At 62.8% G+C, this 112332-nt stretch carries 115 protein-coding genes, 2 tRNA genes and 2 pseudogenes (1 of these 119 only partly in view); 74 read left to right on the top strand and 45 right to left on the bottom strand.

Going from position 1 to position 112332, the window contains the following annotated elements; translation table 11 throughout:
* The 33 genes and pseudogenes from IYW40_RS05160 to IYW40_RS05320 form a co-directional block, all read left to right on the top strand.
* Window positions 1-577, top strand: a 577-nt coding sequence (locus IYW40_RS05160) for an EF-Tu/IF-2/RF-3 family GTPase (protein ID WP_246720657.1), incomplete at its 5' end; no start/stop codon positions are given.
* A gap of 112 nt (window positions 578-689) precedes the next feature.
* A complete protein-coding gene (gene rpsJ / locus IYW40_RS05165; protein ID WP_014890764.1) occupies window positions 690-998 on the top strand; it encodes a 30S ribosomal protein S10 in 309 nt (102 codons plus the stop codon).
* Window positions 999-1056: 58 nt separating this feature from the next.
* Entirely contained in the window at window positions 1057-1794 is a 738-nt protein-coding gene (gene rplC / locus IYW40_RS05170) for a 50S ribosomal protein L3 (protein ID WP_246720658.1), read from the top strand.
* A 3-nt stretch (window positions 1795-1797) separates the two neighbouring features.
* Window positions 1798-2418: pseudogene (rplD, locus tag IYW40_RS05175) on the top strand (50S ribosomal protein L4); the annotation flags it as partial.
* Window positions 2415-2711 (top strand): 50S ribosomal protein L23, encoded by a 297-nt coding sequence (locus IYW40_RS05180; protein ID WP_014890761.1) that lies wholly within the window; start codon window positions 2415-2417, stop codon window positions 2709-2711. The pseudogene rplD and the gene IYW40_RS05180, both read left to right, overlap by 4 nt.
* Window positions 2712-2732: 21 nt before the next feature.
* A complete protein-coding gene (gene rplB, locus IYW40_RS05185) occupies window positions 2733-3572 on the top strand; it encodes a 50S ribosomal protein L2 (protein ID WP_196399688.1) in 840 nt (279 codons plus the stop codon).
* A 3-nt stretch (window positions 3573-3575) separates the two neighbouring features.
* Window positions 3576-3854, top strand: a complete 279-nt coding sequence (gene rpsS / locus IYW40_RS05190) for a 30S ribosomal protein S19 (RefSeq protein WP_014890759.1) — start codon at window positions 3576-3578, stop codon at window positions 3852-3854.
* A gap of 22 nt (window positions 3855-3876) precedes the next feature.
* Window positions 3877-4263, top strand: a complete 387-nt coding sequence (gene rplV, locus IYW40_RS05195) for a 50S ribosomal protein L22 (RefSeq protein WP_196399689.1) — start codon at window positions 3877-3879, stop codon at window positions 4261-4263.
* Window positions 4264-4276: 13 nt separating this feature from the next.
* The gene (gene rpsC, locus IYW40_RS05200; RefSeq protein WP_018406015.1) at window positions 4277-5026 is read left to right on the top strand and encodes a 30S ribosomal protein S3; all 750 of its coding nucleotides are present in this window, start codon (window positions 4277-4279) and stop codon (window positions 5024-5026) included.
* A gap of 24 nt (window positions 5027-5050) precedes the next feature.
* The gene (rplP, locus tag IYW40_RS05205; RefSeq protein WP_123176884.1) at window positions 5051-5464 is read left to right on the top strand and encodes a 50S ribosomal protein L16; all 414 of its coding nucleotides are present in this window, start codon (window positions 5051-5053) and stop codon (window positions 5462-5464) included.
* Window positions 5465-5474: 10 nt separating this feature from the next.
* A complete protein-coding gene (gene rpmC, locus IYW40_RS05210; RefSeq protein WP_018406013.1) occupies window positions 5475-5687 on the top strand; it encodes a 50S ribosomal protein L29 in 213 nt (70 codons plus the stop codon).
* Between the two features lie 6 nt (window positions 5688-5693).
* Window positions 5694-5936, top strand: coding sequence for a 30S ribosomal protein S17 (gene rpsQ, locus IYW40_RS05215; protein ID WP_018406012.1), 243 nt, complete (start codon window positions 5694-5696; stop codon window positions 5934-5936).
* Window positions 5937-6008: 72 nt separating this feature from the next.
* Window positions 6009-6377, top strand: coding sequence for a 50S ribosomal protein L14 (rplN, locus tag IYW40_RS05220; protein WP_018266630.1), 369 nt, complete (start codon window positions 6009-6011; stop codon window positions 6375-6377).
* Window positions 6377-6694 (top strand): 50S ribosomal protein L24, encoded by a 318-nt coding sequence (gene rplX, locus IYW40_RS05225; protein WP_196399690.1) that lies wholly within the window; start codon window positions 6377-6379, stop codon window positions 6692-6694. Before rplN ends, rplX begins: the two co-directional genes overlap by 1 nt.
* The gene (gene rplE, locus IYW40_RS05230; RefSeq protein WP_246720659.1) at window positions 6687-7409 is read left to right on the top strand and encodes a 50S ribosomal protein L5; all 723 of its coding nucleotides are present in this window, start codon (window positions 6687-6689) and stop codon (window positions 7407-7409) included. The genes rplX and rplE overlap by 8 nt, the downstream gene beginning before the upstream one ends.
* Window positions 7410-7456: 47 nt before the next feature.
* Window positions 7457-7762: a 30S ribosomal protein S14 gene (rpsN, locus tag IYW40_RS05235; protein WP_014890750.1), complete on the top strand. Its 306-nt coding sequence runs from the start codon at window positions 7457-7459 to the stop codon at window positions 7760-7762.
* A 10-nt stretch (window positions 7763-7772) separates the two neighbouring features.
* A complete protein-coding gene (gene rpsH, locus IYW40_RS05240) occupies window positions 7773-8171 on the top strand; it encodes a 30S ribosomal protein S8 (RefSeq protein ID WP_014890749.1) in 399 nt (132 codons plus the stop codon).
* A 32-nt stretch (window positions 8172-8203) separates the two neighbouring features.
* Window positions 8204-8737 (top strand): 50S ribosomal protein L6, encoded by a 534-nt coding sequence (gene rplF, locus IYW40_RS05245; protein WP_196399691.1) that lies wholly within the window; start codon window positions 8204-8206, stop codon window positions 8735-8737.
* A gap of 9 nt (window positions 8738-8746) precedes the next feature.
* On the top strand, window positions 8747-9109 hold the full coding sequence (gene rplR / locus IYW40_RS05250) for a 50S ribosomal protein L18 (RefSeq protein WP_018406008.1): 363 nt from the start codon (window positions 8747-8749) through the stop codon (window positions 9107-9109).
* Window positions 9110-9247: 138 nt separating this feature from the next.
* Entirely contained in the window at window positions 9248-9820 is a 573-nt protein-coding gene (gene rpsE / locus IYW40_RS05255) for a 30S ribosomal protein S5 (RefSeq protein ID WP_014890746.1), read from the top strand.
* 11 nt (window positions 9821-9831) lie between these two features.
* Window positions 9832-10041 carry a 50S ribosomal protein L30 gene (rpmD, locus tag IYW40_RS05260; protein WP_196399692.1) on the top strand — a complete coding sequence of 70 codons (210 nt, stop codon included), beginning with the start codon at window positions 9832-9834 and terminating at the stop codon, window positions 10039-10041.
* Window positions 10042-10051: 10 nt separating this feature from the next.
* Window positions 10052-10528, top strand: coding sequence for a 50S ribosomal protein L15 (gene rplO, locus IYW40_RS05265; protein WP_123176881.1), 477 nt, complete (start codon window positions 10052-10054; stop codon window positions 10526-10528).
* Window positions 10529-10683: 155 nt separating this feature from the next.
* A complete protein-coding gene (secY, locus tag IYW40_RS05270) occupies window positions 10684-12024 on the top strand; it encodes a preprotein translocase subunit SecY (RefSeq protein WP_196399693.1) in 1341 nt (446 codons plus the stop codon).
* Complete coding sequence (locus IYW40_RS05275; protein ID WP_196399694.1) at window positions 12021-12608, top strand: adenylate kinase; 588 nt, start codon at window positions 12021-12023, stop codon at window positions 12606-12608. The genes secY and IYW40_RS05275 overlap by 4 nt, the downstream gene beginning before the upstream one ends.
* A gap of 208 nt (window positions 12609-12816) precedes the next feature.
* Complete coding sequence (gene rpsM, locus IYW40_RS05280) at window positions 12817-13185, top strand: 30S ribosomal protein S13 (RefSeq protein WP_018406003.1); 369 nt, start codon at window positions 12817-12819, stop codon at window positions 13183-13185.
* 103 nt (window positions 13186-13288) lie between these two features.
* Window positions 13289-13678 (top strand): 30S ribosomal protein S11, encoded by a 390-nt coding sequence (gene rpsK, locus IYW40_RS05285; protein WP_196399695.1) that lies wholly within the window; start codon window positions 13289-13291, stop codon window positions 13676-13678.
* A 79-nt stretch (window positions 13679-13757) separates the two neighbouring features.
* Window positions 13758-14777 (top strand): DNA-directed RNA polymerase subunit alpha, encoded by a 1020-nt coding sequence (locus tag IYW40_RS05290; protein WP_018406002.1) that lies wholly within the window; start codon window positions 13758-13760, stop codon window positions 14775-14777.
* A 196-nt stretch (window positions 14778-14973) separates the two neighbouring features.
* Complete coding sequence (gene rplQ, locus IYW40_RS05295) at window positions 14974-15387, top strand: 50S ribosomal protein L17 (protein ID WP_018406001.1); 414 nt, start codon at window positions 14974-14976, stop codon at window positions 15385-15387.
* A 263-nt stretch (window positions 15388-15650) separates the two neighbouring features.
* Window positions 15651-17138 (top strand): DegQ family serine endoprotease, encoded by a 1488-nt coding sequence (locus IYW40_RS05300; protein WP_246720660.1) that lies wholly within the window; start codon window positions 15651-15653, stop codon window positions 17136-17138.
* A gap of 7 nt (window positions 17139-17145) precedes the next feature.
* Window positions 17146-17463, top strand: a complete 318-nt coding sequence (gene cutA, locus IYW40_RS05305; RefSeq protein ID WP_196399696.1) for a divalent-cation tolerance protein CutA — start codon at window positions 17146-17148, stop codon at window positions 17461-17463.
* A gap of 96 nt (window positions 17464-17559) precedes the next feature.
* Window positions 17560-18531 carry a signal peptide peptidase SppA gene (gene sppA / locus IYW40_RS05310; protein ID WP_196399697.1) on the top strand — a complete coding sequence of 324 codons (972 nt, stop codon included), beginning with the start codon at window positions 17560-17562 and terminating at the stop codon, window positions 18529-18531.
* Between the two features lie 36 nt (window positions 18532-18567).
* Window positions 18568-18858 carry an integration host factor subunit beta gene (ihfB, locus tag IYW40_RS05315; protein ID WP_014890734.1) on the top strand — a complete coding sequence of 97 codons (291 nt, stop codon included), beginning with the start codon at window positions 18568-18570 and terminating at the stop codon, window positions 18856-18858.
* Between the two features lie 115 nt (window positions 18859-18973).
* A complete protein-coding gene (locus IYW40_RS05320; protein WP_175095552.1) occupies window positions 18974-19315 on the top strand; it encodes a LapA family protein in 342 nt (113 codons plus the stop codon).
* 247 nt (window positions 19316-19562) lie between these two features.
* On the opposite strand, the gene IYW40_RS05325 is transcribed toward IYW40_RS05320, so the two are convergent.
* From IYW40_RS05325 to IYW40_RS05345, 6 genes are all read right to left on the bottom strand, one after another.
* The gene (locus tag IYW40_RS05325; protein ID WP_196399698.1) at window positions 19563-22862 is read right to left on the bottom strand and encodes an error-prone DNA polymerase; all 3300 of its coding nucleotides are present in this window, start codon (window positions 22860-22862) and stop codon (window positions 19563-19565) included.
* Window positions 22859-24397 carry a DNA polymerase Y family protein gene (locus IYW40_RS05330; protein WP_348644242.1) on the bottom strand — a complete coding sequence of 513 codons (1539 nt, stop codon included), beginning with the start codon at window positions 24395-24397 and terminating at the stop codon, window positions 22859-22861. The genes IYW40_RS05325 and IYW40_RS05330 overlap by 4 nt, the downstream gene beginning before the upstream one ends.
* Window positions 24318-25115 (bottom strand): hypothetical protein, encoded by a 798-nt coding sequence (locus IYW40_RS21395; protein WP_210327203.1) that lies wholly within the window; start codon window positions 25113-25115, stop codon window positions 24318-24320. The genes IYW40_RS05330 and IYW40_RS21395 overlap by 80 nt, the downstream gene beginning before the upstream one ends.
* 211 nt (window positions 25116-25326) lie before the next feature.
* A complete protein-coding gene (locus IYW40_RS05335; protein ID WP_196399700.1) occupies window positions 25327-27147 on the bottom strand; it encodes a cytochrome c in 1821 nt (606 codons plus the stop codon).
* On the bottom strand, window positions 27135-28280 hold the full coding sequence (locus IYW40_RS05340; protein ID WP_246720661.1) for a catalase family protein: 1146 nt from the start codon (window positions 28278-28280) through the stop codon (window positions 27135-27137). The genes IYW40_RS05335 and IYW40_RS05340 overlap by 13 nt, the downstream gene beginning before the upstream one ends.
* A complete protein-coding gene (locus tag IYW40_RS05345) occupies window positions 28277-28468 on the bottom strand; it encodes a hypothetical protein (RefSeq protein WP_123176870.1) in 192 nt (63 codons plus the stop codon). The genes IYW40_RS05340 and IYW40_RS05345 overlap by 4 nt, the downstream gene beginning before the upstream one ends.
* A gap of 492 nt (window positions 28469-28960) precedes the next feature.
* Here IYW40_RS05345 and IYW40_RS05350 point away from each other — a divergent pair, with 492 nt between their 5' ends.
* Both IYW40_RS05350 and metK read left to right on the top strand, forming a co-directional pair.
* Window positions 28961-31861 (top strand): cation-transporting P-type ATPase, encoded by a 2901-nt coding sequence (locus IYW40_RS05350; protein ID WP_246720662.1) that lies wholly within the window; start codon window positions 28961-28963, stop codon window positions 31859-31861.
* The gene (gene metK / locus IYW40_RS05355; protein ID WP_196399701.1) at window positions 31851-33032 is read left to right on the top strand and encodes a methionine adenosyltransferase; all 1182 of its coding nucleotides are present in this window, start codon (window positions 31851-31853) and stop codon (window positions 33030-33032) included. Before IYW40_RS05350 ends, metK begins: the two co-directional genes overlap by 11 nt.
* Window positions 33033-33034: 2 nt before the next feature.
* Here the strand turns inward: metK and IYW40_RS05360 are convergent, their stop codons facing one another.
* Both IYW40_RS05360 and IYW40_RS05365 read right to left on the bottom strand, forming a co-directional pair.
* Window positions 33035-33478 carry a hypothetical protein gene (locus IYW40_RS05360; RefSeq protein ID WP_196399702.1) on the bottom strand — a complete coding sequence of 148 codons (444 nt, stop codon included), beginning with the start codon at window positions 33476-33478 and terminating at the stop codon, window positions 33035-33037.
* On the bottom strand, window positions 33479-33847 hold the full coding sequence (locus IYW40_RS05365; protein WP_196399703.1) for a DUF5132 domain-containing protein: 369 nt from the start codon (window positions 33845-33847) through the stop codon (window positions 33479-33481).
* Window positions 33848-34067: 220 nt separating this feature from the next.
* On the opposite strand from IYW40_RS05365, the gene IYW40_RS05370 reads away from it, so the two are divergent.
* Entirely contained in the window at window positions 34068-35081 is a 1014-nt protein-coding gene (locus IYW40_RS05370) for a magnesium transporter (RefSeq protein ID WP_246720663.1), read from the top strand.
* On the opposite strand, the gene IYW40_RS05375 is transcribed toward IYW40_RS05370, so the two are convergent.
* Window positions 35048-37054, bottom strand: coding sequence for a beta-galactosidase (locus tag IYW40_RS05375; RefSeq protein WP_196399704.1), 2007 nt, complete (start codon window positions 37052-37054; stop codon window positions 35048-35050). The genes IYW40_RS05370 and IYW40_RS05375 overlap by 34 nt on opposite strands.
* 83 nt (window positions 37055-37137) lie before the next feature.
* Here IYW40_RS05375 and galK point away from each other — a divergent pair, with 83 nt between their 5' ends.
* The 7 genes from galK (at window position 37138) to IYW40_RS05410 (ending at window position 43145) form a co-directional block, all read left to right on the top strand.
* Window positions 37138-38301, top strand: coding sequence for a galactokinase (gene galK, locus IYW40_RS05380; RefSeq protein WP_196399705.1), 1164 nt, complete (start codon window positions 37138-37140; stop codon window positions 38299-38301).
* A gap of 9 nt (window positions 38302-38310) precedes the next feature.
* Window positions 38311-39360: a UDP-glucose--hexose-1-phosphate uridylyltransferase gene (locus tag IYW40_RS05385; RefSeq protein WP_348644234.1), complete on the top strand. Its 1050-nt coding sequence runs from the start codon at window positions 38311-38313 to the stop codon at window positions 39358-39360.
* A 15-nt stretch (window positions 39361-39375) separates the two neighbouring features.
* Entirely contained in the window at window positions 39376-40032 is a 657-nt protein-coding gene (locus IYW40_RS05390) for a 3-oxoacid CoA-transferase subunit A (protein ID WP_196399706.1), read from the top strand.
* Complete coding sequence (locus tag IYW40_RS05395) at window positions 40032-40691, top strand: 3-oxoacid CoA-transferase subunit B (RefSeq protein WP_196399707.1); 660 nt, start codon at window positions 40032-40034, stop codon at window positions 40689-40691. The genes IYW40_RS05390 and IYW40_RS05395 overlap by 1 nt, the downstream gene beginning before the upstream one ends.
* Window positions 40692-40798: 107 nt before the next feature.
* Entirely contained in the window at window positions 40799-41026 is a 228-nt protein-coding gene (locus IYW40_RS05400; protein WP_196399708.1) for a hypothetical protein, read from the top strand.
* Between the two features lie 116 nt (window positions 41027-41142).
* On the top strand, window positions 41143-41985 hold the full coding sequence (locus IYW40_RS05405) for a lytic murein transglycosylase (protein WP_196399709.1): 843 nt from the start codon (window positions 41143-41145) through the stop codon (window positions 41983-41985).
* Between the two features lie 155 nt (window positions 41986-42140).
* On the top strand, window positions 42141-43145 hold the full coding sequence (locus IYW40_RS05410; RefSeq protein WP_196399710.1) for an MORN motif containing protein: 1005 nt from the start codon (window positions 42141-42143) through the stop codon (window positions 43143-43145).
* Window positions 43146-43304: 159 nt separating this feature from the next.
* Here the strand turns inward: IYW40_RS05410 and IYW40_RS05415 are convergent, their stop codons facing one another.
* The 17 genes from IYW40_RS05415 to IYW40_RS05495 all read right to left on the bottom strand — a co-directional run bounded on the left by IYW40_RS05415 (window position 43305) and on the right by IYW40_RS05495 (window position 62316).
* Window positions 43305-43661, bottom strand: coding sequence for a hypothetical protein (locus tag IYW40_RS05415; RefSeq protein ID WP_196399711.1), 357 nt, complete (start codon window positions 43659-43661; stop codon window positions 43305-43307).
* A 151-nt stretch (window positions 43662-43812) separates the two neighbouring features.
* Entirely contained in the window at window positions 43813-45369 is a 1557-nt protein-coding gene (locus IYW40_RS05420) for a porin (RefSeq protein WP_196399712.1), read from the bottom strand.
* Window positions 45370-45408: 39 nt separating this feature from the next.
* The gene (locus tag IYW40_RS05425; RefSeq protein WP_196399713.1) at window positions 45409-45993 is read right to left on the bottom strand and encodes a hypothetical protein; all 585 of its coding nucleotides are present in this window, start codon (window positions 45991-45993) and stop codon (window positions 45409-45411) included.
* Between the two features lie 72 nt (window positions 45994-46065).
* The gene (locus IYW40_RS05430) at window positions 46066-46335 is read right to left on the bottom strand and encodes a hypothetical protein (protein WP_196399714.1); all 270 of its coding nucleotides are present in this window, start codon (window positions 46333-46335) and stop codon (window positions 46066-46068) included.
* 95 nt (window positions 46336-46430) lie between these two features.
* Window positions 46431-47261, bottom strand: coding sequence for a hypothetical protein (locus tag IYW40_RS05435; protein WP_196399715.1), 831 nt, complete (start codon window positions 47259-47261; stop codon window positions 46431-46433).
* A 1601-nt stretch (window positions 47262-48862) separates the two neighbouring features.
* A complete protein-coding gene (locus tag IYW40_RS05440; protein ID WP_196399716.1) occupies window positions 48863-50191 on the bottom strand; it encodes a glycosyltransferase family A protein in 1329 nt (442 codons plus the stop codon).
* A 133-nt stretch (window positions 50192-50324) separates the two neighbouring features.
* Entirely contained in the window at window positions 50325-51215 is an 891-nt protein-coding gene (locus IYW40_RS05445) for an NAD(P)-dependent oxidoreductase (protein WP_348644235.1), read from the bottom strand.
* A 91-nt stretch (window positions 51216-51306) separates the two neighbouring features.
* A complete protein-coding gene (locus IYW40_RS05450; protein ID WP_196399718.1) occupies window positions 51307-51840 on the bottom strand; it encodes a dTDP-4-dehydrorhamnose 3,5-epimerase family protein in 534 nt (177 codons plus the stop codon).
* A complete protein-coding gene (locus IYW40_RS05455; RefSeq protein WP_196399719.1) occupies window positions 51837-53075 on the bottom strand; it encodes a class I SAM-dependent methyltransferase in 1239 nt (412 codons plus the stop codon). The genes IYW40_RS05450 and IYW40_RS05455 overlap by 4 nt, the downstream gene beginning before the upstream one ends.
* A gap of 4 nt (window positions 53076-53079) precedes the next feature.
* Window positions 53080-54135 carry a CDP-glucose 4,6-dehydratase gene (rfbG, locus tag IYW40_RS05460; protein WP_196399720.1) on the bottom strand — a complete coding sequence of 352 codons (1056 nt, stop codon included), beginning with the start codon at window positions 54133-54135 and terminating at the stop codon, window positions 53080-53082.
* A gap of 59 nt (window positions 54136-54194) precedes the next feature.
* Window positions 54195-54968: a glucose-1-phosphate cytidylyltransferase gene (gene rfbF / locus IYW40_RS05465; RefSeq protein WP_196399721.1), complete on the bottom strand. Its 774-nt coding sequence runs from the start codon at window positions 54966-54968 to the stop codon at window positions 54195-54197.
* An 886-nt stretch (window positions 54969-55854) separates the two neighbouring features.
* Window positions 55855-57243, bottom strand: a complete 1389-nt coding sequence (locus tag IYW40_RS05470) for a hypothetical protein (RefSeq protein WP_196399722.1) — start codon at window positions 57241-57243, stop codon at window positions 55855-55857.
* Window positions 57240-59030 carry a carbamoyltransferase C-terminal domain-containing protein gene (locus IYW40_RS05475; RefSeq protein ID WP_196399723.1) on the bottom strand — a complete coding sequence of 597 codons (1791 nt, stop codon included), beginning with the start codon at window positions 59028-59030 and terminating at the stop codon, window positions 57240-57242. The genes IYW40_RS05470 and IYW40_RS05475 overlap by 4 nt, the downstream gene beginning before the upstream one ends.
* A 464-nt stretch (window positions 59031-59494) precedes the next feature.
* Window positions 59495-59677 carry a TOBE domain-containing protein gene (locus tag IYW40_RS05480; RefSeq protein ID WP_196399815.1) on the bottom strand — a complete coding sequence of 61 codons (183 nt, stop codon included), beginning with the start codon at window positions 59675-59677 and terminating at the stop codon, window positions 59495-59497.
* Between the two features lie 115 nt (window positions 59678-59792).
* The gene (locus IYW40_RS05485) at window positions 59793-60128 is read right to left on the bottom strand and encodes a TOBE domain-containing protein (protein WP_246720665.1); all 336 of its coding nucleotides are present in this window, start codon (window positions 60126-60128) and stop codon (window positions 59793-59795) included.
* Between the two features lie 90 nt (window positions 60129-60218).
* Window positions 60219-61205 (bottom strand): AraC family transcriptional regulator, encoded by a 987-nt coding sequence (locus tag IYW40_RS05490; protein ID WP_196399724.1) that lies wholly within the window; start codon window positions 61203-61205, stop codon window positions 60219-60221.
* Window positions 61206-61356: 151 nt separating this feature from the next.
* Window positions 61357-62316, bottom strand: a complete 960-nt coding sequence (locus IYW40_RS05495; RefSeq protein WP_196399725.1) for an AraC family transcriptional regulator — start codon at window positions 62314-62316, stop codon at window positions 61357-61359.
* A gap of 350 nt (window positions 62317-62666) precedes the next feature.
* Here IYW40_RS05495 and IYW40_RS05500 point away from each other — a divergent pair, with 350 nt between their 5' ends.
* The 4 genes and pseudogenes from IYW40_RS05500 to IYW40_RS05515 form a co-directional block, all read left to right on the top strand.
* Window positions 62667-62819, top strand: a complete 153-nt coding sequence (locus IYW40_RS05500; RefSeq protein WP_196399726.1) for a hypothetical protein — start codon at window positions 62667-62669, stop codon at window positions 62817-62819.
* A 233-nt stretch (window positions 62820-63052) separates the two neighbouring features.
* Window positions 63053-66103, top strand: coding sequence for a hypothetical protein (locus IYW40_RS05505; RefSeq protein WP_196399727.1), 3051 nt, complete (start codon window positions 63053-63055; stop codon window positions 66101-66103).
* Between the two features lie 53 nt (window positions 66104-66156).
* A complete protein-coding gene (locus IYW40_RS05510; RefSeq protein WP_348644243.1) occupies window positions 66157-66699 on the top strand; it encodes a hypothetical protein in 543 nt (180 codons plus the stop codon).
* Window positions 66700-66760: 61 nt separating this feature from the next.
* Window positions 66761-67075, top strand: a pseudogene (locus tag IYW40_RS05515) (beta-ACP synthase); the annotation flags it as partial.
* Between the two features lie 122 nt (window positions 67076-67197).
* Here IYW40_RS05515 and IYW40_RS05520 read toward each other — a convergent pair.
* Window positions 67198-68559, bottom strand: coding sequence for a tetratricopeptide repeat protein (locus IYW40_RS05520; protein ID WP_196399728.1), 1362 nt, complete (start codon window positions 68557-68559; stop codon window positions 67198-67200).
* 84 nt (window positions 68560-68643) lie between these two features.
* Window positions 68644-69081, bottom strand: coding sequence for a hypothetical protein (locus IYW40_RS05525; RefSeq protein WP_196399729.1), 438 nt, complete (start codon window positions 69079-69081; stop codon window positions 68644-68646).
* Window positions 69082-69472: 391 nt separating this feature from the next.
* Between IYW40_RS05525 and IYW40_RS05530 the strand changes: the two genes are divergently transcribed.
* Window positions 69473-71443, top strand: coding sequence for a DUF3363 domain-containing protein (locus IYW40_RS05530; RefSeq protein WP_246720666.1), 1971 nt, complete (start codon window positions 69473-69475; stop codon window positions 71441-71443).
* An 11-nt stretch (window positions 71444-71454) separates the two neighbouring features.
* Here the strand turns inward: IYW40_RS05530 and IYW40_RS05535 are convergent, their stop codons facing one another.
* Window positions 71455-71907, bottom strand: coding sequence for an integration host factor subunit alpha (locus tag IYW40_RS05535; protein WP_348644236.1), 453 nt, complete (start codon window positions 71905-71907; stop codon window positions 71455-71457).
* A 183-nt stretch (window positions 71908-72090) separates the two neighbouring features.
* Between IYW40_RS05535 and IYW40_RS05540 the strand changes: the two genes are divergently transcribed.
* The 3 genes from IYW40_RS05540 to IYW40_RS22220 all read left to right on the top strand — a co-directional run bounded on the left by IYW40_RS05540 (window position 72091) and on the right by IYW40_RS22220 (window position 74088).
* A complete protein-coding gene (locus IYW40_RS05540) occupies window positions 72091-72324 on the top strand; it encodes a hypothetical protein (RefSeq protein WP_196399823.1) in 234 nt (77 codons plus the stop codon).
* Window positions 72325-72351: 27 nt separating this feature from the next.
* Complete coding sequence (locus IYW40_RS05545; RefSeq protein WP_348644237.1) at window positions 72352-73518, top strand: recombinase family protein; 1167 nt, start codon at window positions 72352-72354, stop codon at window positions 73516-73518.
* 147 nt (window positions 73519-73665) lie between these two features.
* Window positions 73666-74088 (top strand): hypothetical protein, encoded by a 423-nt coding sequence (locus tag IYW40_RS22220; protein ID WP_348644238.1) that lies wholly within the window; start codon window positions 73666-73668, stop codon window positions 74086-74088.
* 88 nt (window positions 74089-74176) lie between these two features.
* Here IYW40_RS22220 and IYW40_RS05550 read toward each other — a convergent pair.
* From IYW40_RS05550 to IYW40_RS05570, 5 genes are all read right to left on the bottom strand, one after another.
* Window positions 74177-74252: transfer RNA gene (locus IYW40_RS05550), tRNA-Lys, on the bottom strand.
* A gap of 143 nt (window positions 74253-74395) precedes the next feature.
* A complete protein-coding gene (locus IYW40_RS05555) occupies window positions 74396-74632 on the bottom strand; it encodes a DUF1467 family protein (protein ID WP_175092834.1) in 237 nt (78 codons plus the stop codon).
* 4 nt (window positions 74633-74636) lie between these two features.
* Window positions 74637-75041, bottom strand: a complete 405-nt coding sequence (gene mce, locus IYW40_RS05560) for a methylmalonyl-CoA epimerase (RefSeq protein ID WP_196399731.1) — start codon at window positions 75039-75041, stop codon at window positions 74637-74639.
* Between the two features lie 55 nt (window positions 75042-75096).
* Window positions 75097-76410, bottom strand: a complete 1314-nt coding sequence (locus tag IYW40_RS05565) for a winged helix-turn-helix domain-containing protein (RefSeq protein ID WP_196399732.1) — start codon at window positions 76408-76410, stop codon at window positions 75097-75099.
* Window positions 76411-76680: 270 nt separating this feature from the next.
* Window positions 76681-77259: a hypothetical protein gene (locus tag IYW40_RS05570; RefSeq protein ID WP_196399733.1), complete on the bottom strand. Its 579-nt coding sequence runs from the start codon at window positions 77257-77259 to the stop codon at window positions 76681-76683.
* Between the two features lie 143 nt (window positions 77260-77402).
* On the opposite strand from IYW40_RS05570, the gene IYW40_RS05575 reads away from it, so the two are divergent.
* On the top strand, window positions 77403-77747 hold the full coding sequence (locus tag IYW40_RS05575) for a hypothetical protein (protein ID WP_196399734.1): 345 nt from the start codon (window positions 77403-77405) through the stop codon (window positions 77745-77747).
* 30 nt (window positions 77748-77777) lie between these two features.
* Window positions 77778-78353 (top strand): NnrU family protein, encoded by a 576-nt coding sequence (locus tag IYW40_RS05580; protein WP_196399735.1) that lies wholly within the window; start codon window positions 77778-77780, stop codon window positions 78351-78353.
* Between the two features lie 18 nt (window positions 78354-78371).
* Here IYW40_RS05580 and IYW40_RS05585 read toward each other — a convergent pair whose 3' ends face one another.
* Both IYW40_RS05585 and gltX read right to left on the bottom strand, forming a co-directional pair.
* Window positions 78372-78797 (bottom strand): DUF1622 domain-containing protein, encoded by a 426-nt coding sequence (locus IYW40_RS05585; protein ID WP_232365858.1) that lies wholly within the window; start codon window positions 78795-78797, stop codon window positions 78372-78374.
* Window positions 78778-80130, bottom strand: coding sequence for a glutamate--tRNA ligase (gene gltX / locus IYW40_RS05590; RefSeq protein WP_196399736.1), 1353 nt, complete (start codon window positions 80128-80130; stop codon window positions 78778-78780). Before gltX ends, IYW40_RS05585 begins: the two co-directional genes overlap by 20 nt.
* Before the next feature lie 244 nt (window positions 80131-80374).
* Between gltX and IYW40_RS05595 the strand changes: the two genes are divergently transcribed.
* Window positions 80375-81517, top strand: a complete 1143-nt coding sequence (locus IYW40_RS05595; protein WP_196399737.1) for a ceramide glucosyltransferase — start codon at window positions 80375-80377, stop codon at window positions 81515-81517.
* Between the two features lie 31 nt (window positions 81518-81548).
* Here the strand turns inward: IYW40_RS05595 and IYW40_RS05600 are convergent, their stop codons facing one another.
* Window positions 81549-82928 (bottom strand): 3-deoxy-7-phosphoheptulonate synthase class II, encoded by a 1380-nt coding sequence (locus IYW40_RS05600; RefSeq protein ID WP_196399738.1) that lies wholly within the window; start codon window positions 82926-82928, stop codon window positions 81549-81551.
* A 193-nt stretch (window positions 82929-83121) separates the two neighbouring features.
* Between IYW40_RS05600 and IYW40_RS05605 the strand changes: the two genes are divergently transcribed.
* Window positions 83122-84339 carry an acyltransferase gene (locus IYW40_RS05605; RefSeq protein WP_196399739.1) on the top strand — a complete coding sequence of 406 codons (1218 nt, stop codon included), beginning with the start codon at window positions 83122-83124 and terminating at the stop codon, window positions 84337-84339.
* On the opposite strand, the gene gor is transcribed toward IYW40_RS05605, so the two are convergent.
* Genes gor through IYW40_RS05620 form a run of 3 tightly spaced genes read right to left on the bottom strand, consistent with a single transcriptional unit; the run spans window position 84336 to window position 86856 of the window.
* Window positions 84336-85709, bottom strand: coding sequence for a glutathione-disulfide reductase (gene gor / locus IYW40_RS05610; protein WP_196399740.1), 1374 nt, complete (start codon window positions 85707-85709; stop codon window positions 84336-84338). The genes IYW40_RS05605 and gor overlap by 4 nt on opposite strands.
* On the bottom strand, window positions 85706-86428 hold the full coding sequence (gene rpiA, locus IYW40_RS05615) for a ribose-5-phosphate isomerase RpiA (protein WP_281432864.1): 723 nt from the start codon (window positions 86426-86428) through the stop codon (window positions 85706-85708). Before rpiA ends, gor begins: the two co-directional genes overlap by 4 nt.
* Window positions 86429-86457: 29 nt before the next feature.
* Window positions 86458-86856, bottom strand: coding sequence for a hypothetical protein (locus tag IYW40_RS05620; RefSeq protein WP_026222570.1), 399 nt, complete (start codon window positions 86854-86856; stop codon window positions 86458-86460).
* A 130-nt stretch (window positions 86857-86986) separates the two neighbouring features.
* Here IYW40_RS05620 and IYW40_RS05625 point away from each other — a divergent pair, with 130 nt between their 5' ends.
* The 3 genes from IYW40_RS05625 (at window position 86987) to IYW40_RS05635 (ending at window position 88527) form a co-directional block, all read left to right on the top strand.
* Complete coding sequence (locus IYW40_RS05625; RefSeq protein ID WP_196399741.1) at window positions 86987-87691, top strand: HAD family hydrolase; 705 nt, start codon at window positions 86987-86989, stop codon at window positions 87689-87691.
* A gap of 63 nt (window positions 87692-87754) precedes the next feature.
* A complete protein-coding gene (locus IYW40_RS05630) occupies window positions 87755-88462 on the top strand; it encodes a phosphohydrolase (RefSeq protein ID WP_246720667.1) in 708 nt (235 codons plus the stop codon).
* A tRNA-Val gene (locus IYW40_RS05635) sits at window positions 88453-88527 on the top strand. The genes IYW40_RS05630 and IYW40_RS05635 overlap by 10 nt, the downstream gene beginning before the upstream one ends.
* Before the next feature lie 59 nt (window positions 88528-88586).
* Here the strand turns inward: IYW40_RS05635 and IYW40_RS05640 are convergent.
* Complete coding sequence (locus IYW40_RS05640; protein ID WP_196399742.1) at window positions 88587-88838, bottom strand: CsbD family protein; 252 nt, start codon at window positions 88836-88838, stop codon at window positions 88587-88589.
* 191 nt (window positions 88839-89029) lie between these two features.
* On the opposite strand from IYW40_RS05640, the gene IYW40_RS05645 reads away from it, so the two are divergent.
* Entirely contained in the window at window positions 89030-89542 is a 513-nt protein-coding gene (locus tag IYW40_RS05645; protein WP_196399743.1) for a DUF1643 domain-containing protein, read from the top strand.
* Window positions 89543-89559: 17 nt separating this feature from the next.
* On the opposite strand, the gene IYW40_RS05650 is transcribed toward IYW40_RS05645, so the two are convergent.
* Entirely contained in the window at window positions 89560-91143 is a 1584-nt protein-coding gene (locus IYW40_RS05650; RefSeq protein ID WP_348644239.1) for an MFS transporter, read from the bottom strand.
* A 209-nt stretch (window positions 91144-91352) separates the two neighbouring features.
* Between IYW40_RS05650 and IYW40_RS05655 the strand changes: the two genes are divergently transcribed.
* Entirely contained in the window at window positions 91353-92564 is a 1212-nt protein-coding gene (locus IYW40_RS05655; protein WP_196399744.1) for a cation:proton antiporter, read from the top strand.
* 125 nt (window positions 92565-92689) lie between these two features.
* On the top strand, window positions 92690-92932 hold the full coding sequence (locus IYW40_RS05660; protein WP_196399745.1) for a hypothetical protein: 243 nt from the start codon (window positions 92690-92692) through the stop codon (window positions 92930-92932).
* Window positions 92933-92982: 50 nt separating this feature from the next.
* Here the strand turns inward: IYW40_RS05660 and IYW40_RS05665 are convergent, their stop codons facing one another.
* Window positions 92983-94551 (bottom strand): NAD(P)/FAD-dependent oxidoreductase, encoded by a 1569-nt coding sequence (locus tag IYW40_RS05665; protein ID WP_196399746.1) that lies wholly within the window; start codon window positions 94549-94551, stop codon window positions 92983-92985.
* 121 nt (window positions 94552-94672) lie between these two features.
* Between IYW40_RS05665 and msrB the strand changes: the two genes are divergently transcribed.
* The 13 genes from msrB to IYW40_RS05730 all read left to right on the top strand — a co-directional run bounded on the left by msrB (window position 94673) and on the right by IYW40_RS05730 (window position 111830).
* Window positions 94673-95074 (top strand): peptide-methionine (R)-S-oxide reductase MsrB, encoded by a 402-nt coding sequence (msrB, locus tag IYW40_RS05670; RefSeq protein WP_196399747.1) that lies wholly within the window; start codon window positions 94673-94675, stop codon window positions 95072-95074.
* 685 nt (window positions 95075-95759) lie between these two features.
* Complete coding sequence (locus tag IYW40_RS05675) at window positions 95760-97493, top strand: formate--tetrahydrofolate ligase (protein WP_196399748.1); 1734 nt, start codon at window positions 95760-95762, stop codon at window positions 97491-97493.
* A gap of 62 nt (window positions 97494-97555) precedes the next feature.
* Window positions 97556-98749: an aminotransferase class V-fold PLP-dependent enzyme gene (locus IYW40_RS05680; protein WP_196399749.1), complete on the top strand. Its 1194-nt coding sequence runs from the start codon at window positions 97556-97558 to the stop codon at window positions 98747-98749.
* Window positions 98750-98839: 90 nt separating this feature from the next.
* Window positions 98840-99781: a D-2-hydroxyacid dehydrogenase gene (locus tag IYW40_RS05685; RefSeq protein ID WP_196399750.1), complete on the top strand. Its 942-nt coding sequence runs from the start codon at window positions 98840-98842 to the stop codon at window positions 99779-99781.
* 153 nt (window positions 99782-99934) lie between these two features.
* Entirely contained in the window at window positions 99935-100795 is an 861-nt protein-coding gene (locus IYW40_RS05690; RefSeq protein ID WP_196399751.1) for an NADP-dependent methylenetetrahydromethanopterin/methylenetetrahydrofolate dehydrogenase, read from the top strand.
* Between the two features lie 12 nt (window positions 100796-100807).
* Window positions 100808-101440, top strand: coding sequence for a methenyltetrahydrofolate cyclohydrolase (fchA, locus tag IYW40_RS05695; protein WP_196399752.1), 633 nt, complete (start codon window positions 100808-100810; stop codon window positions 101438-101440).
* Between the two features lie 34 nt (window positions 101441-101474).
* The gene (locus tag IYW40_RS05700; protein ID WP_196399753.1) at window positions 101475-102647 is read left to right on the top strand and encodes a malate--CoA ligase subunit beta; all 1173 of its coding nucleotides are present in this window, start codon (window positions 101475-101477) and stop codon (window positions 102645-102647) included.
* A gap of 17 nt (window positions 102648-102664) precedes the next feature.
* Window positions 102665-103552, top strand: a complete 888-nt coding sequence (gene sucD / locus IYW40_RS05705; RefSeq protein ID WP_196399754.1) for a succinate--CoA ligase subunit alpha — start codon at window positions 102665-102667, stop codon at window positions 103550-103552.
* A 101-nt stretch (window positions 103553-103653) separates the two neighbouring features.
* Complete coding sequence (locus IYW40_RS05710) at window positions 103654-106407, top strand: phosphoenolpyruvate carboxylase (RefSeq protein WP_196399755.1); 2754 nt, start codon at window positions 103654-103656, stop codon at window positions 106405-106407.
* Between the two features lie 22 nt (window positions 106408-106429).
* On the top strand, window positions 106430-107401 hold the full coding sequence (locus tag IYW40_RS05715; RefSeq protein ID WP_196399756.1) for a CoA ester lyase: 972 nt from the start codon (window positions 106430-106432) through the stop codon (window positions 107399-107401).
* 173 nt (window positions 107402-107574) lie between these two features.
* Complete coding sequence (locus tag IYW40_RS05720; RefSeq protein WP_196399757.1) at window positions 107575-109704, top strand: hypothetical protein; 2130 nt, start codon at window positions 107575-107577, stop codon at window positions 109702-109704.
* The gene (locus IYW40_RS05725; protein WP_196399758.1) at window positions 109674-110426 is read left to right on the top strand and encodes a DUF3142 domain-containing protein; all 753 of its coding nucleotides are present in this window, start codon (window positions 109674-109676) and stop codon (window positions 110424-110426) included. Before IYW40_RS05720 ends, IYW40_RS05725 begins: the two co-directional genes overlap by 31 nt.
* 129 nt (window positions 110427-110555) lie before the next feature.
* Window positions 110556-111830, top strand: coding sequence for a glycerate kinase (locus IYW40_RS05730; protein WP_196399759.1), 1275 nt, complete (start codon window positions 110556-110558; stop codon window positions 111828-111830).
* Window positions 111831-111983: 153 nt separating this feature from the next.
* Here IYW40_RS05730 and IYW40_RS05735 read toward each other — a convergent pair whose 3' ends face one another.
* Together IYW40_RS05735 and IYW40_RS05740 are read right to left on the bottom strand one after the other, a co-directional pair.
* Window positions 111984-112247, bottom strand: coding sequence for a BrnA antitoxin family protein (locus IYW40_RS05735; protein WP_196399760.1), 264 nt, complete (start codon window positions 112245-112247; stop codon window positions 111984-111986).
* Window positions 112231-112332, bottom strand: partial view of a BrnT family toxin gene (locus IYW40_RS05740; RefSeq protein ID WP_196399761.1) — the 3' portion only. It continues 201 nt past the right edge of the window; 102 of the gene's 303 nt are visible here — the last part of the coding sequence; its start codon lies off the right edge, out of view — the gene reads right to left on this strand; its stop codon occupies window positions 112231-112233. Before IYW40_RS05740 ends, IYW40_RS05735 begins: the two co-directional genes overlap by 17 nt.

Genomic DNA, 112332 nt, shown 5'->3' on the forward strand with positions numbered 1-112332 from the left:
GGAGCGGCCGAAGGATCAGCCGTTCCTGATGCCGGTCGAGGACGTGTTCTCGATTTCGGGCCGCGGCACGGTGGTGACGGGGCGCATCGAGCGCGGCGTGATCAAGGTGGGCGAGGAAGTCGAGATCGTCGGCATCCGTCCGACGACGAAGTCGACGGTGACGGGCGTCGAGATGTTCCGCAAGCTGCTCGACCAGGGCGAGGCGGGCGACAACGTCGGCTGCCTGCTGCGCGGCACGAAGCGCGAGGACGTCGAGCGCGGCCAGGTGCTGTGCAAGCCGGGCTCGGTGAAGCCGCACACGAAGTTCAAGGCCGAGGCGTATATCCTCACCAAGGAAGAGGGCGGCCGTCATACGCCGTTCTTCACCAACTACCGTCCGCAGTTCTATTTCCGCACGACGGACGTGACCGGCATCGTCACATTGCCGGAGGGCGTGGAGATGGTGATGCCGGGCGACAATGTGACGATGGAAGTCGCGCTGATCGTGCCGATCGCCATGGAGGAGAAGCTGCGCTTCGCCATCCGCGAAGGCGGCCGAACCGTCGGCGCCGGCGTCGTCGCCAGCATCATCGAGTAAAGCGAATCCCGGGCCGCGGGCCAAGCGCTCGCTCTTGTGAAAGAAGTCGCGCGCAACGGCGCGCGACGCATGAAGGCGAGCAGTACTGCTCGCGGTCCTAAAGGACGGAACAATGAACGGTCAAAATATCCGGATTCGCCTTAAGGCGTTCGATCACCGGATTCTCGACACGTCGACGAAGGAGATCGTCTCGACGGCCAAGCGCACGGGCGCTCAGGTCCGCGGTCCGATTCCGCTTCCGACGCGCATCGAAAAATTCACGGTGAACCGTTCGCCGCACATCGACAAGAAGTCGCGCGAACAGTTCGAGATCAGAACGCATAAACGCGTTCTCGACATCGTCGATCCCACCCCACAAACGGTGGACGCGCTCATGAAGCTCGATCTTGCCGCCGGCGTGGATGTCGAGATCAAGCTCTAAACGGAATTCAGGCGGCGCTCGCTAAAGGATGCGAGCGCGCTTTGCGAAGGATTGGATCATGCGGTCGGGCGTCATCGCGCAAAAGGTCGGAATGACCCGCATCTTCACGGAGGCGGGCGAGCATGTGCCGGTCACGGTCCTGAAGCTCGACGGCTGCCAGGTCGTCGCGCAGCGGACTCAAGAGAAGAACGGCTACACCGCCGTTCAACTCGGCATCGGCCGCGCCAAGGTCAAGAATGTCTCGAAGGCTGAACGCACGCGGTTCGCCGCGGCCTCGGTGGAGCCGAAGCTGAAGCTCGCCGAGTTTCGGGTGAAAGAGGAAGAGTTGCTGCCGATCGGCGCCGAGATCACGGCGGATCATTTCGTCGTCGGCCAGTTCGTCGACGTGACGGGAACCTCCACCGGCAAAGGCTTTGCCGGCCCGATGAAGCGCTGGGGCTTCGGCGGTCTGCGGGCGACCCACGGCGTCTCCGTTTCGCACCGTTCGCACGGTTCGACCGGCGGCCGTCAGGATCCGGGCAAGACCTTCAAGAACAAGAAAATGGCCGGCCATATGGGCGTCGAGCGCGTCACCACGCAAAATCTGCGGGTGGTGCAGACCGACCCGGCGCGGGGACTGCTGCTGGTCGAAGGCGCGGTGCCGGGCACGGCCGGCGGTTGGATTTTCGTGCGCGACGCGGTGAAACGCGCGCTGCCGAAGGATGCGCCGCAGCCGGGCAAATTCCGCCTCGGCAACGGACAGGTTGAAGCCGCGAATTTAGACGCCGCTCCGCAAGAAGCGAAGAAGGAGGACTGAGCCGTGAAGATCGACGTCACGTCGTTCGACGGCCAGGCGGCCGGTTCGATCGAACTTTCCGATGAGGTCTTCGGCCTTGAGCCGCGCAAGGACCTGATCTTCCGCATGATCCGCTGGCAGCTCGCCAAGCGGCGCGCCGGCACCCATGCGGTGAAGAACCGCGCCGAGATCGCGCGCTCGGGCAAGAAGCTGCACAAGCAGAAGGGTACCGGCGGCGCCCGTCACGGCTCGGCGCGCGCGCCGCAGTTCCGCGGCGGCGGACGCGCCTTCGGCCCGGTGGTGCGCAGCCATGCGCATGACCTGACCAAGAAGGTGCGCCAGCTCGCGCTGAAGCATGCTCTGTCCGCGAAAGCCAAGGACGGCGGCATCATCGTCTGGGAGACGGCGGAGCTCGCCGAGCCCAAGACGAAGCTGCTCGCATCGAGTTTCGCCAAGACCGGCCTCGAGAATGCGATCATCATCGTCGGCGGTGCGCCGCAGAACAATTTCGTGCTCGCCGCACGCAATATCCCGAAGATCGACATCCTGCCCGTCGAAGGCGTCAATGTTTACGACATCCTCCGCCGCGAGAAGCTGGTGTTGACCCGCGCCGCAGTGGACGCGCTGGAGGCGCGACTGAAATGAGCAAGGACGTTCGTCATTACGACGTGATCGTCGCCCCGGTCATCACCGAGAAGGCGACGCTCGCCTCGGAGAGCAATAAGGTGGTTTTCAAGGTCGCCAAGACCGCGACGAAGCCGCAGATCAAGGCGGCGGTCGAAGGTCTCTTCGACGTCAAGGTCGAGGCGGTCAATACGCTGGTGCGCAAGGGCAAGGTCAAGACCTTCCGCGGTCAGCGCGGCCAGCAGAGCGACGTCAAGAAAGCGGTCGTGACTCTCGCCGAGGGCCACAAGATCGACGTGACGACCGGACTGTAAGGAAGGCGTGAGGATAGAACGATGGCGCTGAAGACATTCAAGCCGGTCACGCCGAGCCTTCGCCAGCTCGTCATTGTCGACCGCAGAGAGCTCTACAAGGGCAAGCCGGTCAAGACTCTGACCGAGGGCAAGAGCTCAAAGGGCGGGCGCAACAACACCGGCCGGATCACCGTGCGCTTTCGCGGCGGCGGCCATAAGCAGGCCTATCGCGTCGTCGATTTCAAGCGGCGCAAGCTCGACGTTTCAGGCAAGGTCGAGCGGCTCGAATATGATCCGAACCGGACGGCGTTCATCGCGCTCATTCGCTACACGGACAATGAGCTTGCCTATATTCTCGCGCCGCAGCGACTCTCCGTCGGCGACGAAGTGATCGCCGGCAATCAGGTCGACGTGAAACCCGGCAACGCCATGCCGATCGCCAACATCCCCGTCGGCGCCATCGTGCACAATGTCGAGATGAAGATCGGCAAGGGCGGCGCCATCGCCCGGTCGGCCGGCACCTATGCGCAGATCGTCGGCCGCGACCAGGGCTATGTGATCATCAGACTGAATTCTGGCGAGCAGCGCCTCGTGCACGGCCAGTGCTTCGCGACGCTCGGCGCCGTGTCCAATCCCGATCATATGAACACCTCGATCGGCAAGGCGGGCCGTTCACGCTGGCTCGGCTGCCGCCCGCACAATCGCGGCGTCACGATGAATCCGATCGACCATCCGCATGGCGGCGGCGAAGGCCGCACCTCGGGCGGTCGTCATCCGGTCACGCCCTGGGGCAAGCCGACCAAGGGCAAGAAGACCCGCACCAATAAATCCACCGACCGTTTCATTGTGTCCTCGCGACACAATCGCAAGAAGAAGGGCTAACCCATGGCGCGCTCGATTTGGAAGGGCCCGTTCGTCGACGGCTATCTTCTTAAGAAGGCCGAGACCTCGCGCGGTTCAGGCCGCTCCGAGGTGATCAAGATCTGGAGCCGCCGCTCCACGATCATCCCTCAGTTCGTGGGGCTGACCTTCGGCGTGCACAACGGCCAGAAGCATATTCCCGTGTCCGTGTCGGAAGACATGATCGGGCACAAATTCGGCGAATTCGCTCCGACCCGCACCTTCCACGGCCATGCGGCCGACAAGAAGGCCAAGAGGGGCTAAGAGAGGCTAAGAGAGGCTCACGATGTCGAAGGAAGCCAATCCGCGCCGGCTTGCGGAAAATGAAGCGAAGGCCGTCGCGCGCATGCTGCGCGTCTCGCCGCAGAAGCTCAACCTGCTCGCGCAGTTGATCCGCGGCAAGAAGGTGGATCGCGCGCTCGCCGATCTGGAGTTCTCCAGAAAGCGGATCGCGCATGAGGTGAAGAAGGCGCTTGAAAGCGCCATCGCCAACGCCGAGAACAATCACGGTCTCGACGTCGACGATCTCGTCGTCGCCCAGGCCTTTGTCGGAAAGGCGCTGGTGATGAAGCGTTTCCACGCCCGCGCCCGCGGCCGTGCGAGCCGCGTCGAGAAGCCCTTCGCCAATCTGACGATCATCGTGCGCGAAGTCGAAGCGCAGGCCAACGCCTAAAGGATTTAAAACCATGGGTCAGAAGGTTAATCCGATCGGGCTGCGACTGGGCGTCAACCGCACCTGGGATTCGCGCTGGTTCGCCAATAAGGGCGAATACGCCAAGCTCCTTCACGAGGACATGGCGATCCGCGAAACGGTGTCGAAAACGCTGAAGCAGGCGGCGGTGTCGAAGATCGTCATCGAGCGCCCGCACAAGAAGTGCCGCGTGACGATCTATTCGGCGCGTCCCGGCGTCGTTATCGGCAAGAAGGGCGCGGACATCGACAAGATCCGCAAGCTCGTGGGCAAGCTCACCGGCAGCGAAGTCGTCATCAACATCGTCGAAGTGCGCAAGCCCGAAACCGAGGCCGCGCTCGTCGCCGAGTCGATCGCGCAGCAGCTGGAACGCCGCGTCGCCTTCCGCCGCGCGATGAAGCGCGCCGTGCAATCGGCCATTCGGCTGGGCGCGCAGGGCATTCGCATCAATTGTTCGGGCCGTCTCGGCGGCGCCGAGATCGCACGTCTCGAATGGTATCGCGAAGGACGCGTGCCGCTGCACACGCTGCGCGCCGACGTCGATTACGGCACCGCCACCGCGCATACCGCCTATGGCGCTTGCGGGATCAAGGTCTGGATCTTCAAGGGCGAAATCCTCGAGCATGATCCGATGGCGCAGGATAAGAAGGCGGCCGAACAGGCGTCCGGCGGCGATCATGGCGATCGCGACCGTGGCGGCGAACGCCGCCGTCGCGAGCACCGCGAACCGCGCGACGCGGCGTAACGAACAAGATTAAAGAGCGCAATCATGCTGCAACCCAAACGCACCAAGTTCCGCAAGGCCTTCAAGGGCCGCATCCGTGGCGCCTCCAAGGCGGGCTTTTCGCTGAACTTCGGTCAGTTCGGCCTTAAGGCGCTGGAGCCGGATCGCATCACCGCGCGCCAGATCGAGGCCGCGCGCCGCGCCATGACGCGCCATATGAAGCGCGCCGGCCGCGTCTGGATCCGCATCTTCCCCGACGTGCCGGTCTCCAAGAAGCCGACCGAAGTGCGTATGGGCAAGGGCAAGGGCGCGCCGGAATTCTGGGCCGTGCGCGTTGCGCCCGGCCGCATCATGTTCGAGATCGACGGCGTCCCGGCGCCTATCGCGCGCGAGGCCTTGACGCTCGCCGCCGCGAAGCTGCCGATCAAGACGCGCTTCATCGAACGCATCGCCGAATAAGGGGAACGTGATGAAATCCAAACAGCGCCTCTCCGACATCAAGGCGATGACCGAAGATCAGCTCAATGACGAAGTGCTGAAGCTCAAGAAAGAGCAGTTCAATCTGCGCTTCCAACGGGCGACCGGCCAGCTCGAGAACACCTCACGCGTGCGCGTCGTTCGTCGCGACATTGCCCGCACGAAAACCATCGCCGCGCATAAGCGCGCCGAAAAGCAGGGTTAAAGCGCCATGCCGAAGCGAATTCTCCAGGGCGTCGTCGTCAGCGACAAGCAGAACAAGACCGTGGTGGTGAAGGTCGAACGTCGCTTCACCCACCCGCTGTTCCAGAAGACGGTGCGCCGCACGAAGAACTATCACGCCCATGACGAGAACGGCGCGTTCAAGGTGGGCGATTCGGTGACGATCGAAGAGACCGCGCCGATCTCGAAATTGAAGCGCTGGCGGGTCGTCGAAGTGACGGCCGAGGCGTAGTCGTTAGAACGAACTGTCCGGACGAAGTCGGCGCGAAACCGAAACCAGACCGGAACGAAAGGCGGGTAAGCCATGATTCAGATGCAAACCAATCTCGACGTCGCCGACAACTCCGGCGCGCGCCGTGTGATGTGCATCAAGGTGCTGGGCGGCTCCAAGCGCAAATACGCCGGCGTCGGCGACATTATTGTCGTGTCGATCAAGGAGGCGATTCCGCGCGGCCGCGTCAAGAAGGGCGATGTGCTGAAGGCCGTCGTCGTTCGCACCGCGAAGGACATCAAGCGTGCCGACGGCTCCGTGATCCGTTTCGATTCGAACGCCGCGGTGCTGATCAACAATCAGAAAGAGCCGATCGGCACCCGCATTTTCGGGCCGGTGCCGCGCGAGCTGCGCGCCAAGAACCACATGAAGATCATCTCGCTCGCCCCGGAGGTTTTGTAATGGCCGCCAAGATCAAGAAGGGCGACAAAGTCGTCGTTCTCGCCGGCCGCGACAAGGGCCGCAGCGGCGAGGTGCTGCGAGTGATTCCCGACGAGGGCCGCGCCGTCGTCGACGGCGTCAACATCGTCAAGCGCCATCAGCGTCAGACCAAGGATCGCGAAGCCGGCATCATCAACAAGGCGGCGCCGATCAACATGTCGAATCTTGCGGTCGCCGATCCCAAGGACGGCAAGGCGACGCGCGTTGGATTCAAGATTCTCGACGACGGCCGCAAGGTCCGCGTCGCCAAGCGTTCCGGAGAATTGATCGATGGCTGAGGAAAAGAAGCCCAAGGCCGAAAAGCCCGCCAAGGCTCAAAAGCCCGCCGGCGAGGGCGCGGAGGCGAAGGAGCCCAAGAAGGCCGCCGCCAAATCCGGTGAAAAGCCTGCGGCTAAGGAAAAGCCGGCGACATCCGGCGACGACGCGGCAGCGGTCGGCGCGGACGGCCCCTATGTGCCGCGCATGCGCAAACATTACGAAGAGGTCGTGCGCGAGGCGTTGCAGAAGCAGTTCGGCTATAAGAACGCGCTCGAAGTGCCGACGATCGAGAAGATCGTGCTCAACATGGGCGTGGGCGAGTCCGTCAACGACAGCAAGAAGGCGACGTCGGCGGCGAGCGACCTTAGCCTTATCGCCGGCCAGCGGCCGGTCGTCACCCGCGCGCGCAAGGCGATCTCGACCTTCAAGTTGCGAGAGAACATGCCGATCGGCGCGAAGGTGACGCTGCGCAAGACGCGGATGTATGAGTTTCTGGATCGTCTGATCACCGTGGCGCTGCCGCGCGTGCGCGACTTCCGCGGATTGAATCCGAAGTCCTTCGACGGTCGCGGGAACTATGCGCTCGGCATCAAGGAGCACATCGTGTTCCCCGAAATCGACTACGATAAGGCGGAGTCGATCCTGGGCATGGACGTGATCGTCTGCACGACGGCCAAGACCGACGAAGAGGCGCGCGCCTTGCTGAAGGCGTTCAATTTCCCGTTCCGGCAGTGAGGGCGTAACAGCTCCTCAAACGCGGATACTGAAAGGCGAAACTGGTAATGGCGAAGAAAAGCGCGATTGAGAACAACAAGCGGAAGCGAAGGCTCGTGAAGTCCTACGCCGGGCGGCGCGCGCGGCTGAAGGCGGTTGCGAACGACAAGACGCTGAGCGTCGAAGAGCAGTTCGAGGCGCGACTCAAGCTTGCTGAGCTCCCGCGCAATTCGGCGCCGGTTCGCGTGCGTAACCGCTGCGAAGTGTCGGGCCGTCCGCGCGGCTTTTATCGCAAGCTGAAAATGTCGCGCATTGCGCTGCGCGAATTGGGGTCCCGCGGCCTGGTGCCCGGCCTCGTGAAGTCAAGCTGGTAAGGAGACGCAGATGGCGATCAACGATCCATTGGGCGATCTTCTCACCCGCATCCGCAACGCGCAGATGCGCCGCAAGGACAAGGTGTCCTCTCCCGGCTCGAAGCTGCGCGCGCATGTGCTCGACGTGCTGAAGGAAGAGGGCTATATCCGCGGCTATAGCAGCACCGACTTCGGCAACGGCCGGACCGAGTTCGAGATCGAACTGAAATATTTCGACGGCGAACCGGTCATCAAGCAGATCGAACGCGTGTCGCGTCCGGGCCGCCGCGTCTATGCCGCGGTTGACGCAGTGCCGCGCGTGGCGAATGGCCTCGGCGTCACCATCGTGTCGACTCCGAAGGGCGTCATGGCCGATCACGCGGCGCGCGAGAATAATGTCGGTGGCGAGGTGCTGTGCAAGGTCTTCTAGACCTTGCGCCTCATCAAACAGGATTTGCAACCATGTCTCGTATCGGCAAGAAGCCTGTCGTCATTCCCGCCGGCGTCACCGCCAAGGTGGACGGTCAGCTCGTGCAGGTGAAGGGCGCGAAGGGCCAGCTGGAGTTCCTGGCGCCCGACGACGTCTCCGTCGTCCAGCAGGACAACGTCATCTCGGTCGACCCGCGCAATGAAACCAAGCGCGCCCGCGCGCTGTGGGGCACGGCGCGCGCCCAGATCAACAATATCGTCGTCGGCGTGACCACGGGCTTTGAGAAAAAGCTTGAGATCACCGGCGTCGGCTATCGCGCCGCGGTGCAGGGAAAAACGCTGCAACTCGCGCTCGGCTATTCGCACGACGTGAGCTATCCGATTCCGGCCGGCATCGCGATCGTGACGCCGAAGCCGACGGAAATCAGCATCAGCGGCATGGATCGGCGCCAGGTCGGTCAAGTCGCCGCCGAGATCCGCGCCCTGCGCCCGCCCGAGCCCTACAAGGGCAAGGGCGTCAAATACGCCAATGAATTCATCTTCCGCAAGGAAGGCAAGAAGAAGTAAGGACCCGCCATGGCCAGGGATGTCAAAGTCGAACAGCGTCGAAAGGCGCGGGTGCGCCGGGCGATCCGTGAACGCGCCAAGGGGCGGTTGCGCCTTTCGGTGTTTCGCTCGTCCAAGCAGATCTATGCGCAGATCATCGACGACGAGAAGGGCGCGACGGTCGCCGCCGCCTCTTCGCTCGAGAAGGCGAACCGCGAGGGTCTGAAGACCGGCGCGGACGTCGAGGCGGCGAAGGTCGTCGGCAAGCTCCTCGCGGAGCGCGCCGTCGCCAAGGGCGTCAAAGAGGTCGTTTTCGACCGTGGCGCTTACATGTATCACGGGCGCGTCAAGGCGCTGGCCGACGGCGCCCGCGAGGGCGGTCTGGAGTTTTAACTGGGGGCGCGCGCCGTTGAGGGCGTGCGCTTCTCGCGCGGAATGCGTGCCGGCGCAGATGCGCCGGGCGTCGATCCGATGGGTCGGCAGTGAAGGAAGCGAGCGGCGCATCACGCCGCGTAAGTGACGGAAGAGACAATGGCGCGTGAAGGAGAAGGCGGTCGCGGCCGCGATCGGGATCGTGACGATCGCGACGGCGAATTTGTGGATCGTCTGGTCCACATCAATCGCGTCGCGAAGGTGGTGAAGGGCGGCCGGCGTTTCGGCTTCGCCGCGCTCGTCGTCGTCGGCGACCAGAAGGGCCGCGTTGGCTATGGACACGGCAAGGCGCGCGAAGTGCCTGAGGCGATCCGCAAGGCGACGGAAGCGGCCAAGCGCGCGTTGATCCGCGTGCCGCTGCGCGAAGGCCGCACGCTGCATCATGACGTTCATGGCCGCCATGGCGCGGGCCGCGTCATCCTGCGCGCGGCGCCGGCGGGCACCGGAATCATCGCCGGCGGTCCAATGCGCGCGATTTTCGAAACGCTGGGCATGCATGACGTCGTGGCGAAGAGCCAGGGGTCGTCCAATCCCTACAACATGATCCGCGCGACCTTCGATGCGCTTGGCCGCGAAGACTCGCCGCGCTCCGTCGCGGCGCGCCGCTCGCTTAAAGTTTCGGTGCTGCAGTCGCGCCGTCAAGGCGTCGACGCCGACGCCGTCGACGCGTAAGGAGACGACCCATGACGAAGAGCACGCAGCAGATCGTCGTCGAACAGATCGGCAGCCCGATCGGCCGTCCCGAACGGCAGCGCCGTACGCTTCTTGGCCTCGGCCTGACGCGCATCGGCCGCCGCCGCGCGCTGGAAGATACGCCGGCCGTGCGCGGGATGATCGCTAAGGTGGCGCATCTCGTGAAAATCGTCGACGCCAAAATCGTCGACGGGAAGTGAGGACGCGGCCATGAAACTCAATGAAATTACCGACAATCCAGGCGCGAGCAAGAACCGCATGCGCGTCGGCCGCGGCATCGGCTCCGGCAAGGGCAAGACCGGCGGGCGCGGCGTCAAGGGCCAGAAGGCGCGCACCGGCGTGGCGATCAAGGGCTTCGAGGGCGGTCAGATGCCGTTGCATCGGCGCCTGCCGAAGCGCGGATTCTACAATCCGTTCTCGACTCACTACAACGAAGTCAATCTCGGGCGCATTCAGCAGGCGCTCGACGCCGGCAAGCTCGACGCCAACGCGCCGGTGACGATCGAGGCGCTGCTCGCGGCCGGCGTCGTCACCAGGCCGCGCGACGGCGTCAAGATCCTCGGCCAGGGCGAGTTGAAGACAAAGCTCGCCTTCGAGGTCTCGGCGGCCTCCAAATCGGCGGTCGCGGCCATCGAAGGCGCAGGCGGCTCCGTGAAACTTCTCGCTGGCGAGACGCCGGCGCAATAAAGCAAAAAAGTGCGGCCGCTCTCGCTTGAGCGGCTGCGCTGTTTTATACCAAACGCTCCGAACGGAGCGGGCGAGCCTCGCGCGCTGCTAGCTCCGAGCGCTGAGCCCAACAAAAATGCGTCGCGTCGACAGCGGCGCGCAAGGGGAGTTCCTTCATGGCATCGGCAGCCGAGCAGCTCGCGGCCAACGTCAATCTCTCCGCCTTCGGCAAATCCGAGGAATTGAAAAAGCGCATCCTGTTCACGCTGGGCGCGCTGATCGTCTATCGTCTTGGCACTTACGTGCCGCTGCCGGGCATCGATCCCGAGGCTTTCGCGAAAAGCTTTTTCGGCCAGTCGAAGGGCATGCTGGAGCTCTTCAACATGTTCGCGGGCGGCGCCGTGCAGCGCCGCGCGATCTTCGCGCTCAACATCATGCCGTATATTTCGGCGTCGATTATCATTCAGCTGCTGACGTCGGTGATTCCGACGCTCGAGACGCTGAAGAAAGAGGGCGAGCAGGGCCGCAAGGTCCTCAACCAATATACCCGCTACCTCACTGTCGCGCTCGCGACGTTCCAAGCCTACGCGATGGCGATCGGGCTGGAGGGCCAGCAGGGCGTCGTCACCGATCCGGGCATATTCTTCCGCATCACCACGGTCGTGACGTTGGTCGGCGGCACGATGTTCCTGATGTGGCTAGGCGAGCAGATCACCTCTCGCGGAATCGGCAACGGATCCTCACTCATCATCTTTGCGGGCATCGTCGCCGCGTTTCCGTCGGCGATTGTGTCGACCTTGGAGCTGGGCCGGCAGGGCGCCATTTCGACGGCGCTGATCATCGGCGTCATCATCATGTCCTTCGCCGTCGTCGCCTTCATCGTGTTCATGGAGCGGGCGCAGCGGCGCCTGCTGATCACCTATCCCAAGCGGCAGCACGGCAACCGGGTCTATGAGGGACAGACGTCCTTCCTGCCGCTGAAGCTGAACACGTCCGGCGTCATCCCGCCGATCTTCGCGTCGTCGCTGCTGCTCTTGCCGACGACCGTGGCGAATTTCTACCAATCGACCGGCAGCGAAAGCGTCTTCGCGACGATCTCAGCCTATTTCGGCCATGGGCGGCCGCTGTATATGCTCGCCTATGTCGGATTGATCGTGTTCTTCGCCTTCTTCTACACCGCGATCGTCTTCAATCCGGTCGAGACGGCGGACAATCTCAAGAAGCACGGCGGTTTCGTGCCGGGCATTCGCCCTGGCGAACGCACGGCGAAATTCATCGACGAAGTGCTGATGCGGATCACGGTGCTCGGCGCGGCCTATCTGGCGGTCATCTGCATCATTCCGGAAGGGCTCATCGCCTACGCCAATCTGCCGTTCTATTTCGGCGGCACGTCGCTGCTCATCGTCGTCAGCGTCACCATGGATACTGTGGCGCAGATCCACGGTCATATGCAGGCGCAGCAATATGAGGGGTTGATTCGCAAGACCAAGCTTCGCGGCGGGAAACGCGCCCGATGAGGCTGGTGCTGCTCGGTCCGCCGGGGGCCGGCAAGGGAACGCAGGCGGCGCGTCTCGTAAAAAAGCACGGCGTGCCGCAGCTGTCGACGGGAGACATGCTGCGCGCCGCGGTCGCGGCGAAATCTCCGATTGGCCTGAGGGCCAAGGAGATCATGGACGCTGGCGCGCTGGTGCCGGACGAGGTCGTGATCGGCTTGATCGACGAACGGCTCGGCGCGTCTGACTGCGCCAACGGGTTCATTCTCGACGGCTTCCCGCGCACTGTGGCGCAGGCCGAGGCGCTGCAGGAGCTTCTTGAGCGCAGGGGCTTATCGCTCGACGCCGTGCTCGAGCTCGCCGTCGACGAGGGCGCGCTCGTCGACCGGATGCGCAAACGCGTCGACGAAACCCGCGCCGCAGGTGGCGCGGTGCGCGCAGACGACAATCCGGAAAGCTTCAAGACGCGGCTCGAAGCCTATCGTGCCCAGACGGCCCCGGTGTCGGCGCACTACGCCAAGCGTAGCGAACTGACCAGGATCGACGGTATGGCGCCGATTGAGGATGTAACCGCGGAGATCGATCGCGCCCTGTCGGGCGCCGGCTAGGTTTTTTCGCGGAATCGCTTGACCCTCAACCCGTTGGCCCCTAAATAGGCAGTCTTCACGTTGTTGGACAGTCGGCTCCGGCTCCCGGATTGGGGGGCGGGGCCTGTTTTCGTATGAAGACGGTTCACAACCGTCCGCATGGGCCGGGCTCCACCGGACGCGGGCGTCATCCCGGAGCTTAAGGCTCCTTCTCACATGGAGAGACAAAGTGGCCCGTATTGCAGGCGTCAATATCCCGACCAACAAGCGCGTCGTCATCGCGCTCCAATATATCCACGGCATTGGGGCCAAGAAGGCTGAGGAAATCTGCGAGAAGGTGAGCATCCCGGCCGAGCGCCGCGTGGCGCAACTCACCGACGCGGAAGTTCTGCAAATTCGCGAAACCATCGACCGCGACTACATGGTCGAGGGCGATCTGCGCCGCGAGGTCGCGATCAACATCAAGCGCTTGATGGATCTTGGCTGCTATCGCGGCCTGCGCCATCGCCGCCAGCTCCCCGTGCGCGGCCAGCGCACGCACACAAACGCCCGCACCCGCAAGGGCAAGGCGAAGCCGATCGCCGGCAAGAAGAAGTAATCGGCCGTCAGGACAATCATCGATGGCCGGGACACGCCCGGCCATGACACCCGAAATCCCTAGCGCCTGGAACTACGGGCGCGTTTGAAGGACGCAAGAAAAAATGGCCAAGGACACAACGCGCGTTCGTCGCCGCGAGCGCAAGAACATCGTTTCCGGCGTCGCGCATGTGAATTCGACGTTCAACAACACCATGATCACCATCACCGACGCGCAAGGCAACACTGTATCGTGGTCGTCCGCGGGGGCGATGGGATTCAAAGGCTCGCGCAAATCCACGCCCTACGCCGCGCAGATGGCCGCCGAAGACGCCGCCCGCAAGGCCGGCGAGCACGGCGTGCGCACGCTCGAAGTCGAAGTCTCCGGTCCGGGCTCCGGCCGTGAGTCGGCGCTACGCGCCTTGCAGGCGGCGGGCTTCACCGTCACTTCAATCCGCGATGTGACGCCCATTCCGCACAACGGCTGCCGGCCGCGCAAGCGCCGCCGCGTCTGAGTTCATTGTCTGATTTGATTTCGCGCGGCGCGGCGCATGCCCGGCGCCGCACTCAGGAGCTTCAAGGAAAGGCCTCCAAGTGAGCATCCAGAAGAACTGGCAGGAACTCATCAAGCCGAACAAGCTCGAAGTCGCCGCCGGAGACGATCCCAAGCGCGTCGCGACCGCGGTCGCCGAGCCGCTGGAGCGCGGCTTCGGCGTGACGCTTGGCAACGCGCTGCGCCGCATTCTGCTGTCGTCTTTGCAGGGCGCGGCGATCACGTCGATTCACATCGATGGCGTGCTGCACGAGTTCTCGTCGATCCCCGGCGTGCGCGAGGACGTTACCGACATCGTCCTCAACATCAAGGACATCGCCATCAAATACCAGGGCGATGGCATGAAGCGCCTGACGCTCAAGAAGACGGGACCGGGGGCCGTCACCGCGGGCGACATCCAGGTGACGGGCGATGTGCAGGTCCTCAACCCTGAACTCGTCATCTGCACGCTCGACGAAGGCGCCGAGATCCGCATCGAGTTCACCGTCGCCAACGGTAAGGGCTATGCGCCCGCCGACCGCAACCGCGCCGAAGACGCCCCGATCGGCCTCATTCCGATCGACAGCCTCTATTCGCCGGTCAAAAAGGTCAGCTATCGGGTCGAGAACACCCGCGAGGGCCAGGTTCTCGACTATGACAAGCTGACGCTGACGGTCGAGACGAATGGCGCGATGAGCCCGGAAGACGCGATCGCCTATTCGGCGCGCATTCTGCAGGACCAGCTCAACGTCTTCGTCAATTTCGAAGAGCCGCGCCGCGAGGAGGCCGCGCCGTCGATTCCGCAGCTCGCTTTCAATCCGGCGCTGCTGAAGAAGGTGGACGAGTTGGAGCTTTCGGTGCGTTCGGCGAACTGCCTGAAGAACGACAATATCGTCTACATCGGCGACCTTATCCAGAAGTCGGAAGCCGAGATGCTGCGCACGCCGAACTTCGGCCGCAAGTCCTTGAACGAGATCAAGGAGGTGCTGGCGCAGATGGGTCTGCATCTGGGCATGGAAGTCCCTGGCTGGCCGCCGGAGAACATCGACGATCTCGCGAAGAGATTTGAGGAGCATTATTGAGTCGCACCCTCCCCTTGAGGGGGAGGGTCGTCCTGCGTAGCAGGCGGGGTGGGGTGAAACCCACGAAGTTTCGGGGTTCACCCCCATCCGACCGCCTTCAGCGGTCGACCTCCCCCCTCAAGGGGGAGGTGGAGTGAGCGCCCATAATCGACGGCCGTTCCTTGGCACGGCGGCCGCATAATCAACGGAGAGCCGCATGTATCACGGTCACAAGAAGCGCCGCTTCGGGCGCACGCATGAGCACCGCAAGGCGATGTTCGCCAATATGGCGCAGGCGCTCATCAAGCATGAGCAGATTGTCACGACGCTGCCGAAGGCGAAGGATCTGCGTCCGGTCGTTGAAAAGCTTGTGACGCTGGGCAAACGCGGCGACCTCCATGCGCGCCGGCAGGCGATCGCCAAGATTAAGGACGTCAAGCTCGTCGGCAAGCTCTTCGACGTGCTCGGACCTCGCTATAAGGATCGCAACGGCGGCTATACGCGCGTGCTGAAGGCGGGCTTCCGCTACGGCGACAATGCGCCGCTCGCGGTCATCGAATTCGTCGATCGCGACGTGAACGCCAGGGGGCAGGACTCCGGGCCGGTCCACGAAGGAGAGGCGGCGGCGTAAACCGCTCAAGGGCGATCGCTTCGATCGTCATCATGATCAGCAAACGCGGCGTCGTATCTCGATTACTGGGATGCGGCGCCGAAAGCGTTTTAAGAGCAAGGAAGCGTCGGAGCGCCTCGCGCGAAAACCGCATGGCCGACGACAACGCTGCGAGATGGCGCTCGACGACGCATCTCGCGCAGTACAATCATCGCGGCACATTCTCATCGTCTCGCGTCTTTGCGTCTATAAAGGCGCCGCGAAAACGAGCTACGGAGCGCTTCATGAAGATTTCGGCGCGTCACATTATAATGGCTGCGGCTCTGACCTGCGCCCTCGCGGCGTCCTTGGCCTCCGCGTGCGCCGAAGTCTCGCCTGAACCTGCCCAGACCGCCTCGCCAAGGCCGCCTGGCCGCGTCGAGAGCTTTACGCCGCCGGCGCCCGATCGCGCCGTGCCGACGAGCCGCGGCGAGTTGATGAATTCCTTCGCGCCGGTGGTCAAAAAGGCGCAGCCGGCCGTTGTCAACGTCTTCGCGTCGCGCGTCGAGCGCATGCCCGCCAACCCGCTTTTCGACGACCCGATCTTTCGTCGCTTTTTTGGCGAGGGCGGCATGCCGGGGCGCAATATGGCCCAATCGCTGGGCTCGGGCGTGATCGTCGATCAGAGCGGCCTTGTCGTCACCAACAACCACGTGATCGAGGGCATGACCGACGTGAAGGTGGCGCTCGCCGACAAGCGCGAATTCGCCGCCAAGATTTTGTTGCGCGATCCGCGTACCGATCTCGCGGTGCTGAAGCTGGTCGACGGCGCCAATTTTCCGACGATGGAGCTTGGCGATTCCGACGCGCTCGAAGTCGGCGATTTGACGCTCGCGATCGGCAATCCCTTTGGCGTCGGTCAAACCGTGACGCAAGGCATTATTTCGGCGCTTTCGCGCACCCATGTCGGCATCAGCGACTATGGCTTTTTCATTCAGACGGATGCGGCGATCAATCCCGGCAACTCGGGCGGACCGCTGGTCGATATGAACGGGCGCGTCGTCGGCATCAATTCCGCGATCTTCTCGAAGTCCGGCGGATCGGTCGGCATTGGCTTCGCCATCCCCGTCAATATGGTCAAGAGCGTGATCGCCGCCGCGAAGGGCGGCGGCAAGCAGGTGCGGCGGGCATGGATGGGCGCGACGCTGCAAACGCTCTCGCAGGAGATAGCGGACGGTCTCGGGCTCGATCGTCCCACCGGCGCCCTGCTGGCCGACGTCGATCCAAAGGGGCCGTCAGCCGAAGCCGGTCTAAAACGCGGCGACGTCATTATCTCGGTCGACGGCCAGACGGCCGATGACCCGGAGGCGGTCGGCTATCGGCTCGCCACCAAGCCGATTGGCGGGCAGGCGACGCTCGGCGTATTGCGCGGCGGCAAAAAGATTGTCGCGCAAATTCGACTTGCGCCGGCGCCGGAAACGCCGCCGCGCGACGCGATAAGGATAAAGGGCGCGTCGCCCTTCGCCGGCGCGACGGTCATGAATATTTCTCCCGCGGTCATCGAAGAGATGTCGGTGCAGGGAACGACCAATGGCGTCGTCGTGTCCGAGGTCGATGACGGCTCCTACGCGCAGCAGCTCAATCTGCAGCGCGGCGACATAATTCTCGCCGTCAATGATCAAAAGATCGGGACGACGCGTGACCTGGAGAACGTAACGGCAGGGCGCGCCTACTATTGGAAGATCACCCTGGCGCGCGGCGGGCAGGTGTTCACGACCGTCATCGGCGGCTAAGATCGGCATGAGCGCCCTTGTAATCCTCGCCACGACGATCGACGACGAGGAAAAGGCGCGCGCGCTTGCCCGGGCGGCGCTCTCCGCGAAGCTCGCCGCCTGCGTTCAGATACATCCCATTCGCAGCCATTACGTCTGGAAGGACGAGATGCGCGAAGCGCCTGAGTTCTTGTTGCACATGAAAGCGCGCGGCGACGACTATCCGGCGCTTGCCGAACTGGTCCGCCGTCTGCATAGCTATGAGACGCCGGAAATTCTGCGCATCGACGTCGCCGAGGCGGACCGAGATTATCTCGCCTGGGCGATGGAGGCGACGCGACGGTAAGCGCGCCGGCGGAGCGTCTTCCAAATCGCCGATCTCGGCATTACCTTTCCTGCGCGGCGACGCTCTGTGCGCCGCGCCAGCCTTCGGGACCCTTGGATGTCACCTCCCACCGACTATTTCGTTGATCGCCGCAGGCTTCGCCGCAAGCTCGGCTGGTGGCGTCTCGCCGCCCTGATCGCCTTAGGTCTGGCGGGCTTCGTCGCTGTGGTGCGGCTCGGCGGCGCCGATTCGGCCGATAAGCTCACGCCGCATATCGCCCGTCTCGAGCTGCAGGGCGTCATTACCGGCGACGACGATACAATCGATATGATCAAGAAGATCGGGGAGTCGAACCAGACGAAGGCTCTGCTGCTGGAGATTGAGAGTCCCGGCGGCACGACGACAGGCTCGGAACGGCTCTATGAGGAGCTTCGGCGCGTTGCGGAGAAGAAGCCCGTCGTCGCCGTTGTCGGAACGGTGGCCGCGTCCGGCGCCTATATCGCCGCGCTTGCCGCCGATACGATCGTTGCGCGCGGCAATTCGCTCGTCGGCTCGATCGGCGTGCTGTTCCAATATCCCAACGTCTCGAAGCTGCTCAATAATTGGGGCGTCGAGGTCGAGACGATAAAATCGTCGCCGCTCAAGGCCGCGCCCAACGGGCTCGAACCGACGAGCCCGGAGGCGCGCGAGGCGGTCGCCAGTCTTGTCGCCGACTCTTACGCTTGGTTTAAGAACCTCGTTCGAGAGCGGCGTAATCTCGACGAGGCGGAGCTCGCGAAGGTCTCTGACGGCCGTGTCTTCACCGCGCGGCAGGGCGTGCCGCTGAAGCTCGTCGATCTCATCGGCGGCCAGCGCGAGGCCATCGACTGGCTGGTCGCCAACAAGGGAATTGCGAAGGACATGCCTGTGCGCGAGTGGAAGAAGAAATCCAGCCTGGAGCGGCTTGGGCTTATGGGCGCCGCCGCCGGCGTCGCGCGGGTCGCCGGATTGGAGTCGATCGCCGGTTTTTTAGAAAAATCAATTCTGCTCGAACGGAGCGGCGAGCTTGACGGGCTTTTGGCGATTTGGCAGCATTCGGCCGCCAACTGACTCGGGCGTCGCGACGCCAACACATTGGATCGCCTCATGATAAAGTCGGAACTTATTCAACGGATCGCGCGCCGAAACGGCCATCTGTACCAGCGCGACGTCGAGACGATCGTCAGCACGATTCTTGACGAGATCACCTCTGCGCTGGCGCGGGGCGATCGCGTCGAATTGCGGGGCTTCGGCGCTTTTTCGGTCAAGAAGCGCGATGCGCGCACTGGCCGCAACCCGCGCACGGGCGCGCAGGTTTCGGTGCAGCAAAAGAGCGTGCCGTTCTTCAAAACCGGTAAAGAGATGCGCGAGCGCCTTAATGAGAATTATCCGGGCTGAGGCGATTTAAAGCGGCTGCGTCCTCTCGGTCTCGGGACGCGCGGCAGCGGCGAAGCGGCGGCTGTATGTGGCGGCTGCCCAGCGTGTTGCGCGGCGCCGGCAAGAGGGAGATGTTATGAAGTCCATCCTGCGCGTCATCGTTTTCGTTCCTCTGGCGCTCATCATTCTGTTTTTCTCGATGGCCAACCGCGGCTCGGTGCGCATTGGGCTTGATCCCTTCGCGCCGAGCGACGGATCGGGTCCTTCTTTCGAGGCGCCGATCTTCCTTGTCGTTCTGGCGTCCATGGCGATTGGAGTGCTCGCGGGCGGGATCTCTTCCTGGCTTGGGCATCTCTCCGTGCGCCGCGCCGCGAAGGTCGCTCGCGCCGAGGCGCGCAAGACGCGTGTGGAGATCGATAAGCTGCGTCAGCAGGCGTTGGCGAGCCTGCCGGCCGATAAGAGAGTGAAGAGCAGTTAAGCGGCTTCCTGTCGCCGCACCTTAGAGCGCTGCCGATCCCATGGAATCATGTGATAGATAAGGAATCGCTCAAAATCAAAATGCTGGAGCAGGTTCTCATCGAAAAAGTCTGTCACCTTTTTCGGAACCTGCTCTGGACGCGCGCTGCGAAAAAGTGGGAACCGGTTTTTCGCGTAGAGCGCGCTCTAAACTATGGAAATCGATCAATTTATCTGCATTGGGCGATTCAGCCCAAATGCAGCGTGATCTAGTGAAAATCCCGCGATTTCGGCAGGATGCGGACATTGCGCGGATGGCCGCCGCGCGGATGCTGGGGATGGATGAATTCGTCCGCGCGAGACAGCACGATTTCCGGCCGATGCGCTTCTGACAGCCTATTGAGCTCTTGGCTGCGGTCGATAATGCGCCGCGCCATCAGATGCACGACATTTTCGGGGCTCTTCTGCACCCTTCCTTCCACCAGCATGAGTCGTGACGCCATCGTCTCGCGGCGGTAGCGCTCGAAGAGCCGCGCCCAGATGACGATATTGAGGATGCCGGTTTCGTCTTCGAGCGTGACGAAAATGGCGTTGCCCTGGCCGGGCCGCTGCCGCACCAACACGACGCCCGCCGCGCGCGCAAAGGCGCCGTCAGTGAGCGCCGAAACTTCCGCGCAGGCCATGATCCGTTCGCGCGTGAAGATCGGCCGCAGCACCGCCATTGGATGGGCCTTCAACGAGAGCCGCAGCGTTTGATAATCGGCCGCCACATGTTCGCCGAGCGACATCTGCGGCAGCAGTGGATCTTCTTCACTGGCGAGTTCGCGCGCGTCCGCGGCCGCAAAGAGCGGCAGGGGTTTTGCGTCCGGCAGACGCCGCACGGCCCAGAGCGCGTCGCGGCGGTCGCTTTGCAATGAGCGGAAGGCGTCGGCGTCGGCGAGCGCGCGCATCGTCGCGCCGTTGAGCGCCGCCCGCCGCGCGAGATCTTCGACGCTGTCATAGGGCTTCGTCCGCGCTGCGACGATGCGCCGCCCTTCGCTCTCATGCACGCCGTCCGCCTGGCGAAAGCCGAGTCGCAGCGCCAAATCTCCGTCTTCCGCGCGCTCCAGCCTATTGTCCCATTCGCTGAAATTCACGTCGACGGCGCGCACGTCGACGCCATGCTCGCGCGCGTCGCGCACGATCTGCGCCGGCGCGTAAAAGCCCATCGGCTGCGAATTGAGCAGCGCGCAGGCGAAGATCGCCGGATAGTGGCATTTGATCCAAGAGGAGATGTAGACGAGCTTGGCGAAGGACGCGGCGTGGCTTTCGGGAAAGCCATAAGAGCCGAAGCCCTTGATCTGTTCGAAACAGCTTTGCGCGAATGCGCGATCGTAGCCGCGCGCCGCCATGCGCTCGACCATCAGCGCCTCGAATTGATGGATGGTGCCGAGATTGCGGAAGGTCGCCATCGCGCGGCGCAGACGATTGGCTTCAACATCGGAGAATTTCGCCGCGACCATGGCGAGCTTCATCGCCTGCTCCTGAAAGAGCGGCACGCCCTTGGTCTTTTCGAGCACCTTGCGTAATTCATCCGCCGGCCCGTGCTCGGGCGCGGGCGAGGGATAGATCACCGGCTCGCTTCCGGAGCGGCGGCGCAGATAGGGATGCACCATATTGCCCTGAATCGGTCCCGGCCGCACGATCGCCACCTGAATGACGAGATCATAGAATTCGCGCGGCTTCAGGCGCGGCAGCATGTTCATCTGCGCTCGGCTCTCGACCTGAAAGACGCCGATGGAGTCGCCTCTGCACAGCATGTCATAGGTCGCCTTGTCGTCGGCCGGCACATCGGCGAGGCCCATGTCCTTTCCTTCATGGGCGCGCAAATAATCGAAACATTTGCGGATGCAGGTGAGCATGCCGAGCGCCAGCACATCGACCTTCATCAGGCCGAGCGCGTCGATGTCGTCCTTGTCCCATTCGATGAAGGTGCGCTCCGGCATCGCGGCGTTGGCGATGGGCGTCAGTTCGTCGAGCCGCCCGCGCGCGAGGACGAAGCCGCCGACATGCTGCGAGAGATGGCGCGGAAAGCCGAGCAGCCGCGTCGCGAAATAAATGGCGCGGCGGATGACGGGGTTTTCGGGATCAAGCCCGGTCTGGCGGATATAAGCCTGCGGAATGTCGGCGCCCCAACTGCCCCATTGCGTGCTGGCGAGCGCGGCGGTCACGTCCTCGGTCAGTCCGAAGACCTTGCCGACTTCGCGAATGGCGCTGCGCGGCCGGTAGCTGATGACGGTCGCGACGAGTCCGGCGCGCTCGCGGCCGTATTTGCCGTAAATATGCTGGATGATTTCTTCGCGCCGCTCATGCTCGAAATCGACGTCGATGTCGGGCGGCTCCTTGCGCTCCTGCGAGATGAATCTGGCGAAGAGCAGATCGTTCTCCGCCGGATCGACGCAGGTGACGCCGAGCACATAGCAGACGGCGGAATTGGCGGCGGAGCCGCGTCCCTGGCAGAGAATCCCCTTGTCTTCGGCGATCCGCACGATGTCGTGGATGGTGAGAAAATAGCGTGCGTAGTCGAGCGTCTTGATGAGCGCCAGTTCTTCGCGCAGGAGCTTCTCGACCTTCTCCGGCACGCCGTCGGGATAACGCATCGCCGCGTGGCGATAGGTCAGCTCCTCGAGCCAGTCTTGGGGATTGCGCCCCGGCGGGACGGGCTCGTCCGGATATTCATATTTGAGTTGATCGAGCGAGAAATCGACGCGCGCCAGAAAACATTGGGTCTCTTCGATCGCCTCTGGCGTCTCTGTGAAGAGACGCGCCATTTCGTCGGGCGTCTTCAAATGACGCTCGGCGTTGACCTCCAGCCGGCGTCCGGCTTGCGCGAGCGTCACGCCTTCGCGAATGCAGGTCATGACGTCTTGCAGATCGCGCTGGCCGGGATCGGCGTAAAGCGCGTCATTCGTCGCGAGCAGAGGCGTCTGCGTTCGCGCGGCGATCTCTTTCAGTCTTGCAAGACGCCGCCTGTCGTCGCCGCGCCGCGGCATGGTCGCGCCGAGCCAGACGTCGCCCTGCGCAAGATCATTGAGACGCGCAAGCATGGACGGCAGACGCGCCAGATTGCGTGAAGGCATGACGATCAGCAGCAGATCGTGGGCGGCTTGTGCGAGATCGTCGAAATACAGACGGCATTCGCCTTTCTTGGCGCGCAGATTTCCCGTCGTCAGCAGCCGCGTGAGCCTTCCCCAACCGTTGCGATTTTGCGGATGAACGACGATGTCGGGCGTCTCGTCGGCGAAGACGAGCCGCGCACCGACGACGAGCTTGAAGGATTGGGCGCGCTCCGCATCGAGCTGCGCCAGAAGCGTCGCATCGTCGCCGGCCGCCGGATCGCGCAATTTTTCTCGCAGCTCCTTAAGCGCGGCATAGGCGCGCACGACCCCGGCGACGCTGTTGCGGTCGGCGACGCCAATTCCGTTCTGGCCGCGCAGCAGCGCCGTCAGCGCCATGTCTGACGGATGCGACGCGCCGCGCAGGAAGGAGAAATTCGTCGCCGCGACGAGTTCGGCGAAAGGCGCGTTCATGCGAAGAGCCCATGCAGGAACCAGCGCGGCGCGGCGGTTTCGCTTTCATAGAGGCCTTCGCGAAACACCCAGAAGCGGCGGCCTTCGCGATCCTCCAGCCGGTAATAGTCGCGCGTTCGCCTGTCGCGGCTGACGGCGTTGCGCCACCATTCCGGCGCGATGCGTTCCGGCCCTTCGGCGCGGGCGATCAAATGGCGCACGCGGCGCCATTTGAAATGCATCGGCGGCCCGTCCGGCGTCTCGGCCATTGTGTCGATGGGCTGCGGCGGATCAAACAGAAACAGCGGCCGCAAGGGCGGCTCGCCCGGCTCCGGCTTCTCCCAGGAATTGGGTTTGGAAGAAGACGCCGCGTAAACATAGGAGGCGGCGCGCACGGGATCATGCGTCTCATGCGCCGCAAAGCGCAGCACGCGTTCGCGGCCAAAACGCGCCGCCAGGCGATCGACGAGATCGGCGACGTCGCCGTCCTGCGCGCTCTGCCGCTCGAAGCCGATCTGGCTTTGCGCCAGAGTTTCGGCGTTGAGGACGCAAAAGCGGATAACGTCGAAGCCGTATCCCGGATCGAGCGGATCGGCGAGCGAGTCAGCCTTCAGGCGAAAGAGTCGCAGCAGCGCTTCGACATTGCGCGAGGGCGCGCCGGTCTCGAAACGCAGGACCGCGACGGCGCCGTCGGTGCGAAAGAAGCGCGCTTCAAAAGCGCGGCCGCCTTCGCCGCGCCTTTCGAGAATGCTCATCGCTTCCGCGATCAGCGGCCGCAGAACATTCTCTATCGCAGAGAGATCGAGGAAGGGCTCGGCGAAGCGCCGCTCGACCATGCATTCCGGCAAGGGCCGCAAGGGCGTGATGCGGGCGTCCTCGCGTCCCAGAATGCGCGTCAGCCGCCGCATGGTTTCGTCGCCGAAACGCGTTGTCAGCGCGGCCGAGGAACGATCGGCGAGATCGCCCAAGGTCGTGAGGCCGGCGCGCGTCAGCGCCACGCTCGTCTCTCTTGGCGCTTCGAGCGCGGCGATGGAGAGCGGGCGGGTGAAAATTTCATCTTCGCCGGGCGGCGTGACGCCTTCCGCGCCAAAACGCGCCAAGGCGCGCGCGGCGTCGGGCGTTCCGGCGACGGCGGCGCGGCCGGTGAAGGAGAGGCGCGCCATCGCCTGCAGGATGCAGGTCCGCATTGCCGCTTCGCCGCCAAAAAGATGCGCGCAGCCCGTCGCGTCGAGCATGAGGCCGCAGGGCGGATCGAGCGCCACGAGCGGCGTGAACTGTTCGCCAAAGGCGGCAAGCCGCAGCATCAGCCGCTCGTCGGCGTCAGGGTCGGCCTGCGCGACGGCGAGATGGGGCGCGCGCGCCCTGGCGTCGGCGAGCGTCATGCCCGGCGTCAGGCCGAGCGCGATCGCCTTTCGATCGAGCGCGTCGACGCGCAGCGCGCTGCGTTCCTTTTTGACGAGGATGAGCGGCGGCGCGTCATCCGAATTTGCGTCCGGCCCTCTGCGGCGCGCTTTCGCCAGGCGTTCCGCCGACAGGAAGGGAAGCCACAGGGCCAGATAGCGACGATGCGTCGAATGTTCTGTCCTCGAAGGCGCCACGGTCACGGTTCCACTCCACACGCCACTCATGCCCCGCCGCGCCGCCGCGCTGGCGCAGCAGAAAAACCGTAAAAGCCGCTGATCCCGGCGCATTCGCCGCAAGCGCGCGGGAAGGCGCGGCGCGCACCAGCCAGCGGCTGGCGGCGGCGCTCGGCGCAGGGGAGGCGCCGACTCGGGAGACGAAGATCGGCGCGCCGGCGGCGGCGGCGGCCAGAGCGAGGCGCCGGCTCGCGGTCAGGTCATAGGCGCGCGTTTCGCCGAAGAGTTCGATCAGCGTCGCGCCCACAGTTGCGCAGCGTCCGGCTTCGGCGCCCGCCTGCAGCGCCTCTTTGGCGTCGCGCACGCGAATGAAGGCGACGGTGGCGGGGTCGATGCCAATGTCGGCGAGGCCCGGCGGATAGGGCGCGCCGGATTCGGCGGTCAGCGCCTCGGGGCGCGCCCAGAGCAGCGGCTTTTCCGCGCCCGCCAGTGCGCGCCTGGCGAGCGCCAAAGCGAAGCCCGTCGCCGCCGGGGCGTCGGCGGCGGTCTCGGCATAAGCCTCGTGCAGCGCCGCGCGGAGAATTCCGCCGCCGAGCCGCCGATCCAGGCTCGGCGCCCCGAGCGCGATCGTCTCGGCAGCTGCAGCCGGATAGGCGCAAGCCAAGCTTTTCCGCAGCGACGCCAGCGGTTGGGTCATCTCATGAGTTCCTGTTATGTTCTTATAATGACTCCCGATGCGGGAGAGTCAAGCCGGGGAGAGGGAGAGCAATCAGGTGAAAGGGCGACTACACTCGCCCTCATGCTGAGGAGCGTCCGCAAGTCGGGAAAACCCGACTTGCGGCCGCTCCTCAGGATGAGGAAATCTTCACCCCATCGTCAGAGAAGCGTGCAGCGTCGCCCTTTGGTTCTCACTTCGTCTTCAGATATTCGACAATGGCCATGGCGCCGGGGACGTCGTCCGACCAATCGAGCTTCAAGGTCTTGCCGTCCTCGATGACGTCCTTGTCGTGCCCCTTGTTGGAGAGCGCCGGAAAGGCCGTCGTATCGAAACGATAGCCCTCGCGCGAGAGCGTCTGCGCCGGCTCCCAGGAGAAGCCGACGAGCTTCTTGTCGTAATCGGGCCGGCTCTTGATGAAGACGGCGGGACGCTCCCGCGGGACGAGGAGATGATAGAGCGTCGGCGTTGAGCCATTGTGCAGATAGGGGGCCTGCGCCCACACGCCGCCAAGCGGAAGCGCGTTATAGCCCTCATGCGTCGCGGGATCGGCCATGGAGACGTCGGCGCGGTTCTCCAGCGAGACCCCTTCGAACTTCGCGCAGGGCGCGATCCGGTCACCCGAGGGCGGCATCTCGACGACTCTCGTCGGCGGACAGATCTTCGTGAAACTGTCGCGGGCGTTTTTCGCAATTATATCGCTAACGACCCGCGCTCGGCCGAGATCCGTGCCGAGGTCGTAGACCTTGCCGTTATGCGGCCGATGACACGCCGCGCAATTCTCTTCAAAGAGCGCCGCGCCTTTTTTTGCGAGCGCGAGATCGACGGGGAAGGGATAGACGGGCGCGGGCAGGTCGCGCAGCAGATCCTCGCTGAAAGCGGCGATGCGGATGTCGGTGTCGGCTCCGAGCCCCAACGTCAATTCGGCGGCGAGGTTGCGGAAGATCGGAATCGGAATATTGCCGTTCCATTGCCCGCCGCCGTCGACAAGCTGCGTGTGATCGGGAGACCAGCGCGCCAGACGCTTCTCCTGCTCCCACACCGCCATGAAATCGGTGATGCCGGGCGTCGGCGGCAGATTTGTTTTCGGATCCGGATTTTCGCCGCGCGCTTCGGCGGCGGCGTAGACCATCGACGTGCTGACTCCGGTCGCGTCGGCCATGCCGCCGAAGCCCTGGGTCATCTGCTCCTCGAAGCCTTTGTAGTTCTTGTAGACGAGGTCGAGAAGCGAGACGTATTCCAGTCCGGCGCGGGTCAGGTATTTGCCGACGATCGCCGGCGCGTCCTGCATGAAGAGTTCGATCTGACGCGTCTCATAGGCGGCGTCGAAGCGGCGGCCAGCGAAGGAGTAATTCTTGTAGAAGTAATTTCTGTCTTGGGCATGCGCCTTGTCGAGCGCTGTAAGAATGGCCCGAGTGGCGCGTTCGATCTTCTCCTCTGGCGTCGTCGCGCCGGCGGTGATCTTCTCGATCGTGTTTCTGACTCTGACGCGATATTGCACGAGATTGAACTGCGCGTTCACGCCGCCGTCGAGATAGCGAAAACTGCCGTCATCGAGACGCACGCGGCCGATATGGCAGGCGCCGCAACTCAACGCCGCGTAATCGACGGCGCCGCTGGGATCGTCGCGCGCCAATCCGGTCCAGCCGAAGCCGCGCGCGATCGGGTAGGTGGGATCGCGCTCATCGATGAAGAGGCCGGCGACGTCGAGAAAATTATTCCCGCTTCCCCATTCTTCGGGCGCGAGCTTCGGCAGCAGCTTCAAAATGATGAAGGGCGCGCCATCCGTCAGGCCAAAGGGAAAATCCGCGAACCAACGATAGGCGACCGGCTTGCGGCTGATGTAGGCGTCGAGCGCCTTCAACCGTCTTTCTTGCTCGGCGCGCCACTCGCCGCCGGCCGGCGCCGTTTGCGCCCAAACCGGCGCGTGGAGGCAGGCGTGTGACGCCAGCGCCAAGCCTGCGACGAACGAAACGCGCGCGATAGCGCTTGTGAGATGCGTCACCACGGCCATTTTGGGAATCCCGTCGGCTCTTTGGGCTGGGACCGGAACTTCGAAGAGGCGATATAGACGTCGCGACGCAGCCGATTGATGCCGCCTATCGGTCGATGCGCCGTGAGCCCGTGCCATGGCGTGAACGCCATATGCTCGCATTCCGTCACCTGAAACGCATTGTCGAAATCTTGCTGGTCGATCTCGATCGTCGCGACATTTTGCTGCGGCGCGGTCGTCTCCGACCATTCGGCGGTCGCGTCTTCGATTGGCAGCGAATCATCATTGCGCAGCTGGACTTTGAAATCGAAGACAGCCGGCTTGCCATTGGCGGGATCGAGGCTCTTCTTCATCGCCTCGCGCAGATAATTCGTGGTTGGATTTGCCGGTACGGGCGTCTTTTCCGCGCTTCTCGGCGTCACGCTGAATTTCGCGACCCTGTCGGGTCCATAGAGAAACGGTGCCGCGGAAAAATACGGACTCTCAAGCGGATTGCCGACATTGGTTTGCTTGATCTTCGTGACGACGCCCAGAGTCTTTTTCCTCTCGGGTGACAGCGGCGGCGCCAAAAAGGGCCGAATGTCGTCGTGGTTGGCAAGCTGGATTTTGGTGACTTCCAAATATTCGGAGACATTCGGAAAGGCGAAGCCGGGAAGATTGATCAGCAGGAAATCCTGCGTCTTCGCGCCGGGTTCGTTCAGCAGCGTTTCTCCCTCGACGCCGATGAGCTTGATCGCCATGCCGCGGCTGTCGGGACCATTTTTGCCGAGATCTGGCGCGAGAAAGGGCGTGGCGTTCGAGAAGCGAATCCAGGCTGGGTATTTCTTCCCCGGCGATGCAAATACGCCGGCCCGGTATTGCTGAGGAATGTCGGGATTGACGGTGAATGTCGCTTTGACGCAGCCGTGATCTTTCGGATGCACGCCGCGCCGCGCCATGCCTTCCGGATAGCGCATCTGCAGAAGCTGCGTGGTGAGCGAAATGATTTGCCCAATCTGCTCGGCTTCGCCCGGAGGCGCCTTTTCGAACTTGGTGAGCGGGGGCGGCGTCGCGACGGCGGCCGCCGCCTGCTCGGCGTGGGCGCCTTGGCGCGGGCTTGTTGACAGGGTCAAAAGCATGGCGGCCGCGACAGACGCGCTCCGTCTCTTCGTCATGATCGTCCTCCCCTCGAGAAAGCGATTTTTGAATTGCGCATTTGAAAGAAGTCGGCCGCAATGGCGTTATACGCCCGCGTGACCTTGACGCCTAGAATGGCGTTATCGACGTTGTGAAGAACGTTGAGCGGCGCGATCGCGGATGCGGTTGCGGCGAAGCTCGCCGCGAGCAGCTCTCTCAAGAACATTGTTCGCTCCCACCCGAATCGACGAAACTGAAAACACTATCAGATTTGCAAACTGAGAAAGGCGCAATATGAGCTTGCCGCTTGTGGGGGAACGCCGATCCTTCGCTAAGGTTCCGCCGGCAGTCGAATTTGCAGCACAGGATGCGCTGCGCGCAGCGCATCGGCGCGCGGTTGCGCCTATCCCTTGCGCGCAACTATAGTCGCGATCTCAAACAGTGCGGAGTGCGCCCATTGCGCGTCGCCGTTTACGATCGGCTGCCGAAGACAGAACAGCGGTTTTGCGGAAGCGATTCCGCAGAGCCGAAAAATGTCATCGAACGGTCGTGAAAAGCGGGCTTCGATGCGCGCCAGACAATGTGCTCAATGATCCTGGCTGAAGCGGACTCAGAGAACGCGCCCGTAGGTTCACGTCGCTTCGGCGTTGAGTCCTGTGCGCAATTTGGCGCCGAGCTTATTCATGACGCTTGTTGCGGCCGCGCGCGGATCCGCCATATGGGTCTTCGCGGCCGCGCAGCGCTCGCGCGGGCCGTCGAGAAGCGGCTCCGACGTCTGCCCGGCGTCCTTTTCGTTCGATCCAGCGAATTGACGGGTTCGACTCTCATTGAATTTCAGCAGCCCCTCACAAGCGCGCGGCTGATGCAGGCGCTCGAAGCGGCGGTCGCCGAAGAGCCGGCATGGGACGTCGGCGAAGGCGCGTCGCTCACGCCGGAAAACGCCGCTCACGCCGAGGCGATCGCTGCGCTCGCGACGCGGCTGGAGACGGATATCGGTCGAGGCTTAACGACAGAGGACGCCGCGGCGAGATTAGGGAAATGGGGGCGTAACGAGCTCCGCCGCGCAGAGCCGCGCTCGGCTGCGATTGTTTTCGCCGAGCAGTTGACCAGTCTGCCGATTGTTTTGCTCGGCGCATCGGCGGTGGTGTCGCTCGCGACCGGCGGCGTCGCCGACGCGGTGATGATCGCTGCGGTGGTGCTGATCAACGCCGGCATCGCCGCGGCCACCGAACGTCAGGCGGACCGTACGATTTCGGGCCTTGCCTCGGAGGAGCTATCGGACGCCGCCGTGATCCGTGATGGCGCGCGATTGAGGATCGACGCGCGCGATCTCGCGCCGGGCGACCTCTTGCTGATCGAGCGCGGCGTCTTCGTGCCTGCAGACGCGCGCCTGATCGCCAGCGACGATCTGACCGTGAACGAATCGCCGCTCACCGGCGAGGCGCAACCGGCGCCGAAAGACGCAAAGATTGTTCTGGCGCCGGATACGGGAGTCTCGGATCGTCGCAATATGGTGTTTCGCGGCACTGCGGTGACCGGCGGATCCGGCGCAGCCATTATCACCGCTATCGGTGCGCAGACCGAGATCGGCCGCGTGCAGCAGTTGCTCGGCGCGCTGCAGCGGCCCCAGACTCCCATACAGCGCGAACTTGGCGACGTCGAGCGCGAACTTGTCATCGTCAATGGCGCCATTTGCGCGTGCGTCTTCGCTCTTGGCCTTCTGCGCGGCCACGGGCTTATCCCGACCTTGCGCAGCGCGATTTCGCTTGCGGTGGCCGCCATCCCCGAGGGGCTGCCCGCCGTCGCGACCACGACGCTCGCCTTGGGCGTGCAGGACATGCGCAAGCGCAAGGTGCTGGTGCGCAAGATCGACGCCGTGGAGACACTTGGCGCGATCGAGACGATCGGACTCGATAAGACCGGCACGCTCACCGAAAACCGCATGGCGGCGGTTCGCGTTCACGTCGACAATGGCGCGTTTGAGCTGCAGGAAGGCCGACTGTTGCGCGACGGCGTCGATGCCGACGCCGCGACAATCGATATTGCGCGTCGCCTCTTCGAAGCCGCGACGCTGTGCAGCGACGCCGCCGCAAAGCCCGCAGCGAAAGGTTGGGAGATCGACGGCACGCCGACCGAAACCGCGCTGATCGAAGCGGGCGTGGCGATGGGAGTCGATCCCATCGCTTTGCGTCGATCTGCTCCTATGGCGACCTGCGTGGCGCGCGGCGAAGGCCGCAAGCGCATGAGCACGCTCCACGAAGCGATCGGCGGCGTGCGCGTGCTCTGCGTCAAAGGCGATCCGGTCGAGGTGCTGGCGCGTTGCGCGACCCGCAGCATGGCCGATGGCGTAGCGCCGCTTGACGGCCCGGCGCGGACCGCCATTCTCAAGGCCAATGAACGCATGGCTGGCGACGCGCTGCGCGTTCTCGGCGTCGCGATCGGCGAAGCCGGTGGCGATCCCCGTGACGAGCGGGACCTCGTGTGGCTTGGACTCGCCGGCATGGCGAATCCTATTCGCGCCAGCGTCGGCCCGGCGCTCAAGCAGCTGCATCGCGCCGGCGTGCGCACGGTGATGATCACCGGCGATCAAAGCGCGACCGCCTTCGCCATCGCGCGGCGCCTCGATCTCAATCACGGCGGCGAGTTGCGCGTGCTCGAAGCCGGGCAGATGGCGAAGATGCAGCCCGAGATGCTTGAGGCGCTGGCGAGACAGCCGCATGTCTTCGCGCGCGTCAGCCCCGTCGACAAGCTCAACATCGTCAAGGCGCTGCAAGGCCACGGCCATATCGTGGCGATGACCGGCGACGGCGTCAACGACGGCCCCGCCTTGCGTGCGGCGGACGTCGGAATCGCAATGGGCGGAGAAGGCGCCGACGTCGCTCGTCAGGTCGCCGACATCGTGCTCGCGACCGACGACATGGATGGCATCGTCGAGGCCATACGACTCGGCCGCGCCACTTATGCGAATATTCGCAAGGTCCTGCGCTATCTCGTTTCGACCAACGCATCCGAGACGATCGCCATGCTCGGCGCCGCCCTTGTCGGCGGCGAGCCGTTGACGCCGATGCAGTTGCTCTGGCTCAATCTGGCGACCGACGCGCTGCCGGCGATCGCGCTGGGGCTTGAGCCGCCGGAGCCCGACGTGCTCGACAGGCCGCCGCATGATCCGAAAGCGCCCATACTCGCCGCCTCCGATTTCCGGCGCATTCTTCGCGAGGGGTCGGTGATGGGCGTTGCGGCGCTTATCGGCTATTTCAGCCTCGGCGGCGGCGCAGGCGGCGCGCGCGCCAGCACCGTCACCTTTCACGGCCTCACCTGCGGCCAGTTGCTCCACAGCCTGTCCTGTCGTTCCGAGTTGCGGGGGTTAAGTTGCGAGATCGGCAGGCCCCCCAATCCGACGCTCTATGGCGCCGTCGGCGCGACCCTGCTGCTGCAGGCGGGCGTGCAACTTTTTCCATTGACCCGGCGCCTTCTCGGCCTGTCGCCGCTCGGCGCCGGCGATCTGTTGCGGATCGGCGCCATCGCCCTCGGCAGTTCGCTCGCCAACGATATCATCGGCAGAATCGCCGATCGCGAAGAGGCGCCGCTGCGCGGCAACGGAGAAAGCCATGTCGCCTGACATGATCTTCACGTCGGAGTCGGTGACTCCGGGGCACCCCGACAAGCTCTGCGATCAGATCAGCGATGCGGCCATTGATGCGCTCCTGCGTGAAGACGATCGCGCGCGCGCAACTGTGGAATGCGCCTTGGCGACGGGCGTCGTCTTTCTCGCTGCGCGATACGCCGCCGACGCGCTCGTCGATTTGCCGGCGCTCGCGCGCACGGTCATGCAGGAGGCCGGCTACGCCGCCGGAAGCTTCGACGCGCGCAATTGCTCGATACTGACGAGCTTCGTCGAATTGCCGCTCGAGGCGCGCGAGCCGCCTCTCCAAGAGCTCGACGACGACGCGGCGATCGGCAGGCGCGTCGCGCATGAGCAAGCCAATGTTTTCGGCTACGCCTGTCGCGACACGCCTGAATTCATGCCGGCGCCGATCAGCCTCGCGCATAAGGTCGCCCGCGCCCTCGACGCCGCTCGGCGCGACGGATTTTCGTCACTCTCGCCCGACGCCAAGACGCAAGTCTCGATTGAATATCGCGGCGGTCGCCCCGCACGAATCTATGGGGTTTCGCTGACCGTCGCCTTTGACGGCGCGGCGATGGACGACGCCAAGTTCGGACAGCTGCGCGCGATCGCGCTCGATGCGCTTTCCGCGAGCGACATGAGGCCGGACGCTCACACGACGGTTCACGTCAACGCCGGCGAACCCTTTGAAATCGGCGGACCGGCGCGCCACGCCGGCCTGACCGGGCGCAAGAGCGGCATCGACGCCTATGGCGAGATCGCGCGCCAGAGCGGCTCGGCGCTGTCAGGCAAGGACCCTTCGCGCATCGAACGCGCCGGCGCTTACGCCGCGCGGCACGCCGCCAAGAATATCGTCGCGGCGGGCCTTGCCGAGCGCTGCGAAGTTCATCTGGCTTATGCAGCGGGGCAGGCGGAGCCCATCAGTCTCTCGGTCGAGACCTTCGGCACTGGCTATCTTGCGGATGACAAAATCGCCAGACGGCTCGCCGCGCTCCTGGATTTCCGGCCTGGCTCGATCGTACGCCGCTTCGGCTTGCGCACCGCGGCCCAGATGTGCGGCCCGGCCGGCTTCTATCTTCCGCTCGCGACCTATGGACATTTCGGCCGCGCCGATCTCGACCTCCCGTGGGAAGCGCTGGATGTCGTGGATGCGCTTAAGAACTAGCGCTACTCCCCATTCCCGCCGTCGCCATCCAGCGACCAGACTCCGCCCAGCCGGCTCGCATACCAAAGCAGGGTGATCGCCGGCGGCAAAACGCTCTCCTTCGACATTTGCCACAGCGCCGCGGCCAGAAGCGCCAGCGCCGCGATGACCTTTGGATCGATGGAAACTTCCGGCGCCTCGCGCGCGGCGTGAGGCGCTTCGCCGACGACAAAGAGCCGCGCCTCCTGCGCCGCGGCGCCGATGCGCGCCAAGGGTCCGCTGTGCTGAATGAGCACGCTGCCCGTCAGCGGCGCCACTTCGACGTTGCGAACGCCGGCGATCGCCGACAGGCCCTTGGAGACCGAAGCGAAATAAGCGGCGTCGCCGCGGCGGTCGGCGACACGCAGCCGCGCGCGGCCGGGCATGGCGTGGGCCACCTGCGCCAGTGGCAGGATTGCGTCGTTCATTTACGCGCTCTCGCTTGCGGCCCGGGAGGCGGGAGCCTCGCTTGCTGGCGCCGCGCTCTCGGGCTTTGACGTTGCTTCGGGCTTCGGTTCGGTCTTCGCTTCGGTTCTGGCTTGCGCGGCCTTGGCCTGGGCGGCGGCCACCGCGGCCGCGAAAATATCGGCTGCGGCCTCGGTCTTCACTTCGGCGAAGAGATCCTCGGCGGCCTCGGCGAGTTCGGCGCCTTGCACGCGCGCTTCGTGATAGGCCATCACCGCGGCTTTCATCGCCGCCTTGGCGATCGGGCGCACGCGCTGCGTTCCCTGACGGTTCAGGAGCAAAACGGCGGCGGCGCCCGTCAACGCGCCCAATGCAAATCCAAAGGGTTTCATCACTTCGACTCCGGTCCGATTCGCTACGGGCCGCCGGGGCCAAGCGGCGACGGCGAAGAAATTCTATCAAGACATCCTATCAGCAACAATCGACGCGATCGCGAAAAGAGCGCGCGAACACGGTCACATAACTGTAACGTGGCGCGGTCCTATGAGCTGCGGCTACCCGCTGCTCAATCGGCCCGGACGCCGCTTGTCTCTCAAAACATCATGAGAAGCCATGACCGCAATGCCTAGTATCCAGACGCTCGACCGCCTGCCTCCAGTGGAGATGAACGGCCAGACCGTGGGGCGCTATCTCGTGACGTCCGTGCCTCTGGCCCGCTGGCAGGAGAGCGCCGGCGAGGCGCGGGCCCGGTTGATCGGCCAGCGTTTCGACGACGCCTCGCATGTTTTCGTGCTTGCCGAAGATGGTCGTCTGATTGGCGTCGTCGCCATACGCGATCTGCTTGGCGCGCCGGAGACGACGCCGCTGCATGACATTGCGCGAACGGCCGAAGCCTACAGCGTGCCGCTCGGCGCGGATCGCGAAGCTGCGGCGAGCGTCGCCATTCACTCGGGCCTGTCCATCTTGGCCGTCTGCGACGCCGAAGGAAGATTTCTCGGCGCCGTGCCGGCGCGCGCGCTGATGACGATCTTGCGCGACGAGCATCTTGAGGATCTGCATCACATGGTGGGCATCCTCGGCAAGTCGGAGGCTGCAAGAGACGCGTTGACGGCCGCGCCGCACCGTCGCGCGCTGTATCGATTGCCATGGCTGCTCGTCGGCATGGCCGGCAGTGCCGCGGCGACCGTCATGATGTCGCGCTTCGAAACCGCGCTCAGCGCGCATATCGCCGTCGCCTTCTTTATCCCTGCGATCGTTTATCTCGCGGATTCGGTCGGCACGCAGTCGGAAGTCGTTGTCATCCGCGGCCTGTCGCTGACCGATTCGGCGTTGCTGCCGCTCTTCGCCGGGGAGCTGGGCACCGGGGCGCTGCTCGGCGCGATGCTCGGCGGTCTCGCTTTCCCGATTGTCTGGTTCTTCTTTTCGAGCGTCGGCCTCGCCGCGACCGTCGGAATTTCGCTGGCGGTCGCGAGCACCATCGCAACGACGTTCGGCTTTCTGATGCCCTGGATTTTCGCGCGGCTCGGCTATGACGCAGCGCTCGGTTCCGGCCCGGTCGCAACCGTGGTGCAGGACACGTTTTCGCTCTTGACCTATTTTGTCGTCGCTTCTTGGCTGGTGTTCTGAGTCGCGCGTTTGAAGCAGTCGCGACGCCTGAAGACGGCGACGCCGCAAGATTCGAGAAGACACGAGCCGATCAGGAGAGTCTCTTCGCCGACCAGCGCCGAAATATCCGTCGTCGTCGCGCCGTAATTGAAAATGTAGCGCATCGCCCCATTGTCGCGGACGCGGATATCCTCCGGAAAGTCGAGCGTCGATATGCCGGCGACATGGAAAACCCGTCGCAGCACGTTCGTCAGCAATTCTTCGTCGGGCCAACCGGCGAGATAAAAGACGTTGTCGGATCGCGCGAGCGCCGTTTCGCCGTCTTCCGATGTGAATTCGGGCGCGACGCTCTCGCCGAGAGCCAAGAATTCGCGCCACCGCACGAAAGCGCCTTGTCCGGAGAGCGTAATTCGTGCGCCTGGCCGAAGGCTTTCGACGCGTCTGACGCGAATGTCGATCACGCCTCGCAAAACTCCGGGAGGCAGCTCCGCCGGTATTTGAAAATCAGCGGTCTTCGATCCCGTGCGCGGGCCAAGCAGGATCGTCGCGCCGCTTTTCGCCAGCGCCGCTGTGAAGTGGTCAGACGGCGCAAAAAGCGCGGGCGCGATGATCAGCCTTCGATCAGCGATCGCCGCCGCGGTCGGCGGTACGACGTCGATGGAGAGCCCCGCGCGCCGCAGCGCCCGATAGAAGCCCATGACGAGATCGAAATAGGAGAAGTCCTGGCCTTGCGGCTCGATGCGCCACGCCCAGGCGCTTTCATAATCGAAGATCAGCGCCACTGGCGCGCGCGCTGTTTCGACTTGCGCGTTGAGAGCGTCGAGTTCCTTCGAAATGCGCGCGACGTCATGATAGGCGTCATTCGGCGCGGCGTTTGGCAGCAGCAGCGCTTCATGCATCTGTTCTTGCGCGAAAGGCGCCTGCCGCCAGCGAAAATAACTCACCGCCTCGGCGCCGGCGGCGAAAGCCTCGAAGGTCCAGAGCCGCACGGCGCCTTTCGCGGGGGCCGGATTCCACGGCGCCCAATTCACCGGCCCCGGCTGCTGCTCCATCACCTGCCATCGGCCGCGCCCGCAGGCGCGGTAGAGATCGTGATGAAAGGCCTGAAAGTCAGGATCGCCGACGCGCATGTAGCGCAGCTTGAAGGCGTCGTCGTGAGAAGAGCGTTCCAGAAAGCCGAGCGGGTAGCTGTCCCATGCCGCGACATCGAGATCGTCTGAGAGCGCGTAGTGATCAAAGTCGACGAATGATCCCATGAAATTATGGAGGATCGTCGTGCCCGGAGCATGACGCCGAATGATCTGCGCTTGGCGCCGGTTGAAGGCGACGACCTGATCGGACGAGAAGCGCTGAAAATCTAACAGAAACGACGGATTGGCTTCGGTGACGGTCAGGTTCGGCAGCTCGATCGCGTCGAAGCTTCGATATTCCATCGACCAGAAGACATTGCCCCAGGCTTCGTTCAATGTCTCGATGGAGCGATATCTGGCTTCGCACCATCGCCGAAACGCCTGCAGCGCGGCCGGCGAATAGCTGAGCACCGTGTCGTGGCAGCCATATTCATTGTCGGTCTGCCACGCCGCTACGGCGGGATGGCCGCCGAAAGCTCGCGCCAGATGCTCGACGATGCGCTCGCATTCTTGAGCGTAGCCTTCGTGGCTGAAACAATAGTGTCGGCGCGAACCGAATTTGCGCGGTCTGCCGTCGGCGTCGAACGCCGCCATCTCCGGCATCTTATCGACGAGCCATTTGGGCGGCGTCGCCGTCGGCGTTCCGAGCACGACCTTGAGGCCGGCGCGATCCAGCGTCTCGATGGCGCGGCTCAGCCATTCGAAACGATAAGCGCCATCGCTCGGCTCCAGCCGCGACCAGGCGAATTCGCCAATCCGCACAAAGGAGAGACCTATCTCCTTCATCATGGCCGCGTCCTCGCTCCAGCGTGACTGAGGCCAATGTTCAGGATAGTAGCAAACGCCAAGGCGTTGACGTGTCATGCGCGGACTATCATTTGATCCCCTACCGCCGATCCGATGCGGCGTCGCCTTGACGATTTGATGACAATGGGATTGTGGCCGGAATGGAGTCGAGGATCGAGCGAGATCTGGTTGCCGCTTTCCGCCGCAGTTTCGAGCGTGAGCCACGCCTTTTTCGGGCGCCGGGCCGCATCAATCTCATCGGCGAGCATACCGATTACAACGACGGCTTCGTCATGCCGGCGGCGCTCGACCTCTCGATCTGGGCGGCGATTGCGCCGCGCTCCGACCGCCGCTTGCGCATAGGCTCGCTTGTCATGGATGAAGTCGTCGAATTCGACCTCGACGACGCGAACGCACAGCCGCGCGGCGATTGGACCGATTATGTGCGTGGCGTCGCGATCTTTCTAGAACGCGCCGGCTACGAACTCAGCGGCGCCGATCTCGTCCTCGACGGAAATCTGCCCATCGGCGCCGGACTCTCGGCCTCGGCGGCGTTCGAAGTCGCCGCGGGCTTCGCGCTTTTGACGATCTCCGGCTGCGAGGTCGACAGAGTCGAACTCGCCAAGATCTGTCAACGCGCCGAAAATCAGTTCGTTGGCGTTCGCTGCGGCATTATGGACCAGTACATATCCTGCTGCGCCGTCGCTGGGAGCGCCCTGCTGCTTGACTGCCGCAGTCTCGTTTCGCGGAAAGTCGCGATCGATCCGGACGCGCGTCTTGTCCTTTGCGACACGATGGTGCGCCACCAGCTCGCGAGCGATGAATATAACTTGCGCCGCGCGGACTGCGAGCGCGCGGTCGTGGTTCTCTCGACGCGGATCGATGGAATAGCGGCGTTGCGGGACGTGACATTCGCCCAATTGATGCGACACGCCGATGCGATGCCCGAACTCGTCTTTCGCCGCGCGCGTCACGTCGTTGGCGAGATCGACCGGACGTTGCGCGCCGCCGCTGCGCTGGACGCGGGGGACCTTAAGGAATGCGGCCGTCTCATGTATCTTTCGCATGAAAGCCTGCGCGACGACTATGAGGTGAGCTGCGCCGAGCTTGATCTCATGGTCGAGATCGCCCGCAAACTTCCGGGAGTCTATGGCGCGCGGATGATGGGCGGCGGATTTGGCGGCTGCACCATCAATCTTGTGAAAGCGAGCCGCGCGGAAGCTTTCGCGCAGGCGATGGCTGACAGATATCGCACAGCGACTGGCGTGACGCCGCCCATCCTCACCTGCGTGCCTGGTCCCGGCGCGGGCCCTGTCGGCGATTAGGAGCGGCTCGTGTCCCTGCTGAACAGCGCTTCGCATCGCCGACTCAATCAGCTCACGGGCGAGTGGGTTCTTGTCTCGCCGCATCGGACCAGCCGGCCATGGCAAGGCCAGGTCGAAAAGACCCACGATCCCGATCGACCTCGCTACGATCCGACCTGCTATCTGTGTCCTGGAAACGAGCGGGCGAATGGCGAACGCAACCCGGCCTATAAGGGCGTTTTTGCGTTCGATAACGACTTCGCGGCGCTCACGCCGCAGGCGTCAGCGGAGGAGATCGTTCAAGACGGATTGCTTGTCGCGCAAAGCGAGCCCGGCCGATGCCGCGTGCTGTGCTTCTCGCCGCGCCACGATCTGACCTTATCGCGCATGACCGTTCCCGAGATCGTTCCCGTCGTAGAGGCATGGCGCGACGAGAGTTTGTGGCTCGGCGCTCTCGATATGATCAACTACGTGCAGATTTTCGAAAATCGCGGCGCGGCGATGGGCGCCAGCAATCCGCATCCGCACTGCCAGATCTGGGCGACGCACAGCATTCCGAACGAAGCCGCCAAGGAATCGAAGCGGCAGGGCGCATATCTGGCGCAGAACGGATCTTGTCTCCTCTGCGATTATCTGGCGCTTGAAGAAAGACTCGGCGAGCGGATCGTTTGCCGCAACGAACATTTCGTTGCGCTTATTCCGTTCTGGGCGATCTGGCCGTTCGAAACCATGGTGCTCGCCACAAGGCATATCGGCTCTTTTGACGATCTTACCGAAGACGAGGTTGAGGCGCTCGCCGAGATCCTTCAACGCCTGACCATTCGCTACGACAATCTGTTCGAAACCGACTTTCCCTATTCAATGGGATTCCATCAGCGCCCCACAGACGGCGCGGCTCACGCCAACTGGCATTTTCACGCGCATTTCTATCCGCCGCTGCTGCGTTCGGCGAGCGTGCGGAAATTCATGGTGGGCTTCGAGATGCTTGGCGAACCCCAGCGCGACATCACGCCGGAAACGGCGGCGGCGCGTCTGCGTGAGGTTTCCGAAACGCATTATCTCGACAAGCCCACACGATAAGCGGGATTCAGCGAGATGAGGAAAAGCGCGATCGCCGTCGAAGCCGCAGCGCAGCTCGTTCCCGACGGAGCGCGCGTCATGATCGGCGGATTTTTGGGCGTCGGGTCGCCTGAGCGGTTGATCGACGCGCTCGTCGCGCGTGGCGCGCGCGCGCTGACGATCATCGGCAACGACACAGCCTATCCGACCGTCGGCGTCGGCAGGCTGATCGAAGCGGGATGCGTTGCGCGCGTGGAGGTCTCACACATCGGCACCAATCCGACCACGCAACGGCTGATGAGTTCAGGCGCGATCGAAGTCGAGCTCATTCCGCAAGGCACGCTCGCCGAACGAATCCGCGCCGGAGGCTCGGGGCTTGGCGGCGTGGTGACGCCGACCGGCGTGGGAACGGTCGTCGCGCAAGGCAAGCAGATGGTTGAGATCGACGGCGCAAGCTTTCTCATCGAAAAGCCGCTGCGGGCGGATATCGCGCTGCTGCGCGCGCATGAGGCCGACTATTACGGCAATCTGACCTATCGGCTCACGGCCGCAAATTTCAACCCGGTCATGGCGTTCGCCGCCGATTGCGTCATCGCCGAACCCGACGAAATCGTCCCGGTTGGAGTCATTCCGCCCGACGCGGTGCGCACGCCGGGCGTGCTCGTCACGCACATCGTGGGCAGGGCGCGCTGATGGACGCCAAGGAAATCATCGCCCGCCGCGTCGCCCTGGAGCTGCGCGACGGCATGCTCGTCAATCTCGGAATCGGCCTGCCGACTCTCGTGGCGCGTTTCATCCCAAAGGGGATGTCCGTCGCCATGCAGAGCGAAAATGGCCTTATCGGCTTCAGCGCGCCGCCGCCGGATGGAATGGAGAATCGCGATCTCATTGACGCCGGCGGCGGATTCATCATGTCGTTGCCGGGCGCCGCCAGTTTCGACAGCGCGACGAGCTTCGCGCTGATTCGAGGCGGCCATGTCGACATGGCGGTGCTTGGCGCGTTGCAGGTCGACGCCGCGGGACGTCTCGCCAGCTGGATGATTCCGGGAAAGTTTACGCCGGGGATGGGCGGCGCCATGGACCTCGTCGCGGGCGCCAAGCGCGTCATCATAGCGATGCAGCACGTCGCCAAGGGCGAGCCGAAGATCGTCGATACTCTCACCTTGCCGCCGACAGCGGCGCGGCGCGTCAGCCTGATCGTGACGGAGCTTGCCGTCATTGAGCCGACCGATGAGGGGCTGGCGCTACGTGAACGCGCGCCCGGCGTCAGCGTCGCGGATATCGTCGCCTCTACTGGCGCGCGGCTGATCGTGCCGGAAGTTACGCCTGAGATGCCTCTCTGCCGCGATTAGCAGGCAGGCGTCGATACTTGATATCGACCACGCTCGATACAGGTATCGCTCTGGCCGCGTCGCGCACTTTGCGCAGCGGTCGTTAGCGCTAAACGAAAGAGCAACCGATGAGTAAGCTGTTGATCTTTTCTCTTTCCGCCTTCATTGGCCTCGCCGCGTTCAATCCCGCGACAGCCCGGACGATGGACAAGCAGCGCACGGCCTGCGAGCGCGATTCCCACAAGTTCTGCGCGGCGGAAGAGCCCAATGCGATCGCCGTCGAAAAGTGCCTGCGCGCGCATATGAACGAGCTTTCAAGCGCGTGCAAACGCCAGTTCAGGGCAAAGCGCCGCTAATTCAGCTCTTCACGTGAGGAATGCCGGCGCTGGCGGCGCATTTCGCCAAGGGTCGGGCGCCGTGAGGGTGCGCAGCTTCATTGCAGCGCCTTCGCAGGCCCACTAAACTGCCGGCCATGAATCGGCTGTCGAAAAGCGCCAAGGCGTGGGGCGCGTTGCTTGCCGCCAGCGCGCTGGCGTTGTGCGCTTGCGCCGTATCGGCGCGCGCCGCGCCCTGCGGATCGTCGGCGTCCGGTTTTAGCCAATGGCTCGAGGAGATGAAACGCGCCGCCGCGGCGGAAGGCGTTTCGCAACGGACGCTCGACGCTGCGCTGACTGGCGTCGCCTATGATCACGCGGTGATTGGCCGCGACCGCGGACAGCGGATTTTTCACCAAAGTTTCGAGAAGTTTTCGAGTCGCCTGGTGACGCCCGCCCGCTTGAGCAAGGCGCGCGCGATGCTTCAGCGGCACGCGGCGCTGCTCGCACAGATCGAGGCGCGTTATGGCGTTCCCGGAGCGGTGCTCGTGGCGATCTGGGGACTGGAAACGGGCTTTGGCGCCGACAATGGGCGCTTCAGGACGATGCAGGCGCTCGCGACGCTCGCCTATGACTGCAGGCGCTCCGCGCAGTTTCATGAAGAGCTGAATCACGCGCTGAGAATCGTCGAGCGCGGCGATATGTCTCCCGCGCAGATGCGCGGCGACTGGGCTGGAGAAATCGGCCAGACGCAATTCATGCCTTCCTCCTATCTGAAATATGGCGTCGATTTCGACGGCGACGGCAGACGCGATCTCATACGATCCACGCCAGACGCACTCGCCTCGACGGCGAATTTCCTCAAGGGCAAAGGCTGGCGCTCTGGCGCGGGCTGGAATGAAGGCGAGCCGAACTTCGCGATTCTGCTCGAGTGGAATCAGGCGCGCGTCTACGTAAAAACGATCGCCCTGCTGGCGACGAAGCTCGCGGGCGCGCAGTGAGCGGCGTCGCGCTGTGAAGGCGTATGTCCAAAGACCGCTGAACGATCCGCTCTCATAAGTTTTAGCAAATTCTTCGTTGAAAAAGTTCGTTGTTCTAAATTTCGACTAGGCTATAAGGCTCACGGTTCCGCCGCCTCACCAGCGCAGGTTTTGCCATGCCTTACGCCTCAGTCTCGAAATTTCGCCGCGGCATATTCCTGCTTGCGCTTTGTGCGGGCGCGTTCGGCGTTTCGCTCTCCGCGTCGGCGGAAAGCAAACTGCCGAAATGCACACAGGAAAACATCTCGAAGCAGTGCTTCGGCGTCATAACGGCGCCGGACGGCAACCGCTATATCGGAGAGATGAAGGGCGGCAAGGCCAACGGCAAAGGCGCGCTCATTTTCACGGACGGCAAGAAATACGAGGGCCAATTCCGCGACGGCGCGCCAAACGGCAAGGGAGCCATCACACATCCTGACGGCGAGTCCTACACCGGCAATTTCAAGGACGGGAAGAAAAGCGGGCAGGGCAAGTTGGTCGCCGCCGACGGAAAGATCTATGTCGGCCAGTTCAAGGGTGACGTTCCCCACGGCAAGGGCGCCGTCACCATGCCCGACGGCAAGAAATTCTCCGGAAATTTCGTTGACGGCGAACTTGCGGTGAAGCCGAAGGCCGGCGGCGCGGCGCAAAGCGAACAGAAGGGGCCGAAAGACGGTCTACCGGCTTGCGACGTCAGCTTGGCCAAGCCTTGGAAGCGCTGCGTCGGCGGACTGAAGTTTCCAAACGGCGACGTTTATACGGGCGAGTTCCGCGACGGAAAGGCGACCGGGCGCGGCGCGATCACTTTCGCTTCCGGCGGACAATACGTCGGCGAGTTCCGCGACGGCGTCCGTCACGGCAAAGGCACGTTCACGATCGCCAATGGCGAAAGCTACAGCGGCGAATTCGTCAACGGCCGGATCGTCGGCAAGGGTGCTTACACATTTCCCGACGGGAAGAAATATGTGGGCGAATTCCGCGACGGACGCCCGCACGGCAAGGGCATTCTCACCCTGCCGAATGGCGCCTCCTACCGCGGCGAATTCCAAAATGGCGAGCCGGACGGACAGGGAACGATGAACTTGCCCGATGGGCAATCGCAGGCCGGACTGTTTAAAGCGGGCAAATATCAGCCCCAGTAGGCCGCGTGGGCCCGGCGCTCGCGGGGGCGGGGGCAGGTCGTCCTGATCGTTGGTCGCCAAGGCCGCCGCCGCGCTGAGGCGAAGTCCTTGAAAACGCAAACCCCAGCCCGCGGGGGCTGGGGTTTATAGAGTCTCGGCCGTCTTTCGCTTCGAAGCGCCTTATTGGATAGGCGTGACGATCGAGGCTTGCGAATTATTGGAAATGGAGATGTTGTCCGAGCCGGTCTTGCTGATCGTCGCGCCGTCAGAGTCGATGACGCTGCCGATCGCGAAAGCTTGCTTATCGATGTTCACATTGGACTGATTCTGGTTGCCCGAGCCAAGATCGAGGAGGCTTCCGCCGACCGAGCCGTTCTGAACGACGGCGGCGTTATTGTTCACGCCGATCTGCGTGACCGTCGAATAGTTGTTGCCATACGCTTGGGACTGATTCTGGTTCTGATTGTTCTGACCGTCGGCGAGGGCCGGTCCGGCAGCGAGCGTGCACAAGGATATTATCGCGATCAGCTTTTTCATGGATCTGGTGTCCCTGGAAGTTAGCGTTCAGTGTTCGGATACTGCCTACTGTCAGCCTAGCTTTGCAGCGCGCTGCGGTCGATCGTTTCGACCTCGACGAACTGCGATAGAATCCTCGATGTGGCCGAAACGCCACATGTCTCCAGCCTCGTCAAAAGGCCTTCCGCATATAGGTGAGGACGTTCGGGAAATTGACGGCGACCGGCAGACCGCGTCCGCCGAGGTATTGGCCGTTGGCCTGGCTCCATGTCCAACCGCCTTCCAGTCCGAACGCCCATCCCTCGCCGGCCCAATATTCGGCGTTTCCGACGACGCGCTGACCTCTGACTTGCGTATTGAAGCCAAAAGCTACGTTGCCGAAACCGAGAAACTCCGGGGCGGAGCCCATGTAGGCCTGAAACGCCGCTCCGGTGATCGAGGTCTTGAACACGGGAGTCCAAAGGTGTTCGTAGGATCCCATGAGCGCCTGACCGGAGCTCCTCTGGATCGTTCCAGTCGAGCTGCTCACATAGTCGATCGACATATACGGTATGCCGAGGTACGACAGCGCGCCTTGAGTCGCGGTCGCCGATAGCATGGCCTTGCCGTACATTTCGCCGCCAATGGGACCAACGAGCCCGCTCCACTTCCAACGATATTCGCCGGCAAGCTGCGCAGCCCAGCCCCAAGTGGAGTATTTCGGCATGAAGGAATTGTAGGCGTTGGCGGAGACATCCCTGATTTCGTGCATAGCTCCCGACGCGTGGACGACGAAGGCGGGCGCGCCGACGCGCAATTGCGCGACAAAGTCCGGGTATCCCATGCCTGTCGGATATCTCGACAGAACCCCGTCCGGATAACGCCTCAGCGTCGGATCTTCAGCCGATACGCTGATCGAGGCGCCCAAGCGCGGCAGGAGACCTGGGAGAACGTTGATATTTTCGATTCTGTGGGTGTACGAAACCGCCGGCGTCGTCATGTAGGACGCGTAGCCGGGCATAAAGGTGTAGCCGGTGCGGCTGAAGCTGAAGAGCGAAGGCTGCAGTCCGACGCGCAGCCCGCCAAATTGAACCCAGGCCTGATCGAAGGCGCCCCGCCAATAATGCCCATTGATCTGGTTCAGGGTTATGCGCGTTTCGCCTTCATAGTTCTTTACCGTCCTGGCGAACACTCCGGCGTTGATGAACACGGAGATCGTTCCGTAATCCGTGTTCCGGAAGGCCAGAAAGTTCACCATGCTGTATGTGCCGGTATAAGCGCCGGACGTCGTCTTGCCGACGAGCGGATTTTTCCAGTAGTACAGCATCGGCACAGCGGCGCTTAATCCAAGGCCGCTCCATCCGTATCGATACGCAGGAAGCCGCTGCGTCGTGAACGCGATGTCTTCGGTCGCAAAGTCCTTGCCCAGGAAACCGGTGAAGGATCCATGGACCGCGCCGCAAAAGCCGGTGTAGGGAATTTGAAAAAACTGGGTATTGCCGTTCAAGTTGCACGGCCCCGTCATTCTCACAACGGGCCGCGCCGCTTTCGCCACCGGCTGATTGGCGGGACGCTTCTCTTTCACTCGCGTTTTTGACGCGGCGTTGAGCTCTTCGATCGCGCGTGTGGCTTCCAGGATCGATGCGTCGACGCCCTTGTCGAAACTCGCCGGTTGCGCGTGCGCAGCCGACGCGCCAGCCATTCCGGCGGCGCAGGCGAATGATGCGACGATTTTTATGCGCGTTTTCACGGAGCAAGTCCTTTGGACAATCCGGTCAAAAGTTCGTCGTTAGTGCATTCGTCCAAAGCTGTTCGTCGCCGTCAGACCTGGCGGCGTCCAGACCGCCAGGCTCATGCTGTCCGTGGTGAAAAGAGAGAGATAACCTTCCGGGGTTTGATAGGACTGGTAGATCGGACCGTCGGTCGGAATTTGCACCCGAGGCGCTGCGCCATTGCCGACAGCGGAGTTTTGCGCAACGGCGGCGACATTCGTGCCCCCCATTTGCGTGATCTGCGAACTGTTCTCCATGCCGTTCTGCGTCACGGACGCGTAATTCTGTCCGCCATAACGCTGACCGTCACCGCGAAGGTTCGGGCTGCTATTAAACTCACCCGTGGAGTCGCCGACCTGTTGCATCTGCGAATAGTTGTTGAGCCCGTTCTGATTGATCACCGCTTGATTCGCCTGATTGGAGTCCTGAACTCCGTAATAGACGTTCACGAAGCCGGACTGCGAGAGGTCGATGGACGACTGCGATCCGCTGGTGAACCCATATGCGAAATTGAAAGGCGCGCTTTGCGTCGCCATCTGCGCAAAGGCGGAGTTCATAACGCTCAGGAGGAAGATTGCGGCTAAAAGCGAGGTTCGCGACATCTTCTATTCCCAGCTCTCGAACAATGACGAAAAAGCGCGCGAGGGCGCTCTTTAAAGACTCGGCGCTAAGAACTAGCGCCTGAGAAAAACCGGCTGCCGACAGTCGAAGCGATAGGGGCGATTGTCGCTGCCCGGAACCGGCTCCAAAACCCAGATGTCGTCTCTGAGGTAATCCTGGGCTTCCGTCTGCGCCAAATAGCCGCCGAGACATGCCGGCGAACTGTCATCCGCCACAACCGCTACAGGTCGTCGCTGCCTGTGACTCTTGGCTGCGTCGGCGGGAGCCGCAAATACGGAGAGCCCGATGAGCGCGATGAGGGCGGCTGGCAGTATCGACTTCATTGGAGTGATCCTTTGAAAGGCGCCCTGCTCACGCCGCCCTCGAAGTTCGCGAGCGCCGGTTGGCTAAAGAAGCGCACCGGCGCTCGTTTCAGTAATTAGTCTTCAATGCTGTTGTGATTGAGCGTGGCGGCAAAGCCGTTAACCGCAATCGCATTGTCGTTGAGCGAATCGTCGATCCGGATCGGGTTGAAGGAGTCATCGATCTTCAGGCCGCCAGCGACGCCGCCGTCGTCAGCGATGTTGATGTGGGTGTCGACCTCGATCTTCGACACCGAGGTGTTGTCGATGCTGGTGTTGTTCGAGCCGATGGTGATCATGAAGGCCTTGCCGTCGCCGCCATTGGCGTCGATGCCGTTGCCGATGCCGTCCTGGCTGGAGGCGGCGACAGTGGTCGAGCGCTGCGAGGAGAGATTGGCCTGAACCGTGGTGAGTCGCGCGTCAGCGTCGGCTTCGTTGCGGCCGAGGCCGACGCCAACGTTAACCGGTTCGAGGCTGGCAGTTGCCGCGTCCTGGAGCGCAGTGCCCTGGGCGGCGAGAGCGACCGGGATCGCGAGGCCGCCAGCGAGGCCGGCCTGATCGGATTCATTGCTCGACAGCGCCACCGCAGCGCTCACCGCGATGACGTCAACATTGCCGCCTTCGCCGCCATTGCCCGAGTCGACGATGCTGCCGACGCTGAAGGCGTGCGTGTCCATGTTGAAATCAGCAAAGCGCTGATTGAAAGAGTTGGTCTCCAGATTGATGCCGCCGCCGACGGCGACGTTCTGATTCACAACGCCGACGTTGTTGAGGCCGAGGTTGGTGACGCTGCCGACGTTCACGCCCTGGGACACGGACGTGTTGATGCCGACCGGCACCGCTACCTGATCGGCGAAGGCGGGAGCGGCGAGCACGGTGGCGATGGCCACAAGCGAGAGCTTCTTCATGGGGAGGATCCTTCGAGTGATTTTGTTTAATTCCGACGACCAGCGCGCCGATCATCGAGGCGCAGAGTTGTCGAAGAGCAGTCGATCCGTCCAGCTACTAAATGTCTCGCTAACCAGTTTTAGTAACAACTGTGGCGAAAGTGCAACATTGTAATGCGCTGCGATGTACATGGGCTAAATATCAGAGATATCATCAATAATTTTGACGCTGCATGAAAAAATATGGACATTTTAACGCGTGGACAAACTTTAACATGGAGGGGTTTGACATCGTCGTTGGAGTGAAGATGAGAATTATGGAACGTTTCGAAAATGTGAACATTGAATGAATGCCAAAGACTCTTCTTGTATTCCATGGACGTTCGCTGCATAGCTAATCAACTCGAGCGCTCTACGGTCATGCGAGGAAAAATGATGGTATTTCACCGGCTTAAGCTTATATCAGCCGCCTTCCTGTCATTGGCCGTTACGAGCCCAACTTCGCTAATGGCTCAAGGAGATATGGGCCCGATCGGCACTGTGGTGCTGGAGAATATGATTCGCGAACAAAATCCGCCGAGCTATGGTTCTCAGGCGTTAAAATCACGGCCATCCTATAAGTACAGGGCGTGCAAAACTCATAAAATGCATAGCTGCCAGCGCGGAAGTCGCTTGAGCAAAGCCAATTAGCATTCATTGCTCAATCGACATGTGAGAGCGTTACATGCCGATTGTTTTGCTGAAACGCTGAATGACTCGGCGGCCAGGGATATAGGCATGCGCAGAGGCCGTCTCCAGCGATTTATATTCAATAAGACCATGGAAATCGGAATCGTAATCCTGAACATCTCGAGGGACTCGCGCTGATTTGTGGAAACGCCGCGCGCGCTTCACCCCAACATTTGATAAGGACTTGTTGATCTTGGCGCGCGCTGGCGACCAAATCTCGGACACCGGCGATTCTGCGTGTCCAAGGCGCGCTGCGCGCGAATGTTCAGGGTTGGCCGCGTCGGCGAGCAAGCCTGCGCCTGTTCAACGAATCGATGTCGAAGCGCGCGTGCGCGGGGCGGCTCTGCGCCGGCGCGAATTCGCTCCTACCTTACCTGAGACGCGCCAATCGCGACTTCGGCCATAGAAATTGCGACAGGCCAGGAAGCGAATCAGTCATGCTTCGCAGCTTCTCTTCGCCGGTAACCAGCTCCGCGCCGCAGAATATCTCTATGGCCAGCCTCTGAAGCCGGTCCGGAGAGAGACAGGCTCGTCGATCGAGCCGTCAGCGCGACAGCGATGTCCACGCGCTCGGGAAAGATCGCCGACGATAACAGGCGGAACGGAAGAACTGTCGCAAGAGACGCCGTCCCGGCGCAAAGCGCTGCCCGATCATCTGCCGCGCGACGATATTCGGCTCGATATCGAAGGCCAAACATGCGCCTGTTCATGGCGTCGATCTCAGCCGTTCGACGCTGGCTGGGTTGGCGGCGCCGCCATTGTCCCTGCCGTTGACGCTACCGGGCCCAATTGGGCGCGTTTATCCACGCCGCCGCAACGGCGCCTTGATTGCCGCCGCGCGACTCTGTGAAAGCGGATGACCCGTATTGGGAAGGCGTTTGGCGCGCCAAACTTCAGCGCTGATTGACGCCGGTAGAACCCTCGCTTTGCGTTGGAAGGCGCGCCGACCCCACCCGACCTCGCGTCTTAAGGAGATTCAAAAGCATCTCCAGTCGCTTTTGGCGGTAGAAGGAACGTAAGCCGGAATCGTCGGGCGCAAGGCCGGCGATCCACTCGGGCGTCTTACCCCGATAACCCAGCAGACGCGACGACAGGCGCGTCGCGCCGGCAATGTCCGTCACGCCATAGCTGCTCGCGTCGAGAAACAGACGCTGGCCGTGTATCCCTTCCAAATTGGGGCGATAACTGTCGCGGGGCGACGGGCGCGGCGTAAAATTCTCGATGCGCTTGTCAAACCACGAAACGAGCGCAGGATCGTCGGACAGGGATCGCCGCAATTCCGCTTCCACATAGGGCCACTCGTCAAGGTCGTCGATCGGCGGGGCAAGCAAGAAGCTCTCCACCATCGCCTGGCGATCGAGGCTTATCGGATCGTCGGGAAATAGGTCTTCCTTGGCGCGAAGGAAAGAATCCGCGACGCAAATGAATCCTGAAGGCAGATCGGGAACGGAAGGATGGAGGCGCAGGCCTGCGACGTCATTTTCGCCGCGAAACGTCTGCGCGATTTGATGTTTGCTGCGCAGAAAACTAAAGGCGATGTGGTTGCTGGATGCGGAGAACCCGCTGATCGATAGCGGCGCCGAGAGCGACAGATATTCTTCCGCCAAATAAGCAACAGCGAAGCTGGAATAGGTATCGCAGTGGAAACTATCGAATACTTTTCCCGTGGTCGCGCGGATTTGCTCAAGCACTTCGCGCGCCACGCAGCCGTGATAGATGTTGGGCAAGAGCGTTGCGGGCGCGCGTCCCGCCAGAACGTCCTCCATCGTCTGGCGGCCATTCATCCGCTCGACATTTCGTGTGAGCGGAATCTGCAAATGATTCGCAAGATCGTCGCGGGCGATGTTCGGCCAGGAGTAAATGGCGCTGTCCCAGCTGATCGACTTCACATTCTGCTTGGCGAATAAGCCGCGCAGCGTCGAAAAAGCGAACGGCATGAGCGAGTCGTCGTCGCCTATATAGGTGATATATTTGCCGCGCGTCAGGCTGTATGCGAGATTGTAATTATCGCGCATGCACAAAGTCTCTGGCGCGCGGTGATAGACAATTTTCGGGGAGCCGATCTCTTCGACGACCTGGCGGGTCGCCGGCGAACTGCAATTGTCGCAAACAACGATCTCATAGGAATCGAAGTCCTGCTCCAGGCATGCTTTGAGCGAGAAGCGCAAAGTTGCGGCGCGTTGACGGGTCGGTATGACCAGACTGAAATCAGGTTGGCTCATAAACGCTAGTCCTTATGCTCGCGACTGGAATGTGAAGCGGGCCGTCCGGCCAAGAACGCCGGTTCAACCAAGTCGCTCGGCCAGTGAGTGACATTGCCCCGCCAACCATATGCTTGCTTCGCAGTAGCGGCGATCACGGCCGGCCCCCTACCTCTGCGCGCCACCAAGCGTAGGTTTCGGCGAGACCCTCGTCGAGCGTTCGCGACGGTCGAAATCTCACTTCGTCACGCAGTCGGCGCACATCTGCGACAATGCGTGGCGGCTCGTCGGGACGGTCAGGCAGCGCGCCGACGCGAATAAGATCCGAGCGACCCGCAATCGCGCCAAGACGCTCGGCGATGGAAGCGACGCTCACTCCCTCGCCGCTCGCAATGTTCACAGCGCCCGTAGTCTCGCTTAGAACGAGCGCTGCGAGCGCGGCGCCAGCGTCGCGGGTATCGAGAAAATCGCGCACTGCAAGCCCTCGCGAAAGCGGCGCGTCTTCTCCGCGAGCAAGTTTCGCCGCGAGGGAAGCAACAAGCCGCGCCTCATGCTCGAAAGGCCCATAAAGATAGAACAGGCGCGCCCACGCAAACGAAATATCGCCAAGCTCCTGCAGCACCCGTCGCGCTGCGTCCTTTGCGACGGCATAAAGGGTCGCCGGCACGATTTCAGTGGTCCCTTCGTTACACGTCCCGTCGTCCGGCCAGCGATATTCGAAGCATGTCCCAACGCCAACGAAGCGCTGAACGCCGGCGTCAAGCGCGGCGCGAGCAAGGAGTAGCGTTGCGGCGGTCCAGTCGAGATTGTCTCGGCTGGTCCAAAATGCGCCGTGCTCGACGTTCCACGCCAGATGGAGCACAGTATCAGGCCGTACCCGATTGATCAGCGCGCCAGCCGCGCCGGGCGCGCGCAAATCTCCACCATAGGCGACAACGGCGCCGTCGACTTTCTCAGCGTGCTGAGCGTGCGCGTGAACTTCGACGCCCGCGCGAGCCAGCGCTCCGATCGTCTGCCTACCGACAAATCCTGAAGCGCCCGTCACCAGAACTCGCAACGCGACCCCCCGGCAAAAGCATTTGCATGTGCAACGAACGCATACAGAATAGGGACGCCGGCGGCAAATCCCTGTCGTTTCAGCCGCGCCAGGGCGACGGCCAGGCGAGATCCGCCTCGCCGATCACGGCGGGCAGGGCCGGCCAGCTAATCGCAAATCCCGGATCGTCATAGCGCAGCCCGCGCGCCTGCCCGCCCACGAACGGCCGGCTCATCTGATAGAGCACATCCGTATCCGGTTCGAGGGTGAGAAAGCCGTGCGCGCAGCCTTCGGGAATGAACAGCGCATTGGCGCGATCGGCGTCGAGGCGCCGGGCGATCCAGCGCCGAAATGTCGGACTCTCGCGGCGCAGGTCGATCACGACGTCATGGATCGCGCCCCGCGTCGCGCGCACCAGCTTCGCCTCGGCGTAAGGCGGATCCTGCCAGTGCATGCCGCGCAGCGTATGTAAACGATCGTTGCGCGACAGATTGATCTGCGTCGATGTGAAGGAAACGCCGGCGGCCGTGAATTCCTCGGGACAATAGATGCGTGCGAAAAAGCCCCGCGCGTCGGCGCGCGGCTCGGCCGCGATCTCGACGACGCCCGGTATTTCGGTCGGCGCGAATCTCAAGCGTCGAACACTCGCGTTTCAGGGACCGCGGTGACGAACTTGCCGCCCCACTGGCGGATTTCGGCCATCTGGCCCACGATCTCCTGCCGCAGGTTCCACGGAAGGATCACCAGATAATCGGGCCGCGTGTCGGCGATCGTCCCCGGCGCGCGGATGGGAATATGACTCCCCGGCAAAAACTTTCCCTGCTTAGCGGCGCTGCGATCGTAGACGCAGACAATGTCATTCGCGCTCACCCCGCAGACATTGAGGAAAGTGTTGCCCTTGGCGGCCGCGCCATAGGCGGCGACCGTCTTGCCTTCCGCCTTGGCGCGCGCAAGGAAACTCACGAACGAAGCTTTCACCGCTTCGACCTTTTCGGCGAATCCCGCATAGCCTTCGATCGCATCGAGACGCGCGGCGCGTTCGGCGCCGCGCACCGCCTCCAGGCGCGGCGTCGGCGCGCGATCCGCGCCTTTGCGGCTCACGAAAAGGCGCAGGGAGCCGCCATGTGTCGGCAGTTCCTCGACGTCGAAAGCGACAAGACCGTTCGCGCCCAGAACGCGCTCCACCGCCACGAGCGAGAGATAGGAGAAGTGCTCGTGATAGATCGTGTCGAACTGCAGTTCGCGGATGAGATTCAAGACGTGCGGAAATTCGAATGTCGCGACGCCGCCGGGCTTGAGAATTTCCGCAAATCCGGCAACGAATTCGCCGATATCGGGAACATGCGCCAACACATTGTTGGCCGCCGTGAGATCGGCGGCAAGGCCCCGCGCCGCCAATTTGCGGGCCGTCTCTTTGCCGAAAAAGGCGACTTCCGTCGGCACGCCTCTGGCGCGCGCCGCCTCGGCGACATTGGCCGCCGGCTCGACCCCCAGCACCGGTACGCCGTGCGCGATAAAATGTTGCAGCAGATAGCCGTCATTTGACGCGACTTCGATCACAAGCGACTGCGGGCCAAGTCCGAACCGCTCGATCATCGCATCCGCGTAACGCTGCGCATGCGCGACCCAGCTGTCAGAATAGGAAGAGAAATAGGCGTAGTCGGAGAAGATCGCCTCGGACGACACCGGCGCGTCCACCTGCACCAAGAAGCAGGCGTCGCAAACGCGCGCATGGAGTGGAAAGCTCCTGTCGAGACCCCGCGCGATCTCTTCCGCCGTGACATAGGAGTTGGCGAGCGGCGTCGAGCCGAGATCGACGAAATCATGTTTCAGCGGTGCGCCGCAAAAGCGGCAGGCTGGCGTTTGCATTGTCTTATCCAGGAAGTTTCTCGAAGGCGTCGATCTGCGCGAGCGTCGTCGCCAGAGGGCCGCTTTCCGCGAAGGCGCCGCGGTACCAGTCCGCCGTCCAATTGATCGCCAGCCGGCCGGGCAAGCGGTCCCGCCAGCCGAGAAGCGCCCGGGCGCGCGAGGAGTCGACCGCCAGAATATGCATTTCGCGCGAATCCGCCGGCTGATGTTCGTAGCGCGCATCGCGGCCAAGCGCTTTGAGCATTTCCTCGGTGAGTTCGCTCACCGTGATCGGTGCGGTCGGGTCGGGACCGAAATTCAGTGTTTCGGGAAGGCTCTCGCCGCGTTCCAGCGCATCGACATAGGTCAGATAGCCATGCAGGCAATCGAGCACATGCTGCCAGGGCCGAGTCGCGTGCGGCATGCGCAGCACCGGCCTCTCGTTCTTTGCCGCCGCGCGCACGATGTCGGGAACGATACGGTCGGCCGCGTAGTCGCCGCCGCCGATGACATTGCCGCCCCGCGCGGTGACGATCTTCACGCTTGCATCTTTGAAAAAGGACTGCGCGTAAGCGCGGGTGACGAGTTCGGCCGCCGCCTTGGACGCCGAGTAGGGGTCCTTGCCGCCGAGGCGCGCGTCTTCCGCGAAGGCGGCGCCTTGCTCGTCATTCGCATAGACTTTGTCGGAGGTGACGACCAGAATAGTCGAAACGTCGGGCGCGCTGCGCAGGGCCTGCAGCAGATGCGCGGCGCCCATGACATTAGTCGCAAGCGTGCCGAGCGGATCGGCGTGCGACCGGCGCACGATCGCCTGCGCGGCGAGATGTAAAACGATTTGCGGGCGGGCCTTTGCAACGGCGGCCTCGACCGATTCGAAATCATTCAGGTCGCCGAAAGTCGAATTCAGACGCTTGCCGACCTGCGCCATCTCGTAAAGACTTGCATCGCCTTCAGGCGGCAGCGCAAAACCGTAGACTTCGGCGCCGAGTCGATCAAGCCAGAGGGCAAGCCACGCGCCCTTGAAACCGGTATGGCCGGTCAAAAGAACGCGCCGGCCGGCTAAGGTCTTCCATTTGTCCACGCTTATTCCCGCCAGTCCAGCTTCATATTTCCTCGCGCCCGCCGGTCACATTCGGCGCTTCAACTCCATACCTTCCACGGCGCGTGACCGCTATCCCACAAAGATTCGAGCCGATTCTTGTCGCGCAGCGTGTCCATCGGCTGCCAAAATCCCTCATGCTTATATGCGCGTAATTCTCCTTCCGCCGCCAGACGCGCCAGCGGCCTTTCCTCCCAGGGCGTCGCGTCGCCGTCGATATAGTCGATTACGGAAGGATCCAGAACGAAAAATCCGCCATTGATGAAGCTCTGGTCGCCGGGCGGCTTTTCGATGAATTTGGTGACGGCGTCGCCTTCGAGAAACAAGGCTCCATAACGGCCGGGCGGCGTCACAGCGGTGAGGGTGGCTTTGCGCCCGTGCGCGTGATGAAACTTGATCAGCGCGCCGACATCCACGTCGGCCACGCCGTCGCCGTAGGTGAAGCAGAAAGGCTGTCCTTCCTTGAGGTAGCTGCGGACTCTTTTGAGCCGTCCGCCGGTCATCGACGATTCGCCGGTGTCGACCAGCGTGATCTTCCAGGATTCGCTTTTACGACTATGAAATTCCACCTGTCCGGTTTCGCCGTCGACGGTTATGTCGGCGTTATGCATGAAATAATTGCTGAAATACTCCTTGATCATATAGCCCTTATAGCCGAGGCAAACGACGAAGTTGTTCACGCCATGAGCGTGATAGATTTTCATAATATGCCATAATATTGGGCGACCGCCGATCTCGATCATCGGCTTTGGGCGGAGATAAGATTCCTCGGAAATTCGCGTCCCCATGCCGCCCGCAAGTATGACAACCTGCATTTTTTCTCCTCCAGTGTCGCGGACGACGCCTATCGATGAGCCAAATTTAATATAGCTGCGACGCATTTTCCTATACGTGCCTGCCAAATTGCTCAATTGGACTGGCGCTTGGCAAGCGATCGATGCTTGATTGGCGCAGTCAGCTCAAAATCGCTTGATTAAATCCCAAAGAGCATTTCTCAGCAGATTCGGTGATCTTAGGCAGATGGATGGGTAAGTTGTCTCCATAGATCCCAAGGGTGCGCACGGCGGCTCCTTTCGCGAGTTACCCTCACTCCATCAACCAATCAACCGTCTTGGCCTTTTTGTTGTCCTTTAAGCCTGCCAACCTTTGTGAACGCGTAAGCGCGACGCTTGCTGGCATAGCCTCGGTGCTTTTCCAACCTTATGTCTGTATTTCAATCACATACGTGTTCGCAGTTCTGTCCAGAGCGGCGCGCCGGTCAGGACAAAGATGCGAACACATATGTGATTGAAATATCGCTGTGAATTTGGAGACGTCGAAAATTTTGGCCTGTGCGCATGAGAGGGACGAAAACGCGGCATAAGCGATTTCGCAAAACCTAACAATCACGCCACGCCGTGAGCCGCATCGACGACTTCCTGCCCTTCGACTACATCAAGAACACGCCCGAAAAGGCCATGGCCTGAAATGACGCTGGGCCATCATTGCATCGCGTATACAAATGGTGACGGCAATTTCGACGGCTCGGGCGTTGTACGTTCGCGAACCGCGATGTCCACCAAATCTCGCCGATGGCCACGAAGGTATTCCGTTGTTCGAGAGAGTTGCAAACGTGTCGCCTCATCAATTAGGCGGCGGATTCGTTCCTCTTCCTCCGCTTTGATCTGAGAGATCGCTGTTCCGTTCATTACAGAAGCCTTTCTAGTTTAGGCCACACAATCCCGCGATGACATTTGCGTAGGCTTTACCTACGATCTCATCGCCGTCAGGGCTGAGGTGAACTGTATCGACAAAAAGATAATCATCTTCCCCATACTTCCGAAATTCTTTGTAAAGGTCAACTTTTACAACATCCAACCTTTCTAACTGAAGAGATGCTCTCTCAAATAATGGCAGCGCCATCCGAGTCACTTCGGTGAAAGGCGTATGGCTCTTGAAGGCTTCTACGTTTGCCGATTCCAGCGGATGCAACCTTCCTTTTCCCGCCCAATTCGGCTGCAATCCCCAAATGAATTTGCCCCCATTCGCTTCAACCATCGCCTCCAACTGACGCTTTCGAGAAAAATACTGTCCCAGAACCGCTGGCGCCGCGCACATCGCTCGGAAGGGTGTTTCCGCCTGAGTTTGCTGCAATTGTGACGTTCCATGAAGGATCTGCGACCAGCCCTCAAGATTATTCTGATACGCGACATTGCCGTCCTTGAGAAGGCGAGGGTCTTGCACCATTCCATAAAGGATATCGTTCCATCCATCATGCCCGACTACGAAATCAGGCTTCAGGTGATAATTAAAAAGCATATATGTAAGTATTGAATTCATCACGACATGACCATGCTGACCGAAATTCAAAACCGTGAACTTAACGTCCGCCCCTGATTCCAAAGCCTTCTTATTCAACGCACATTCGATGACGGCAGGATACATTTGATGAGGGAGCGTATACATGCTGAATCCGGTAGATCCGCCATAGCATAGGACCAACTTATGATTGGCGTCGCGATTCTTGAGGTTTGAAAGGTCGTCGGGCACGCGGAACCCGAATTGATTTAGGGGCCCCATCCCCGGATATCGAAACAAGTAGCCATAAGGGAAGTAATAGAAGCCCCATGCCTCGGGTTTAGAGAGCCTGTTGAAAATATGAGCGTCCATATTCAGCGCGTCTTGATCGTCATATTCGCGCGCAAGCGGCGATAACCGCCCATTCCAGTCTATAATGTAGAAGCGAAGCGAGGACACTTGAGGAGAAGCTACGCTTCGGGAGCGTAAAAAAGGCCATTTCCACTTCGATGATGCGTTTGACGACGGAGTTACGAACGGAGGAACGTAGAATTTTGTCTCATTGCGAGGAATCGTGAACACAATCGCGTCAAATTGATCAGACTTCAGTACGCTCGGGTCTTGTACGGACACATTCGGCAGATAAGTTTCAATCCAGCGCCACGCCTCGCTTGGCGCGATCACACTCAGATATTTGACATTCGCGGTGTGAAATCGGAATCCCTCGGTCACTTGCCTGGAATGCGGGATCGCTATGTCCGCCGGTGGGTCGAAGATAACGGCGGTTCGAGCCTCCGTATCCAGCCGAGTCATATAACAAAATCCTTCGATACGACACGGGAACCGATAACCAGATAGTCCAAGCCACTGTATGAAAATGTACGCAGCGCGTCGCTCGGAGTATCGACGATGGGTTCGCCCTTCAGATTGAAAGACGTGTTCATTAATACTGCCACTCCACTTAATTCCCTAAATGCTTTGAGTAAGCTATAAAAAGCCGGGTTGGACGTGGCGTCAACCACCTGCAACCGTCCGGTTCCATCCGCGTGAGTAATCGCCGGGAGCTTGGATCGAGCGGACGGAAGCACGTGATGAACCGCCAACATGAAATATTCTGGGCTCGTGCGGTCTCGAATCGCGGGGCATTCAAAGTAGTTGTGAACCTCTTCGAGGAGTACGGCGGGCGCGAAGGGGCGGAACGGCTCCCTGAACTTAATGCGCTCGTTGACGATTTTTTTCATGTCCGCTCTTGTCGGGTCCGCAAGGATGCTGCGATTCCCCAGCGCGCGTGGACCCCATTCGGCGTTCCCCTGGAACCACCCAACGACGTTGCCTTCGGCCAACAGTCGCGCAATCTCTAAAGGAAGTTGATCGTGTGCAAATATCCCGCAACATTGAAAGCCAGAATCTGCGATGGCGCGATCGATGTCTTCGTCCAAAGGACAATCTGAGCCCAGATAAGCCGAGGTGAGGGGGGCGGAACGCGGCGTTCCCGCCTCCTGATAATGACGCCACAGGGCCGCGCCGATCGCGCTGCCGGAGTCCCCTGCAGCAGGATGCACATATAGGGAATAGCCCCTTTCGCGTATCAATCGACCGTTTGCGAGAGAATTGAGCGCTACGCCGCCAGCTAAACATACTTCCTTGATGCCTGTTGCTTGAACCGCCGAGTCCACGACGTGAAAAATGACTTCTTCTGTAACCTTCTGAACACTGGCGGCAATGTCCGCATAACGCTTGCTGGTCTCCAAAATTGCGTCCGCCTCATGCACGGCGATTCCCGACGGCAAATCATCAACGACAGTCGCGAAATCTTGTTTTGGGTCTCGAGGCCGCCCCAGCAATTCAACAAGCGCATCGGTAAATGGAAGATCCTTAGGCGTCAGAAACTCGAAATACATAGGCTCGATTGAAAATCCTCCTCCTTCCTCGAGCCGAAACATCGGCCTTAGAAGGTCGTAATAAATAGGCTCTCCAAACGCCCCCATGCCCATTACCTTGTACTCGCCTTCGTTAACTTCGAAACCTAAGAAGGCTGTCAAGGCGCTGTAAAAGAGCCCTATCGAATTTGGCAGAGAAACCGATCCAAGTTTTCGTATCTCGGTTCCGTTTCCTATCCCCCAAGACGTTGTTTCGTACTCTCCGACGCCATCCATGGTGACGATTGTCGCCGCGTCAAAACCGGAACAATAAAACGCCGCGCTCATGTGAGATAGGTGATGATCTACGTACGAAATTTTTTCCCGGCCCACTCCGAGTTCCTCCGATATCCGATCAATAACTTCGAATTTTCGGTATCGGAGCCACGACGATATGGTCTTGTCCAAATACTCGGGGTTGCGTCCCTGAGCTTGCTCGGAACACCACAAGATCCGATCGAACTTAAGCATCGGGACTTCATAATAAGCGATCGCCTGGAGTGAGGACGACGAAATCCCGGCAGATTGCATGCAAAACTCGACCGCATGACGAGGAAAGCTCGAATCGTGCTTTTTTCGTGAGAATCGCTCCTCGATTCCGGCTGCGACAACAACGCCGTCCTTGATCAGCGCGGCCGCAGAGTCATGGAAATCAAATGAAAGTCCTAAAATATAACCCATTGATATCCCCCTCCATTGCTTCGTTTCCTATGAATTTACTCGTCTCAAATGGTTTCTAACAATTTTAACTCGCCTGGTGGATAAAATCTGACAATTGAGTCCTTGGAGGGATTCCTGTCGCTTTTTGCGCGTGCGAGTCTGGGCGATGCGCACGGGAATCTCCATTACGTTGTCGTTGGCCGCAAATGGCGCGCCGATCAGGACAAAGGTGCGAACACCTATCTAATTGAAATAGCGCTTTGATTTTCGGATGGCGGCAAAGACTCTCTGGCGACGCTCGCGCGGTCCTCGCACTCCTTGGGTTTCGCATAATCACAATCCAAATGGTTGCGGGGGCGTGCAACCGCCTCAAATTGCTGTTGCGGGCGCAAATTTAGAATTGCGCTCAATGAAACGTTGTATTCGTGCGAACCTCGCAACAGAAGCAGCTGAGGCAAAGGCGCGGGGTAATTCAAAGGCGGACGTTAAGGGACTACGATCATTACATCGGACGACTTAATCACCGCTTGAACTGAATCCCCAACCTTGAGTCCTAGCTCGTCCACTGATTCATTCGTGATCGACGCCGTGATTATGATGCTGTTGGCTTTGATACGCACGTGAGCCCTCGTCGAGCCTTTCTTGATTTGGATGATCTCGCCGGAAATCTCATTGCGCGCGCGGAGATTTTCGTTTGTTCCTCCTGTTGTCCTATGGCCAAATTCACTTTATTTGGCGTATAGTAGTTAATCGGTCCGTGGTTAATATTCGCTGCATACGCGCTCATTCGACCGCCAGTATCACATTCGACGCATCAAATGTGGCCAACGCGACGTCCCCTTTCTTCAAGCCCATATCTTCAACATCGTGGCGAGGCGTGACCGCAGTCATCGTCTTTTCGAAACCGACGTCGAGCAGAATTTCGCTGTTGCGTTCGGCGTCGATGCGCTGGGTGACCACGCCGCGGAAGCAATTGCGGTGCGACGGCGCGGCGTCCCGGCGGCCGCCAGATTGACGAAGGACGCCTTGATGAGCGCTAGCAGGCTGTTGAAAAAGTCTCTGGTCCTGGGAATCTCGGTGTGATTCACTCCCCTGGCGATGCGGGAGACGATGAATCATGCGGGGCGGGGACGCGCGATCCGGGGGACGCTTTTCAGCTATGTCGATCTTGAGGCGCGCGACGACCCGGAGACGGGCCAGGAAATATCGCTATTTCCAGTCGCCCCTATTCGGTCTTGCTCCCGGCAGGGCTTGCCGTGCCTCGGACGGCGTCATGCCGTAGCGGGCGCGGAACTGCCGGTTGAATGTGGTGATGTCGTTGAACCCGCAGCGATAGGCGAGATCGATGATCTTCAGCGGCGCCCAGACAGGGTTCGTCAGCATCGCAAAGGCCGCCGCCAGCCTTCGCGCATCGATATAGCTCTTGCAGCTCGTTCCTCCGCCGGCGAACAACATGCGCACATAACGATCGGAGACGCCGAGATGCGCTGCGACGGCGCGATCCGAAAGATCGGGATCGAGCACATGCGCGTCGATAAAGTCCTCGGCGGCTTTCAGCCGAGCGGCGCGAAGGCCGCCGTGACGCGCCTGCTCGAGAGCGTCCGCGTTCGCGCCGAGGACCAGGGCCATGAGATCATAGACATGGCTGGCGAAAAGCCGCTGCTCGACCGGATCGGAGAGGGCGTCGCCTCGATCGAAAACGCCGAGATATTGGCGCAGGAGCGAAAGCCCCGGCGTCGCGCCCGGCAGGGAGGGAGCGAAGGCGGAATCCTTGGATTTCAACCGCCGGAAGACTTCCTCGGCGGGAATCGCGATCGACCGGCCATGGACCGGCGCCTCGCATTTGAATGAGGAAGGAAGCTCCAATACGCGCAGACATGCATCTCTCGCGTAAATGGTCGTCTCTGCGCCCCGATAGCCTAACGCCCAACGACCGGCGTCTGGATCGAAACAGAAGCCGATGTTGATGTGATCCGAAAGTGGACCGCCTCCGGCGGAATCGGCAAATACGGCGGAGGCATGCATGACGACCGAATACAAGCCTACCAGCTCCTGACACTCGAAGCGCCAGCAAAAATCATTGTTCGAATAATGCGCCATCTTAACCTTTCCGCCGAGGGAGGAAACGAAATGGCTCGTGCCTTCGACCCGATCTTTTTCGGGCAGGGAATCGCTGGAGAACGTGACTTTACGCATGGCGGGGTCGAGCTTCCTATCCTGGCCTGATTTGCTCGCCGAAAAAAAAGGGCGAAATCTCGACATGCGATGTGAGCGACCGCGCAGTTTCTGAAACGAGGGCTAGCGGAGCGGCGTTGATTTAACAACAGAAGCCACAGGGCAATCGCCGCTACCTGCCTCCGCCGCCTACCCACCTGCCCTCGCGCGCCTCGGACGGCGTCATGCCGTAGCGGGTGCGAAACTGCCGGTTGAAGGTGGTGATGTCGTTGAACCCGCAGCGATAAGCCAGATCGATGATCTTCAATCCCGCCGAGACGGGGTTCGACAGCATCGCATAGGCCTTGGCCAGTCTCTGCCGGTCGATATAGGACTTGCAGCTCATCCCCTCGTCGGAGAACAGAAGGCGCACATAGCGGTCCGAGACGCAGAGATGCGCAGCGACGGTCTGATCCGACAGGTCGGTGTCCAAAAGATGGGCGTCGATATAGTCCTTGGCGACCTTCAGGCGGGCGGCGCGAACACCGCCTCGACGCGCCTGCTCCAACGCGTCCGCATTGGCGCCCAGGACCAGCGCCAGGAGATCGAGGACATGGCTGGCGAACAACCATTGCTCGGCGGGGTTGGAAAGAACGCCGTCGTGTTCTAGGCCGTCTAGATATTGGCGCAAGAGCTGCAGTCCCGGCGTGACGCCGCGCAGCAAGGGAGCGAATGCGCAATCCTTGGTTCTCAACCGCCTGAAGATTTCCTCCGCCGGAAAGGCGACCGCCACGCCTCCGATCGGCATCACGCTCGTATAGACGGCGGGAAGCCCCAACATGCGCAGTCCTGCGTCTCCCGATTGAAGGGTCATGTCGGCGCCTCGGTAACGTAATCCATAGCCGATGCGATTGAATCCGATCGCGATGAAATCGGCGAGCTGGCCCTCTCCGGCGCAGTCGACGAGCATGGAGGAGCCGCGCGCCGCGACCCAATACATGCCCGCGAATGCGCCGCCCTCCAAGCGGAAGTGGAAATCCTCCGAATAGGGCTTGATCGTTGTCTTCCCACCCAGCGCGCTCACGAAATGGCTCGTCGCCTCCAGCCGATCCCTTTCGGGCAGGGAATCGCTCGAGAATGTGAATTTCGACATGGCGCTCCAGCCTCCGTTTCCTGACTTGCCCGAAAGGATGGATCAAGACATCTATCGGAAAAGTGTCCGATCGCACAAGCAAACAGCCACGTCATCGGTTCGTTGAAGCGAGAGCTACAGTAATCCGTTCAGTGATTCTTCAATGTTCGCTGCACAATCGACCCGGCCACTTCCGTTATTGCTCTATCGACTTCCGTTTTCGACTACCGAGGCGTCGCCCCTGAAACGCAGCGTCTTCCCAATGTGACCGACGTTGCTTCCGAGGCCGAAGAGAAAGGGCGAGCCGGACGGCCTATTCCCCTGATGTCACGAGGGATCCTCGCCTAGTCGAAGAGTAAGACGATCCTGAAATGGAATTTTCTCGCGGGGCGTCGTTCGTCGCGTTGGCGCTGGCGCCGGGAAGCGCGCAAGCAGGCACCGGAACGGAGTGTAGCGTGAACGGCACGGCGAACGCGGTCGATCCAGGGGATTCCGCTGTCGGCGCGGCGGCGCTCGGCTCATAAGCGTACGCCACGGCCTATTTCAGCACATCGGTGGGCGAGAGTTCGGCGGCGACAGGGGATTTTTGCTGGTTCCGACTTCGACCGACCATGGGAGAACTGCGCGAGAATACCGAGGCTGTGCTTCCGAGCATGCCCGACACCACTTCCGCCACCGCCGAGAACGCGCGAGCCGATTGACCTACCCCTGGAGACGGAGTGGCGGCTTCTCGCCGGCGCGAAGAGGTAGCGAAATCATGAAAAGACGATTTCTTGTCGGGGCGTCGGTCGTCGCATTGGCGGGGGCGCTCCCGGGGGCCGCTGTGGCCGGCAATGGCACCGAAGTCAGCGTCGACAATACCGCGAACGCGACCCATCAAGCAGATATCGCTGTCGGCAATTCCGCGACGGCGACCGGCGCAAACGACCCGCAACTCGCCGGCTTTTACGATCCGGCGCTGGCGGTGGGAAACGGCGCCGGCGCCAACGGCGAATATGCCGTTGCAGTCGGCGCCAACGCGCAAGCCGCCGGCAACGCGACGACTGCTGTCGGGTCCCAGGCGCGCGCTACTGGCGATTCCGGCACGTCGGTGGGCGAGAACTCGGCGGCGACGGGCGATTTCAGTTCTGCGTTCGGCCAACGCAGCAGCGCGACCGGCACAGGATCGACCGCTTCCGGCTTCACCAGCTTGGCCTCCGGCACGGGGTCGTCCGCATTCGGAGCTGAATCAATCGCGTCAGGACTTATGTCGACCGCCGTTGGCGGCGCTTCTGTCGCTTCGGGACCCATCTCCACCGCCGTCGGGGCTGGCTCGTCGTCGTCGGGCGCATTTTCCACCGCCTATGGTGGAGGCAGCTCCGCTTCGGGCGACACTTCGACCGCCGTCGGCGTCAGCGCGGAGGCGTCAGGCCTATCGTCGACGGCCGTCGGCGAATTGGCCGCCGCTTCGGGCGCGAGCGCGTCAGCGTTCGGCTCGCACAGCGCCGCATCGGGCGATGCTTCGCTCGCCGCGGGCCTCAATGCGCAGGCTAGCGGGACGTCTGCGGTCGCGCTGGGTGACAGCGCCCAGGCGACGCAGGTCGGCTCGATCGCGATCGGCGAGCGTACGGTTTCCACGGACACCGGTTCCGCCGCGCTGGGCAGCGGCTCCCAGGCGACGGGCGTCAGGTCTTCCGCGTTCGGCTCCGACGCCGCTGCTTTGGGCGCGGCGTCGACTGCCGTCGGCGCCCTCAGCGGGGCCTCGGGTATCGGGGCCGCCGCTTTTGGCACACTAAGCACTGCGACGGGAGATGGGGCGACGGCCTCGGGCCTCCGTTCCGTCGCGTCGGGACTGAGGTCTTCCGCTTATGGCGCCCAGGCTCAGGCGACGGGGGGCAACTCCTCGGCTTTCGGCTACCTCGCCGCCGCCACCGGCCCCTCCTCGACCGCCTCGGGCGTGAGTTCAGTCGCGTCGGGATCGAGTTCTTCCGCATATGGCTCCCTGGCGCAGGCGACGGGGGACAGCTCCTCGGCCACCGGCAACCTTTCGTTCGCGTCGGGAATCGGCTCTTCCGCTTATGGCGCCGAGGCTCAGGCGACGGGGGGCCTATCCTCGGCTTTCGGTGCCGACGCCGCCGCCACCGGCGACGTCTCGACCGCCTCGGGCTTCAGTTCCGTCGCGTCGGGAGTAAGGTCTTCCGCTTATGGCGCCGACGCTCAGGCGACGGGGGTCAACTCCTCAGCGTTCGGCAACGGCGCCGCCGCCGCCGGCACAACGTCCTCGGCTTTCGGCAACCTCGCCATCGCGTCAGGCGGCACGTCGACCGCTGTCGGCAGCGCCTCCACGGCTTCGGGGTCAATCTCCACCGCCGTCGGGGCTGGAGCGTCGGCGTCGGGCCTATATTCCAGCGCCTATGGTGGAGGCAGCTCCGCTTCGGGCGACAATTCGACTGCCATCGGCGCCAGCGCGCAGGCGTCCGGCCAATCGTCGGCGGCCGTCGGCGACTTGGCCGCCGCTTCGGGCGCGAGCGCGTCAGCGTTCGGCTCGCACAGCTCTGCTTCGGTCGCGAGCGCGTCAGCGTTCGGCTCGGACAGCGTTGCTTCGGGCGCGCGCGCGTCAGCGTTCGGCTCGACCAGCGTTGCGTCGGGCGATTCCGCGCTCGCCGCTGGCGTCAATGCGCAGGCTACCGGGGCGGCTGCGGTCGCGCTGGGTGGCAGCGCCCAGGCGACGCAGGTCGGCTCGATCGCGATCGGCGAGCGTACGATTTCCACGGACACCGGTTCCGCCGCGCTGGGCAGCGGCGCCCAGGCGACGGGCGTCAGGTCTTCCGCGTTCGGCTCCAACGCCGGCGCTTTGGGCTCGGGATCGACTGCCGTCGGCGCCCTCAGCGGGGCTTCGGGCATCGGGGCCGTCGCTTTTGGCGCACTAAGCGCTGCGACGGGAGATGGGGCGACAGCCTCGGGCCTCCGTTCCATCGCGACGGGCTCGAGATCTTCCGCTTATGGCGCCGAGGCGCGGGCGACCGGGACGTCTGCGGTCGCGCTGGGTGACGCCGCCGAAGCGACCCAGGCCGGCGCGATCGCAATCGGCCAGAACGCCGCTTCGACGGGCGTCGACGCGATCGCCATCGGCCACGGCGCGGTCGCGACCGGCTCGGTCGCGGTGGGCGTCGGCGCGCAGGCCTCGAACGGCGGCGCGGCGTTCGGCGATTTCGCTGTCGCAACCGGAACGCAATCCGCCGCCTTCGGCCCGAACAGCGTTGCTTTGGGCGCGCAGTCGACCGCCGTCGGCTCGGGCGCCTCGACCGCCGGTTTCGCGGGGGCGACCGCGATCGGCGCCGGGGCCGTCAATACGGCCGCCAGTCAGATTATGCTGGGCACGGCTTCGACCACTTACGCCATGCCGGGCCTCACATCGGCCGCGAGCGCCGCCGCGCAGAGCGGGCCCACGCAGTTCGTCTCCACCGACTCGCAGGGCAATCTCGCCGGCTCCGCTTACGGACCCAACGACATCGCCGCATTGAGCGGGGCGGTCGCCGGCCTCCAGGGCAATGTCCTGGGCCTTTCGCAGAGCGTCCGCTCCTTGAAGTCGCAAGTCCACCGCGCCTACGAGGGCACGGCGGTCGCGATCGCGATGGCGCCCGGCGCTTTGCCGAGCGACAAGAAGTTTCAGGTCAGCGCCCACTGGGGCGGCTTCCGGGGGCAGAACGCCTTCGGCGGAAACGCCCAGCTCCGCCTGAACGAGTATCTCGTGGTGGACGGCGGCGTGGGCGTAGGCTTCAATCACGGCGGCGTCGGCGGCAGAGCGGGCATGTCTCTCGCGTGGTGAACGAAGTGAAACTGGCGTCCAAGACTCTAGCGCTCGCGGCCGTGCTGGCCGCGATTTGCGTTCCGGCGAGCGCGCAGCAGCAACAGCAACAGAAGCAGCAGGCGCCCAAGCCGGCGAACATCGACCGCAACGGCGTTCTGATCCTGATCCGTTCGTCCCTGCTCGCGCTCGACCAGGCGAACAAGACCGGCAACTACACGGTGCTGCGCGATCTCGGCGCGCCGGGATTTCAGGGCAACACCGCGGCGCGACTGGCCGAGCTCTTCGCGGGACTGCGTCGCGACAAGCTCGATCTATCGGGCGTCGCCGCGCTCGATCCGCAGCTCACTCTTCTGCCGCAGATCGAAGCGAGCGGCCTGATGCACATGACCGGCTTCTTTCCCTCCGTTCCCTCGCAGCTCAGGTTCGACCTCGCCTATGCGCCCGTGGACGGACAATGGCGCCTGTTCGGCATTTCCGTGGGAGTGGATCAGTCCGCGCCGAAGGCCCCCGCTCCGCCCGCAGCGGCGGCGCTCGCCAAGCCTCAGGGGACCCCGCAGAAATTTCAAAAACCGCCGGCACCGAATTCGAAGGATTCGAGCGCAGACAAGCATTAGGGGCGTTTCACCTCCCCCTCGAGGGGGGAGGTCGAGCGCCGGAGGCGATCGGGAGGGTGTGACAGGCACCTACGCCAACGACATCACCGAGTCGGAAGCTATCCTGCCGGTGTTCGGCGAGCGCGGGCGGCATCTTCCGGTGTCCTCGACCAAGCCGATCCACGGCCATGCGCTCGGCGCGAGCGGCGGGCTGGAGCTCGCCGTGACCATCGCCGCGCTGCGCGAGCAGATCGTTCCGCCGGCCATCAACTTCCGTTCGCCGGACCCCAAATGCCCGGTCGACCCCGTGCCGAACGAGGCGCGCCGGATCGGCGTTCGCGCAGCGATGTCCAACTCCTTTGCCTTCGGCGGCATCAATGCGGTGCTGGTGGTGCGGGGGGTGACCCGCCGAGATCAGATCAGGCGCAGAACTCGAGGTCTTCGTCATGCCCGCGCTTGTCGCGGGCATCCACGCCAGGACGCCCCAAACCCCAGAGAGCGGGCTTAACCACGCCATTCTCATTCCTGCAATGTCTCGGGATCGGCGGACAGACCGCGTAGCGCTGCAAGTCGCACTTCGAGCTCGCGTTTGAGCTGATAGTCGGGATAGCCGAAGGATTTGTCGCGCTTGGCGATGAAGCTGCGCTGCTCCTTCCGTAAGCGCACGACGCCTTTGCGATCCAACCTGGCGAGCGCCGCCTTGTAAGCGTCGTTAATTTGGCGATCGAGCCGGGTGAGGTCCGGATCAGAGCAGATCGCCTTCTCGACCGCGCTGGCGGTCGGCCCGCAAGCGAAAGGCGGACGCATCCGTTGCGAAACCGAATCGCGTCGGTCGCGCCCCTTGCGGACGGCCGCGAGGTTTTCCGCCGCGGTGTCGAAGCGCGGATTGATGCGCAGCGCCTCCTCATAGTCGGCGATCGCGCGGTCGAGATCGCCCTTCTTGCGAAAGGCGGCGCCGCGGTTGTTGTAGGCGTGGTAAAAGCCAGGATTCAGCTTGAGCGCGCGGTCATAGTCGGCAATGGCGCGGTCGAGATCGCCCTTCGACTGGTAGGAGTTGCCACGATTGGTCAGGAATTTCGCCTGCGGATCGATACGAATCGCTTCATTGTAGTCGCTTATGGCGCGTTCGAAATCGCCATTTTCCGCATAGGACAGGCCGCGATTGTCGAAATATTCAGGCACGGTCGGATCGAGCTTGATCGCCTCGCTTTCATCGGCGATGGCCTGCTCGTTGCGACCAAGCTTTTTGTATGCCGCGCCACGGTTGGAATAGGCGCGGCCGCTGCGGGGATCGAGCTTGATCGCTTCGTCATAGTCCGTGATCGCGCGCGCATAGTCCTTCTTGAAATAATACGCGGCGCCACGATCCCGATATGCGAGGCTGAGTTTCGGATCGAGCCGCAGCGCTTCATTATAGTCTTCGATTGCGCGGTCATATTGGCCATTTTCGTTGAACACGTTGCCGCGGTAGTCGAAGGCTTTCGCGTCCTTGGGATCGAGCCGCGCCGCCTCGTTTGCGTCGGCGAGCGCCCGGTCGAGGTCGCCTCCGGAACGATGGGCGTTGGAGCGTTCGCGAAAAGCTTTGGCGTTCTTCGGATCGAGCGCAATGGCGCGATCGAGATCGGCAAAAGCTTGCTTCATTTTGTGAGCGCACCAGTTTGCCGCTCCACGATTGACCAAGGCGCCCGCGAGTTCTTTGGGCGCATTATCTGCGGCCTTGATCAACAAGTTGCAGGCCTCGATGCGTTGTGAGACCGAGAACGCGCTGTCGTCGCCGGCCGCGCAGATATCGGAGTTGGCATTCGCTTGCGCATTGGCAGGCGACGCGATGAATGCGGCAAGCAGATAGAAGCCGACGAGCGATGAAACGCGTTGGCGCATAGCAATTTTCTCCAACAAGACGGATGCGGCCGGAGCGCCACTACTTCTTTTCGATGGCAACTGGATTGCCGAGCGCAGGCTGCCCTAGAAGTCGAGCCCCAGCAAATAGATAAGGCTACCACTGCACGGCTCGGCAGGCTGTGCGGAAACGCACCCCACTGTTCGGGCTGAGACAGATGTGAGCGCTCGCCCGCGCTCCGCCGTGCTGCCCGCCAATCCGCTCCAGTTCAGCGCTTCGACATGCATCGCCCAGAACGCTTGAACGGCGATCGAGCGCTTCGATTTGCATAGCGGAGATGGCCCTCGACGGCGGCGCTGGCGACGCTGTTCGCGCAGAAGTTCCGCAGCTTTTTTCGCGGCTTCCGCGCCTTCAAGCTGCTTCAGCCAGCGATCGAAAGTCGCCTTGTTGAGCCGATGATCGCGACAATATTTGGTGCGCGAAAGGCCGCTTCGGCGCCACGCTTCAATATGCGTCGACCAGTAAGAGCGCCATGCCGTGTTCTGGAATCGTTTCGAGACCACCGGAGATCCTCCCATGTGCGAGAGAACCCGATATGTCGCGAAATTGCACTCCCAAGAGAACGTGCAGAGTTCGGACGCTTACCAGAAATTCGGCGCGCCTGAAGGTGAAGGCAAGATTAAAGCAATCGTGCCGCTTGCGTGTATGCTTTTGTCTGCACATTGTTATTTCCATGTAGAGCGATTTCTCGCAGTGCGGCTCTCTTCGCAATTCGTTTCTTTTTCAACGCCATGATGCGAGCTGCGCGGATTTGAGCTTGTTTTGACGCAGCGCCGGCGCATGCTCTTGCGCATGACCGACGACGACTCTTCCGACCTTCGACTCCGCGCCGGAAAAATCCGTGATCGAGGCGGTTCGCCATCGCGGCGACCGCGTTCGTTTGTCGCGCAAGTGATGAAGGCCGTGACGAAGGCGAAGGGCGTGGGGATCGGGTCTGCGCCGACGCGCAGCGGTCGCTCCCATCGGCGACGCGATGGCGTTTCGGGTCGGCCCCGGAAAGGGAGATGTTGCCGCATCGGTCGGGGACAGGCGGCGGCCGACCGGCTGAAGCTCGCGGCTGAGGGGCGCGGGCGGGGCGAGCGGATGCGCCGCGTCGTGGTGAAGGCGCGAATCGTGAAGTTGAGACTGGGCTCCAAGGGAGCCGATGCGCATCTGCGCTACTTGCCGCGCGACGGGACTGACCGGGAAGGAGAGAAAGGGAGACTTTACGGATCGGAGACCGACGCAGCGGATGGCCGTGCGTTTCTGGAGCGGGGACGCGAGGACCGACATCAGTTTCGATTCATCGTCGCGCCCGAGGATGGCGACCGGCTTTCCGACCTTCGCGCCTTCACGCGCGATGTGATGAAACAGATGGAGGATGACCTCGGCACGAAGCTCGACTGGGTCGCGGTCGACCACTTCAACACCGGCCATCCACATAGCCATGTCGTCGTCCGGGGCAAGGATGAGACAGGAAACGATTTGATCATCGCCCAGGACTACATCACCGATGGCGTCAGGCTTCGCGCCCAGGACCTGGCGACGCTCGAATTGGGACCGGAGACCGACCTTGAATTGCGATCAAAGCTCACCGCGGAAATCTCCGCCGAGCGCTTCACCCGGATCGATCGGGCGATGCTCGCCGAGGCCGGCGACGGTAACCTCGACCTTCGACCCGAGACGGGCCAAGTCCGTGCCGATTTCGATCGAACGCTGCGCATCGGCAGATTGCAGAGGCTGGCGCGCTACGGCCTCGCCGCGGAGAGCGAGCCGGGCGTGTGGAAACTATACGGCCAGCTGGAGCCGACGCTACGGGAACTCGGGGAGCGCGGCGACATCGTCAAGGCGATCAATCGGGCGCTGAAGGCGCGCGGCGAAGAGCGCGCGCTGGAGAGCTATTCGCTTCACGGCGAGGAGGCCAAAACCCGGATCGTCGGTCGGGTGATCGACAAGCGTCTGACCGACGAACTTGGCGAGCGGCTCAGCCTCGTCGTCGACGGCGTCGATGGGCGGGTTCATCATGTCGCGCTCGGCTCCGAGGCGATGGCCAATACCGCCAAGGAAGCGTCCATTGGATCGATCGTGGAGATCGCCCCTGCGCCAGCGGGGCCGCGACCTGCCGACCGCAACATCGCTCAGCTCGCGGGCGCCTCTGGCGAGTATCGCCCGAGCGTCCACCGCATCATCGCCGAGATTGGCCGGGTCCGCGTTCCCGGCGGCGACTTTGACGCCTATGTCGAGAGCCATGTCCGCAGGTTGGAGGCCCTGCGCCGGGCGGGGATCGTTGAGCGCATCGACGCCGACCATTGGCGTCTCCCGGCCGACTTCGAGGCGCGCGCCGCAGACTATGACGCCCAGCGGCGCGGATGGGTGACGCTGCGCGTTCTTTCCAATCTCGACCTCGAAACCCAGATCGACGCCAACGGCGCCACCTGGCTCGACCGGGAGATGACGTCGTCCAATCGCGCACCAATCGTGCGCGCCGGATTTGGCGCCGAGGTCGACCGTGCGATGAAACAGCGCAGAGAGACGCTCGTCGAAATGGGTCATGCCAGGCGCACGCCGGATCATGTCATCCGCGCGCCGGGAGACCTGGTCAGTCGACTGGAGCAGAGCGAGGTCGAGCGCGTCGGCAAATCCATGGCGGCGGACAAGCAAACGCCTTTCAAAATGAGGGCAGAAGGCGAGCGCGTCTCGGGCGTCTTCACCGGCACGACCAGTCTCGTTTCCGGCAAATACGCGATCATCGAGAACGCCTACGAGTTCACGCTCGTCCCCTGGCGGCCGGTCATGGACGAGCGCCTCGGACGCCAGATCAGCGGCGTCGTCCGAGAGTCAGGAATCTCATGGGACTTTACCCGGGTGCGGGGGATTGGAATTTGAGCGATCGTTGCTCAGTCGAGAAGGCAGTCGGCGGATTCTTGATTTATTCGCGTGAGAAGCGCCGGCGACGGGCGAAAGGTCACGACCCTGCGAGCGCTAATCACCGCCTCCACCCCGGTCTTGGGGTTGCGCCCGGTGCGCTTTCGCTTGGCGCGGAGGTTGAACGTTCCAAAATTGCGCAGCTTGACCGGTTCGCCGCGAACAAGCGCGTCGGCCAGCTCATCGAAGGTCTCATTGAAAATCTTTCGAGCCTCGGCGCGGGACAGCGTCGGGCAACAATTATAAATCGCCGCTCGCAAGTCGTGTCGCGTGAACGTTCGTCCTTTTTCGCTTTTCTTCGGCATACGAACGCCGGCAGTTGATCCAAACCTTGCGCGCTCGCCTCCAAAAAAGCTCATGGCCACACTCCACTGCGATGATTTTGCAGAAAATCTACGATTATTCGCTCGTTTTCGGCCGCGCAACTTGCGAAAACCCGACCTTTGCAGCCTGCAACGCGCGCGTTCCCAGCCGCCATGACGGCGCAACTAAGATCGAAACTCCGCTGTCATTGGTGGGTGTTTCCATTTCTCCTCCAAACTGCGCTTCGCGCTGTGTCGAAGAGTTGGGCCGTTCAATTGGCGACGATCCGCCGCCATGGTTTCGGAATGGCTCATCCTCGTCACGCGCATCAACAAGTTTCCGCCGGCCGGAACGCAAATGGCGATGGCGTTCGCGGACTGAGGCGGTATGATTCAGCTTCGAGAACGATCAACCCCGCTAACGAAATCGCCGTCGCCGACGATTGGCCCGAAGACATTCCCGTCACCGCGGCCGAAGTCGATGTGTTGGAGATGTTTCTCGGCGACATGCTCGACGCCTTTATCCGACCGCGTCATTGAGCTTTCGATTGAGGCTGGAGGCTCCACATGACCGACCCTCTCCGCGCCGCTCTCTATCTGCGGGTTTCAACCACGCGACAGGCGGAGGTTGATCTTTCCATTCCTGACCAGCATGCGCAGACGAGCGCATACTGCACCCGCCATGGCTGGCGAGTGGTGGCCAAATATCTCGAACCAGGCGCCTCAGCCATGGATGACAACCGGCCGGAGTTCCAGCGCATGATAGAGCGCGCCTGCGACGACGATCACCCGATCGATGCGATCGTCGTTCACTCCTTTTCGCGCTTTTTCCGCGACGCGTTCGGCCTGGAGATGTATGTCCGCAAGCTCGCCAAGCATGGCGTGCGGCTTGTCTCCATTACACAAGAGCTTGGCGACGATCCGGCGCAGGTGATGATGCGGCAGGTCATTGCGTTGTTCGACGAGTATCAGAGCCGCGAGAACGGCAAACATGTGCTCCGCGCCATGAAGGAGAACGCGCGTCAGGGCTTCTACAATGGCTCGCGCTTGCCGCTCGGGTATGCGCTGAGCGAGGTCGACAAACGCGGCCATCGCACCAAGAAGAAGCTCGTCATCGATCCTGTCGAGGCCGAGACGGTGCGGCTGGTCTACCGCGTCTATCTCGAAGGGGATGGCAGCAAAGGCCCGATGGGCGTCAAGGAGGTGACCAAGGCGCTGAATGCTAAAGGACTACGAACTCGGCTTGGCGCACGTTTCGGCGTCGCTTCGGTCCACAAGATATTGACGAACCCCGTCTATACGGGGCGTTGGCGCTTCAATCAGCGCGAAGCCAAGACCGGTAGAGCCAAACCCGCGAATGAAATCATCGAAGTTGCTGTACCTGCGATCATCGAACTGTCTGTTTTCGACAGGGCTCAGGCGAGCTTGAAAGCGCGTGATCCCCGCATCCTGCCGCCGCGCGTCGTCACGGGGCCGATCCTGCTCACGGGCCTGGCGCATTGCGCAACTTGCGGCGGCGCAATGACGTTGCGCACCGGAACGTCAAAATCCGGCAAAGTGCACCGCTACTATTCCTGCTCCACAGCTGCCCGGGTGGGAAAGACGGGCTGCAAGGGCCGATCCATCGCCATGGACCGGCTCGACGATCTTGTCACAACCCATCTCGCCGACCGGCTGCTCGGCCCAAACCGTTTGGCGGGCCTTCTGACGTCGCTGACCGAAAAGCGGGCATAGAGCGACGCCGAAGTCCAGGAGCGGGCGCGCGTCCTGCAACAGGAGATCGCGCAGGCCGACGACAAGCTGCGCCGGCTCTACAAACTGGTCGAGGATGGCCTCACGGACATCGACGAGACGCTGGCGGACCGGCTCGCTGCCCTCAAATTGGAACGCGAGCGCGCCAAGGCCGCATTGGAGCGCATCAAGGTTCAGCTTGCGCCTCAGATCACGTTGGAGCCGGATCAAGTCGAGCGCTTCGGCGCTTTCATGCGCGAGCACATAACCACCGGCGACACCACGTTCCGAAAGGCCTATCTGCGTTCGATCGTCGACGCCGTCGAGGTCGACGACAAAGTCATCCGCATTCACGGCTCAAAGGCCAGTCTGGAACAGGCCGTCATTGCCGGAGAACAAATCGGCAAGGGTGTTCGCAGTTATATACGCAAATGGCGCGCCCATGGGGATTCGAACCCTGAAGCAGTGACATTGTCCGATTCGGATCGAAGCAACAGACCGTGCAAGCTATGCGGCGTGATCAGAGTCGCGAAAAATGAAGTTTCCGCGCATTCGTGCGGCGAGAATCAATAAATCACGAACGCGGTCTGACTGGTGGTCGCCATTTGATCACCAAACCCCTTTTTTAAACCGATCGATAACAGTAATTATTGGATTTATTTGGTGAGCGCGGTGGGGCTCGAACCCACGACCCCCTGATTAAAAGTCAGGTGCTCTACCGACTGAGCTACGCGCTCGCTCCAGAGGCGGCGGGCGGCGCCGCCGAAGTCGACTGAGCGGGTCGGTCCGTTCGGCCGTGCGGGTCGTCTGTCCCGCGCTTGGCGATCAACTACCGGCGGGCGGCGGGCCGGTCAACCCCCGGCGGGCGACCCCCGCCCGCTCACGCCGTGAGCTTGGCGAAAAGCACCAGCAGGCCGAAGAGGACGGCCGAGACCACCGTCGTGATCCCCGCTTTTTTTAAGAGATCTGGCGAGGCGGGAGCGCCGGGGTCGGCGCCCTCGGGAAGATCTTCTTCGGCCTCTTCGGAAGAGCGAATGCCGAGCGGCAGCACGGCGAACAGCACGATCCACCAGATCGTCAGGTAGATCGCCGCCGCCAGCGGCAGGGAAAAGGGCATGCGCCTAAGCCTGCTCGAGTTCGATCAAGGAGCCGCAGAAGTCCTTGGGATGCAGAAACAGCACGGGCCTGCCATGCGCGCCGATCCTTGGCTCTCCATCGCCCAACACGCGTGCGCCCGAGGCCTTAAGCTGCTCGCGCGCCGCGATAATGTCTTCAACCTCGTAGCAGATGTGGTGGATGCCGCCCGCTGGATTTTTCGCGACGAAGCCCGCGATCGGCGAGTTTTCGCCGTAAGGTTCGAGCAGCTCGATCTTGGTGTTGGGCAATTCGACGAAAACGACCGTTACGCCGTGCTCCGCGAGGCGTTCTGGCGCCGAAACCTTCGCCCCCAGGGCGTCGCGGTAGATGGCGGAAGCCTTTTCGACGCTATCGACAGCGATAGCGACATGGTTCAGACGGCCGATCATTTTCACCTTCCGGAAGAATGCTGTGCAGCGCCAATAAGCGCTGAGGCGGGCAATATCAACCGGCGGGGCGCGCCTCGGCCTGCTGCGGATGGCCGAATCCGTCGATGGCGCCGCGCAATGCGACGAAGCGCGGATCGACGCGTGCGAAGGAGCTCCAGGGACAGCCTTCGGAAAGGCCGCGTCGAATCGCTTCGAGGGCCTCGGCGCGCTTGCCCAGAGCAAAAAACGCCGCGCCGAGAAAGCAGGGCGGCGCGTAGAGCTCGGCGTCTTGGACGAGCCTGTCTATGAGCGCATGCGTTTCCTCGGCGCGTCCGGCGCGGGCGAGCGCATAGGCGAGCACGGTCAATTGTAAGGGATCGTCTGGGCTCGAGGCGACGGCGCGGCGCGCCGCGCTCACCGCCTGTTCGTGAACGCCCTGAAGGCTGTAGGCGATGGACATCACGAGATGCAGAGTGGCGGCGTCGGGCCTCAGCTCGAGCCCGTCGCGCGCATAGCGGCGCGCCCGCTCGAGGTCGCCGGCGCAGAGAATGAGCCATGCATGCAACGACAGCAGCGCCTGATCATGTGGCGAGTTGGCGAGGCCCTCTTCGCAATCGGCGATGCCGTCGTCGAGACGATCGGCCGCCGCAAGCAGCCAACAGCGGTAGACGCGCGCTTTGCCGTAGAGAGGATCAACGGCGACGGCCTGATCGAGGAGGGCGAGGCCCTCGGCGATCTTGCCCCTGAGCGCGCCGCGAGCCCAGCCGAGAACGGCCAGCGCCGGCGTATGATCGCGCAGGATGCCGAGCGCCCGGCCAGCGAAGTCCTCGATCATCCCCGCCGCCTGGGCGGGACGAAGAAACCCGCGTACGACTCGGCCGGCGGCGATGTCGGCGGCGAGAGCCCAGACCGCCGGGTTGCCGGGTTCGATCTGGGCGGCGGATGCGATCGCTTCCTGCGCGCGCGCGAAGCCCTCTCGCGTGCGGTCTCCGGCAAGCTCGTAGGCGGTCTGCCAGAGATCGAGAATATGCGGCTCGCTCAAAGGGGCGAGACGGAGCGTTTGCGCGTCGCATGCGTCGATGGTCTCGACCGTCCCGCGAAGCGACAGCCCCCGGCCATAGGCGGTGGCGATCAGCTCTTCGCCGCCAGCGTCGCGCAGCGGCTTCCGCAAAAGATAGGCGCAGCGGTCGATGGAATCGTCGGACGCGGCGCGATCCGGCCACAGCCGCGCGGCAATTTCGCCCTTGGTGATCAGGACGCCAGGCGACTCCAGAAGCATTTCAAGAAGTTGACGCGCCTGCGGGCCCAGATGAATGCGCTTGCCGTCGCGCTGCAGTCCGCCCTGTGCGCTGTAACTGAATCCTGAAAATCGCTTCACCAACTCGCCCATGGCAGCCCCCAGCCAGCCGCGATGATGGCAAGACGGCGCGGCTTCGGCAAGAGGCGTATATGGTTAAGTCTTCAAAATCACATAGTTTTTTTGAAATTCTGGCCCCTCCCGGCGACCGTTGGCTCTCCAAAAATAAAAAACGCCGGACGTACCTCCGGCCCGGCGTTTGAGCCTTCCAGATACGCAGCACGTTCGGAAGGCTCGACACAGTCTATGCGCGTCCAAATTGACGGCCGCATGACGCCGCGCGGTCTTCCGCCTGAGCGACGCCTAAGCGCCGCGTGCGCTCTGGTCCTCCTTTCCCCAAACGAACAGCACGAGAGCCAGAACGCCGGCGGCCGCAAAAAGAAAGTAAGGCGTCCGCGCGAGCAGCGGCCGGCCGCCGACGGTGAAGGGGAACCGCGACACCCAATGCTCGCCGTTCGGACCGTCGACTGTGACGATCCCCACGAATTGGCCGGTCTCGTTGAAGACATGTTCAAAGTTCAGCGTGCCGGCCGGATAGACCTTTGGCGGCAGATAGGCCACCGTGACGGCGTCGAGGCGCTCCTGCGGCTCCTTGTCGCCGATGTCGCGGATGATGCGAAAGTCCGTCGACATTTCCCGCATCTCGTCCTGAGCATAATCGAGGACGAAAATCGTCGGGCCAATCGTGGGAATGTCCTCACAGAACCTGTTGCGCGACGCTGCAGGCTGATAGCCGGAGAAATACATGAAATCCGGCCCGATTTTCAGCATGCAGGCGTTCTGCTGGCGTTGCATCGCGCCATGCGCGAAAGCGAGCGATAGAGGCGCGCAGACGAGCGCCGCCATGATCAGCAACCAAATAGCGCTAAGAGGCTTCGACATATCGTCCTCCCTGTTCAAAGTCTGGACGACGCTGCTCTGAAACTCAGCTTGCGCGTCATCCCTTCGTCTAATAGCGGTTCGGTGCGTCGCCCACGCGCGTGCGATAGGCTGTCCTAGGAAAGAACCCGGCAGGAACGAAAAAGATGCGCCCGGTATTGAAATTCCTCATTATCGCGCTGCTTCCGCTCGCGGGCTGGGCGCGGGCGGCGGATCTCAACGACTATCCGACCTCTGCGCGCGCCGATTACGTCTTCGGCTGCATGAAGGCGAACGGCGATACGCGCCTCTCCTTGGACCAGTGCTCTTGCTCCATAGACGTCATCGCGACCATTCTGCCTTATGAGCGGTATGTCACGGCCGAGACTGTCGCGAGCGTCAATCAGCAGGCGGGGCAGGTGGGCGCGCTGATGCGCAATACGGATGCGGCGCGTGACGCGCTCCAGGAATTACGCCGCGCTCAGGCCGAGGCGCAGGTGCGGTGCTTTTAGACGCGAATTGATGTGGAAGGCGGAGAGGCCATGCTTATTCTCATTCTCGGAATCGTGATTTTTCTCGGGGTTCATACGCTTACGGCGTTTCGCGAGACGCGCGCCAGCCTGATCGAGCGCTACGGCCTTCAAACTTATAAGGCCGCCTACGGGCTCGTCGCCGCCATCGGTCTCGGCCTCATCGTCTATGGGTTCATCCGTTATCGCGCGGAGGGCTTGATTTATGTCTGGACGCCGCCGTCTTGGGGGCGCCATGTCGCCATGCCGCTCGTCTGGTTCGCTTTCGTCGCGATCGTGAGCCGTCGCGCGCCGCCGGGCCGCATTCGCGGCGCGCTGCGCCATCCGACGCTCGTCGCGATAAAGAGCTGGGCGCTCGCGCATCTTCTCGTCAATGGCGATCTCGGCGGCATGATCCTGTTCGGGTCTTTTCTCGCCTGGGGCGTCTTCGACCGAATCGCGGTGAAGAGGCGCGGGGACGGGGGCGCGCCACGGATTTCGCAATTCACGCGCGGCGACGCGATCGCGCTCGGCGTCGGAACGGCGCTGTTCCTCATCGTGCTCTATCTGCACCCGTGGCTGTTCGGCGTTTCGGTGCTGCCGGCGTAAGCAAGGTCCGACTTCATCCTACGACGGCGCCGATTCATCTTCGCTTGGCGCCGCCGTCTCCAGGCTTCGGCCCTGCCACGGCCAGCGGCCTTCGAGCTCCGCCTCCATCGTAAAGCTCATCGCCGTGCGGATCATCACGATGAGGCCGAGCACGAAGACGTTTTCGAGGCTTGGATGTTCGACGGAGACAGTCCGGATGATGTCGCCGCCGACGAGGAACTCCAACCCGAGCAGGATCGAGCGGCCGACATTCTTTCGGTAGCCGCGATAGGTGAGGGGGTGTGCTCTCCAGGGCGTCAGAAAAGCGAGCGTCGACAGAACCGCGCCTGTGACGATGATCAGCACGCCGACGACGTCGAGCGCCAGACCCGCGAAGTTGATGATCTCGTGGATGCTCGCCAGATAGGTCACGAGCGCTTCGCTTTCATTCGTGGGCGCCGACAAGTCGCGCGAGCGCCTTGGCGTGGCCGATGAGCGGCAGCAGCGCGGCGAGCTCCGGCCCGCTCTCGGCGCCGGTCAGCGCCAGCCGCAGCGGATGAAAAAGCGCCTTGCCCTTCCGGCCGGTCGCCGTCTTGATGTCGCTCGTCCAGGCCGCCCATGTGGTCTCGTCCCAAGGCTCCGACGGCAAAAGCTGCGCCGCGTCTTGCAGGAATGATTCATCCTCGCGGATCGGCTCGATCTCCCCGTCCGCGACGCGCCACCATGTCAGAATATCGTCGAAACGCGCAAGATTGCCGCGCGCCGCGCGCCATAGCGGCTCCGCCTTGCGGCCGACGATCGTCAGAGCTTCCAGCCGCTCGCGCACGTCCTCAAATTCATAGAGCGCGAGAGTCCGATGCGTCAGAGTTTCAAGATCGGCGGGGTCGAAACGCGCCGGATTGCGCGAGACATGCGACAGATTGAAACTCTGCGCGAGTTCGTCGAGCGAGCGCACGGCGTGGACATTGTCGGAGGAGCCGGTCAGCGTCGCCAGCGCGGCGACGGCGAGGGGCTCGTAGCCATCTTCGCGCAGCGAGGCGATGGAGAGCGATCCGGTTCGCTTCGACAGAGCCTCGCCGCCCGCGCCGATGAGAAGATTGTGATGCGCGAAAATCGGCGCCGGCGCATGAGGCGCAAGCGCTCGCATGAGCTGCAACTGCACGGCCGTATTGGTGACGTGGTCTTCGCCGCGAATAACATGGGTGATCCGCATGTCGATGTCGTCGACGACCGAGGGCAGCGTGTAAAGAAAACTGCCGTCCTCGCGGATCAGGACCGGGTCCGACAGGGCCGAACAGTCGATATGCGCCGGACCGCGCACAAGATCATTCCATTCGGCGACGCCCGGCTCGAGCATGAATCGCCAGTGCGGCTGTCGGCCCTCGGCTTCGAGCGCGGCGCGATCAGACGCGCTGAGGCGCAGCGCCGCACGATCGTAAACGGGGGGCAACCCGCGCGCCTGCTGCATCTTGCGGCGCTTGTCCAACTCTTCCTGGGTTTCATAGCAAGGGTAGAGGCGGCCGGATCGCCGCAGGCGATCGGCGGCGTCCTCATAGAGCGCGACGCGCTCCGACTGACGGAACACCTCATGCGGAACGATGCCCAGCCAGGCGAGATCAATCTCGATTCCACGCGCGAATTCCTCGCTGGATCTAGCAAAATCAGTGTCATCGAACCGTAGCGCGAATCGTCCAAGGTTGGCGGCGGCGAACAGAAAATTGAACAGCGCGACGCGCGCGTTGCCGATGTGAATGCGGCCGGTCGGCGAGGGCGCGAAACGAACGATCGGAGAGGTCATGAGGAAGCTTCGTCAGGAGTTTCAACAAAGGATACAGCAGCAGGGTTTTCAGCGGGAATTTTCAACAGCCGCGCGTCGGGAGAAGATTCTCGCGCCACCATCCTTTTGCCAAGACCCGGCGTCTTTGTCAGGCGGAATTTCGAAATGGCCGCGCCCCGGCGTTGCGCGCCGGAAGCCGAGCCACTCGGCCGGCGTCCGCCGCTGCGATTCTCTGCGTTACGACTCTTAAGAAAAAGCGCCGTTCATGATCCTGGCCTATATCTGCGCCGGCTGGTGCGCCGTCATCCTTATCCTCAATTTCACAAGCATGGCGCTGATGTCCCGAAAATGTCGGGCGCGGGAGCGAACGCTGCCGCCGCCGGACAATGCGCCGCCGGTAAGCATCGTGCGGCCCTTGCGCGGGCTGGAGCCTTTCAGCGAGGAGACGCTCGGCGCGACCTTCGATCTCGACTATCCCGATTATGAGATCATATTCTGCGTGCAATCGCCGAGCGATCCGGTCATTTCGCTGGTCGAGCGGCTGATCGCGGCGCATCCCGAGCGCGAGGCGCGACTGCTCGTCGGCGACGATTATGTCAGCGCCAATCCCAAGCTCAATAATTGCGTCAAGGGGTGGGACGCAGCGCGGCATCATCATGTGATCCTCGCCGATTCCAACGCGCTGCCGCCCCGCGACTATATCCAGACCATGCTTGCCGCGTTCCGCGACAATACGGCGATGAGCGTGTCGATGCCGATCGGTTCGCGTCCGCAAGGCTTCTGGGCGACCGTCGAATGCGCGATCCTCAATACGTTTCAGGCGCGCTGGCAATATGGCGCCGAGGCGATTGGGGCCGCCTTCGCGCAGGGCAAGAATATGATGTGGCGGCGCGACGTGCTCGACAGCGCGGGCGGCATTCGCGCGCTGGCGGGCGAAATCGCCGAGGACGCCGCCTCGACCAAAGTCATCCGCGCTCAAGGCATGGATGTGCGCCTCGTCGACATGCCCTTCGAGCAGCCGCTCGGCCAACGCACCGCCCGTGAAGTCTATTCACGGCACGTGCGCTGGGCGCGGCTTCGGCGCGCGACCTTCCCGGCGCATTACGCCCCGGAATTCATGAACGGCAGTTTTGCGGCGATCGTGCTCGGCGCCTACGCCGCCGTTCAGCTCGACGGCGGGATCTCCACGGTGGCGCTGGTCACGGCGCTCATCGTCTTTTCGCTGCACGGCGGCGAGATCTGGCTGGCGCGCGTCTGCGGCTTCCCGCTCGACTGGCGCACGCCTTTCGCGCTGATGGTGCGCGACCTGATGTTGCCGGTGATGTTCATCGACGCGCTGCTTTACGACGATTTCGTCTGGCACGGGGCCGAGATGACGGTACGCGAGGCGGAGGAGACGACGGGCTAGCCAGCCCGCGCGTCTTGGCTTGGCTCTTGGCTCACTCCGCCGCGTGCTGCTCCCGCACGCCGCGGGCGACGCGTTCCGCCTTCAAGAGCTCGGCCACCAGGAATGCGACTTCGATCGCCTGTTCGGCGTTGAGGCGCGGATCGCAATAGGTGTGATAGCGGTCGCGCAGATCGTTCTCGGAAATCGCCCGCGCGCCGCCCATGCATTCGGTGACGTCCTTGCCGGTCATCTCGAGATGGATGCCGCCGGCGTAGGAGCCTTCCGCCTGATGCACGGCGAAGAAGTTGCGAATTTCCGACATGATCCGATCGAACGGCCGTGTCTTGTAGCCTCCGGCGCTGACCGTGTTGCCATGCATCGGATCGCAGGACCAGACGATGTTGCGGCCTTCGCGCGTCACCGCCCGCACCAGCGCAGGCAGCGCGTCCTCGATCTTGTCCGCGCCGAAGCGGCAGATCAGCGTGAGCCTGCCGGGCTCGTTCTCGGGATCGAGCGCGTCGATGAGGCGCAGCAGCGCGTCGGGCTTCAAGCTCGGACCGCATTTCAGCCCGAGCGGATTCTTGACGCCGCGGACGAATTCGATATGCGCTCCGTCTTCCTGACGGGTGCGGTCGCCGACCCAGAGCATGTGGCCGGAGGTTGCGTAATAGTCGCCCGTCGTCGAGTCGACGCGGGTCAGCGCCTGTTCATAGCAGAGCAGCAGCGCCTCATGCGAAGTGTAGAAGTCGGTGCCGCGCAATTCCGGATGGTGCTCCGGATCGAGACCGATCGCGCGCATGAAGCTTAAGGTCTCGGTGATCTGATCGGCGAGCTTCTGGTAGCGCTCGGACTGCGGGCTGCTCTTGACGAAGCCGAGCATCCAGCGGTGAACGTTTTCGAGATTGGCGAAGCCGCCCGCCGCAAAGGCGCGGATGAGGTTCAGCGTCGCCGCCGATTGCCTATAGGCGAGCAGCTGGCGCTGCGGATCGGGTTCGCGCGCCTGCGGGTTGAACGCGAGGTCGTTGATGATGTCGCCGCGATAGCTCGGCAGCTCGAGGCCGCCCTGCTTTTCGAGCGGCGAGGAGCGCGGCTTGGCGAACTGGCCGGCGATGCGCCCGACCTTCACCACAGGCGAGGCGGCCGCATAGGTCAGCACCACGGCCATTTGCAGAAAGACGCGGAAAAAGTCGCGAATATTGTCCGCCGAATGTTCCGAGAAGCTCTCGGCGCAGTCCCCGCCCTGCAGCAGGAACGCCTTGCCGGCGGACACCTCGGCCAAGTGGCGCTTCAGATTGCGCGCTTCACCGGCGAAAACGAGCGGCGGGAACCCGGCGAGCTGGCGCTCCACGTCGGCGAGCGCCGCCTGGTCCTGATAGACCGGCGTCTGCTCGATCGGTAGATTCCTCCAACTGCCCGGCGACCAACGTTCCACTTCGCAAAACTCCGCAAAATCAGGCCCGATAGGCGCTGGGGTCGTTCTCGCAGCGACGCCAGCGGCGCTTATAGAGGATTCTCGCCTCCAAAGCGACCCTCCGCTTGGCGGCGGCGATTTGGCGAAGCTCGGGGAGACCCGCTATAAAGCCGGGGCGCGAGCGCGGCCGAGAGCGAGGGGGCGAACCGGGGCGATGCCGTTCATTCTATCGCAATTCATCGAGGCGTCCCGCTGGCTCGGCGCGCTTGTCGTGCTGGCGGTCCACACGAACAACATGTTCACCAACCAGGCGGACATCATGAGCGCGCCGCACGGGCCGCTCGCCTATGTCTGGTGGTTCTACTCGGCCTTCGAGCTTGGGCATCAGGCGGTGCTCGCCTTCTTCGTGATGTCGGGCTATCTCGTCGGCGGCGCGGTGCTCGCGCATATGCGCAAGAATCAGGGCTTCCTGCGCGAATATTTCATTCATCGCGTGTCGCGAATCTATCTCGTCGTGGGGCCTGCCGTCGCGCTCACGCTCGTTCTCGATTCGCTCGGCAGGTGGCTGTTCGCCAGCAGCGGCGTCTATGAATGGCCGCTGTTCAAGGGCCATTTCTCCCCGGTTCTGTTTCTTGCAAGTTTTCTCAATCTGCAAGGCATCGCCTTCGACTATTTCGGCACCAACGGGCCGCTCTGGTCGCTCGCCTGCGAGTTCTGGTACTACGTCACCTTTCCGTTGCTGCTGCTGCCCTTCGCGCGCAATTACCCGCTGGCGCTGCGCTTTTTGGGTTTCGCGCTGGGCGCGGCGCTCTTCCTGGCGCTCTCGACGCCGCCGAGCTGGTTCAAATTCGGCTATATTCTTTGGGCCGGCGGCGCCTTCGCCACGCTGATCGGCCGGCCGATCATCCGCTCGCGCTGGCAGGCGCTCCTCCTCTACGCCGCCGTCGTCGCGATCATCCGGCTCGTGGTGCGCGGACATCTTCTCGAGGCCCATCCTTGGCTCGCCGATGCTGGCGATCTTCTGGCGTCGGGCTTGTTCGTCAATGTGCTGCTCGCCTTCCGCTATGGCCCGCCCGAAGGCTTTTCATTGCTGCGCCCGAAATTCCACAAGACGCTCGCCGATTTTTCCTTCTCGCTCTACAGCATCCATATGCCGATCCTGATCTTCGCGCGCGCGGCGGTCGGCAGCACATTGGGGAATGACTGGGCGACGCAGCTCGCCACCCCGCAAAATTATGCGGTGGCCTTCTCGGTGATGGGGGTCGCCATCGTCGCCGGCTATTTCTTCTCCCGCGTCACCGAGGCGAAGACGGGCGCGGCGCGGCGCAAGCTTCGCGCCCTTCTCGACAGATGGGCGCCAGAGCCCGCCGCTCCGGCTCCGGCGCAGCAGCCCGTTGCGGCGCAGCCGCCGCAGCAACGGATCGAAGCTTAGGCCTGAGGCCTGAGCAGCCGTGACGGCGCGCGCATCGTCACGAGTTCTTCCGCCATCGTCGGATGCACGGCCATCGTCGCGTCGAAATCGCTCTTCGTCGCGCCCATCCGCAGGGCGACGGCGATGAGCTGCGCCATCTCCCCCGCCTCGGGACCTAAAATATGCGCGCCAAGCACGCGTCCATTCGAGCCGTGGATGATCAGCTTCATATAAACGCGTTCGCCGCGTCCCGAGAGCGTCGCGCGCATGGGGCGAAACTGCGTCTCATAAATATCGATCGCGCCATGCTGCGCGAGCGCCTCGGCCTCGGTCAGTCCAACCGTTCCGATTTCGGGCGTGGTGAAGACGGCGCTTGGCGTGCACTCGTAATCGACCGTCGTCGGCGTCGCGCCGAAGACGCTGTCGGCGAAACATTGGCCCTCGCGAATGGCGACAGGCGTCAGATTGATCCGGTCGGTCACGTCGCCGACGGCGTAGATGGATTCGACGTTCGAGCGCGAGCGCTCGTCGACGGCGACGGCGCCGTTTTCGCGCAGCTCGACGCCCGCCGCCTCCAGGCCGAGATTCTGCGTCATCGGCCTGCGTCCCGTCGCGATCAGCAGGCAGTCGACCTCAAGCGGCGCGCCGTCGCTCATCTCGACCTCCAGAACGTCAGCGTTTTTTGTGATGCGCGTCGGCAGGGCGCCGGCCCGGTGCGCAACGCCGGCCGTCTTGAGCGCTTCGCAGAGGCGAGAACGCAGATCGTCGTCGAAGCCGCGCAGCGGCAGGTCGGCGCGATAGGCAAGATGCACCTTCGCGCCGAGACGCGCGAAAACGCTGGCGAATTCGACGGCGATATATCCCGCTCCGACGATCAGCAGCCGTTGCGGAAACTTTGGCAGATCGAAAATCTCGTTTGAAGATATGCCGAATTCGATGCCCGGAATGTGCGGGGCGAGCACCGGCGTGCCGCCGGTGGCGATGAGAATGTAGCGGGCGCGGGCGGAACGGCCGCTGGAAAAACGCACGCCGTTTGGATCGGTGAGCGTCGCGCGCGCGCGGATGAGCTCGACGCCGGAACTCGCGAGCGTTTCGGCGTAAAGGTCTGAAAGGCGCGTGATCTCCTTTTCCTTTGCGGCGACGAGCGCCGGCCAGTCAAAAGACACGTCGCCGACGCGCCAGCCGAAACCGGCGGCGTCCTTGAAATCATCATGGAAACGGCTCGCCAGCACGTAAAGCTTTTTGGGAACGCAGCCGCGAATGACGCAGGTGCCGCCGACACGAAATTCCTCGGCGATCGCGACTTTCGCGCCATGGCTGGCGGCGACGCGCGCCGCACGGACGCCGCCGGATCCGGCGCCGACGACGATAAGGTCATAGTCGAAAGTCATAAGGGGTCGCCCGATATGTTTCCCAGGATGCGCACGCCCTCGGCGCCGGCGATGAAGATCGCCGTTGCGAGTCCGATGAACAGTCCGTGATCCACGACTCCGGGAATCGCCGAAAGCCGCGCAGCGAGGGCGTCCGGATCGTCGATGGCGCCGAACGCGCAATCGACGATGTAATGTCCCCCGTCAGTGATGAAGCGCTCGCCAGGCTCCGCGTCGCGAATCGTCAGCGGGCCGATGAGTCCCAGACCGCGCGCGACCCGTTCGATATGCAGCATGGTGGAGCGCGCGCCGAACCGATCGATTTCGACCGGCAGGGGGAACGCGCCGAGCGTGCGCACCTCCTTCGTCGCGTCGGCGATGACGAACATTCGCGTCGAGGCGGCGGCGACGATCTTCTCGCGCAGCAGCGCGCCGCCGCCGCCTTTGATCAAGCGAAGCGCCGCGTCGAATTCGTCAGCGCCGTCGACGGTGAGATCGAGTTGTGGCGTCTCGTCGAGGGTGGAGAGCGGTATCCCGAGGCTTTCGGCCTGAGCGCGGGTGCGCTCGGAGGTCGGCACGCAAAGGACTTCCAGACCCTCCCTGACGCGGGCGCCGAGAAGATCGACGAAATGCGCCGCCGTCGATCCCGTGCCGAGCCCGAGCCGCATGCCATGCGTGACGGACTCGAGCGCCGCGCGCGCGGCGGCGCGCTTCATTGCCTCGGCGGAAAAAGCGCTCATGCGGACATTCGCTTCGCCAGGTCGATCGCTCATTTGGCCGGCGGCGTGCAGACCACCGATGTCTCGTTCAGCACGAAGCAGATCGACATCATGCCCGAACGCAGATCAACGCGGAATACGCCGCCTTCGCCGGTATGACGCGAAGCGACCAGCGCATATTCGCTGAAAACGCCGGCGCGCGCGCCTTCGCCAGGCGGATAGCACAGCGTCACGCCGATCGCTGCGCCTTCCTTCAGGCCGTATTGGCAGGCGCCGACCTCGCCATTGGAACGGTCCAGGCGAAACACGCGATTGAGATCCGTCTGCGGCGCCGCCAGAAATTCGTAATTTCCGGCCGCCGCCATCGACGCACCGGAAAGGGCGAAGACAAGCGCGCCGGCCGTCAAAGCTGCACGTCGACGCGTTTGGAAATGGCGCGTTCCACGCATTTTTGCGCTCCCTGTCGCGAATCGGTCGGCGCAGTCTACACGCAGAGCCCTCGCCTGCGGAGGCGACAAAATTCGCCGATCGGATCAACGGCGCTTGATCCCAGGGGGCGGCGCGGCTACCCCCTGGGCTATGACAGCCCGCTTCCCTGTTCTCGTTTTCGATCTCGACGGCACATTGGCCGACACAGCGTATGATCTCATCGGCACGCTCAATGTGCTGCTCATGCGCGAGGGATTGACGCCGCTCGCGCTCGAGGCCGGACGGCCGCTTGTCGGCGCCGGCGCGCGGGCGCTGATCGAGCGCGGCTTCGCCCATCAGGGCGCGCCGCTCGATCCGGAGCGCGCCGAGGGGCTGGTGCGCGACTTCCTGGTTTATTACGAGGCGCACATCGCCGACGAAAGCAGGCTGTTCCCCGGCGCCCTCGCGGCGCTCGATCGGTTCAAGGCGGCCGGCTTTCGCCTCGCCGTCTGCACCAATAAGCCTGAAGAACTGGCGCGGCTGCTGTTGCAAAAACTCTCGGCGGCGGACCGTTTCGCGGCGATCTGCGGCCGCGGCAGCTTTCCGATGCACAAGCCCGATCCGCGCACGCTGTGGTTGACGGTCGAGGCGGCGGACGGCGACCCGAGGCGCGCGGTGATGGTGGGGGATTCCAAAACCGATATCGACACCGCCCGCGCCGCCGGAACGCCGTCGGTGGCGGTGGATTTCGGCTATACCGACACGCCGGTCGCGGCGCTTTCGCCCGATCGCGTGATTTCGCATTTCGACGAGCTGTGGGACGCGGTCGCCTCGCTGGAAGAGGCGCTGTTCCAGCGCGCGATAGAGACGTCTTGATCTTTTTGAGCCCCGCTTCGCCGTCGACGCCGGCGCCGCGCACGTTCCGGAAAGGATCGCAATATGGAGAAAATGCACTTCACGCGGATGGACCAGGGCACCGACGAAGATTTTCAGATCCTCAAACAGGTTCACGAGCACACGCTCAAGGAATTGCCGGACCGGCTCTTTGGACTGCTGAGCGATCTTGGCAAGGACACGGCCTATAACATCACGCGCCGCGATCACTGTCTGCAATCGGCGACGCGCGCGCTGCGCGACGGCAAGGACGAAGAATATGTGGTCGTCGCGCTGCTGCACGACGCGTGCGAAACGCTTGGACCTTTCAACCACGGCGAGGTGATCGCGGCGATCCTGAGGCCCTTCATCAGCCGCGACAATTACTGGATGCTGGCGCAGCACGGCCTGTTCCAGACCTATTTCTACGCCGCCCACCTTGGCCTCGATCCGAACGCCCGCGACAAATTCCGGTCGGACCCGGCCTATGAGCAGACGATCGAGTTCTGCGCCAAATATGACGAAGTGTCCTTCGATCCCGCCTACAAAAACGAGCCGCTCTCGACCTTCGAGCCGATGGTGCGCCGCGTCCTGTCGAAGGATTGGACCCCGCCGGGGGCGCGGCGGCGCGGGACGCGGCGGCTCGGCCTAGGCTTGAGCCTCGGCGGCGGGCAGGGCGATCATCGACGCCAGCGGGCGATCTGCGATCTTGACGGAGGGCGCCGGCCTCTCCTACACGAAGAGGACCAATCGCCGATGGCGACGGGCGGCTAGCTCAGCGGGAGAGCACTCCCTTCACACGGGAGGGGTCACAGGTTCAATCCCTGTGCCGCCCACCATTAGCGCCGCACGGCGAACCTCCCCCCGTAAGGAGAGGGAGGCTCGCGAGCGGCATCTCTTATTCGGTAGCCTTGTGAACGGCGTCCTTGGCATTTTTGGCGAGTTCTTTCGCCTTGGTCGCCGCGGCATCCAGCGTATCGGCAATGGCGTCCTTGGCCTCTCCGACCGCCGTCTGGCCCTTCCCCTTTAATTCCTGCAACACGCCTTCGCCTTCCAGTTCGGGAGAGTTGATGACCTTTCCGGCCGCCTGCTTCGCAGACCCTGTCGCTTCATTCAGGGCCCCTTTAAATTTATCGCTGGTCGAACTCATGAAAAATTCCTCCTTATGAAGATCGCTACGTGACGATTGCCACGGTCAAGACAAATGAATAACTGCCGTGCTGCGGATATGTTCCGGTTTCGGCCGGTTTATTATTTGGGCTTCGATGCAGTGACGATCGTGAGATCATTCGCTACATTTGAAAGCGCCGACGCCGGAACAGAGGGCCGGAGGCCAACTCAATGCCTGACCTCTCCGGCGTAGCGTGCGAGATTGAGAGAGCCGCCGTCATCTCAAAGTGCGGCGCGTATCGCTACAGTCTCACGCGCAAATGGAGCGATGCGTCGCTCCTGACCTTCGTCATGCTCAATCCGTCGACGGCCGACGCTAAAGAGGACGATCCGACAATTCGTCGCTGCATCGGCTTCGCGCGGCGCGAAGGCGCCGGCGGACTTATCGTCGCCAATCTTTATGCGCTGCGCTCGTCTTCGCCCGAGGCGCTGTGGGCGGCGCGCGATCCGATCGGCCCCCAGAACGGGCTGGCGCTGGTCGGCCTCGCGGCGCAGGCGTTGGGTCAGTCGGCGCCCATCGTCTGCGCCTGGGGGGCGCTGGCCCGACAAGATCAGATCGATGAGGCGCTGCGGATGTTTCACGCCTCGGGCGCGCGTCTCGTCTGCCTCGGCAGGACACAGCGCGGCGCGCCGCGCCATCCGCTCTATGTTCGCGCCGACCAGCCGCTGGAGCGTTTTCCATAAGAGGCCGCGCCCGGTTCTTACGGCTGCTCCATCAGCTCCTCGGCCGTAAGCCGGGCGAGCGTCTGGGTGCGCTTCTTGGACGCGTAGCTGGGGTAGGCGAGCCAGATGACGCCCGCCAGCAAGATGAACGTCATCGCGCCGAACAGAAAGGCGTCGTTGAGCGCCAGGATCCCGGCCTGCTGGCGGATGAGCTGCGCCGCCCGGCTGCGCGCGGCATTCGGCGACATGCCCATCGCCTGCATACGCTCCAGGAACGAGGCGAGCAGGTCGAGCGAGGCGAAGCGGCGTCCGCCGAAATGATCGGCGAGGTCGAGCTGATGGAAGGGCGTGCGGCGGAAGACGAGCACGCCGAGCAGCGTGATGCCCATGGCGCCGAACACCGTGCGCAGCATCGCGAGCTCCTCCGCCGCGCGGATCAGTCGTTCGCCGGCGAGTCCGGTCATGGCGAGCGTCGCGAGCGGCGCAAAGAACATCGCAAGAGAGAAGCCGAAGAAGAACATCGGCGTCGTGACACTATCGAAAGAGGCGCTCTTGTCGTAGTGGCCGAGCCACACAAAGGTCACCGCGAGGCCGATGAAATTGAGGAAAATGATGAGTCGCGCATCGACGTTTCTCGTGATCTCATGCACAACGGCGGCGGCGGCCATCGCCAGAAAAATCATGGTCAGATAGACCATGCCGGCGAGCGAAGACGTGTAGCCGAGCAGCACCTGCAGTTGCACGATGAACACCGACAGCAGGCCCTGAATGATCAGAAAGCCGATCAGCGAGCAGAATGTCGCGATCGCGAAATTGCGGTGCAGAAACAGCCGCAGGTCGAGGGCGGGCCGCCGCTCGCCGAACTCCCAGAAAATGAACATCGGCAAAGCGAGGAGAACGACCAGGAGCAGCCATGCGAGCACGGGCGAGGCGAACCAGTCGAAATCATTGCCCATGTTGAGAATCGTCTGCACGCCGAGCAGCACCGTCGCGAGCAGAATGAAACCGATCGTGTCGAAGCGCGTCATCCGGCGCTGAAAGCCGCGCCGGTGGAACAGCGCCCAGATGACAGCCGCCGCTGGCAGCGCGACCAGGACGTTGGAATAAAACAGCCAGCGCCAGTTGAAATATTCAGCCCAGAAGCCGCCCATGAAGACGCCGATGGTGAAGGGCGCCATGCTCATGACGCCCCAAAAGCCGACGCCGAGCGTGCGCTGATCATCGCGATATTGCCCAAGCGTCACCGATTGCGCGAGCGGAAGGGCGACGCCGCCAATCAGGCCGAGCAGAAAGCGCATCGGCGCGAAAAACCAGATCGTCTCGCTCGCCGCGCACATCAAGGAAACGGCCGCGTAGGCGACAAGGGCGCCGACCAGCACGCGATAGGCGCCAAGCCGTCCCGAGAGCCACCGCGACAAGGGAAGACCGAGCGCGATGCCGACCATATGGTCGGTCGTCGCCCATGTGCCATAGCTCGGCGTCACGCCCTCGAGGCTTCCGGCGGCGTAGGGCGCGAGCACCGTGTAGCCGGGCACATTCGACAACATGACGACATTCGCCGCGCCCGCCGCGACGTTGAGCAGCAGGAATCGCCAGCCTTTCATGCGCTCTGTTTCGTTCACGATCCTTCTGCTCCGGACGGACGCACGAACTCACTTCGATGCTTCAGCAGTTTAGAAAGGCGAAGCTTCATCCGTTTGCTCATTTGCGTGTGCGAGTCATCGCTGAAAAAAGCGCTTTTATCACGAAGCTTCTGGGCGCCAGAATCCCCAAAAGCTTGCCAATAAGCCGCGGCATGGTCATACAAGCCGCCTGCAAGAGGAGAAGGCGCATGACGGGCATATGGTTTCAGGTCGCGCTCATCTTGGGCCTTGCGCTCATCTCCGCGATGATCGCCGCGAGATTTCGTATCTCGACCGCGTTGACCGAAATCATCGTCGGCATGTGTGCGCGAACGCTGTTCGCCGCGACTGTCGGCGTCGAAATCTTCAGCGCCCAGGAGCCTTGGGTCAAGACGCTCGCCGGACTTGGCGCCATCGCGCTGACGTTTCTCGCGGGCGCGGAACTCGACCCCGACGTCTTCAAACTGAAGTGGAAGGAGGCTGCGTCGGTCGGCGCTGCGAGCTTCCTCGCGCCCGCCATCGGCTGCTGGGCGGTCGCCTATTATCTGCTGGGTTGGGAGAGTTCTCCGGCGCTGCTTGCCGGCATCGCGCTCGCCGCCACCTCCGTCGCCGTGGTCTATACGGTGATGATGGAATATGGCTTTAACCGCACCGACTTCGGCAAAACGATTCTCGCCGCCTGTTTCATCACCGATCTCGGCACGGTCGTGACGCTCGGCCTCGTATTCGCGCCCTTCACCTGGAAGACCGCCGTGTTCGTCGCAGCGGTCGGCGTGGCGTTCGTCGGATTGCCGCGGGCGACGCCGGTGATCTTTGCGAAGTTCGGCGGGCGCCCCTCCGAATTCGAGACAAAATTCCTGTTCTTCGCGCTGATGGCGCTCGGCGCGCTCGCGACCTGGGCCGGGAGCGAAGGCGTCTTGCCGGCCTATCTGATCGGCATGGCGCTCGCGGGCTGCGTCGGGCGCGACCATGCGCTCATTCGCAAGATTCGGGCGGTGACCATCGGTCTGCTGACGCCCTTCTATTTCATCCGCGCCGGATATTTTGTCTCCATCCCGGCCGTTCTCGCCGCGCCGCTTGGCGTCGCCGCCTTTCTTGCCGTCGAGATGGCGACCAAGATCGTCAGCGTCTATCCCGTGGCGCGCCGATTCGGGTCGCCGCACAAGGACGCCATGTATACGACGCTGCTGATGGCCTCCGGCCTCACATTCGGCACGATTTCGGCGCTTTTCGGCCTGTCAAACAATATCATCGACGAAAACCAATATTCGACGCTCGTCGCCGCGATCATCGCGACGGCGATCGTGCCCACGATGATCGCGAACAGTCTTTATTTGCCGCGCCATCGGCTGCCCCGAGAGACGGCTCCGCAGCACATTGGTTCCGTGGATCCGGCGAAGGAGTCCGTCCTCGAAGGATAAATGCGACTTGATTCCCAGCGGGCGCGATGCAATCAACGTCCCCATTGTCGCTCGAGGAAGCGCGCCTGCCGCGTGGCGCGTCTGCGGTACGCCTCGAAGCGCGGACAACAGGAAGGACAATCTGAATGCGCATCATTTTGAGGCTATCGGCTGTGCTGGCTTTTTTTGCGCTCACGCCGGCTTTCGCTCAAGGCACGCCTGAACAGCGCGAGGCCTGCGAAGGCGACGCGAATCGCGTCTGCGAGGCGTATATTCCGGACGCCGTCGCCATCGAGCGATGCCTGAGAGCCAATGCGGGATCGATCAGCGCCGCCTGCAAAGCCGAACTCGGCCTCGCGTCGGCCGGCGGCAAAAAGCGCAAGCGCTAACAACGCGCGGCGCAACACGTCGCCGCGCCTTTAATCCGCGCCTCACTTCATCAGGTCGCGACGGCGAGCCGTCTTTCGGCGAGCCGCGCGGCCTCGGCGCCCGACAACATCGCGCCGTTGAAGCCATGCTCGCCGCCGAAAGCCGAGGCGAGATAGAGTCCGGCGATCGGCGTGTGCGGCGTGCGCGGAAATCCCATCAGGATCGGCGCTTCGGCGGGCATCGCCGCAAAGCCGTACACGGCGCCCTCCGGGGTGTTGAGATAGCTCGCCATCGAATAAGCGTTGAGCAGCATCCGCGTCGTGACCAGACCGGAAAAGCCGGGATAGTCGCGCTCGAGAGACGACTGTATGGCGTCGAGCCAGCGTTCGCGGCGCGCAAGTCCCGCGTCGCGCGGCAGATCGCGCCAATTGTCGAGGCGATCGAGGCCGAGCACGCTGACGAGGATCGGCGGCTCGTCCCAAAGACCTGAGTCGACTGCGGTGAAATTGGCGATCGTATGGAGGGGCAATGCCCCCTTGGGATCTTCCGCCATCGCGCCGGCGCCATCGCCATATTGATCGAAGCGCCGCATGTCGGGCGGCATGACGACCGTCGTGAAATTCGTCAGCCCAACCGTGGAGGGTTTCGCGCTCAAGCCGAAATTGGCTGAAAACAGCGAGGTCGAAAGCCGGCGGGACCCGAACGTCTCTTCCATTTTCGCGCGCGCTGGCGCGTCCATCATCGCCGCCGCCTCCGACGGCGCGCAATTCGCCATCGCCACGCGCGCTTCAATGCGTTCCTCGCTATCGCCGGCGCGCCGCGCGACGTGGCGTATGGCGACCACATTGCCGTCGGCATCGGTCTCGATGGCGTTGACCTGCCGGCCCATGCGCACGACGCCGCCGGTCTTGGTGATCGCCTTCGCGAGCTTCAGGCTCAACTGTCGTGAGCCGCCTTTGATATAGGCGCCGCCGGACGCGATATAGCCGCCCTGCGCGAGCGCGTAGAAAATCCACCACAGCCGGCGCGGGTCGTCGCCGTAATAAGCGAGATTGGCGCCCAGCGCGCATTTCAGGGCCTCGCAGCCGGCGAAATCCCGCTCCATGATTTCGTGCAATGAATTCTGCCAGCCGGCGGCGGCCGGCGCGACTTCCCAAAGTCCGCGCGCCAATTTGGCGAAGGAGCTTTCCTCGCGGGCCTGTTTCAAGGTCCACAGCGCGTCGTGAATCTGCTCGACCTCGCCGAGAAATCTTTGAATGGCGGCGCGTTTGTCGGGGAAGCGGGCGGCGAGCGCCTCATAGGCGGGGGCAAAGCCGAAAGGCAGTTCGAAGGCCTCGCCAACCGGCCCGCCGCGCACCGTATAGAGCGCGCCAGTGGGCAGCCATTCGATTTCGTCGAGAATCCCCAGGCGGCGGAGAATATCGTGCTTCACGTCGCGGGGGTTGCGCGCGTCGGAGGTCTGATGAAGCGAGGCTTCCACGGTCAGCGGACCGACCTTATAGACCGACGCCGCGCCGCCCAGGCTGAAATTGCGTTCGAGAAGGCAGACGCTGTAGCCGGCATGCGCAAGCAGCGCCCCCGCCGTCAATCCGCCCAGTCCCGAGCCGATCACCACGGCGTCGAATTTCTTGTCGCTCATTCTAGAATCTTCTTTCCCACTGAAAGATGGCCACTCTATCCCGCTCCCACCCTCTGGCGAAAGGCGGCGGCCGACACAAGATAGAACCCGAGCCGAGGACCCTTCAGACAAGGCGCTGGCGATGGCCGACGAGATCTTTCCCGTAACCCACACCGACGCCGAATGGCGCGCGCTTCTCACTCCCGAGCAATATGACGTCATGCGCGGGCATGGCACCGAACGCCCGGGAAGCTGCGCGCTCAATCATGAAAAGCGCCGCGGCGCATTCAACTGCGCCGGCTGCGGCCAGCCGTTGTTTCGCTCGGGCGAGAAGTTCGAAAGCGGCACCGGCTGGCCGAGTTTCTTCGATCCGCTTCCCGGCGCGCTCGGCTCGACGGTCGATCGCAGCTATGGCATGGTGCGCACGGAAGTGCATTGCAGCCGATGCGGCTCGCATCTCGGGCATGTCTTCAACGATGGCCCGCCGCCGACCGGCTTGCGCTATTGCATCAATGGCGTCGCGCTCGATTTTCAGCCAGAGTAGGCGTCAAAAGACTATCGGCCTTCGTGATCGCCCGATAGAGTCAAGGCTGCGACGCTGACTGCGACAAATTTTTTTCTAAGGACGTCGCAATGGATGCCGCGCCCGCTGGCTTGCGGTTTCTTCGGATAGGTAAGGATGGGGCTCGGTTTCTCCCCAGCGCAAGCGGCGAGCCTGTCCAGACCCGTCGCATCAGCTTTTCGGGCGTGTAGGAAACGTCACAATTCTTGTAGGGAATGCGCGCATTGATCGATGTGCGCGTAGCCTGTCTCTTACTGTTCTAACGGGTAGGTGAAGGATAGGCGGTCGGCCCGGCTTGTCGAATAAGCGATTCGCCTCGCGCGTGTGTCGCGCGAGCGGGAGCCGCATCGCGGCGCCCGTGACGTCGTCACGCCGCTGGCGGCTCTGCCGGCTTGACGATCAATTTTGATTCCCGTCATACGAGGTGTCCGCAAATGAATTTTCAATAAGCGGATTCATGCGCGCGTCGGCTCGTTGCGGCGAACCGCGGGCCTTGATGCGCGAATTGGAGAAAACGACGGTCGCAAAAAAGGCTGCAGCCTGCATCGGCAGGATTTCAGCCCGGTCGGCCGGGAGCGGGATCGGCGGCGCCGACGCTCGGTTCTCGACGACCGAAAAAAACGAATTCTGGGCTTGTGCGACGCAGGCCTGATAGGGAGTGGACTGCATGTCAGAACGGTCAGCCGCCGCGCCGGGCGCGAGCGGAAAGGACAATCAGCATCTTGCGCCGAAGTCCGACATCGAGATTTCGCAGGCCGCCAAGATGCGGCCGATTATCGACGTCGCGCGCGACAAGCTCGGCATCCCGGCCGAACATGTGCAGCCCTATGGCCACTACAAGGGCAAGATTTCCCTCGACTACATCTCCTCGCTCGACAGCCAGGCCGACGGCAAGCTGATCCTCGTCACGGCGATCACGCCCACGCCCGCCGGCGAAGGCAAGACGACGACGACCGTCGGCCTCACGGACGGTCTCAATCACATCGGCAAAAAGGCGCTGTGCTGTCTGCGCGAGCCCTCGCTCGGTCCCTGTTTCGGCGTTAAGGGCGGCGCCGCCGGCGGCGGCTATGCGCAGGTCGTGCCGATGGAGGACATCAACCTCCACTTCACCGGCGACTTCCACGCCATCGGCGCGGCGAACAATCTGCTCGCGGCGCTGATCGACAATCACATTTATTGGGGCGGCGAGCCCAAGATCGACTCGCGCCGCGTTGCATGGCGGCGCGTCGTCGACATGAACGACCGCGCATTGCGCTCGATCGTCTCGTCTCTCGGCGGCGTCACGAACGGCTTCGCCCGCGAGGACGGATTCGACATCACCGTCGCTTCGGAAGTGATGGCGATCTTCTGCCTCGCCTCGGACTTCGCCGATCTGCAGCGGCGCTTGGGTGACATCATCGTCGGCCAGACCCGCGACAAAAAAAGCGTGCGCGCCTCGGAAGTGAAGGCGGCGGGCTCCATGGCCGCGCTGCTCAAAGACGCGATCGCGCCCAATCTGGTGCAGACCTTGGAGAACAATCCGGCCATCATCCACGGCGGGCCTTTCGCCAATATCGCGCATGGCTGCAATTCGGTGATCGCGACGAAGGCCGGCCTGAAGCTCGCCGACTACGTCGTGACGGAGGCGGGCTTCGGCGCCGATCTCGGCGCGGAGAAATTCTTCGACATCAAGTGCCGCAAGGCGGGCCTCAAGCCCGATATCACGGTGATCGTCGCGACGATTCGCGCGCTCAAGATGCATGGCGGCGTCGCCAAGGACGATCTGAAGGCCGAGAATGTCGCGGCGGTCGAGAAGGGCTTCGAGAATCTGAAGCGCCATATCGGCAATGTCCGCAAATTCGGCGTGCCGGTGCTTGTTTCGATCAATAAGTTCTCGTCGGATACGGCGGCCGAGATGGCGGCGCTCGACAAGCTCTGCAAGGCGGAAGGCGTGGAATGCGTCGTCGCCGACAATTGGGGCTCCGGCGGCGCCGGCGCGGCGGATCTCGCCAAGGCGGTCGTCAACACCATCGAGACGCAGCCCTCGAACTTCAAGCCGCTGTATCCGGACGACATGCCGCTTGCCGAAAAAGTGCGCACGATCGCCAAGGAGCTCTACGGCGCCGCCGATATCTCCTATGATTCGAGCATCAAGGCGCGCTTTGCCGAACTGGAGAAGGAAGGCTTCGGCAACTTCCCGGTCTGCATCGCCAAGACGCAATACAGCTTCTCGACGGATCCAAACGCCAAAGGCGCGCCTTCGGCCTTCACGATCCCGATCCGCGAATTGCGCCTCTCCGCGGGCGCCGAGTTCATCGTGGTGGTGTGCGGCGACATCATGACGATGCCAGGACTGCCGAAGGTCCCAGCCGCCAACAACATCTACGTTGACGAATCCGGCCGTATCGCCGGCCTGTTCTAGCGCGTTCCCGGCGTCATCGACGCCGCGCCATCTGAAACCCGCCGCTCGAAAGGAGCTTGAGAATGTTGAATTCCAGAATTCCCGGCAGGAACTTCCTGTTTGTGCCGGGCCCGACCAATCTGCCCGACCGCATCGTGCGCGCCATGTCGGTCGCGTCCGAAGATCATCGCTCGCCGACGTTCCCCGATCTCGTCAAGCCGCTCTTCCCCGGCCTGAAGAAGGTCTTCGGCACGGAAAAGGGCCACGCCTTCATTTTCCCGGCGTCCGGCACCGGCGGCTGGGAAGCCGCGATCACCAACACGCTGTCGCCCGGCGACAAGGTTTTGGCGCAGCGCTTTGGCCAGTTCTCCCATCTGTGGATCGATCTGTGCAAGCGCCAGGGCCTGGAGGTCATCGTGCAGGAGCGCGAATGGGGCACCGGCAATGATCCCGAACTGATCGAAGAGACGCTGAAGGCCGACAAGAATCACGAGATCAAGGCGGTTCTCGCCACGCATAATGAAACGGCGACCGGCGTGACCTCCGACATCGCCGCGGTGCGCAGGGCGATGGACAACGCCAAGCATCCGGCGATGCTCTTCGTCGATGGCGTGTCCTCGGTTGCGTCGCTCGAGTTCAAAATGGACGAATGGGGCGTCGACGTGATCGTGTCGGGCTCGCAGAAGGGCTTCATGCTGCCGGCTGGCCTGTTGCTGATGGCGGCAAGCCCGAAAGCGATCGAAAAGGGCAAAACCAACCAAGGTCGCCGCGCGTACTTTGAATTCCGGGACATGATCGCCCAGAACGCGAACGGCTATTTCCCTTATACGCCCTCCGTGCCGCTGCTCTATGGCCTCAAGGAATCGCTGTCGATCCTCTTCGAGGAGGGCCTCGATCAGGTCTACAAGCGCCACCACCACCTCGCCGAGGGCTGTCGCGCCGCGGTCGCGGCCTGGGGCCTCAAGTGCTGCGCAAAGGAGCCGAAGTGGAATTCCGACACCGTCACCGCCATTGTGGTGCCGGAAGGCTATGACGCCGCCAAGGTCATCGAGACCGCTTACAAGCGCTACAACCTCGCGCTCGGCGCCGGCCTCTCGGAGGTCGCGGGCAAGGTGTTCCGCATCGGCCATCTCGGCGATTTGAACGAGTTGATGCTGCTGGGCGCCATTGCTGGCGCGGAAATGGCGATGCTCGACCATGGCATCAAGGTGACGCCGGGCTCCGGCGTCGCGGCGGCGCAGGCGGTCTATCGCGCCAATCCGATGCTCAAGATGTAAATCGGCAACCGGCGGTCGGAGCGTTCCGACCGCCGGAGCCCGATGAACGACTGCCAAAAAAAGAATTGAGAAAGAGGGGGAAACCAGGACATGTCGCACAAAATCGTCTTTCTCGATCGGGAAACGCTCGACGCCAATGTGCGCAAGCCAAATTTTCCTCACGAATATACGGAATACGCCCAGACGGCGCCCGACCAGATCGTTGAACGCCTGAAGGGCGCGACGATCTGCATCACCAATAAGGTGCCGCTGCGCGAAGCGACGTTGAAGCAGCTTCCTGGCCTCAAGCTCATCGCCGTCGCCGCGACCGGCACGGACGTCATCGACAAGGCCTATACGAGCGGCAACGGGATCGTCGTCTCCAACATTCGCAACTATGCGTTCAACACGCTGCCCGAACATGTGTTCGCGCTGCTCTTCGCGCTGCGTCGCAATTTGGTGAACTATTATAATTCCGTTCGGCAGGGGCGCTGGGGCGAAGCCAATCAGTTCTGCTACTTCGACTATCCGATCTATGACATCGCCGGCTCGACACTCGGCATTATCGGCTATGGCGCGCTCGGCAAGGAGATTGAAAAGCGGGCCACGGCGCTCGGCATGAAAGTGCTGATCAATGACGTCACGGACGTGCCGAACAAGGTCGACATCCCGACGATCCTGCGCGAGGCCGACGTCATCACGCTCAACCTGCCGCTCACGCCGGAGACCAAGAACATGATCGGCGCGAAGGAGTTCGCGTCGATGAAGACGTCCGCCTGCATCATCAATACGGCGCGCGGCGGCATCGTCGACGAGGCGGCGCTCGCCGACGCGCTGCGCAAGGGAGTGATCGCGGGCGCCGGAATGGATGTCTTGACCGTCGAGCCGCCGAAGAACGGCAATATTCTGCTCGATCCGACGATTCCCAATCTCATCATCACGCCGCATGTCGCCTGGGCCTCGAAAGAGGCGATGCAGGTGCTGGCCGACCAGCTTGTCGACAATATCGACGCCTTTGTCGCCGGCAGCCCGCGCAACGTCGTAGCGGCGTAAGGAAAGCCGATGCTTCGCTCCCTCAGCCGTCATGCCCGCGCTTGTCGCGGGCATCCACGCGGCGCCTCTCAGGAGCGATTGAAAAATGTTTTGCACCGTTCCGGCGTGGATGGCCGGAACAAGCCCGGCCATGACGTGGCCTGAGGACATCCAATGACCAAAAAACTGCTTTTCCTTTTCGACACCGATCCGGTTCCGAGCGTTTTCGACACGGTGGTCGGCTATGACGGCGGCGCCGACCGCATCATCGGCTATGGCGCCGTGACGCCCGAGAACGTCGGCGCGCTGGTCGACGGCTGCATCTACACGCGCGGCCCGAAGGAAAAACAAAATACCGCGATCTTCGTCGGCGGCGGCGACATGACGGCCGGCGAAGCCGTGTTCAAGGCGGTGAAGAAGCGTTTCTTCTCGAATTTCCGCGTGTCAGCGATGCTCGATTCGAACGGCTCCAACACGACCGCCGCGGCGGGCGTGGCGCTGCTCGCCAAGGCAAGTTCGCTCAAGGGCAAGAAGGCCGTCGTGCTCGCCGGCACCGGCCCGGTCGGCATGCGCGCCGCGGCGATGCTCAATATCGAAGGCGCCGAAGTCGCCATCACTTCGCGTCAGAAAGCGCGCGCCGAGGCCGCGGCGAAAGCCATTCAGGAGCGCTTCGGCTTCACGCCCGCGGTGATCGAAGCGTCGGATAACGCAGCGCGCGCCCAGGCCGTAAAGGGCGCTCAGATCGTCTTCGCGGCAGGCGCCATCGGCGTCCCGCTGCTCGACGAGCAGGATTGGCAGAACGATCCGACGATCGAACTCATCGCCGACTGTAACGCGCAGCCGCCGCTCGGCGTCGGCGGCGTCGAGGCGACCGACAAGGCCAAGGAGCGCCACGGCAAGATCGTCATCGGGGCGCTGGGCCTCGGCGGGCTCAAGCTCAAATTGCATCGCGAATGCGTCGGCAAGCTGTTTGACGCCGCCGACCAGGTGTTCGACTGCGAAAACATTTATGCGCAAGCCAAAGAGCTCGCCTGACCGAGGAAAGATATGAGTGCCAAGACCGATACGATTGGAAAATTCCTCGACGAACTCGCCAGCGATGCGCCGACTCCCGGCGGCGGCGGCGCGGCGGCGCTTTCGGGCGCCATGGGCGCGGCGCTCGTCTCGATGGTGTGCAATCTCACCATCGGCAAAAAGAATTACGAAGCCGTTTCAGCCGATCTGCAGCTCACTCTCGCCAAGGCTGAAAAGCTGCGCGCCGAGCTGACCGCGGGCGTCGATGAAGACGTCGTCGCCTTCAACACGCTGATGGGCGCCTATGGCCTGCCGCGCGGCACCGATGAGGAGAAGGCGAAGCGCTCGGAGACGATTCAGTCGGCGCTGAAAGAAGCGACGCTGGCGCCGCTGAAGACGTGCAAAATCTGTTATGAGGTCATCAGCCTGTCGAAAGAGGCCGCCGACAAGGGCAACCTCAACGTCATCAGCGACGCCGGAGTCGCGGTGCTCGCCGCCAATGCCGGACTGCGCAGCTGCGCGCTCAATGTCTTCATCAACGCCAAGGCGATCAAGGATCGCGACTTCGCCGAGCGGCAGCTTGCCGAAGTCAATGCGCTTCTCGCCAAGGCCGCGGCCGAAACGGAAGCGGTCTATGAGACGGTCAAAGCCAAAATAGGCGGCTGAGGAAGCCGCGCCGCATTGCGAGGAGAGGACTGAAATGGACGTCCACGAGTATCAGGCCAAGGAAATACTGGCGAGCCACGGCGTCGAAGTTCCGCCCGGCACGGTCGCTTTCAGTCCGGATCAGGCGGTCTATGCCGCAACTGAGCTCGGCGGCTCGCATTGGGTCGTCAAGGCGCAAATTCACGCCGGCGCGCGCGGCAAGGCGGGCGGCGTCAAGCTCTGCCGCACCTATCACGAAGTGCAGCAGGCGGCGCGCGATCTGCTCGGCAAACGGCTCGTCACGTCGCAGACCGGGCCGGAAGGCAAGCCGGTGCAGCGCGTTTATGTCGAGGTCGCCGATCCTTTCGAGCGCGAGATTTATCTCGGCTATGTTCTCGACCGCAAATTGGAGCGCGTGCGCGTCATCGCTTCGAAGCATGGCGGCATGGATATCGAAGAGATCGCCAAGAACACCCCCGACGAACTGCTCCAGGTCATCGTCGAGCCCGCCGTCGGCCTGCAGCAGTTTCAGGCGCGCGAACTCGCCTTTCAGCTCGGCCTCAATATCAAGCAGGTCTCGCGCGCGGTGAAGACGATCATGGGCGCCTATCGCGCCTTCCGCGACAATGACGCGACCATGCTCGAGATCAATCCGCTCGTCGTCACCAAGGACGACAAGGTTCTGGCGCTCGACGCGAAGATGTCCTTCGACGACAATGCGCTGTTCCGCCGTCACAACATCGTCGACATGAACGATCCCTCGCAGAGCGATCCGCGCGAGGCGCAGGCGGCCGAGCACAGCCTGAATTACATCGGCCTCGACGGCGAGATCGGCTGCATCGTCAACGGCGCCGGACTCGCCATGGCGACGATGGATATGATCAAGCACGCCGGCGGCAATCCGGCGAACTTCCTCGACGTCGGCGGCGGCGCTTCGCCGGAGCGCGTCGCGACCGCGTTCCGTCTCGTTCTGTCGGATCGACGCGTGAAGGTCGTGCTCGTCAACATCTTCGCCGGCATCAATCGTTGCGACTGGGTGGCGCAGGGCGTCGTTGACGCGGTGCGCGCCGAAAAGATCGAGGGCGTTCCGCTCGTCGTGCGCCTCGCCGGCACCAATGTCGAAGCCGGCAAGAAGATCATCGCCGAAAGCGGCATTCCGATCATCCAGGCCGACACGCTGGCCGAAGCCGCCGAGAAGGCTGTCGCCGCCTATCAGGGCGCCAAGTAAGCGCCGGAGAACGACACATGAGCATTCTCATTGATGAAAAGACGCCGATCCTGGTCCAGGGCATCACCGGCGACAAGGGCAGTTTCCACACCAAGGAGATGATCGACTACGGCAGCAATGTCGTCGCCGGCGTCACGCCCGGAAAGGGCGGCAAGACTCACCACGGCGTGCCGGTGTTCAACACGGTCCGCGAAGCGGTGCGCGAAACCGGCGCGCAGGCTTCGATCACCTTCGTCGCGCCAGCCTTTTGCGCCGACGCGATCATGGAGGCCGCCGACTCCGGCGTGCGCCTGATCTGCTCGATCACCGACGGCATTCCGGCGCAGGACATGATGCGCGTGAAGCGCTACTTCCTGCGCTTTCCGAAGGATCGCCGGCCGATGCTGGTCGGCCCGAACTGCGCCGGCATCATTTCGCCGGGCAAGGCGATGCTCGGCATCATGCCCGGCCACATCTATAAGCAGGGCCCGGTGGGGCTGATCTCGCGCTCCGGCACGCTCGGCTATGAAGCGGCGTCGCAGCTGAAGGCGCTCGGCCTCGGCATATCGACCTCGGTCGGCATCGGCGGCGATCCGATCAACGGCTCGTCGTTCCTCGACCATCTGGTGCTGTTCGACAAGGACCCGGAGACCGAGGCCGTGCTGATCATCGGCGAAATCGGCGGTCCGCAGGAGGCTGAAGCCTCCGCCTGGATCAAGGAGAATTTCTCCAAGCCGGTGATCGGCTTCGTCGCCGGCCTTACGGCGCCCAAGGGCCGCCGCATGGGCCACGCCGGGGCGATCATTTCGGCGACGGGCGACAGCGCCGCGGAAAAAACCGAGATCATGAAGTCCTACGGGCTGACCGTCGCGCCGAGCCCGGCGGAATTCGGATCGACCGTCGCCAAGGTATTGCAGAGCGCCTGAGGAATGCAGCATTGGCGTCGGCGCCGTCGCGCGCCGCCGTCCGGCCGTATTTTGCGAAGCCGTTCATCCTGCGCGGCGTCGTGAGCGCCTAAGGAGTTTTGATGACCGCCGAGACCCAGACATTGAAGAGCCTGTCTTCGACCGGCTTGCCGTCTGCTTATGCGACTCGTTCGGTCATCGAAGCTTCCGACTTCCTGCGCGAGCAATTGCTCACCGTGATTCGGCGTCACACGCCGGAGATCGAGGCCGTCGTGCGCGACTCAAAGGCGGGCGCAGGTCTGGAGCCGCGCCAGATGGCGCGCGCGCTTCAGGCGCAGGGCATCCTGTTTCAGCTCGTCTCCATCGCGGAGCAGGCGTACGCCATGCGCCGGCGCCGCCGGATCGAGCGCGAAAAGGGCCACGACAAGCTGCTCGGCACGTTCGACTACGTCTTGTCGAGCGCCGCGGCTTCAGGCGTCGCGCCAGACGAAATACGCGCGCAACTGCACACGCTGCGCATCCGTCCCGTGATCACCGCCCATCCGACGGAGGCGAAGCGCGTCTCGATCCTCGAAAAATATCGCCGCATCTATCTGCTGATGCGCGAACTCGAATCGACCCGCTGGACGGACCGCGAGCGCGAGGCGCTGGTGAAGTCGATCTATGATCAGATCGAACTTCTGTGGCTCACTGGCGAATTGCATCTCGAAAAGCCCACGGTCGATCAGGAAGTCGCCTGGGGTCAGCACTTCTTTCACGAGAGCATTTTCGATCTCGCGCCGGAGCTTCTGTCCTCCTGCGAACGCGCGCTGCGACGCCACTATCCCAACGAAACATTCGAGGTCGCGCCTTTTTTCCAGTTCGGGTCCTGGATCGGCGGCGACCGCGACGGCAATCCGTTCGTGACGAACGACGTCACCCGCCGGACCATGCGTGAAAACGCCGCGGCGAGCTTGAATTATTATCGAACGCGCTTCGTCGATCTTGCGCGCATGCTGTCGATCAGCCAACGCGCCGCCGATATTCCTCAGTCTTTCCGCGAGGAGCTGGCTGAACGCCTCGCCGCGCTGCCGGACGGCGCAGCGATCGAAGCGCGCAATCAAAACGAACCTTACCGGCAATTCGTGATGACGATTCTGCGCAAGCTCGACCAGACGCTGCGCGCCGTGAACGCCGAGCCGACGACAGGTCCGCGCTATGCGAGCGCCGACGAACTCATCGCGGACCTGCTGGCGCTCGAAAAGGCGCTCAATGAAGCCAAGAGCGACGCGCTCGCGACCGATCTCGTGCGTCCGCTGCGCCGCGCGGTGGAAACCTTCCGCTTCAGCACGGTGCGCCTCGACATCCGCCAGAACACGACGCGCACGACGCAGGCGCTCGAGGAGCTGTGGCGCCTGAAGACCGGCGGCGAGACGCCGCCCGACCTCGATGCTCCCGAATGGCGCCAATGGCTGCTCGCCGAGCTTGCAAAGCCGCGTCAGACGCCTATCCCGCGCGACACGCTTTCCGCCGATACGCGCGACGTCATCGAAATGTTCGAGGTGGTCGCCGAGATGCGCGTACAGCTCGACCGCGAAGCCTTCGGCGGATTTATTTTGTCGATGACGCGTTCGGCGGTCGACGTCCTCGGCGTGTATCTGCTCGCCAAGGAGGCGGGGCTGTTTCTCGACGAACCCGGCGTCGAGATCCTCACGCTGCCGATCGTGCCGCTCTTCGAGACGATCGGCGATCTGCGCGCCGCGCCGGCGATCATGCGCGACCTTCTGCAGGTTCCGGTCGTGCGCCGCTCGACGCGCTGGCAGGGCAATCTGCAAGAGGTGATGATCGGCTATTCCGATTCCAACAAGGACGGCGGCTTTCTGTCGTCCAATTGGGAGTTGTTCAAGGCGCAGGCCCGCCTCACTCAGGTCGGACGTGAGCAGGGCGTCGCCATCGCCTTCTTCCATGGGCGCGGCGGCTCAGTGTCGCGCGGCGGCGCGCCGACCGGCCACGCCATCGCGGCGCAGCCGGCGGGCTCTATCCGCGGGCGTTTTCGCGTCACCGAACAGGGCGAGGTCGTGTCGTTCAAATACGCCAATCGCGGCACGGCGGCCTATCAGATGGAGCTTTTGGCGTCCTCTGTGTTCCAGCATGCGCTCAAGTCCGAACGCGAGGAAGCGCTGGCGCCGCACGCGGAGTTCGATGAGGCGCTCGAGGAGATTTCCGGCGCCTCTTTCGCGGCCTATGCGAAATTTATCGGCGATCCGGATCTTGTGGCTTACTTTCAGGCGGCAAGCCCGCTTGAAGAGATTTCGCTGCTCAACATCGGGTCCCGTCCGGCGCGGCGCTTCGGCGCCAAAAGCCTGGCGGATTTGCGTGCGATCCCCTGGGTCTTCGCCTGGGCGCAGAACCGCCATTCGATCACCGGCTGGTACGGCGTCGGAACCGGTCTGAAGAATTTCGTTGACGTGCGCGGCGACCGCGGTTTCGAGCTCTTGCGACGGATGTTCGAAGATTCGCGCATGTTCCGGCTCATCATCGATGAGGTCGAGAAGACGCTCGCGCTCGTCGATCTCTCGATCGCCAAACAATATGCGGGCCTTGTCGCGGACGAAGCCGTGCGAAATAAAATCTTCAAAGCGATCGAAGAGGAATTTGCGTTGACGCGCGAGATGGCGCTGCGCGTCACCGGCGGCGTCGAACTGGCGGAGCGCTTCAAGGAATATCAGGCGAGGCTTTCGCATCGCCTGCAGACCATCAACGAGGTCAATCGCGAGCAGGTGGCGCTGCTTCGCCGGTTTCGCGAGGCAAAGGACGAAGCGGAGAAAGAGGCCGTCAAAGTGCCTCTACTGCTGTCGATCAGCTGCGTCGCGGCCGGACTCGGGGCCACAGGCTAATTCAACAGGAAGGGGTAAAAATATGAGCTTCACTTTAATCGAGCAGGCCACGCCGCGTCTGCATCGCTCGGAACTCGCCGTGCCGGGCTCCGCGCCGGGCATGTTCGAAAAGGCCGCGCAGTCAAAGGCCGATCAGATCTTCTTGGATCTCGAAGACGCCGTCGCGCCCGACGACAAGGAACAGGCGCGCAAGAACATCATCCAAGGCCTCAACGACATCGACTGGGGCAAGAAGGTGATGACGCTGCGCATCAACGGTCTCGACACGCAGTACTGCTATCGCGACGTCGTCGACGTTCTCGAGAATTGCCCGCGCCTCGACATCGTGCTGATCCCGAAGGTCGGGGTTCCGGCCGACGTCTACGCGATCGACATGATGATCACGCAGATCGAGCAGTACAAGAAGCGCACCAAGAAGATCGGCATCGAAATCCTGATCGAGACCGCGCTCGGCATGGCCAATGTCGAGGCCATCGCGCAGTCTTCAAAGCGCCTTGAGGCCATGTCCTTCGGCGTCGCCGACTATGCGGCGTCGACCCGCGCCCGCACCACCGTCATCGGCGGCGTCAATCCGGATTACGGCGTGCTGACCGACAAGGACGCGAACGGCAATCGCGAATATTACTGGGCCGATCAGTGGCATGCGGCGCAGACGCGCATGATGGTCGCGTGCCGCGCCTACGGCCTGCGTCCGATCGACGGACCGTTCGGCGACTTCGGCGATCCGGACGGCTATATCGCCGCCGCCAAGCGCGCCGCGGTGCTCGGCTATGAGGGCAAGTGGGCGATTCATCCCTCGCAGATCGAACTCGCCAATCAGGTCTTCACGCCGTCCGACGCCGAGGTCACGAAGGCGCGCCGCATTCTCGACGCGATGAGCCAGGCCGCCAAGGAAGGCAAGGGCGCCGTCTCTCTCGACGGCCGCCTGATCGACATCGCCTCGATCCGCATGGCCGAGGCGCTGATCGAAAAGGCCAACGCAATGGCGGCGTAAGCCGCCGCGCTCCAAAGAGCGGAGCCTATAAAGGGCGAGGGACGGCGTGACGCCGCCCTCGCCCTATTTTTGAAGCGTGAAAATTCTTCTTGATTATTTTCAACAGACGCGCACCCGCCGATCCGGTAGGAAGCAGTCTGACGCAGCTTGCCGGCCACGTTCAGGGAACCGCCATGCGCCAGCTTTTTTCAAGTCTCGCCTCTCTCATGCTGCTGTGTTCCGCGAGCCAGGCGTTCGCCTGCGCGGGCGATGGTCTCGGCCGCGCCGGATGGAAGCTGGATCACAAGGACTTTTCCAGTCGCGACAATTTACCGTTCCTCAGTCCGGGCAATGACAGCCGCGTCAACGCGCAGTTCCTGATGATGGACGCGCGGCCTTGGCCCGTCGACGCGCCAAAAGACGAGGTGAAGCTCGATATCTATCCCGACTATTTCGTGCTTTTCGCGCGTGACGCTTTCAACGACATCTTTGCGCGAAACTCTTGCGATTATGCGGGCCGGCCCGTCAAAGACGTGGCGACAACGCCGAGCGACTTCTTTGACGAAGGCACGCGATGCGTCTCGGCTCAAAGCGGCGAGGACGCCTTTATTCAGGCTGTACAGGCCGAAAAGGCTCTGAGCGAAGCTGAACGCGCTGCGTTGATCCGTTCACGCAAGGAGATGACGACCGCCTGCCAAGGAAAGGATGCGGCGCCTAGCGCCTCGAAGGCTTATGTCGCGGGCGCCGACGCATCGGCGGCCGCGCGCGAATTCGCCGCTTATCTTGCCGGCGCAGAGTCCTTTTACGGCGGCGCATTCGACGCTGCGCTCAACGCTTTTCGCAGCCTCGCGAACGCGCAGAATGTGTGGGTGCGCGAGAGCGCACGCTACATGATCGCCCGCACGCTTCTGAACAAAGCGTCGGTCGGCGCGTTCGCCGAACTGGACGGCGCGCCCGAGCCAAAAGTGTCGGATCGCCAATCGCTGAAAGCGGCGGAATCCGAATTCAAATCCTATCTCGTCGACTATCCGCACGGCCGCTACGCGGCGTCGGCGCGCGGCCTGTTGCGTCGCATCTATTGGCTCGCTGGCGACCGATCGCAGGCCGCGACGGAGTACGCCTGGCAGCTTAGGCATGCGCGCGATCCGGGCGCCAATCTCCGCAGTTCGGATCTCGCCGCTGAAATCGACTCGAAACTCGGTCTCGACTCAAAAGACGTCCATGACGCAAATCTTCTCGCGATCGACGATTTGACGATGATGCGGCCCACTGATGCGTCGCAGAAGAAGTTCTCGGCGGCCGATCTTGACGCGCAGGCGCGAGACTTCGCCGGACATGACGCGCTGTTCGCCTTTCTGAAGGCGGCGCGCGCCTACTATGTCGACGGGGACTATGCGACGGCATTGAAGCTGTTGGGTGATCCGACGCCGGGGCCGTTGTCGCCGCCCTATCTCGGTTTCAGCCGCGAAGTTCTTCGCGGTCAGGCGCTGATGGCGTCGGGGCGGTATGCGGCGGCGATCGACCACTGGAGGCGGCTGCTGCCGCTCGCCACGCAGCCCTGGCAGAAAGAGGCGGTCGAACTCGGCCTCGCGTTGAGCTGGGAACGCTCCGGAGAGGTCAACAAAGTCTTCTTGAAGGACACGCAACTGTCGTCGCCGCGGATTCGTGCGATGCTGCTGCGATATATTGCAGGACCGATCCTGCTGCGGATGGCCGTCGCGGACCCGGCCTCGGCTGAGGAGCGCAAGCTTGCGCGCTTCGTGCTTCTCCTGAAAGAGGCGACGCATGGCCAATATGCGGGGTTCCTTCGGGATTATTCTGCGGAGGGACTGGCGAAGGACGACGCCGACACCGCACGGCCCGGGCAATATCCCAATTACCAATCCAGCGTCTTGCTGTGGAGCGGCGGCGCCGAAAAGGGCTACGCTTGTCCAGACCTCAAGTCGATTGTCGGCGAGCTCGCCGCCAATCCTCAGGACCCGCACGCCATGTTGTGCTTCGGCGACTTCATCCGCGTGAACAGTCTCGACGGCTTCGAGGCGTCCCGGCCGGCGCCCGACGAACTTGGCGGCGGCAAATCCATATTTCCCGGCGAACCCTATGCGCGTGGCGAGGTCTATAAGAAGCTCATCGGCTCGCCGGCGACGCCTGCGCGCGACCGGGCTTATGCGCTCTACCGCGCGATCAATTGCTACGCGCCGGCGAACAACAACACTTGCGGCGGCAAGGACGTCGAGAAGGCGCAGCGCAAAGCCTGGTATGACCAGCTCAAGGCGCAATATGGCGCGACAACATGGGCGAAAAGCCTGAGATTTTACTGGTGAGAATTTCGCGGCGTGTCGCCGCCGCGTGTCTTCTCGCTGTTGGCGTCATTTGGACAGCGGCGGCCGATACGATTGTGCGCGCGGCGGATTACGACGCCTACTGGCTATGGGCAGGCGTGCGTGCGCGTCCCGAACTCGCTTCCGCCAAGACCATCTATCTGCTTCAGGCCGAAATCGGACCCGATGATTCAGGTGAGATGCGTGTAAAGGCGCAGGGCGCGACCGAGCCGAGCCCTCATCCACAAGCATTATGGCTGGTCTATCGCGTGCGCAGCATCGACTGGACGCCCGCGATTTTTGCGGCGGTCAAGCGTCGGCTTGCCGAGTGGCGCGCAAAGTCGGACAAGGTCATCGGCGTTCAGATCGACTTTGACGCCGCGACGCGCGGCCTGACCACATACGCGGCCTTCCTTGCAGAGCTACGTCAGACGTTGCCGGCGGATTGCGCGCTTGGCGTTAGCGGGCTGATGGACTGGGCCTCTCAGGCCACGCCGGAAGACATTGACAGACTTGGTCGGAGCGTCGACGAGGTCGTGTTTCAGACTTATCGCGGCCGCGCCACCGTTGACCATATCGACGCCTACCTGGCGCGCGTCGGACGTGTCCATACGCCTTTTCGGCTCGGCCTCGCGGAGGGCGCCGTCTGGTCGCCGCCGGAAACGCTGGCGCGTCACCCCTATTTTCGCGGCTATGTCGTGTTTTTGCGTAATCCATCGCAATAAGGAGCCGCGGCGCGCGACTCCGCGCCCGGTTGACGGGCGCTTGAGATGCTGAAAAGACAGCGCCGACGGTTGTCGCAGCTCCGCGGCGCTAACCGTACGAATTGCCAAAAGAACAAGGTAAAATGCGCGATGTCCGACGATTTCCGCACCCTCCTTCGCGCCATGTTTAACGCCGCCGTCGGCGCTGCGTCGCCAACGGTCTGCCTGCCGCCCTATCTCGCGAAAATCGCGCCGCCGAAGGGCCGCACCATCGTCGTCGGCGCGGGCAAGGCGGCGGCCTCCATGGCGGCGGCGGTGGAGGCGCATTGGCAAGGCCCGCTCGAAGGGCTCGTCGTCACGCGCTACGAGCATGGCGCGCCGACAAAACACATCGAAGTGATCGAAGCCTCGCATCCGGTGCCTGACGCGGCGGGACGCGAGGCGGCCAAGCGCATTTTGCAGAAAGTGCAGGGGCTTTCGCAAGACGATCTCGTTCTCGCGCTGATTTCCGGCGGCGGCTCGGCGCTGATGGCGCTGCCGGCCGAGGGCGTCACGCTTGAGGAAAAGCAGGCGGTGAACAAAGCGCTGTTGAAGAGCGGCGCGAATATCTCCGAGATGAATTGCGTGCGCAAGCATCTCTCCGCCATCAAGGGCGGACGTCTCGCCCGCGCCGCGGCGCCGGCGCAGGTCGTGGCGTTGATGATCTCCGACGTGCCGAATGACGATCTTTCGGTGATCGCCTCCGGCCCCACGGTTCCAGATCCGACGACGCGCGAAGACGCTCTGGCCGTCATCGCCAAATATAAGATCGACGCGCCGGCGGCGGTGCTCGCGCATCTGCAAGACCCCGGATGCGAAACGCCCAAGCCCGGCGACGCCATCTTCGAGAAAGTGCAGAACATTCTCATCGCCACGCCGCAAGGCTCGCTCGACGCGGCTGCGGCTGTCGCGAAGTCGGCGGGGTTCACGCCCTGCATCCTGGGCGACCTCGAGGGCGAGTCGCGCGACGTGGCGCTCGTGCATGCCGGCATCGCAAAGCAGATCGCCCTCCACGGCCAGCCGTTCGCGCCGCCCGTCGCCATCATCTCGGGCGGCGAGACGACCGTCACCGTGCGCGGCAAGGGACGGGGCGGACGTGACGCGGAGTTCTTGCTCGGATTGACGCTCGCGCTCGAAGGCTTCGGCGGCATATCGGCGATCGCTTGCGACACCGACGGCATCGACGGCAGCGAAGACAACGCCGGCGCGATCATGACGGCGGATTCATTCGAGCGCGCGAAAAAGATCGGCGTCGATCTGAAGGCGCATTTCGCCAACAATGACGCCTATAGCGCATTCGAAAAGCTCGGCGATCTCATCGTAACCAAGCCGACGCGCACCAACGTCAACGACTTCCGCGCGATCCTCGTGCCGAGGCGGGTGTAATTACACATCTGGCCGAATGTCATTCCCGACGCGCGTGATCGGGAATCCAGAAAAAACCAATCTTTCGCGACGTTGCTCTGGATTCCCGGTCAGGCCTTCGGCCTGCCGGGAATGACACCGTCCAAGCGAACGGATAACCGGATTTCCTATGACTCAGCGGACCTTTTCGGCGAGCCAGATTTTTATCAGCGACTGATAGGGCACGTCGCGTTTATTGGCGGCGATCTTGATCTGCTCGAGCAGACTGACCGGGAGCCGTAGAGAGATCGAGGTCGTCGACGGTTTGAGATTGGGCAAGCGAACGCGCTTCGCTTTGCTCCAGTCGACATGTTCCGCGGAGTCGTGACTCTCCCAATAAGCACGTTCGTCTGCTTCGGTTGCGAACGTCGGCGGCGGAGTCTTAGTCGTCTTGCTCATAGCGTTGTCGTTCCTTGCGACTCATATCGCGGGCGGAGATAACTCGAATGCGCGTCCCGTTTGAGCGCAGCGTGAATGTGACACG

Source organism: Methylocystis sp. H4A (genome assembly GCF_015709545.1).
Lineage (GTDB): Bacteria > Pseudomonadota > Alphaproteobacteria > Rhizobiales > Beijerinckiaceae > Methylocystis > Methylocystis silviterrae.

Bases quoted from the DNA above. Each gene is read 5' to 3' on its own strand.
- rpsJ (WP_014890764.1), top strand. From the start codon at position 690: ATGAACGGTCAAAATATCCGGATTCGCCTTAAGGCGTTCGATCACCGG.
- rplC (WP_246720658.1), top strand. From the start codon at position 1,057: ATGCGGTCGGGCGTCATCGCGCAAAAGGTCGGAATGACCCGCATCTTC.
- IYW40_RS05180 (WP_014890761.1), top strand. From the start codon at position 2,415: ATGAGCAAGGACGTTCGTCATTACGACGTGATCGTCGCCCCGGTCATC.
- rplB (WP_196399688.1), top strand. From the start codon at position 2,733: ATGGCGCTGAAGACATTCAAGCCGGTCACGCCGAGCCTTCGCCAGCTC.
- rpsS (WP_014890759.1), top strand. From the start codon at position 3,576: ATGGCGCGCTCGATTTGGAAGGGCCCGTTCGTCGACGGCTATCTTCTT.
- rplV (WP_196399689.1), top strand. From the start codon at position 3,877: ATGTCGAAGGAAGCCAATCCGCGCCGGCTTGCGGAAAATGAAGCGAAG.
- rpsC (WP_018406015.1), top strand. From the start codon at position 4,277: ATGGGTCAGAAGGTTAATCCGATCGGGCTGCGACTGGGCGTCAACCGC.
- rplP (WP_123176884.1), top strand. From the start codon at position 5,051: ATGCTGCAACCCAAACGCACCAAGTTCCGCAAGGCCTTCAAGGGCCGC.
- rpmC (WP_018406013.1), top strand. From the start codon at position 5,475: ATGAAATCCAAACAGCGCCTCTCCGACATCAAGGCGATGACCGAAGAT.
- rpsQ (WP_018406012.1), top strand. From the start codon at position 5,694: ATGCCGAAGCGAATTCTCCAGGGCGTCGTCGTCAGCGACAAGCAGAAC.
- rplN (WP_018266630.1), top strand. From the start codon at position 6,009: ATGATTCAGATGCAAACCAATCTCGACGTCGCCGACAACTCCGGCGCG.
- rplX (WP_196399690.1), top strand. From the start codon at position 6,377: ATGGCCGCCAAGATCAAGAAGGGCGACAAAGTCGTCGTTCTCGCCGGC.
- rplE (WP_246720659.1), top strand. From the start codon at position 6,687: ATGGCTGAGGAAAAGAAGCCCAAGGCCGAAAAGCCCGCCAAGGCTCAA.
- rpsN (WP_014890750.1), top strand. From the start codon at position 7,457: ATGGCGAAGAAAAGCGCGATTGAGAACAACAAGCGGAAGCGAAGGCTC.
- rpsH (WP_014890749.1), top strand. From the start codon at position 7,773: ATGGCGATCAACGATCCATTGGGCGATCTTCTCACCCGCATCCGCAAC.
- rplF (WP_196399691.1), top strand. From the start codon at position 8,204: ATGTCTCGTATCGGCAAGAAGCCTGTCGTCATTCCCGCCGGCGTCACC.
- rplR (WP_018406008.1), top strand. From the start codon at position 8,747: ATGGCCAGGGATGTCAAAGTCGAACAGCGTCGAAAGGCGCGGGTGCGC.
- rpsE (WP_014890746.1), top strand. From the start codon at position 9,248: ATGGCGCGTGAAGGAGAAGGCGGTCGCGGCCGCGATCGGGATCGTGAC.
- rpmD (WP_196399692.1), top strand. From the start codon at position 9,832: ATGACGAAGAGCACGCAGCAGATCGTCGTCGAACAGATCGGCAGCCCG.
- rplO (WP_123176881.1), top strand. From the start codon at position 10,052: ATGAAACTCAATGAAATTACCGACAATCCAGGCGCGAGCAAGAACCGC.
- secY (WP_196399693.1), top strand. From the start codon at position 10,684: ATGGCATCGGCAGCCGAGCAGCTCGCGGCCAACGTCAATCTCTCCGCC.
- IYW40_RS05275 (WP_196399694.1), top strand. From the start codon at position 12,021: ATGAGGCTGGTGCTGCTCGGTCCGCCGGGGGCCGGCAAGGGAACGCAG.
- rpsK (WP_196399695.1), top strand. From the start codon at position 13,289: ATGGCCAAGGACACAACGCGCGTTCGTCGCCGCGAGCGCAAGAACATC.
- rplQ (WP_018406001.1), top strand. From the start codon at position 14,974: ATGTATCACGGTCACAAGAAGCGCCGCTTCGGGCGCACGCATGAGCAC.
- IYW40_RS05300 (WP_246720660.1), top strand. From the start codon at position 15,651: ATGAAGATTTCGGCGCGTCACATTATAATGGCTGCGGCTCTGACCTGC.
- cutA (WP_196399696.1), top strand. From the start codon at position 17,146: ATGAGCGCCCTTGTAATCCTCGCCACGACGATCGACGACGAGGAAAAG.
- sppA (WP_196399697.1), top strand. From the start codon at position 17,560: ATGTCACCTCCCACCGACTATTTCGTTGATCGCCGCAGGCTTCGCCGC.
- ihfB (WP_014890734.1), top strand. From the start codon at position 18,568: ATGATAAAGTCGGAACTTATTCAACGGATCGCGCGCCGAAACGGCCAT.
- IYW40_RS05320 (WP_175095552.1), top strand. From the start codon at position 18,974: ATGAAGTCCATCCTGCGCGTCATCGTTTTCGTTCCTCTGGCGCTCATC.
- IYW40_RS05325 (WP_196399698.1), bottom strand. From the start codon at position 22,862: ATGAACGCGCCTTTCGCCGAACTCGTCGCGGCGACGAATTTCTCCTTC.
- IYW40_RS21395 (WP_210327203.1), bottom strand. From the start codon at position 25,115: ATGACCCAACCGCTGGCGTCGCTGCGGAAAAGCTTGGCTTGCGCCTAT.
- IYW40_RS05335 (WP_196399700.1), bottom strand. From the start codon at position 27,147: ATGGCCGTGGTGACGCATCTCACAAGCGCTATCGCGCGCGTTTCGTTC.
- IYW40_RS05340 (WP_246720661.1), bottom strand. From the start codon at position 28,280: ATGACGAAGAGACGGAGCGCGTCTGTCGCGGCCGCCATGCTTTTGACC.
- IYW40_RS05345 (WP_123176870.1), bottom strand. From the start codon at position 28,468: ATGTTCTTGAGAGAGCTGCTCGCGGCGAGCTTCGCCGCAACCGCATCC.
- IYW40_RS05350 (WP_246720662.1), top strand. From the start codon at position 28,961: ATGGGTCTTCGCGGCCGCGCAGCGCTCGCGCGGGCCGTCGAGAAGCGG.
- metK (WP_196399701.1), top strand. From the start codon at position 31,851: ATGTCGCCTGACATGATCTTCACGTCGGAGTCGGTGACTCCGGGGCAC.
- IYW40_RS05360 (WP_196399702.1), bottom strand. From the start codon at position 33,478: ATGAACGACGCAATCCTGCCACTGGCGCAGGTGGCCCACGCCATGCCC.
- IYW40_RS05365 (WP_196399703.1), bottom strand. From the start codon at position 33,847: ATGAAACCCTTTGGATTTGCATTGGGCGCGTTGACGGGCGCCGCCGCC.
- IYW40_RS05370 (WP_246720663.1), top strand. From the start codon at position 34,068: ATGACCGCAATGCCTAGTATCCAGACGCTCGACCGCCTGCCTCCAGTG.
- IYW40_RS05375 (WP_196399704.1), bottom strand. From the start codon at position 37,054: ATGACACGTCAACGCCTTGGCGTTTGCTACTATCCTGAACATTGGCCT.
- galK (WP_196399705.1), top strand. From the start codon at position 37,138: ATGGAGTCGAGGATCGAGCGAGATCTGGTTGCCGCTTTCCGCCGCAGT.
- IYW40_RS05390 (WP_196399706.1), top strand. From the start codon at position 39,376: ATGAGGAAAAGCGCGATCGCCGTCGAAGCCGCAGCGCAGCTCGTTCCC.
- IYW40_RS05395 (WP_196399707.1), top strand. From the start codon at position 40,032: ATGGACGCCAAGGAAATCATCGCCCGCCGCGTCGCCCTGGAGCTGCGC.
- IYW40_RS05400 (WP_196399708.1), top strand. From the start codon at position 40,799: ATGAGTAAGCTGTTGATCTTTTCTCTTTCCGCCTTCATTGGCCTCGCC.
- IYW40_RS05405 (WP_196399709.1), top strand. From the start codon at position 41,143: ATGAATCGGCTGTCGAAAAGCGCCAAGGCGTGGGGCGCGTTGCTTGCC.
- IYW40_RS05410 (WP_196399710.1), top strand. From the start codon at position 42,141: ATGCCTTACGCCTCAGTCTCGAAATTTCGCCGCGGCATATTCCTGCTT.
- IYW40_RS05415 (WP_196399711.1), bottom strand. From the start codon at position 43,661: ATGAAAAAGCTGATCGCGATAATATCCTTGTGCACGCTCGCTGCCGGA.
- IYW40_RS05425 (WP_196399713.1), bottom strand. From the start codon at position 45,993: ATGTCGCGAACCTCGCTTTTAGCCGCAATCTTCCTCCTGAGCGTTATG.
- IYW40_RS05430 (WP_196399714.1), bottom strand. From the start codon at position 46,335: ATGAAGTCGATACTGCCAGCCGCCCTCATCGCGCTCATCGGGCTCTCC.
- IYW40_RS05435 (WP_196399715.1), bottom strand. From the start codon at position 47,261: ATGAAGAAGCTCTCGCTTGTGGCCATCGCCACCGTGCTCGCCGCTCCC.
- IYW40_RS05440 (WP_196399716.1), bottom strand. From the start codon at position 50,191: ATGAGCCAACCTGATTTCAGTCTGGTCATACCGACCCGTCAACGCGCC.
- IYW40_RS05455 (WP_196399719.1), bottom strand. From the start codon at position 53,075: ATGCAAACGCCAGCCTGCCGCTTTTGCGGCGCACCGCTGAAACATGAT.
- rfbF (WP_196399721.1), bottom strand. From the start codon at position 54,968: ATGCAGGTTGTCATACTTGCGGGCGGCATGGGGACGCGAATTTCCGAG.
- IYW40_RS05470 (WP_196399722.1), bottom strand. From the start codon at position 57,243: ATGACTCGGCTGGATACGGAGGCTCGAACCGCCGTTATCTTCGACCCA.
- IYW40_RS05475 (WP_196399723.1), bottom strand. From the start codon at position 59,030: ATGGGTTATATTTTAGGACTTTCATTTGATTTCCATGACTCTGCGGCC.
- IYW40_RS05485 (WP_246720665.1), bottom strand. From the start codon at position 60,128: ATGATTCATCGTCTCCCGCATCGCCAGGGGAGTGAATCACACCGAGAT.
- IYW40_RS05490 (WP_196399724.1), bottom strand. From the start codon at position 61,205: ATGCGTAAAGTCACGTTCTCCAGCGATTCCCTGCCCGAAAAAGATCGG.
- IYW40_RS05495 (WP_196399725.1), bottom strand. From the start codon at position 62,316: ATGTCGAAATTCACATTCTCGAGCGATTCCCTGCCCGAAAGGGATCGG.
- IYW40_RS05500 (WP_196399726.1), top strand. From the start codon at position 62,667: ATGGAATTTTCTCGCGGGGCGTCGTTCGTCGCGTTGGCGCTGGCGCCG.
- IYW40_RS05505 (WP_196399727.1), top strand. From the start codon at position 63,053: ATGAAAAGACGATTTCTTGTCGGGGCGTCGGTCGTCGCATTGGCGGGG.
- IYW40_RS05520 (WP_196399728.1), bottom strand. From the start codon at position 68,559: ATGCGCCAACGCGTTTCATCGCTCGTCGGCTTCTATCTGCTTGCCGCA.
- IYW40_RS05530 (WP_246720666.1), top strand. From the start codon at position 69,473: ATGAAGGCCGTGACGAAGGCGAAGGGCGTGGGGATCGGGTCTGCGCCG.
- IYW40_RS05540 (WP_196399823.1), top strand. From the start codon at position 72,091: ATGGCTCATCCTCGTCACGCGCATCAACAAGTTTCCGCCGGCCGGAAC.
- IYW40_RS05545 (WP_348644237.1), top strand. From the start codon at position 72,352: ATGACCGACCCTCTCCGCGCCGCTCTCTATCTGCGGGTTTCAACCACG.
- IYW40_RS05555 (WP_175092834.1), bottom strand. From the start codon at position 74,632: ATGCCCTTTTCCCTGCCGCTGGCGGCGGCGATCTACCTGACGATCTGG.
- mce (WP_196399731.1), bottom strand. From the start codon at position 75,041: ATGATCGGCCGTCTGAACCATGTCGCTATCGCTGTCGATAGCGTCGAA.
- IYW40_RS05565 (WP_196399732.1), bottom strand. From the start codon at position 76,410: ATGGGCGAGTTGGTGAAGCGATTTTCAGGATTCAGTTACAGCGCACAG.
- IYW40_RS05570 (WP_196399733.1), bottom strand. From the start codon at position 77,259: ATGTCGAAGCCTCTTAGCGCTATTTGGTTGCTGATCATGGCGGCGCTC.
- IYW40_RS05575 (WP_196399734.1), top strand. From the start codon at position 77,403: ATGCGCCCGGTATTGAAATTCCTCATTATCGCGCTGCTTCCGCTCGCG.
- IYW40_RS05580 (WP_196399735.1), top strand. From the start codon at position 77,778: ATGCTTATTCTCATTCTCGGAATCGTGATTTTTCTCGGGGTTCATACG.
- gltX (WP_196399736.1), bottom strand. From the start codon at position 80,130: ATGACCTCTCCGATCGTTCGTTTCGCGCCCTCGCCGACCGGCCGCATT.
- IYW40_RS05595 (WP_196399737.1), top strand. From the start codon at position 80,375: ATGATCCTGGCCTATATCTGCGCCGGCTGGTGCGCCGTCATCCTTATC.
- IYW40_RS05605 (WP_196399739.1), top strand. From the start codon at position 83,122: ATGCCGTTCATTCTATCGCAATTCATCGAGGCGTCCCGCTGGCTCGGC.
- gor (WP_196399740.1), bottom strand. From the start codon at position 85,709: ATGACTTTCGACTATGACCTTATCGTCGTCGGCGCCGGATCCGGCGGC.
- rpiA (WP_281432864.1), bottom strand. From the start codon at position 86,428: ATGAGCGCTTTTTCCGCCGAGGCAATGAAGCGCGCCGCCGCGCGCGCG.
- IYW40_RS05620 (WP_026222570.1), bottom strand. From the start codon at position 86,856: ATGCGTGGAACGCGCCATTTCCAAACGCGTCGACGTGCAGCTTTGACG.
- IYW40_RS05625 (WP_196399741.1), top strand. From the start codon at position 86,987: ATGACAGCCCGCTTCCCTGTTCTCGTTTTCGATCTCGACGGCACATTG.
- IYW40_RS05630 (WP_246720667.1), top strand. From the start codon at position 87,755: ATGGAGAAAATGCACTTCACGCGGATGGACCAGGGCACCGACGAAGAT.
- IYW40_RS05640 (WP_196399742.1), bottom strand. From the start codon at position 88,838: ATGAGTTCGACCAGCGATAAATTTAAAGGGGCCCTGAATGAAGCGACA.
- IYW40_RS05645 (WP_196399743.1), top strand. From the start codon at position 89,030: ATGCCTGACCTCTCCGGCGTAGCGTGCGAGATTGAGAGAGCCGCCGTC.
- IYW40_RS05655 (WP_196399744.1), top strand. From the start codon at position 91,353: ATGACGGGCATATGGTTTCAGGTCGCGCTCATCTTGGGCCTTGCGCTC.
- IYW40_RS05660 (WP_196399745.1), top strand. From the start codon at position 92,690: ATGCGCATCATTTTGAGGCTATCGGCTGTGCTGGCTTTTTTTGCGCTC.
- IYW40_RS05665 (WP_196399746.1), bottom strand. From the start codon at position 94,551: ATGAGCGACAAGAAATTCGACGCCGTGGTGATCGGCTCGGGACTGGGC.
- msrB (WP_196399747.1), top strand. From the start codon at position 94,673: ATGGCCGACGAGATCTTTCCCGTAACCCACACCGACGCCGAATGGCGC.
- IYW40_RS05675 (WP_196399748.1), top strand. From the start codon at position 95,760: ATGTCAGAACGGTCAGCCGCCGCGCCGGGCGCGAGCGGAAAGGACAAT.
- IYW40_RS05680 (WP_196399749.1), top strand. From the start codon at position 97,556: ATGTTGAATTCCAGAATTCCCGGCAGGAACTTCCTGTTTGTGCCGGGC.
- IYW40_RS05685 (WP_196399750.1), top strand. From the start codon at position 98,840: ATGTCGCACAAAATCGTCTTTCTCGATCGGGAAACGCTCGACGCCAAT.
- IYW40_RS05690 (WP_196399751.1), top strand. From the start codon at position 99,935: ATGACCAAAAAACTGCTTTTCCTTTTCGACACCGATCCGGTTCCGAGC.
- fchA (WP_196399752.1), top strand. From the start codon at position 100,808: ATGAGTGCCAAGACCGATACGATTGGAAAATTCCTCGACGAACTCGCC.
- IYW40_RS05700 (WP_196399753.1), top strand. From the start codon at position 101,475: ATGGACGTCCACGAGTATCAGGCCAAGGAAATACTGGCGAGCCACGGC.
- sucD (WP_196399754.1), top strand. From the start codon at position 102,665: ATGAGCATTCTCATTGATGAAAAGACGCCGATCCTGGTCCAGGGCATC.
- IYW40_RS05710 (WP_196399755.1), top strand. From the start codon at position 103,654: ATGACCGCCGAGACCCAGACATTGAAGAGCCTGTCTTCGACCGGCTTG.
- IYW40_RS05715 (WP_196399756.1), top strand. From the start codon at position 106,430: ATGAGCTTCACTTTAATCGAGCAGGCCACGCCGCGTCTGCATCGCTCG.
- IYW40_RS05720 (WP_196399757.1), top strand. From the start codon at position 107,575: ATGCGCCAGCTTTTTTCAAGTCTCGCCTCTCTCATGCTGCTGTGTTCC.
- IYW40_RS05725 (WP_196399758.1), top strand. From the start codon at position 109,674: ATGGGCGAAAAGCCTGAGATTTTACTGGTGAGAATTTCGCGGCGTGTC.
- IYW40_RS05730 (WP_196399759.1), top strand. From the start codon at position 110,556: ATGTCCGACGATTTCCGCACCCTCCTTCGCGCCATGTTTAACGCCGCC.
- IYW40_RS05735 (WP_196399760.1), bottom strand. From the start codon at position 112,247: ATGAGCAAGACGACTAAGACTCCGCCGCCGACGTTCGCAACCGAAGCA.